The sequence below is a fragment of the Paenibacillus sp. Z3-2 genome (assembly GCF_054161325.1).
The window spans coordinates 1,614,804-1,729,095 of record NZ_CP096397.1 but is presented as its reverse complement, the minus strand read 5'-3'; the positions used below and the strand labels follow the sequence as shown (position 1 = coordinate 1,729,095).

Sequence of the window (114,292 nt, the reverse complement as noted above, 5' to 3'; positions counted from 1 at the left end):
ATCGCTCGCAAATTCCAAGCCTGAGGGTCCATAACCACTTTACTGGCTTTCTTTTGATTAATTAGATAAGCCAGCATGGACTGCATCAACTGTGTTCCAATCCCTTTATTCCAGTAGTCTACCTCACCAATAAACTGGTCCGTTCCATAGATGATCTCATCCGTGTCTCCATAACCATACTCCGATCGTTCTTCATCCTCAAGCTCATAGAACTGAATGTATCCAATCGGATTTCCTCCGTACTCAACGATACACCGGGTAGCATCATCATCCTGAGTGTAAAAATGTTCTCTTACCATATCCAGATCATGCGGCCGATCACGTCCTTCATAGTATTGAAGGACTTCCGGATCAGACAGCCAATTCTCCAGATGATGTCCATCTTCAATCTTCAAGAGTCGTACGGTGATTTCATTCGATTCATATACATTCATCATTTGCATACTCCTTAACCATACTTTTGAAATAATTCCTTCTCCGTTAAAGATTGAGTTAACCTATCCAACTCAGGTGATGCTGTCCAGTCACTGGAGGTATTTGTTCCATGCTTGATCGTATGAATGACACTATTGGCAGACATATATATATTATGATGAACTCCCGGCTGGACAACGATATGCTCTCCTTCACGCATCACTCGAATGGAAAGCATCTGATCGTCTCCATACCTGGCATAAGCAATCCATCCGGATTGCACCATATAAAACTCCGTTACATTGACGTGTACATGACTGTTCTGCCAAGCTCCCTGGGACGAGGCAACCGTTCTGCAATAATAACTGCCATCCTCGGCTATCATTTTATATTTCTGTTCCCCGTTCGCCATCTGTTCAAAGCTGGTTTTGACACCAGTCTCACCAGTTTTCTGTTCTGAAGGTTCTGTATTCAATCGCGCTCAGCTCCTTACGGCCTGCCAAATATACTTGTGTCTAGAGGTCCTCCTGACAAAAAATTCCTTCATCCAAAACATTCGACATAGACAAGTCGATTCTCCTGTTTTAATTCGCGATATATCTTCACTAAAATTTGAAACGCTTCTCTTCCAGTTTCCGTATTAAGGTCGAAGTCGTATTTATCCCCAAATAGTAAACCATCTGATCTGGAGGTTGAGCGCATGTCATTTTTCAAGAAAATGTTAGCCAGTATAGGTGTTGGAGCAGCCAAAGTAAATACAGAATTGCATACATCAGAAGTCACCCCTGGAGGAATCATCTCGGGGACCGTGTACATTGAAGGTGGAGATGTGGAACAAAACGTAGATCGAATCTACCTTTCAATCAAAACCCATTACATACGGGAGCGCGATGATCGCAAAGTAAAAGAAACAGCCGTTATAGCCAAATATTTGCTCACCGAAGGTTTTACATTACAGCCTGGAGCCAAATTGGAGAAGTCATTCTCATTTGACCTGCCAGAAAACCTGCCTATTACGCTACATCGTGCAGAGGTGTGGGTAGAAACGGGCCTCGATATCTCAAGCGCCGTGGACCCTTCAGACCGGGACAGACTGCATGTCGTACCTACCAAAGATATGAACACCGTACTGGATGCGATTGAGATCCTCGGCTTCAAACTGCGTGAAGTGACCAACGACTATGCGCCGAAACTAGGCGGCAATCTGCCATTTGTTCAGGAATTCGAATATGTGCCAACCAACAAATTCCGTGGGCAGCTGGATGAACTGGAAGTCATGTTCTATCCGATGGGCGATTCACTGGAGTTGCTATTACAGATTGACCGCCGCGCTCGCGGACTCAGTGGAATGTTCTCGGAAGCGATGGGTATGGATGAAAGTTTCGTGCGTATGCATCTGTATGAAAGACATCTGGAGCGGGGGGCACATTCTGTCGCTCAAGGTCTGGAAGAAGTCATTTCCAAACATATCTGATTGTCATCTGTACCAACAGCTCTTTGGCACATCCGTGTCAAAGAGCTGTTTTTGTACTACGATAACTCGATCTCAATCATGCATAGAAGCTTGTAGGCAGGAATTAGTGGGTATATTAGATAAAAAGGAGGGAATTCGCTTGTCTTCACAACCCAACAATTCTGAAATAAACGAAGATCAAATCATTGTTATTGGTGCAGGGCTCGCCGGTTTGAGTTGTGCCTTTGAACTTGTAGAACAGGGAAAGTCTGTACTCGTTCTCGAAGCTGCCCCCTATGTAGGCGGGCGCACAGGGAACTGGAATGAGCGGGGAATGGAGGTGGAATCCGGGTTCCACAAATTCATTGGATACTACAAAGCCCTGCCAGATTTGCTTGAACGTGCTGGCATCGACCCAGATGGTATGTTGGTATGGGAAACCACGATGGAGGTTCGTCACCCTGATGCCGATGAGCATGGTGAATTTGGACTCGATGTTATTCATGCTCCACTTAAAACACTATCAGGTGTGCTGGGAAATAATAATTTCATCACGCCAGCCGACAAGGCCTCACTTATTCCCTTTTTAGCTGCTGGCTTCAAGGAGTGTGTATCCAGTCCCGAGGAACTTGATGCAGTATCGGTGCTTGATTTTGCAAATCAGCACGGGGTAAACAAACAGGCTCTGCAACGAATCGTTGAACCGTTATCTTCAGGCATTTTTTTCATGCCACTTGAAAAATATTCTGCGTATGCCTTCTTTGGACTGTTTCTGCCGGGTATTCCACGGATTCATAAAATGCGGATTGGTGCCTTTACTGGTGGTATGACGGATGTCATGTGTGCGCCTCTGGCTGCTGCCATCGAGCAAAAAGGAGGACAAGTACGAATCAATGCCCCAGTAACCCGACTGCTCTATGATTCGGAGGGTTTGAAAGGTGTGGAACTAGAAGATGGTGAACAGCTCTCCGCTACACGTGTTGTTGTAGCTACCAATATCCGGCGTTCCCAACAATTACTTGAAGAGCATTTCAGTGAACATGAATGGTTTCAACCCTTTTTGAGTCTGGATGCCATGCCACACGTTACAGCACAGTTCGAATCAGAGCTGCCACTCCTTCCCGAGGACCGTACAACCTTTGGGCCAGGTACCGACATCGGTTCATTTGGGGAGCAATCCCGAACAACGTTTCGCGGGCGGCCTGGAAGAGCTTCAATCATTCTGGTTAATCCCGACGAACTCATTGATCTGTCCGATGAGGAAGTATGGGAGCGTACCAAACAAGGGTTGGTCGATATCGGACTTGCCGAAGGTGTGTCTTCAGTAACGGATTACCGGATCGTTCGGGGAAAAGAGAACTTTTATCGGATTTCACCAGGCAATGAGTCCAAGCGACCCGAACAAGTGACTCCAATTCAAGGGTTATACCTGGCTGGGGATTACACTAAACAGCCCATGTTCACCACAATGGAAGGTGCTGTGATATCTGGTCAGAAGGCCGCGGCCGGCATTCTTAATATATGAGGCTAACGAAAAGCAGCCCTATTATCAGTGATCTGACAATAAGGGCTCTTTTTAGTGTATAAAGAAATATGTGTTACGAGATTATTATCGACTAGGAGCGCTGCTTCCGCTTCTGGAATTGTGAGCGGATAACATAATAAGCAGTTGCAAACAGGATAACTGCGCCTATGCCAACGATTATCATGGAAGAATCCCATCGAACAATAGTTCCAAAAGCAACCTTGGATTGCAATGGAGTATCGGAAGAAGCGGTATTCGTCAGATCAGGTACGTAATTCATAGTCATGATCATGCCTTGAACGACATTCCAAGCTGCATAACCAATGATGAATAACAGGGTAACCAGAACGGATTCCATCGCTAATCGTTTGTTCATGCTCGTCATTTTGCCTCCTCAATTATGGTTAGGAAGGATGTCTTTATACGAAGTCTCTTTCCATTTAATTAGACAAGATGTGCTTCATCTCCTGTTTTAGACGATCTTTATTTTCATCCACATATTGATACAGCAAGTCGAAGCTTTCTTCGTTATCCGATTGCATGCTCAAATTCGCGGCTTCCAGTTCAATCTGCTGCAATACCTCATGAATCTGTTCCCCGTGTGTTTGCAGGCTTGTCGTGATATCGTCTTCAGACAGACCATTCACATTATCTCGTAATTGTCCGTGCGTTACCCCGTTTTCGGACAACATCTGCTCGATCTTTTTCAAGATCACGGCATCTGCATCATTCCCGATCCGCTCCATCGCTGCTCTTGTCTCAACCAGATACTGTCCGCTGGTATTCTCAAGGAAACCGGTCATACCGTTCATGGACAGTTCAGTATCCAAATCGATGATTAGAATGGTATCTTGCAGTACTTGTGGAAGTTCCGGCCCGCTCTCTCGAATCGTCGCAAATTCAGCTCGATATAGGTCCATGGCAATACTCCCCACCACTTCTTCACCCGACATCTCTTCAAGCTGATCGAGTGGTAACAATTCCTGCAGTTCTTCTTGTAGCTTGTTCATCTTTCTCTGCCTCCTGTATCTCTCTGGCTATATATACGCCGACACGTTATTACATCATATCAGAATATGTTATATAAGTTGAACTCATGGAAGTTTATATGTTCATGCTGAAGTCATTTTACAGGGAATATCGTCAAGTTAACGTGCACTTTACCTCTGGAAAATGTTCCGCTGTTATGATCTTGACATCACGAGTCTTGGGAGGGGTAATGATGCGCCTGGCCTTGTTCACAGACACCTATCTTCCGGAAACCAATGGTGTTGCTGGCACGCTCCACCGCTTGAGTAACCATCTGAACCTCAGAAGAATTGAACATCTGCTGTTTACTCCGAACTCCGTCATTGAAGGAAGCCATGAGACTCAAGTCAGATCGGTTGCCAACATTCCTTTTTTTCTGTATCCCGAATGCCGCATTGCTCTACCCAACAGGGCAAACACTTACAAACAGCTACAAGCCTTTCAGCCCGATCTGCTGCATATCGCTACGCCTTTTAATATGGGGCTGCTTGGCCTAAGGTATGCGCTCAAGCATCATCTTCCTCATGTTGTCTCCTACCATACCCACTTCGATCGTTATCTCGAATACTACCGGTTGAAAAGCATAATTCCTCTCTACTGGAAATATATCCAATGGTTCCACCGGGCCTGTGATGCTACACTAACTCCATCGCAGGAAACGTTAAACACACTGCGTGCCCAAGGCATTCAGCGTCTGAAGCTTTGGTCCCGCGGGATTGATTGCAACTTGTACTCTCCTGATAAACGCAGCTCGGATATCCGTGAAAAATATCAGATCACCGCTCCCCTTATTCTACTCTACGTTGGACGCATTGCCCCGGAAAAAGATATCGCTACGCTCACGACTACCATGCAGCAATTGCCACAGGAAATGCAGTCCCGTGTACACTGGATTATTGTTGGCGACGGCCCATCTCTCCCCAAAATGCGTCTGCAATCCCCACCGAATGTCACCTTTACAGGATATATGCATGGCGAAGAACTTGCTGTTATATATGCTTCGGCAGATCTCTTTGTGTTTCCTTCCTCTACGGAGACATTTGGAAATGTGGTGTTGGAAGCGATGGCTTCAGGACTTCCTGTAGTGGCAGCCAATGCCGGGGGTGTAAAGGATTTGGTATCTCACCACCGTAATGGTGTGTTGTTCGAGCCAGGTCAGGCTGATGCACTGATTCGGGAGATATGTCTCTGGGGAGATCACGAGAACCAATTGAGAATGATGGGATTGGAAGGCAGAAAGCTTGCTGAGCAGCGGTCGTGGGAGCATATTTTTGATACACTGATCGGGGATTATGAGGAGGCTATCGAACATCGGAACAGACGAACGAAAGATCGAATTATTACAGCGTAGTCTGATGGAATCAGTTTCTTCCTACATCTCAACCCATAATAACCACCTCTGCCCTCTGTAAAGTTAAAACGGTTCGCCCTGTTCAGGCTGCCGCAGCATGTATACTTTGCTACGGTCAGCCTGAATAGCGTATACAATGAGCGTTAAGGTGTGACCCCGGAAATCAGTGTACCATTCTGATGCAGGGTTACCCTGTTCCACACGTCATAGGTAGTTTGCGTTGGACGGAAGGAATAGTCATTATTTTCGTTAAAATTGCCCCAATTATCCTTGTGGATACGCAGCTGGATGTCTCCCGTCTGATCTCCTGCTGGCAGAGACCCTGCACCCGAAGTGAAACCAATCTCAACATAGGTATCTGCATTCGTGCCCGTAACACTTCCAATATTAGTCGTCATGTTGGCTGCTCCGATCTGTGCCCAATCGATGACCGTATTCAACCCCTCGGAGCCGTCTTTCGTGAAGTAATAACGGATCTTGAGACCACTCAGGTTAACAGCGGATGTACCATTGTTTTTGATATTAAAATAGGGTTTGATATGATTGTTCGTTGCATCGGTATCTGCCGCACGATATTGTAGAACCAGATTCGACGTTGGCGTGGTTGTACCCGCCTGCGGTGTCGCACTCACCTGTACCGAGCTTGGGCTGGTGCCCGCGCTATTCACGGCTTTGATTTTGTAATAGTACGTGGTTCCATTCGTCAAAGACGTATTGGTGTAGGTCGTGCCGCTCACATTCGTGGCTACATCCGTATATGTTCCTCCACTCGTTGTCGCACGCTGTACAATATAACTCGTCGCCCCGGTAGATTCGCTCCAGTTCAGCGTTACTTGTCCATTCCCCGGCGTAGCTGTTACACCTGTCGGTGCAGCCGGGATCGTGATGACTCCCCCACCACCGTTATCTGGCACCGGCTGATATCCAGGGGTTGTATAGATCGTGTTTAATGCAGAGGTTGCCAGCGTACCATTGGGTCCATTGACCACCGTCTGTCCCCAATCGGTCAGTGAACCTGCTGGACCGTTGTTCAGATCAAGGTATTCTACACCGCCACCGTTACCATACCAGGACCAGGCCAACCAGCCGACTCCCTTATGCTGTGCGTAGCTCAAGATCGTCGCTTCATCCACATCACCACTGGTGTGCTTGAATCCAAATTCGCCTACAATGACAGGTACGCCGATGGCCAGTGCATGATCAATGTTGCTTTTGACCGTTGCCGCATCGCCACCTGCATATTCATACATATGAATGGAGAAGATGGTATTTGCCAGTGGGTCCGCGTTAAATACATCCAATCCACGATTGAAAATCGCTGTCGGGTATTGACCCCAACCTGCGGTATCTACGACAAGCGTATTCTTGATGCCCGCCTGACGGAGTTCAGGAATCACTTGTTGATATCCATCCGCCCATACTGCGGTTTCCCATGAACCGTACCATTCATTCGCAATGTTCACGATCACGCGATCTTCCTTGCCAATCAGGGCATCCTTGATGCTGATAAAATAATCCGAAGCTTTCCGCAGTTCCGCAATACTGTCCGACCCGGTGGCATCATGTACTTCCAGCATAACGGTTAATTGATACTGGTCACACAGCGCGAGGATCTGCTCCACATCGGCCAGTGAATCTGCCGTCCAGCGACTTCCATTGGACAATACGATACGCACGGTGTTGGAACCTGTGGCGGCAATGGCCGGAATGGCCGCTTGCAGATCATTCTTAAACCAGGTATGGGCATGATTCACCCCACGCATGACAAAAGGTGTACCTGTAGCATCCAATAATTTGGTACCGCTTACATGAAATCCTTTGACAGGCCCGCTTGCAGCTGAAGCTGGATGAGGTGAATACGCGATAGACACCAGCATTAATGACAGAGAGAACAGCATTGCACGCCGAAACATGTTTCCAATACGCTTCATAACAAAACCTCCTTCTTGGGATGGGTTAAGCTATTCACACGGTATGTAGACACATAGAAGCCAAACAGATCAACGACATGGATTATCTCATCACTCACCTCCTGAACACTCTTAATATACTATAAAATGTCAGAAAATGTTGGTATTATTTAGATTATTTTAAAATATTTTATAGCTCCAAGACCCACCACATGACTTTATGAAAACCCGACAATTTATCGGGAATCTGCCCCAATTCAGTAATCACTGGATCAAACTTTGGATTACCGTCTCTCTCATAGATGTGAAATGACCCATCCATAGGAATTTCCTGTTGAAACTTATATAAGGCTGCAACATATCTCTCACTCGAATCTCCGATAACATAGCCACTCTTGTCCTTCTTCAACTTCAGATCATCTACGGTGATGTCATCCAAATGCTGTATAGCATTAAAGCCATCTGTGGCCTGGACCACAATATGCGCCCCCGATGATTGGGGAAAGAGTGCGATTACCAGACACATCGTCAGCGATAGGGTTAGTGCATATCTCCGCTTGGTTATACGAGCGTGATTCTTATCTGCTTTTTTCAATATGGCATAGATCAGGGCTGCATTCATCAAAAGAATGATAGGAAACACGACTATGACCACGATTCCTGTATAAGGGAACAGTTGGAATAGTACAAATAAGAGCAGGATGGTTGGTATCAGCAGTGCTATTCCTCTGAATAGTTGGCTTTTCGGTCGCTGAGGTTGGGAATTCATCGTAGAGCCCTCCTCCAATGAAGACGCATACTATTTACAATCATATATTCATGTAAAATCTAGAGAATTTGTGGGACATTCCTTGGCTCAAATGATATCGTTTCTTGCATTCTGTTCCATATTACCTGTGGAGTGCCCTTTAGACCTGTTCCGTTCTGGGCGTTACCAATCCAGATTTGTTCGTTTCCCGGATGCTGTAGATAGTGCCTGAGCGTCGCTTTGATCAGAATGGACGCATGCAAATCCAGCACCTCATCCAGCGGTATCCAGAATAGCTCCCCTTCATCCGAGGTCACAAAATGTCGATGCCTCGTCTCTCCGAAATATACAAACTGCTGCCAAATCTCACCACCGCTAACCTCTAACAGAATATATTGAAGCCGAAAATGTTCGACATCCGCTTGCTTGAATCCGGTCTCTTCTTCAATCTCCCGATAGCTGGCGGTCATGGGTGTGTTCAGTTCCCCTTGTTCCAAATGTCCGCCAATGCCACCCCAGAATTCAAAATCAAACAATCTGCTACCCGCCTTCTTCATCATTAGCATGTCTGAGCCATTGCTCAAAAATGCTGTAGCCATCTGTCTAATTTCCATATGTACCTCGCTTTCCAAACTGTGATTATAAGAATCTTTTTCTATATACTGAACTAAAGAATATTAACACTGGTCACCCCGATGACAGAACAACCTTCCGATCGCTGTTATCCCCCAGGATAAAGGGGAGGTTTATGCTTCCGAAGTAGCTTTCTTTCAGAAAGCTTTTAGCTCCCCTTCTTCAGGTTATTTATATAACCCTCTTCTAAAGCAATTCCTTTAGCTCACTTAGATGCTCAATCGTATGTAAAGGACCAGTCGTAATGGTGTCCTGCCATGGCTGGTTAACCTTCATCCAGATCGTACTCATGCCAATATTTGCCGCACCTTGAATATCGTTCACCGGGTGATCGCCAATGTAAATGCATTGCTCGGGAGTGAGACCGAAATGATCGAGCGCAAGCTGAAATATCCGAGGATCGGGTTTCTTGACTCCAGCCTCTTCTGAAACAATAATATGGTCGTAATCATCCCGAATACCAAGTTGATCGATTTTCCCATACTGAATATCGGTCTGCCCATTGGTAATTAGCGCGGTTCGATATTTTCCTCTGAGATGCTGAACGACTTCTCGCGCCTGTTCCATCAGAACTGAACTTCGCACATACTCTCTGCCATAGAACTCCATCAGTTCTGCATGTTGCGGATGCTCTGCCCAAGGTAGTTCATGCAACAACTCGTTGAAAAGAAGGGGTTTGTCCTTATAACCATCCTGGTCGAGTTCAATAATCCGCTTGCTGATATCTTCGGTTGATTCTAGATGACCAAAATAAGTCTTAATCAGGCTCTGCGTGAATCCGTCAAAGGTCATCGTTCTGTTTAGGATTGTATTGTCCAAATCAAAAATAACCGCTTTAATATGATCCATAGTTCTTTTCCCCCGATATCCACAGATTAAATGAAAGAGACAGGATTACGATAACAATCTTTTTCATAAGTCACCCTTCGATAAACACCCTATGCTTTAGGGCTTTATACGTGCTATATCATTCTACATGAAAATCCACAATTGGGATATCCTTCATCTATTTCGGGGATGCATCTCATATAATCTTAAATTGCATCAACGCATGGGTGACTCCGTCTTCACTTGCCCGCAGGGTAACATAATCGGCGCTTTGTTTAATCCGCACTCCGCCATTTCCCATCGCAATTCCGATCCCCGCATATATTAGCAGATCCACATCATTCTCCCCATCGCCAAAGGCCATCGTCTCATCTCTGGTTATCTTCAGATAGTCGAGAACTTTCTCTGCTGCTGTAGATTTGCTGACTTCGCTCGCTTCCAGCACATTCACTACATACGGATGGAATCTCACGAGCCGTAAGGAAGGAAATCTGGATTGAAATTTCTCCGTCTCTGCCTCATCCGCATATAAGCAGATGCAATATACCTCCTGTTCCAACGTACTGATTTTCTGTGGGGAATCCGCCAGTCCCAGCGTATCTCGTAATGCCTCAGTAACACGATCATCTGCTGTACACAACTCGTTCATCTCAAAGGACTCTGTAAAATATGAAATACTGTGCCCGTGTAACTCGGCAAACTCACTAAATTCTCTAACCATCTGTGCAGAAAGAACTGACTTATGTATCACTTCATTACCTGCTTTGGTCAATGCTCCGTTAGCCGAAATGATTGTATCGATTCCAAGACTCTGGAATTCTTCACATAAATTAAGGGGTCTGCCTGTGACAAGTACAACGTGTATACCATTACGAATCAAGTCCTTGATCGACTCTGCTGTACGTGGTGATAAACCCCGATCCACTTCGCTTAGCAATGTACCGTCCACATCAAAGAACACGGCTTTAATCAAAATGTTCTTCCTCCTCTACTCCTGGTCGCTCATGGGTACGAGATGTTTCATCGGTGCCTCCTTCTTATAAAAATACCTCAAGTAAAAAGAGCAAGTACAGAATAACCGGATGCGGTCTTCCTGCACTTGCTCTTACGTTTAACGGGTCTGAACATCTTGGGTACGTCCCATGTACCATGATTGAAATGACTCCGCCGTATCAAGGGGGATGTCATGTGCGCGATGATGCAGAACAGGTTTGGCACGGTTTACCGTATGAATGGACGCAACACCGAACCAACGCTGTAACATATTACGGGTGATCTGCACTTCGATGACTTTCTCACGTTTGGAGATGAAGAGTGTTGACGTGAGCGCGCCGCTCCGAAGTTGAATGAAATTCTGGTTCAGAGTGTATCTGGTATGGAAAAAGTCCACCACTTTGCATGTTGCAATCCACACTAAAAGAATCGCCGAAATCATCCACCAGGCATGCTTCTGTCCAAACACGAATGGTTTGAAATACCACAGTAAACCCGTGATAATGATCCATCCCCAACTTGGTTTGAGCAGGCGCAGCCATAATGATATTCTCGGAAGTTTTTCCATCTCCTGTGTGACCCGATAGGACGGTAGAATCTCCTCTATCATGGTATAGGCTTGCTTCACAGGCAAGAATGGATAGAGCGAGTTCACCTCATGATCGGATTCTCCCAAACTACCTGCAGTAGTCAATTCTACTTCTGCAAGTCCAAGCAGCCTTTTCATCGGAGACTGTGTAATTTTCACGGCTTGGACTCGCTCTTTCAGGATTGAAAATGACGTTTGCTCCATCATGCCCTTCGTAATATAGATCCGCTTGGCATCCGAGGTAATCTGGAAGTTTCCATATTTCACAAACGTTCTGACAATGCCCAGAGCAATAGATATGATCAATAAAACTACAATCATTAAACCGGCAATCCACCAGGAATCGAGCCAGGTTAATAACAAACTTTCCGTTACTTCTTCATCTGGGAAGAAGTCCTTCACCCACGAATAGAGCGTACCCAGGACCGGAATCAGTACGAGAAAACTAAGCGACGTAAAGGATGCTTTCAATATGTCCTTCCGAGTGGAATGATAATGAACAACCTGTTCCTGTTTTTCTTTGGCAGGTAGTGACATGACTTCACCCGTTATAACAGGTTCAAATTGCTCCTCTCCCTCTTCGATGGACTCATCTACATCTAACGTAACATGTTCCTCTGCTGCTTCTGCTTCTTCAGCCATATGACCTGCTACAACTTTCTCCAGCTGTTCCGCTTCGGTAAGTGAAACAACGTGTAACTGAAAGGTAGCATCTTCTCCCTTAATTCCGGTCTCGAATCGAATTGACGTCACCCGGAATAAACGATGAAACAGGGTCGTATGACGATTCACATTCTGGACCTTCGTGTATGGTATCGTTCTTCGGGTACGGTTGAACACACCACTGTAGATATGAAAGGCCGTATCATCTGCTGTGTACCGAGAGGTAAACCACTTCAAGATAATCGAAATAATACTGATGGATATCCCGATGTAAAAGGCGATTCTTCCATAGAAGACCCATTGGGATTCTGTGCCCTGACGGAAAACAAACAAAAACAGGATGATCGCGAACGAATTCTTCACCAGTCTCCACAAGCTCCACAGCATGGTTAATGGATGATGTCGTTTCATATCGATCATTCATCCACCTCATTAATTCGCGCATAGGATGCGATCTGATGACGGAGTGCAAGCGCGACTTGCTCTGGCAATGCCGGGATGTCATGCGAGGAACCCATCGTGCCGACCGATACGGAATAGAGTCCATATTTTCGCATCAAAGGTCCCTGATTCGTTGTAACTGATTGCACTTTCGCCATAGGGATGATCTGATGTACTTTGGTTAGCGCCCCATGCTTCAGTTGCAGAAACTCCTCATTCACATCATAGTACCAATGCTTGTATAACCATGAAGGCTGAATGAAAATATCCCACACCGCATAGGGCACAGATATGGCTGTAACGCCCCACAAAATCCAACCAATCCACGTCTTCCATCCATAGATGGAGTCGAGTATTAACAGTACGGAAAGTATCAGAATGCCTATTACATTCCATATGATGGCGCTAATTCTCCACAAGTTTACCGCATGAGGGGAAAGCCGTTGCTCGGGTGTATTCCACTGGATTGACATATGTTCACTCCTTTTTCCTCGGGTACATAAAAACACACATAATACACTGTACGAACAATCGTCCACGATCGATGCAGAAAGATTTAGTCAGGGCGTGTCTCAAAACTCGCTGAAGTAAAAGAGATGACCCCTGTACGGTACAGGTCGCCATCTCTATTATTTATTTAACTTTAATGCGTGTTCAAAAAGATTGGTTTTCAGTACCGAGAAGATGGGATGAAGCTAGAAATGGAGTAGCGGAGCGTAGGGAAAACTACGTGAGCAACTACAATGTTTCCAAAGGAAACATACTCCGTAAGCGTCTGCTTATTCGGTTGAATTCCATAGTCGACGCTGATGATGCCATTAGGCATCCTTCGTAATCAAAAGCGGGCTTTTTGAACAATCTCTTATACTATAAAATTCTGTACTTCACATAACCATACCATATGGTCTGTTCCTTCGCCCCAGTAGTTCTTCGCCACGACATAGGGTTCACCGAATTTGCGTTGCCACTTCTTCTGTGCGATTCGATAGCCGCTATCCAGGCAGAATTGCTGGATTCCCAGCCGCTGTAGTTCAGTAACCAGTGCGAGAATAAGCGCCGAACCAATCCCCAGACCTTGAACCTCGGGCAAAACGTACAAGCTACCCAGTTCTCCGACATCGTTCAGCCGGTGATCTGTACATTCTCGGATCTCCTCACCACAAGGTCCATATGAGATTGTTCCTACAATGGACTTACCCATTTTGGCCACGAGGAAAAATACACTTGCTTCCTTGTTGTGATCTGACTGCAATGCAGTGTGAATCAATGCTCTCTTATGCGCTATTTCATCCTGGATATCATCCAAAAGCGAGGCAATGCCCTCCTGTTCGAATGCCACAGGGATGGTTGTCTCGAACACCTGATACGCTCCCTCTGCATCCGATTGTGTCAAAGGTTCAATGATAATTTTGTCATCCACAGGTTCTTCTCCATTCCATATACCTTCTTAATCTGTACGTCGCTGGATCAATCCTCTTAATTGGTTAGAATCCTCAAGAGATATGCTATATCCAGTTGTCGTGTCTTCCTGGTTTACTAGCAGACCTTGCATCTTGGGGTCCATTCCTAATGAAAAATCGTACCGCGTTATCGAGCCATCCGCATTCGTTATGCTCATCTTGTACTGTGTGCCATAATTCAGATTACCCGGCAAACGCTCTGCCTTATGTATGGCCTCCATCATGATCCGTATCTCGTCAGATCGATCAAACTCAACATCTTGGCATGTTTCAAAAGTGAAGTCTGGATTACAGGTTAAGGTGATCAGCACTGGAAGGCCCTCTTCCGAGTCCGGTTCATTCGGTTGACTGCACCCTGTAATAAACGTGGCAATGAAGAGTGCGATCAACAAGCCTACATATTTCACCATACCGCTTCCCACGAAGATAACAGAGAAATCAAACGCTGTACAGTCTCTTCCACAAATACTTGAACCCTATCACCTGTAATAAACTCAGGAGTAATTCCCGGTTCTACCCCATTCAGAAAAGAAAACGTGTGGTCCCGCCAGCGAATAATCTCATCAGCAGTTAAACGACCCGTCATGTCATAGCCTGGTGAACTGTTGAGCACCTGCCATACCTCTTCACTCCAACTTGAACCTTGATAGAGATTGAAATCGATCTGGTCCGTCTCCTTGTAATATAATTGAGCCAGTTCATCCTTCGATCTGCTAATGCCTGTGTGTTGGTCTGCCTTATTGACCCGTTCTACGAATTCAGGATGTACACTCCGGAACCAGTAATAGTCTGTCAGCACATGCATAAAGTACCCACGCACAAACCACTTCCATCCTTCATCGGTGAGTTGTTGCATATACGATGAGTAAAGTTCCTGCAGTCGTCCAACGTAATCTCCTTCATCCTTTGGGTTGAAATGGGTGTACTCCTTATCGTCTCTGGTTGTGCCTTCACGCATATGTATGGAATCCGGGGCGATATTCCCCAGATAGAATGAACCTCGATCAGTCTGCACTTGCAGAGAGTCTGCAATTAGATTAGCAATATTGAGATGAACCATGGGTAGCGGCATAGAGACAATCTCCTTTTATCGGGAAGTATTTACTATACTTAGGAAAAGAAGCGATATAACCTACTTGTGCAGCATGCAGATCACTGGAATAGTGAGACTCCGTTATGTTCCACCTTTTTGCACCGCAGATATGTGACTATCCCTGTATTCTCTCCAATTGCATCCGGTTAAACAGCTGCTCCAGATCCGTATGGTACTTCGGCTGTTCCTGTGCGAGCAGACTAATATATTCCGACCCACACTCATAGAATACCAGACGATTAAACGGAGCTGTATCTCCCATATGATTGCTTTCCTGTCCGAATTTTGCCCGAATTAGATTCTCAACATACCTTGCATAACCTTCGTTCCACTCCAGCCAGCTCCAGTAATCGGCTTGTTCTTCATTTAATGAACCGAACAGTGCCTTTCTAGCTGCTTTCACTTCCGTTAGGTCCTTACTCTTCAACGCAGACAACAATGAGTTAATCCGCTCCACAACGATTTCGTCTTCATACGGAAACTCATAATCCAGTTCCCATGTTACACGCTTCAGTTGGTCCATTTTATGCTTAATCTGGAGACGGTTCACGATCCGTTCATCATATTTCTCATATACATAACAATGAACATATTCGTGGAATAGATAGACTTTCTGCTCCAGATCTTTAAAAGCTTCATCCGTTACAATCGCGCACATTCGTCCATCCATATGATGGACAGGCATCGCAGCAAGGCATTCATCTGGAATATATAAATCGTCCGGAACCGTCTTCACCCACTCATATTGTTGTGTTTTGGACGAATAATCATAGATATATAATAAAGCCTCATAGGCTACAACCACTGGATAATGTTCTGCAAACAAAGGATGTATGCTGACCAAGTCTTTCTGAAGCTCGTTTAACTCGTTAATTTGCTCTAAAAAAGCTTCCATGTTATTAACCCTCTCTTTACCGGGATGATGCGTTAATCATACTAGAACAGGAAAGATAAAACACTGAGAGAAAAATGATAATTCTGTTCGAGTATGAGATGGTGAACGTTAGAAACGCTCTCCGCGTTTCTCATACAGGTAGATATCCAATGCCTGAATCCCACGTTGAGCTAACTTAATAAACAGGATCAGCGCATACACACCCAGTCCATATAACAATACATTAATCAACATTGCTAATATTGTAATGATAGAACCAAACATCATCATTATTCCTCCTAATTGAACCTATTAAATTATCACTCCCTATTCTAGCATATTTTTCCTCAATTAACTTTTCTGGTAGATGTAAGGGGCTAAGGGGCATTTAGCGTGCTTATCAGTTGAAAATAAAAAAATCTTCCACACCTGTACGAGAAAGGTGGAAGATTTATAATCCAGTATACAGTTTCCTAAGTTCGTTCACCACTGACTATATGCCAATGTTGATGCTTCGAGTCTTGATAGTTGCCCAGGTTCGTCACAATCTTGGATGCTCCTGTCTGAGCTAACAAGTCAGCAGCTACTTTTTTAATGACCTGCATCATTTCTAAGAGTAGCTCATCATTATTCTCTTCTTCTTCTGAAATGAAGGATTGGATATGAATCTTGGGAATCACCACGATGTGATGCGTGTAGTAAGGCCTAGTGTGATGATAAGCCATAACGTTATTTGTTTCCATGACAACTTTGACTTGCGTTTTACCACTCAGCACCTCATCACAATAGAAGTCCTGCGTCATAACATACCCTCCTCTTACTAGTTAGTTCTGATATATCCTGCCTTCTTCAATACATATTCCGTAAACGGATTGATCTCAGGGATCGGCTGATTCAGATCAAAATATCGGAGCTCCAGCCCTTCATCATCCATAATGGTTGGGCTGCCCTTGATACCTACAGCTTCATAAACAGCCATGACGTTGTAAACTTCATCACCATGTGGATACTGATAGTACATGTCCTCACCAGAAAAAACGCTAATGAGTTTATACGATTCCGCTCTCAGTCCGGCTTCTTCATACAATTCCCGCGCAGCTGCTTCCTCCAATGACTCCCCGGGTTCCATAGATCCCCCAAGTGTCCCCCAATCCAAACTATCTGTACGTTTTTGTAGCAGCAGGTGACCTTCCTCATTGAACACGAGTACACATGAGCCCGCCATAATTAGAGGACGCGGGCCCACCAGTTTTCTTAGCTCCATGATATATCCCATACATGTTTCTCCCCCATCTTCAAAGTGCGTCCGTTAAAAACGTATCCTTATGATTTGGTCAAGATTCCCTGATCCACGGATTTCTGAACAAGCTGCTGCGCATACTCCCACAATGTTTCGGAACCGTCAGCAATCTCACGATTTCTGTTTAACACCTGTTCACTTGTAATGTTATATTTCTGCCATGTATCCCCCTCATTCTGATGATTGTGGATTAGAGGCTGCAACCGATCGAGAGATGAAGCAAATTGTGCTTCAGTCGTCTGCTTTGCTTCAAACTCTAACCATAATTGGAGTAGTTCTTCAGCCTGTTCCTTAGGCAACATACCAAACAGCCGATGAGCCGCTTTGAGTTCACGATCATATTTACCCGTATTCCCCACCGTATCGTAAGCGAATGTATCTCCAGCATCAATTTCGACCAGATCATGAACGAGAAGCATCTTAATGACTTTAAGAATATCCACATCCTTGTTGGCGTGACTCTGTAGAACCAAAGCCATCATCGCCAGATGCCAGGAATGCTCCGCATCATTTTCAAGTCTCTCTCCATGGATAATTCTTGTTCTCCGTTCAATCGTTTTTAGTTTATCAATTTCAATGAGAAAATGAATCTGATCCTGTAATGTGTCGTTCAACAGTATATCCTCCTTCATATCGATACCCAATCTTTATAGAAAGGTCATACCAGTAGACTTTATAGTTAAAGTCCAGTGACATGCCCACACCCTGTGCCAGACGAATTGAGCCTGCATTGTCCGGGGAACAATCCCAATATGGATGTATGCCTACGCGACTGCATTCTTTTACAAACGCTTTTGCCACCATCGCACCATAATTTCTTCTTCTATAGACTTCAACCGTTTCAATATCAACCGCATGTGTCTGATCTGCAATAAATGCCGAAAAGCAAACACTCGCGATATCATCGTTATGCACTGCAATGTAGCCAAAACCATGTTGTAAAAAATCATCTATTGTCGTCCAAAAATGAGAGATTTTATCTTTCAGAAAAGAAGAATTGTTATACCTTTTCTCTCCTAATAGCACTTGATCTATTCTGAGAATTCTGACTTCCTCGTCCTGGAAAGTATTTATGCCGATAGGTACTTGATGACTTATATGATCTGGATTCAATTGGAATACATGCTGAATATCACTGGAGATCTCTCTTTCCCCCGAGATGTGCTGAAGAACATCTTCCCAGGCTTCGTCCACCACACCAATCTCAACGGCATAAATATGTAAGTTCAATAACTCAGGTTCAATACATTCCTGCATGAAATCTTTCAATTCGTTCAGAAAGGGGCCACTTCGAGAGTCTCCGATCAACTGAAAACCAGATTGTCCATGTACCCAAATTAGAGCTGCTGTGATATTCTCTTCATCATCGACATAGATCCGTCCTGGATTTAAGCCAGATACCACAGCCTTAACTTCAATATTCTGACACGATTCCGTGAGATGCTTCACTTTAATAAAGTCATGTTTATCAATCTCGGTTATCATAGGTTCATTCCTCCCAAATTCGAGACAGAGCCCTACAGCATGGATGATCTCAATCAAATCATATATTCATAGATTCGCGTCTCTTCATCATCAAGCAGGTATCCTTTACCGATATAAGTCCAATTACTTTTTTCATAATAATCGGTCAGATCAGTACATAGGTACAGCTTGTCATACCCTTTCGCTTTCACCTCATTCATTGCATGAGTCTGAAGTTGTTCACCTAGATTCTGGCCCCGATATTCTGGATCAACATGAAGACATGCAAACCAGGGAAAGAGATCCTGCCTGCTATTCAAATCGCTTCGCAACAAAGCGTACCCACCCATAATTCGGTCTCCGTCCAGCATCACATAAAATCTTGGCACATCACTCTCTGTATCCACAGAACGCTCTATACAATCCCGATAGAAATGGAAGCTTGATTCTGAGCCCCATTGTTTCCAAAAATACTGTACTGCTTCTTGCAGCACGTCCGGCTTCTGCCGAATATCAATAATTTGCAAAATGTTAATCTCCCTTCAATTGGATCTGATTCAACATATATTCCGCATACTCTAGAAGTAATGCTTCACTCAAATTCACATTCTCCAGTTCACCATTGTACTTTGCAAGGCATTGTGAGATGACATCCTTGTATTTAGAGGGAAGGTTTGTAAGTGCCCATGCTCCTGCTTCTCGCTTGGAGTGAATGACTGAATCCTTAACATACAAGAGAACCCGGGACAGACTCAATACATAGTAGATAGGATTGTCCACAATTTCTTCCATAGCTGAACTCGCGTCCGATGTAATTGAGGCAATCATATGTCCACGATTTTCCGGTTGGAAAAGGTCCTTAATTGGTTTACCTTCCAGCGCAATACCTCGATCATAGATGACCGCCATATGTGCTACCAGATCCGGATCTTCATATCCACCACATAGATATTGCTCATCCGTTCGATATTTCTCCCGGTGATACGCAGAGTAATGAAATTCGAAAGGAGTCGGGAATACCGTGTTAACAACCGTAGATTCCAGTAAGATACTGAGTTCAAAACCTTTCGTAATGTGCATCTCATCTTCAATATGCATTAACTTTTTTGCAATCCTTCGATAGGTGTCTGCAGATCGCTTTTCCCGGCTAACTACCAATATATCGATATCGCTCTGATTCGGATGAAAGCATCCCATGGCCATAGAACCGTGTAAATAGATTCCCACCAAGGCATCCGTTAATTCTTCTTTCAACATAAGAGTAACGCTATCTAAAACAGTCTTTTCATTCAACAAAAGTCGCTCCTTTATGTACATTTATCAGGTTTCCAATGTAACGTTCAATTCACACACAAAAACAGCTGTCCCCTTTATTCTGACATCCATATCCTCACCATCCCTAATCACTTTCACTTGAACTTTCCCATCTCTTCCAATCTCATGCCCTTGTTCTACCACAAACTGTACCTCGTCCATCTCCGGTTTCACATAGGTTAAATAATATGCACCCATAACACCGGAAGCTGTTCCAGTCACTGGATCTTCTGTAGTACCTGAGTAGGGTGAAGAGAAATGTCTGGCATGCATCATCGCATCGGTATCACGAGTTTCAAAACAAAAGGGATGTAGCGAAGCTTTAGGATTCTCAAGCAAAACACCAGGGAATAGGGAAGAATCCGGTTTCATTTTAACAAAAGAGTTCAGTTCACCGATTGGGATTAATAACGTCCAGGTTCCTGTGCTTCCATAAACGATCGGAATAGAGAGGTCCACATCATCCAGAGTTAAGTTTATTGTACTTAGCAGCTTCTCGATATCACCCTGGAATGGGTTAAACTGCGGCTGATCCTGTTTCATTTCCATGTAAATGGTGTCGCCATTTCGCTCAAATTGAATAGGTAATACGCCTACATTGGTTTCAATCGTGATCAACTCTTTGTCACTCAACATACCACGTGTCTTCAAACCATACAGCGCCGCCATTGTGGCATGACCACACAGATTAATCTCATGACCCGGCGTAAAATAACGTAATCTGACGTCAGCTATTTCAGAGTGCAACACAAATACCGTTTCGTTAAATCCAACTTGATAAGCGATCTGTTGCATTGCCGTCTCATTGAAATGATCAGCATTAAAAACCACTCCTGCCGGGTTACCTTGGCCGGGAACCGTGGAGAAAGCATCATAATGATAGACCGTAATATTATTCATCAATAGACCCACTTTCTTTGTAATCTACGAGACGCACATTTCCATATAACTCTACGCTTTCACCGTCAATTACAACCCCGCCACCATCTTGGCATGCATAGACCGCCTTACTGTTAACGAGCGTATACTCTCTAAATGAATTCAGGGTGTCTTCCGAACCATCCCAGTGCGGTGCAAACTCAAAATTTACGAGCCCCAGCGCTTTCATATCATTCAGGCCCACTTCGTTTTATCTGCATCCTCCCCATATCCAGCTATCTCTATGGTAGGTGTAGTCAGAATACTGCCTGCGCTGACCCCGATCAGAATGCCGCCACTCTTCACATAGGAACGCAGCAGACCAAGCACATTTCTCTTCTGTAATATACTTAGAAAATAAAACGTATTTCCTCCGGATAGATGAATCGCATCACATTCGAAAATAGAGCCAAACTTACTCTCCTCATACTCCATATCGAGATCATAATATTGAATGTTATCTATTCCTATTTGATCATAGTAGAGTCGGGCATGTTCAAAATACTTACGATTCGGGTCGGAACACGAAGGTACATATCCAATTGAAGGCTGGTCACGGTCGAATAAGCTTCGTATTCTCTGATCCAATTTATCGTTAGATTCGAAAACCAAATCACTTAGCATTACCAACTTAGTCATCTTAGATCCTCCCGTACCTATTAGACTGGCTTAAACTCTCTATCCAAAATCGAGAAAAAATACTGGTCTGTCCACTGATTATTCCACCATAGTTCTTCCCTGAAGACAGCTTCTCGTGACATACCCACATGCTGCATCAGTGCGGCTGAGCGAACGTTTTGTGAATTGCACATACCAACGACCTTATGAGCTTGTAACTCTTGAAACGCAAATTGTAATAAAAGTCGGGTGGCTTCACTCCCGTATCCTCTCCCTGCATATTCGGAAAGTACTGCGAATCCAAGTTCCCAGCTTTTTCGGTAATCCACATAACTCCACATTTGAACGACACCAATGGGCGTATCTTCAGGATCGCTCAAGCAACGTATAACGAAATTATAGGCATACGGTTTCTCATCTGAGACAGCAAATTGACTACGATATTTCTCGCGAACCTTCTCCTCATCCGTCTCAACGGTCTCCTCAAAGCTCCATATGCCTGCATCACATTCAATTTGACATATAAAGTCGAGGTCCTGTTCTGTGACTGTTGTTATTTTAATTTTCTGTCCCACGAATTCCATGTGAATTCTCCCCTTTTGATTATGCCATCGTTCCCATAGACTACTGCATCTGCCCATTAATATATCTTCTGTGACTTGCAGATGCTTCCTGAACCCACAAATCCAACTCCACTCTACTAACAAAAAAATTATCCTGAACCTTAATGAACGGAAACATTCTCCCATCAAAGAAACCTGACACCGTAAAACTCCCTTGTTCAGCCTTAATAATACTCATCACCTGTTCTTCAGTCATACTCAGATACTCGGCAGTTTCTTGCATCGTCAATAATACTTTATCGTTCGGTACTTTTTGCTCTGCTGCCTGATTCAGTTCACTATTGCTCCCCTGATTCGTTACCAATATACAGCCAATAATAAACGAGATACCCAAAATGACACTGGCTAAAAATATAGAGAGCGGAATAGACTTCATTGCTTGGGAATCTCCCACTCTGTATTAAGCAAACCTCTACCAATGTTCCATTTGGCAAGCAAAGCTCTCTGTCTGTTTTCCAGATCAAGATACGGTGCTGCAACACAGGATAACGTGTCGAACATATGGATGAAATGAGGCCCTTCCTTGAAACGTCGAAGCCCGCCATATTCTTCATCATCCGCTGCCCATACAATCTTTTTAATCCCCGACATTAAAATGGTACCAGAACACATGGGACAAGGCTCACAGGTAGTATAGAGCGTCAGGTCTTTCTTCGTGAATCTCTTCTTGTCTACATCCAGCAAATGCTTTCCTGCCCGACGAATGGCATCCACCTCAGCATGTGCGGTGGGGTCCAACTCCGAGAAGACTCGGTTTCTGCCTTTACTCACGACATTCCCATCCACATCCACAATTATCGCACCAATCGGATATGTTCCTTCAATAAGTGATTGTTCTGCTTCTTCCAGAGCCAAAGTTAAATATTCATAATCCGATAATTTCATTGAAAGTCCCCCCTAAGTACAGTTATAGACCACCTACACAACAGACTCCTTCTGTGCTCCACCGTCGCTTCAAACAAAATCAAAATTCATCTCGTCCATCAGATTTCGATAATTGCGGTTAAAGCTACGTTAAAAGTTCCTGATCGTGTACTGTCCTGCTTCACCAAGAAAATCACTTTTGGTTAACCCTTTTTCTCCGAGTAAAATCCTGTAGTTCGATATCGTACCGTCATGTGAAATGATAAACGTATTGCCACTCTGTTGTCTGCACCATTCAAGAAGCTGTTCAGCTAATATCCCGAAGTGTTGTGCATTCATCTGATTAATACTTTCTTCCCAACAGTCCAATCCCAATTCAACCATTCTTATGTCAGTATACTGATTGCTGAGTTCTTCCTTAGAATAGATCTGATCGCAGATTAAAGGAACAAACTCCGGATTCTGAGGAAACATTCTTGGGCCAACCAGCGGACTGAAGAACGCAAGATTTTTATTAGGGATTAGAAGGCGTGCTGTTTCAATCGTACGTTTCGTTGGACTAACCAAAATGACGTCTTCAGGCGCAAAAACGATTTGTTTACGCAATGCTATAACCTGACTTTTTCCCAATTCAGTGAGACCAGGGTGCAGGCAGTTTAATTGGTTAGGGTAATCGATCAAGTGTTCACCATGACCATGACGAATAAATGTAATGTTCATAAGCCCTCTATTTCTGAATGAAGTGTTTGATACCTTTGGCATCAAGAAAGTTATTCAGTTCCTTTTTCAAAAACACAGGATAGACTTCCATCTGCTCTAGTTCCTCCATCATCTCTCGCACAATAGGCCCTTCTGTCCTCTCGTTCATTTCCATGCGCCCTCCAGGTAGTTTCCAGAAATCGTCCTGTTCAGTCGTATGCAAAAGAACACTTCCTTTATCTATCACAATACCTGCCACACGAAAATTGAATTTGTTGTTATTTTGCTCAAACGATATATCATTGTTAACTGCATTGGTCATCTCGCTGACCATCCATCGGACAACCCATCCATGAATCCCATGATGAATGACGGAATAATGAGTACGAGCAATAAAATCAAACTGGCTATACCCCATTTAAGCAATGGTTTACGTTTCGTTTTGGCACCGATTACCAACAATAGAGCCGTTACAACAATTAATGCTACTTCAAAAAAAGCCATGAAAATAAACCTCCGTTATGTATTATGATGAGCAGTTTTCATATGTGCTCTAACCTGTTCCGCAAACTGAACTTCTTCCGTCTCCGTTTCAAAAGATCGTTTTGGAATCACATGCGCACTTGCCTTATTAATGAAAATAAAGAAATAGTGCTTTGTCTCATTGAAGCTCTCCAGACCTTTCCACTGCGTTGCACCTGAAGTCATATCATTGCTCCAGCGAATCTCCTGCTCTGAGATTTCAAGTTGATGATCACCCAGTATCCCTTTGCTCTCCCGTGCCAATTTCTTAATTTTCTTTTTGGTTCGTATGTAGGTCATTACATTGGCAAATGTACTACAGAGAAGCGCAGCAATAATGGCTTGTACCCAGGAAAAATCCAATTGTCTAAATATTATGGCTATAGCTACAGGCAGCACACATACAGCGATCAGCATCCCCTTCCCATACAGTTTAAACATCGCAAATTTGTTCATTTGCCAGTAATCTTCTTCTGTCAGATGAATACGCATCATGTTACTAATTCCCTCCACTTGTTATAATCTATCAATTCACTCATAAATCTTGCCCATATACATGATCTGAGCACATCTCTTCCATGGGTTGTCCGGCTTCTTGTAATGGAGTAATCCATCCAGCGACTCTTGCCCCCACTTGGCTGTCGCTTCCAGAAATGACGTTATTGAATAAGCCATAAAAGTCACTTCATCTTCGACTTCATTTACAAATTCAAATAAGCTTTTTCCCATGTTGTTTTATTCGCCTGATCTCGATGTTATTAGCTTCACAAGGTTACGCCAGAATCTTTTCCAGTTTGCGCCTACAAACCTCGCGGTCATAATCCGAATTATCCAGCCATACCTTATCCATCTGAAGTAAGCCATAGATTTCGGACTCCAGCTTCTTTCTTTCCTGCAAAACCTGTACCGTACCTTGAACACCATAATAACCCTGTGCCTGCCCAAATCCCTGATTCGTATAATAGTCAATAAAACCTTCTGACCACGCTTTTGGTCTTTCACTGACCACCTTTTCAAAGGTATATGATATATCCTTCTGGTCGATATAGATGAGAAGTGGTTTCAGAGCATGGATGATACGCCCCAGTTCCAATACATACTGCACGTTCTGCTCTTTGGATTGATTGCACTTTACAAGACCCATGGTCAGTGGATTCTGGATAAAACAACATTCAAATATCGTGATGGAGTCATCATTCGTGCCTAACACGTTTTCGGTGAAATCTTGCCACTTCTCGGTGATCAGCTTCACATTTTGCTCAAAAGGAATTTCGTATATATCTCGGCTGAAAATTTCCTGTACAATGTGATTGGGAAGCTCTATTCCCCGTTGTTCTTTCATCTTACGATAAGGAATCAGGGAACCTTGATCATGGGCAATCGCATTGCTTTCCAGAATCTCTCTGTATTTTTCATGCGTGGTTAATAGGGCCTCGAAGTCTCCAGTATGATAAAAAGCAACACCTTCGTAATCAGCAGGGTGACCCAGGTCCCCTTCTTGAAAAAGTTGTACCTTCTTGCCCTGTCCTATCAAAATTTCGGATACCATTTTGGCAATTGTTGACTTGCCTGAACCTGGCAATCCTTCAATGAGTATTAATCTCCTAGCCATCATTACATCATCCTTTTTTTGTGTGATGATATGGATCTTCCATCTATCAGCCACTATGTTATCAATCAATATCTGCAATAACCCATTGCGTAGCATCGCCATCTTCTTTCTTTTTCCAAAACACCATCGTATTGCTATACTCTTCGTCGTTCTCTTTTAACTCGTTAACCGTCACCACTGCCTGATAGAGCTTCCTTTGCTCCTGTATAGTTATGTTGCTCATGGAAGTAACCTTGATAACTTTGTAGATTCCCATGCCCGATATAGGAGATTTTGGATCAAAAAGATTCATATATCTCTTTTCGTCCCTTTCGTGTAAATAACGCATACGGGCATTCATAAGTTTGACAATTTCCAATTTGTCTCCTGTATAGTTTGTTTCATCGAGGTACTCTGGCGGGATGTCTTCCTCCTCTTGGGATGTCAATATTTCTTCATTCTGTTGTGTCTCTTTTTCTGTGACACTTTGAGCCGAGGAATGTATTGATTGCTGTGCATCTTCAGTGTTTTCCTTGTTCTGACAGGCAACCAGAAGTAGAAATAATAATGAAACTACGGTTAACTTTTTCATAATCAGCCCTCCATTTAGAGACGGATAACGTTACCTCGGTAAAGACTTTAATCCTTGTATTTAGAACGGAACGAAGACTTCCTATGTATGTAAAATTTTCTCTCAAGGTACATCATAACCCATAATGTGGGATTTGCGAACAGATGAAGTAAGGCACGCAAAAAAACACGCTTCTCTGCACGAGTTATATCATGCAAAGAGCGTGGATATCAGCGGAACTTTCGCCCAACTTTTGTAACTGTCTACAATCAATCTAACTATCTTTAATAGCATATTCATTATGCCGACCGCTTCAATCTGGATCTCTTTTTCTTCATTATCCGAAAAAAGGTAACTATATGTTGAAAAGATCCCCATATGCCGTATATGTCCACCTTTATAGTGAAGTGTCTTTTCCGCACCTTCGATCGTCTGTGTAAACGTCCTGCCTTCATTTACATTATACGAAGAATGGATGTCATGTTCACTTGCGAGCCATGCAACAAATTTCTCTTCGTTTGGATTGGTCATGACCAGAATAACGAACAGAACAACAAACACAACAATGCCCGTTCTTAGTCCTGCCCCACTCTTGCCACCATGCTGTGTGTTCTCATCCTTCATCCTGTTCACCCGTTTCTTGAACAGAAATCTCTACGTTCTTCGCCAAAACCCAACCACTCAATCCATACGAGGATGAGATCACCATGTACTTGTATTTCTCCTCTATCAGCCGCGTTTGTAATTCGCCATACGAATCATAATTGACAGGCCATCCCTGACCCACTCCCGACTCTAACAACTCTCGATTATAAGGAATAAAATGCTCTATATCCCACTCATCCAGATCCAAAATAATGCTGTCATGGAGGGGTGTATCAAACGCATGGGCCATTACACCAGAGAATAAGACATCCATATTTTTCGGCACATCATGACTAGAACGAGTACGCATCCTGATTCTTTCGTTCTCTAAATCGACTTCGTAGCTTAATATAATGTTGTCATGCAAACTTGGCAGTTCTTCCTCGTTCATACTTGTTCTCATTTCCTACTTGAGAATGTTATTTAACTCTTCCGCTTTTTTCCTGCTATCCATTCTAGCATAAAAATAGAAAGCGATGATGTGTAGCACAATGGATAACAACCACATGCCGGGGAACCAGGGAGCAATCAAATGGAACATTTCCGTGGAGAATAACCATACGATCCCCATGCCTCCTGTAATGCTAAAGGTAGAAGATATAACAATATTCCATACCGGTTTTAACGTAAAATGGTTCCAGAGCGCATTGTACATCACGCCAAACAAAACAGCTGCAATAGCTGAAATGCCGGCAATATTCCACAGATAGCCCATTTCGATGGGTTGATCATTATAGAATAGGGTCAATAGCAAGGTCACCCAGAGTGAAGTAACGGTAAATACTTGAAAAAAGGAAAGCCTAAGCTGCATCATCATGATAATTTCCCCCTAAAGTTTTTAATATAAAATCGACTGACAAAGTAACTGGAACTATCGCTCAGATCTACCTTAATCCGAGCATGGTCTGTTGCAGAGAATGCAGTGATATGCCGTGTGTTGATGATCGTTTGATTATTAATTTTCACAAAATGGACGTCATCCAGGTCTTCTTCCACAAATTTCAAACGTTTGTTAAGCAGGTATCTCTCACCTGTAATCACACGTACACAACACATCCGATCCTCTGACTCAATGGCGACCACCGAGCTCAGTTGAATCTGTACATTGCGATTGTTCTTGGCATGGATGACCGTTAGTTGGGTTTCTGATTGGCCGATCGCTTTCTGAATCCGATCCCACTTCGACCTCTCCTCAGGATGAGTTATGACTTTGACCACCCTTTTTTCAATTGCTGTGTTCTCTTCAAAAATGACTTTCACGTGTTGCCCTCCTCTCACAACTCATATTACAAGCATAGTTATGACTATCCCACTGTATTGCGTTTTGTTGCATGATTTTGCAGGTTTGTTGCATCAGCACTACGTAGACAATAAAAAAACCACTCCATAGGAGCAGTTCTTCTATGTACTCATCCAGAGTATTCAAGGCATGAGCTATCCTTTTTTATCAAGGTGCTGCCTTAACCTACTCAACCTCCAGATACATCTCCTGATTTTGCAGGATCATCTTGTTCATGTGTGTTATAGCTGCTTCTGCCGCAGTCTGATATGCAGCATACAATGCCTCTGTTCTCTGGAGTAACATCGAGTCCTTCTCCAGATCCGTTGCTAACACCTCACGCCACTCTTCACCCACTTTATTTTTGTCCGTTATGAGACTTTCAATCTGGTCCAATACAGTCACCATCTCATCTAAATGAAAAAAGTGCATCCCTTTTTTAATCCCATTCCAACTCTTGATCTCGATGATGTTATACGCCGAAAACCAGTAAAACTCTGCCAGACTCTTTGTGTGATTATGATAGGAATAGAACAGAAATAGGGCTTGTTGCCCTTCATGTAACTGTCGGTATATCTCTGTTTTGGCGGCCATATCTCTGCCCCGTACAGAAACAAGCATGGGTTCAATACACAACCAGCTAAGTTGCTTTGAATGTATATCTTCTGCTCGTACTCTAGCCTTCATAACATTCCCCTCTCTTTTCAACGTTTAAGGATTCTCTGGTGCTTCCACTGCCGGGTCATTCTCTCCACCCATTCTGCGTCTGGATGTCTCCATCCTGCCTGTCGCTGGCACATGATCAGACGCTTTAGCTAATCCGAATTTTGGCATGTTGGCATATATGGTCTCGAACGAACCCGACTGAGCTTTGTATGTTTCATGATAGACCCCTACAGTTCCATCGGAACCAATGGAGCGATTGAATCTTTTCCAGGCTTCCAAGTGCAGTCCACCTCGTGCATATTTCTCCAATTCATCATAAGATCGCCAGTATTGTAGCAGCGTCACCCCACGCCAGCTTATAAAATACTCTGTACTCAGAAATCCAGTCTCCGGATTCATATACAGCTCTTTAATCATCGGGCCCATGGACTTAAAAACAGGCAGCCATTTATGTATAGCCCACAGACGATTGATCCTCATTCCGATAATAAAAACAACAAATTCTCCCTCGATCTGAGCTGAATATCTTCCCTTATATATATTCGGCACGCCACCCCTCCTTCTCGTCAAAAACATTCGATTTCATCGGATCTGGACGACCCTTCCTATCCGCTCATAGGCATCCAAGGGGAAATCAAAACTCCACCTTTTGTGATATTCCTCCGGTCCCATTTCCTTCAATTTGCTTAGTTCTCTGTAGAACAGCTTGGTCAATTTGACCAGAGTTAACTCCTCGGACATGATCAACCGACCCTTTGTGACGTCTTCTGGGCTAAAGTTATCACTCATCTCATATACCATAAATTGAACGATTACCTGTGAACGTTTCTTGATCCAGAATCGATATTCTCCAGGTTCGGTCTGCATGGTCATGGTTACTTCAGCTGCTCCTTTGTGCAATGCAACGATATGCCGTGCCACCTCATCAACCGCATCCGACAAAAAAGAAACCGGAATCTCAATCTGTTCTCCTTGATTAGGTTGGATCGTAATATCCATCCATCCGTGTGGTTCAAGCGTCATAACGATGTCCATAGTCATCCTCCTTTATGCGATTCTATGATGCAGAATTAACTGAAGACCATGCCTTTCATTACAGTTATCTTCTAATGAGTCAGGTGGTAAAGCCATGCCCCGATATCCTTACCAACGGCATACACCAAATTTAACACAATGATTGTGTTCATGCCCCTTGTATTATGTTTGTTTCTCTGCTATTAAAACTCTTACGATGCTTGTCGCATTTTTGAATTTCATTCTGTTATTCTTCTGTTGGTGGTCCCAACCATGTCTTATTGCATATTGAATAAGGTTGGATATCAGTTTGGGTTCATAGACAAATATATCCCATGTATCTTCCCAAGCAACATCGAACTCTACAAATGTAGATTTAAGCGCATTCAAATATACCCGAATGACGATATCGTACGCTTGCTCATCCACAACGTACAGGAACAGTGTATCATTCACTACAATTTTGCGTACTTGTTTCCTGTATACCTTCAGGTAAATCCCTCCCTTGCTTACACAGTGCTGCGTAAATCTTCATACACATTCCATTCTGTATACAATTGTTTTAGCGCTAATCCTGTTGTATGTATGAACTTGTCCATAACTTCCATAGATAAAATATTTAAGTCACCCAAGGGTTCGTTATCAGGATTAGCTAAAAACTCAAGCTTCTCTTCCCTATACTGATACACCTCAGATTCCAGTAATCCACCTATCTCAAATGCTTTTCCCACGTTCAGCTCATTTAACCATTCAAGGACCCCGTTCCAATTCCGTAGAATCATAAACTCCAGCTTCGTGACATCCTGTGTATACACGCTTCTTCCATTGGGGTGGACTTCATATGCAGGATAAATATCGAAAGTCCACACGCGATCCGTATAGATATGGGCGATGTAACCGCACAGATATTGCAGGAATTTGGGATCCCTATAAGCTAACTTCTTATTGGACTCAAAAAATCCTTTAAGTTCTTCGTCTGTTGCGAACCTTCCTGCCTCTGGCATGAGGTGGGTTTTTGCCTTCTCAGTACGAAGATTAGTTCTTACGTGAATGGAATCAGGAGCGAGGCTACCCAATAACAATTCAGGGGATGGCTTGGATATCAATTCGGATGCAATTGCAAAATGAACCATCGGCCAAGGCATTTACAAACTCCTTTCTTTATTAAAAGGCTCAACTATGATGTTCTACGATTTACAAAGCTAAGTGCTCACTCTCTTGTACATGTGTCAATTCAATATCTGTCCAATCCTCTTAATTCATCATAACCCATGTATTGGTAAATGGAAATTGAAAAAGATCCTGTCCACCTCCTAACTCAGGAGAAGCAAATAGGATCTTGATAATAAATTTGGTTATATTAAAAAATCTTCGGTATTCAGAAATGATGTCCCTTCTTCACGATACCTCTCGATTAACTCATTGGTCACATGAGCATGTCTCAGAATGCCCATATAATCCGTACCCGGTTTCTTCGGTCTATAATCTGAATCAATCGAGTAGATATTGAAATGCACCTCATCTTCATCCTCTGACACATCTGTTTTATCGAAAAGTGCAATCACTCCATCTTTGCCAAGAAACCTAAATGGAGATTCCTGACGCTCTATAACATAAAAAGGATATGTGATATTCTCTATCTGAATGAATTCCTGATACGCCTTAAGCTCATCAGGTATTAGATCCATGTACTGTCTAGCTACATCTTCTGCCTGAAATACACCTGAGACCCACTTCAAATTCCTGGTTGCTACCATAATAAACAAACGAATCACCTTCTAATTTTAATTAGGATATCTATATTCCACGCACAAAAGTCTGAGACAAAATCCGGTGGCTACCAGCGATCTTGTCAATCTCAATGCTATATTCAGACTCGGTATATTCAATCTGATGCTGCTCATAATATCTTTTCCAGAACGAGACCGCTGCTGCATTGTTAGCAAGCTGTTCTACTTTGAATGTACCCCGAAATTGAGCAAACACCAAGTCAATTGCTTGTGCTGCCAGCCCCTGTCCGCGATACTTTTTGACCAGGAATAGCTCCTGCACCGTGTAATCCACAGCTTCTGGCACATATGGGGGCGAGCACACCAGCACGAATCCAATAATTTTCCCTTCATACTGAATCAAAAACGGATGTAATTCTTCGCGTTCCAGGTAGAGATACGTATTCGTTGGATCATATGTGCCCTCTTCAAGCAGATCCTCACCAGAAAATTCGGACAGGTCATATAAATACAAGTTATACAGGTTGAGGAACAGTTCCTTCTGTTCTGCCAAAATGCTCGTGATTTGTACGTTCATCTTCATTGCACACATCTCCCTTAGTTAGTTAGTTAGTGTTCCATCACGACCTTACCGATGTCCACAGCCTGCTTGCTGTGCCCTGATCTCAATATATCGTTTCAATCACGGCAGATATAGGCAAAGTTTGATTTAAATCGTGAAGTAACCATAACTGTCGTTGTGGGGATGTACATATGTGCATAAAAATAGACCCTTTACAGGGTTGGTCAAGACCCCATTTTGTAAGCCGACAAGCTTATCCATTGAACTGAATCACTTCCCGGTAAACGGGCAAATATACTGATCTCGTGTCTCCAGGACAGCATTTTCAGCTTGGTTCGGGTACAGCACTTTATACATGGATTGTTTTGCGGCTTCTATTATTTCATCAGTCGCCAGCTCTTCCTCACTCGAAAAGCTTCGGTAAATATCCCAACGTTCTTCCGCGTAACGCCGGGGATAGTCAACGATTCTGCGTTCCCGTTCCCATTGTGTACTGGGGGGCTGTGGGGAGCTGGCTTCCGGAACAGCGTCTTTTTTCATTCTATCTTTTACGAAGGCTCCGGGGGTTAGGCCCGACTGCTCAATTTCGTTCCATTCTTCTTTTATTAGCGTGAGCGAAACTTTCTTCGTTATCCCTTGGGACGGGCGGCCAACGGGTCGCCGTTCTTGGCTATTTGGTGATCGCATTAAATGTTTCATCATTTTCGCTTATTTCTCGCTGAAAGAAAAAAAGCATCTCCAGGAGATGCCTTTTTCTTGAGTAGAAACATTGTTAGGATTGCTACTAGGAATCATGCGTCCTAAATTGAGGAAGTATAAATATATTACTCTCTTTTTTCAGCATCTAATCGCCGACGAAATACCAAAGCCGAGACAGCAAATATAATAAAAGATAATGTTGAAGCAGCAGTAACCATCTTCAACACATTTCCTATTGGGGGGTTAAATAACAGAGCAATTGAGATGATTAAAACGGCACCAGTTAAACCCATTCCCAAAATCGAGAACGCTAAAATCTTGATCATCGAATCACCTCACAGGTAATTGAAACAAGCTACTGCTCCAGCGATACCACCAACACCAAGAGCTGCATATGCACCAATACATGCAGCACATATCGGAGCAGTCACTGGTGTCGGTACTGCACACGAACCACCGCACGCAACAGCAATAATATAAGCCACCGTACCACCAACGCCAAGCACTGCTCCAAGACAACCTGCCACTGCGCCTACACTCTGCGGTTGAATTCCAGAGTTAACTGGCTCTTCTGCAAGCATTTCTTCATCTGTGATATAAGGTCTGTCAGTGTCCACGGATTTAACAACTGATCCATTCAAATACGTCTCAACTCGGAAGTTTCCTGCCTCATTCTTGGTCACCAACATTTCATTTGTATGCAATACGTATTATCCTCATCGAAGAATACTGTTACGTTACTAGGAAGGCTATAATCCCCATGCAAAGGAACTGTAACAACCGTAACTCCACCGCCAACCGTGTACACACTCGATTTTTCCAAATCAAAAGCAGACACAGGGGCGATATTCTCAATTTCACCTGCTTCTACTCCATGTAGCGTTGCATCGATCAATTCCTTGGCTTCATTACCTATAACTACAGCAAAATCTTGGCTGTTATCCGCTTGTGCTGTAACACTCAAATTTGGAGATAAACTTAAACAGAAAATAGACAAAATCATTAATACTGGCAAAAAGACCTTTTTCGCCTTTAACATAATTAAAAAAACTCCTATTTTTTAATATTTCGTCATAACATTTCCTCTTCAAGATTGATACCATCTGTATGCAATTGCTTAGATACCAGTTCGATAGCCTAGGCCCGAATTTGGATTTCTTTTCCTGCCCTGAGTTGGTCTCCTGACACGTTGCCCATTAAGCTGAAGCTTAGGGCAAACGTACCCGCAATTAACCAAGTCTTCTTAAATTTCAATAACATTCACGCTCCTTATAACCAGATTTGAGGATTCCCCTCACATATATAGACACCCAAAAAGGAAAATAGTTACTTTTTTATTTATTATTTTGTCATAAAGTCCAAAAAAAAGTTAGAATAACTGCCTATAAGGACGACACACCGTAGAAACAAATTCCACATACTAAGTACGAAAACCCGTCCCTAAAGGTATACATAAACATAAACACGAACAAAATATAGTGTTGTGGTCATGCTGCAAAGAGATTAAAAAAGACCCTAGGCGGCAAATTGGCGTCGGTACTCCACCGACGTCAGTTTTTTTAGTTTTCGTTGTGGCCGTTTTCGGTTGTAAAAACGAAAATATTTCTCAGTTTTGCTTTGTGCTTCGACGATCGTTCGGATATGATAAGGGTAGAGTCCTTCCGTTTTAAGATGTGAGAAGAAGCTCTCAATGGAGGCATTGTCTAGGCAATTGCCTCGACGAGACATGCTGATTTGGGCGCCAACCTTTGGCAGCATGTCGTGGTAAGCATGAGACGTGTACTGGAATCCTTGGTCGCTGTGAACGACCAGTCCGGTTACGTCTTTTTGCTTAGCAAACGCTTTGCTGAGTGTGCGGAGCACGAGTTCATTGTCGTTGCGTTCGCCGATTTCGTAAGCCACAATTTCGTTATTAAACAGATCTTTAATGGCCGACAGGTACACCCAGCGCTCTCCAACACGATACTGGGTAATGTCGGTTACCCATTTCTGGTTTGGCTTTTCCACAGTAAAATCCCTTTTCAAACGGTTCTCTGCTACACGCACAGCTGCTATATACGAGCCTCTAAAACGTCTCTTACGGCGAATTCGAGATTGAATCCCGAGTGCTTGCATGAGACGAAGCACCTTCTTATGATTCATCCAAATCCCTTGATCTTGCCAGAGGAATAACTGAATCTGCTGATAGCCATATTCTCCTTCATAACGCTGATAAGCTTGGAGCACTTGCTTCTTTGCCTTCGCATCGCGATCGATTCGTTTGCGCTTTAAATAGGCGTAATACCCACTTCGGGACACACCTAACACGAGTGAAAGTTTCTCGATATTTCCGCATGCGGCTACTTTTTCCATGATCTGATATCTCTCTTGTTTGCTTCCTCCTTCCAGATTGCCAAGCACTTTTTTAGCAATTCATTCTCCCGTTTCAGGTTTTGCACATACCGATCCTGACTCACATATTGCTTCCGACGCCCCCGCCCATCCAGTAGTCCAAACTCACCTTGCTCCCTATATTTCTTCATCCACTTTTTCACACGATCTGCATCCTGAATCTCCAAGTGTTCCGTAATTCGGCGATACGTCCATTTCTCTTCAACGTGAAGACGAATAGCCTCTTTTTTCATTGCAACAGAGTATGTCTTAAACTTTTGTCCCATAAAATACACCCCCTAGAATTTATCGGTTAAACCCAGGGTTTTTTCCAATGTCTATTCTAAGGGGTGCACTTCAGGTCCGGTCGGTGCTCTTGTCTTTATTTTTCACCAAGTATCCAACTTAATGGATTAGATAATCAACCACAGGATATGAGATCACATTGCGATCCCTGTACGTTGAAGTCACAGCTTCGGGATGTGTACTAAGAATTCCATTTTGTAACATCACCGGACGGAAACCTCGCTCCATCGCACCGTTGTAGGTGAATAGAACACATTCCTCTGCAGCAAAACCGGCGATAATCACCAATTCAATTCCGTGACTCTTTAACACCTGCTCCAGATCAGTTTGCCAGAAGGCATTGGAAGCTTCTTTGATAACTGTGATATCCTTCTCATTCACATCTACCTCGGGAATAATACGATATTCTTCCGGTGGTGCCTCCTCCATGCCCTCCACATCCTGCACGTGAACGACCACATGATCATTCGAGCGCAGCACGTTAGCCACATGATTAATGTACTCGCAGGCATGGTCTATCGATCTCTGGTCCATCTTTTTCCGCACAATACTCTCTTGCATATCAACAATCAGCAAACCTACTTTCATCCAATCTCTCCTCACAAAAATTTAGTTTTAATCTTGGCATCACAATCTCAAGTTAATCCTTAAATAATTCATTCAGCATCCGGTCACGGTTCTCCAGAAAGCTGCGGGTAATCTGGTAGTGATCGGTATCCTCATAGACTACCTCTTGAATATGGTTATCGTCAAAACTTAAAATCTCCGCCCCCGGATACCCGAGCAGAATAGGTGAGTGCGTCGCAATAATGAACTGCGAAGTGCCTGACAGATCATGAAGAATCCGCAATAAAGAGAGCTGCCTTGCTGGGGATAAAGCAGCTTCGGGCTCGTCGAGCAGATAGATGCCTTTGGAACTAAAGCGGTTGACGAACAGGTTGAGAAAAGACTCGCCATGAGATTGTTCATGCAATGAACGCCCGCCATAATATGGAAGCGATGCCGGCATCTCATCGACATGCGATGCGAATTGATAGAACGATTCAGAGCGCATGAAGAAGCCATTCGTTATTTTGGGCAACCATGCCAGTCTGAGATAATTCCCGAGCGAGGATTCCGAAGCATGTGTCTCATAGGTATTATTCCTGCCGCCCCCTGCGGTATTGAATCCACATTGATGAGCGATGCCTTCCAGCAGCGTAGATTTCCCTGAACCATTTTCACCTACAAAAAAAGTAATGTTATTCGTGAACTCCAACCGTTCCAAAGACCGGATTGAGGGGATGTCAAAAGGATATTGGTCCCGATTCTCGATCTTGGACAACAAGAGTTCCACACTTCGAAGATACATAGGCATACTCCTATTCATGTTAGATTTGGATCCATCTACGGCAGGTACCTTTCATTTACACATTTCCTATATTAAACGACGAACAGACGGATGACAAAATTATGGTTGACAGTGGCAGATCAGCTTCTATATTATGTAGGAAGATCGTTCTGCATAAAATATAAAACGAATTGGCGTGTTACCATCCCAGAGGGCATGAGCCAAGAAGCGAACATGAGACTATACTCGCTTCTTGGCTCTTTTTGCGTTCAGGAGGCCTGAAAGCGTTAACTTTAGAAACGAGGAGGCGGTGAACCGTGAGTAAAGGAATGATTCTGCAGGTGGAGCGGGTCGTCGGCAGCAATATTGTTCTGGCCCGGTCGCACCAGAATACCAAGGAGTACGTACTGATCGGCAAAGGGTTGGGATTTGCGTTCAAGGTGGAAAGCACCGTTCAGGCCGATGATCCGCGGATTGAGAAAAGGTTCCGGCTGGAAGACCGGGAGGAGTGGGGGCAGGCGCAGGAGCTGATGAAGGACTTGGACCCCAATGTCATCGACATCTCTGACCGAATTATCCGTCTCATCGCTGATCAGTTTCCCGGTAAGCTGAATGACAAGATCTACCTTGCTCTTCCAAGTCATATTCAGTTCACCTTATATCGTATCCGCAACGGGATGGAGATTCTGAATCCTTTCCTTACGGAGACAAAGCTCAGTTTTCCGAAAGAATTCGAAATCGCCTTGGAAGCGGCGGCCATGATCGGAGAGGCCTTTGGCGTAGAGGTACCGGAGGATGAGGCCGGGTTCCTGACATACCATGTGTACTCCTCCGTAAATCACGTCCCTGTCGGACAGTTGGTTAAGGTATCCAATGTGATCAGCAAGCTTCAGTCCATTATTGAAGAGGAGGGTGGCGTTCGCTTTGAGCAGGGCAGCCTTAGCCAGGCAAGACTCATGATACACCTGCGCTTCTCCATGGAACGCCTGTATCAGCAGTCGATGACGGCCCCCACCTTCGCACAATATGTGAAAAATGAATATCCGTCCGAATACCAGCTGGCCAGAAAACTGAGCGCTGTAATGGCCGAGGATTTGGGTACAGAAGTGCCCGAGGAAGAAACGGCTTTTCTCGCCATGCATTTATATCGGCTTTTTCAAACCCATGCCAAAACCAACAACAGAAAGGACCACACACAATGATCTGGAAATGGAAAAACAACAAATCTGCCAAAACATCTGAAACAATATCCGTCGCCTCCCCGCTCACCGGAACCTGCGTCAGTTTGGAAGAAGTGCCCGACGAAGCGTTCGCGCAAGGACTTATGGGACCGGGAGTTGCAATGATTCCCCAGGAGGGCAGATTGGTCGCCCCTATCGACGGCACTGTGGTGCACCTGATCAAATCGCACCATGCCGTAATGATTGAGCATGCTTCCGGGCTGCAGCTGCTGCTGCATATCGGTATGAATACTGTCAGCCTGAAAGGACAGGGCTTCACACCCCAAGTGCAGACCGGAGATCAGGTTACTATCGGTCAGACCCTGATTGAATTTGACCTGAATGCGATCGTTTCGGCCGGTTATCCGGTCATCACCCCTGTCATCGTTGCGAATGCGGCAGAACAGCCGTGGGAGTCGCACCCGGAGTATGGCAGCGTAGAAGCAGGCATGGGAACTATTATGAAAGTCAGCTTGTCCAAATAACCTAAATCAAAAAAAGAAAGGAAGAACAATATGCTGAAAGCACTGCAAAAGCTGGGAAAATCCCTGATGCTTCCTGTAGCAACCCTGCCTGCGGCAGGTATTCTTCAAGGCCTCGGTCTTCTTAATTATGAAAAGGACATTCCGCTCGGCCCCGTGATCGGGGGATTTCTTAATCAGTATGTAGTTCCATTCCTCAATGAGGGAGCGGGGGCGATCTTCGGCAACCTTGCGCTCATCTTCGCCATTGGGGTGGCAATCGGACTGGCGGGGGATGCAGTCGCCGCTCTTTCCGCCCTGATCGCTTATATGGTGCTGACGCGGATTCTGGGAGCCGTTCCAGGTGTATTCGGCTATATTCCTGACGATGTCAAGCTGGATATGGGTGTATTGGGCGGGATATTTGCCGGACTGCTTGCAGCCTATATGTATAAAAAACACCATAATATCAAGCTTCCTGACTGGCTCGGCTTCTTCTCCGGCAAACGCTTTGTGCCAATGGTCACCGCCGGCTCCATGCTGGTGTTGGCCATCCTGTTCGGCATGGTCTGGAGCCCGATTCAAGATGCCATCGGCGCTTTCGGCGCCTGGATTGTAGGTTTTGGCGGCTTTGGCTCCATGGTGTTCATGATCGCCAACCGCCTGCTCATCCCGCTCGGTCTGCATCATGTCCTCAACTCCATCGCCTGGTTCCAGATTGGAGATTATACCAATGCAGCCGGGGAAGTCGTGCACGGCGACCTGACCCGCTTCTTCAACGGAGACCCTACGGCAGGCATGTTCATGTCTGGCTTCTTCCCGATTATGATGTTCGCTCTTCCGGCGGCGGCGCTGGCCTTGATTCATACAGCCCGGCCTGAAAAGCGCAAAATGGTCGCTTCGATCTTTATCGGCGCAGCGGTGGCTTCGTTCTTAACGGGTATTACCGAGCCGCTCGAGTTCTCCTTCATGTTCGCGGCGCCTCTGCTGTATGTGGTGCACGCTATTCTTACCGGTGCAGCGGCCCTGATCATGTACCTGCTGAATGTTAAGCTGGGCTTCGCCTTCTCTGCTGGTCTGATCGATTACCTCGTGAACATGAAGCTGTCGACCAATCCGCTGCTCATGATCCCGGTCGGACTCGCATTTGCGGTCGTCTATTATTTCCTGTTCCGGTTCATGATTGTCAAGTTCAACCTGAAAACGCCGGGGCGCGAGGATGACGCTTATGATGCCGATCCCCCCACTGATACTTCCGCCGTGGCAGCGTCTGCCGACACCAAGGCCGGCAAAGTGCTCGCCGAGATCGGGGGAACAGATAATATCGAGAGCATTGACGCCTGCATCACTCGCCTCCGGCTAGTTGTTAGGGACGACAAAGCCGTCAACGATCGGGCGCTCAAACAGCTTGGCGCTTCCGGCGTCATGAGGCTCGGTGGTGGAGCTGTGCAGGTCATCTTCGGCACCCAGTCCGAAATCCTGAAGGATGAGATTAAGAAGCTGATGTAACGCTCGTCCTCCTGTGAGTGTAAAAGGTCGAGAACAAGGGTATGCTTACCCCTGTTCTCGACCTTTTTTGTTAGCCAAGAAGCGCAGGATATTCTTTTGAAACGGTTTTGATTGAAAAAAGAGCAAGCTATATGACCAACTCTCTCTGTGTTAATAGACAAATCTGCGCTGCGCCCAATAGCTGAACAGGAAAATGGATACCTCGGTCAGCAGCTTGGCTGCGAGTAGCGGGATAATTAATTTTTCATTATAAAAATACAGTAAACCGTAGTTTAATAGCAGCACCAGTAGGACGAGTGAGAAATATTTGGGTAAAGACTGACGAACCTTTGAGGTGGTCCGTCCAGCAGAGAATACGTACTTCCGATTAATCGTGTAGTTGAAGATGGAGCTGCATAGCCTTGCTGCAACAACCGACAGAAACAGATTATGCGTGAAATACTGGATAATGAACAGTAATCCAAAATCAATCAGAGCAGACAGCACCGAAGATGTGCTGAACATCAGGATTGGCATATAGATCCGGAACGAATCCACCAGTGGGCGAAAATGGGAAGACTCATTGTGATCCAGATACACCGTATCTATAAATTCCTCCGTAATTTCATACCCTTCCTTGTGTGCCGTTAACAGCATGTTCATCTCGTATTCAAACCGATCCCCCGGAATCTGATTCAGCCAGTCCAGCATAGAGTAAGGAAAACCTCGAAGACCCGTCTGCGTGTCATATACTTTGGTACCTGTCGTGAGCGAAAAAACTGCCCGGGTGACTGTGTTGCCAAAACGGCTGCGTGCTGGGATTTTCCCGCTAAAGCGACGGCTACCGAGTACAATTCCTGGTGTCGTCTGTGCGAGCAGCACTTCGAAGATACGCTTAATATCATGTGGCAGATGCTGTCCGTCACTGTCTGCGCACACCACACCGCTCTGAGGTCCATATTCTTTAATATGCTGAAAGCCTGTCTTCAATGCCCTTCCCTTGCCCAAATTTACGGGATGTGTCAGAACCGTACAGCCATAGGCTTCTGCCGTTTCAAAAATCCCACGGTACCCGTGGCCACTGCCATCATCCACAATCACAATGGGACCAAGTTTAAATGTTTGCAGTTGCAGAACAAGATTCAGTAAACGTACATCGGGTTCATATGATGGAATTAATATCGTCATGATCCTTGTCCCTCCGTCAGATATAGAATATCACTTACGCCACGTTCCTGGTTACGACCTAGCGGGTTATTGACGACTCTGCCCATAAAATACATCGTGGATGAACCGCCACCGTCCAGATTGTAGGCTTCGGTTGCTCCGAGGCCTTTCATGACATCGGCCAGTTCTGCCAGAGTCATGCCACGGCTGTCGTCCTGCCGTCCGTCCACCACCACGAAGACGTAATGATTCGGAGCAATCATGCCGATCGCTGTTCTTGGATTCGCATCCTGAATGGAGCGATTACCGAAGTTATTATCGATTTTCACACTGCTAAAACCACTGACGATCTCGCCATCCTGAATCAGTATGGGCCCAAAGGATAACGTATTGGTCACACCTTCGGCCAGCAGTTCCGAGGAAGAAATCTCGTTCTCGTTATATGTTTTCATCGTTCCGTCGTTGAACAGGGCAAGTGCATCCCGCGTTGGGCTGTCCCGGTACAATGTTCCATTTCGAATAATGACACCATCATCACGGAATCCGTAGTAGTCACCATTAATGGCAAAGATCGCATGATTTGCAGCGGCAATCTCTGACGTATTTTCGGTAATGTTCGTTCCAAAACTATTGTCCGCCAGCGCAGTTCGCAGACTGCTTGCATCCGTCAGCTGAACATCAGCAACATAATACGTAATCTGATCCGAGCCATAGCCAGTCTGTACCTTTTCAATACTGACCTTCATATCATCACTCGAATAACTCCAATCATCTGACGTTGCGTTCACTTCCGTCGTGGTGGTCGAAGTACTGCTGGAATCATTGATGTTGTCCGTTGCTGCCGTTGCCGCGTTCTCATCCGCTACAACCACCTGTACATGCCGGATCAGGTAACGGTCAGCCAGGCTGTACAGGATTCCACCTACCCCGAGCACGATGACAAGAGTAATAATGAGCCATCGGCGCTTTCTTAGGGAGATCGGTCTTTTATGTGGGTCTTTCCGGGTTGGTTTTTCATAGATCTTCATCATGTGAAGCTCACCTCTTCATCTAAGTTCTTAAGGCCATATTAGGCCGGGTAGCTTAAATGAATCTGAAACCATATCAATTGGACTAAAGATTATTTACACTGACACTACGATGACAGAACAACCTTCCAATCGCTGTTACCCCCAGATTTTTTTGATTCCCTTTACTAAAGGGGAAAATCCGGGGATAAAGGCGAACGCTTCGCTTTTTCAGGTTTTTTCTGTCCTCTCCGTTATTGTTTAAATGAATAGTTCAATCAAAAAAGGCCATCCGTTTTCCCATTGAGGAAATCAGATCACCTTGATTTTCAATCTATAGAACCCTAAAGGTCATAGTGCATATTTTATTTAACACACATATCTTCAACAGGTCTTCCTGTTATGCGTCTGCAAAAAGAGCATCGTACGCGGGACAAGGCCGCTTTTCCAAGAATTCTGTTAACGCCGGTGGCTGCTGAGCGTATATATCCTTCAACGACGTTCCATTATAGATGTTGCCAATCACGACAGGATGGCATAACTCACAGATGAGAATATCCCCGTTGCCGTGCAAGTGCAGCTGTTTCGTGCCATCCACACAATTAGAGAAATACACACCGGGTTGTTCACGCAAATTCAACTGTTCAGCGAACCGATCCATACAGGTAAAATAGAGCGTTGTATCTGGCTTCTTATGTTCTATCAGCTCCGTTACAGATCGAATAAGGGACTCTCTCTGGATACAATCTGACTCCAATCGGTATGCGGCATCTTAATGCTGTTCTGGATCTCATGGATGCGCACCCCCAGATCATACACCTTATCGCTAATGGCCTGCATGTTCGCTTGGTTACCTTCAAACAGCAACGTTTCCAATATCGTCTCCAGACCGGCTTCCGTACACAAACGGATATTCTGCTCCAGTTTCTTATACATGCGAGGATGCACACGGTAGTACGCAGCATAGGCCTCCGCATCCGTATAATTGAACGAGATATGAATGTTGGACAAGCCTGCATCATGCAACGCGAGAATCCGTTCTTCTGTCAGCAGACTGGCATTACTGTTCAATTGCGTATCGATGCCATGTGCCGCGCAGTACGTCACGATTTCCAGACAATCCTGATATTTCAGGGTTACTTCACCCCCGGACAATCGCACTCGTTTGAGACGAGGAAGCTCACTTATAATACGGATCACTTCCTGACTATCGATGCACGCTCCATCATCCCGATTGTAGGCGCAGCAATAGTCGCATTTATAGTTGCAGTTCGATGTCACTCCCACCTCAAGTCCTTCCAGCTCATATACGCCGGGTGTCTCCAGTTCGAGTGATTTATATCTGTTTTTGGCTATCAATTCGTTGTACCTCCTGGTTCCTTCATTCATTCCACGTTTGGATAACTTGAAGATTATAGCGGAAGGAGCCTAGTTGACGATATGACATTATGTACGTTTCATGCCGGAAAACAACATAACCCCCCTCGCGAAAGAAACTCAACACCAAACATATTACTTGTATGGCGCTGAGTATATCATAGTCAGTTAGGGTGATTTTAGTTATTTCTTGCCTTAGAAATGTCTACTACTAAGCTAAGTATAGTAGCATTAATTATGTTTGCCCAATGATCGATCTCAACCCAAGTCCTATGCCATAATAACATATTGATTCCGATAAACAATATGGCAGAGAGTATGAAGAATCCTAAGAAGTTTTTAAGGAAAATTTTCAATTTCATTTTAATTCGCTACATACCCGTTTAATTTTTTCACAGAAGAATCTCCCTTCAAACTTCATCATTTCACAAACAACCCTTAAATGACTATATATTCTATTTTATAGTATTAAATAGATTTATTTGTATTATTAATGTTGACATAAGGTAAAATTAGATTAATGTTCCTCGCTCACCTGACTGGAACGGATTGAATATCTATTCCCCCCTGAAAATGCAGAAGGAGGCAGACCCTATAAACCCAATCGAGATGGCATCCACGATACCCTCTTTGTAATGAATTCTCCTATCTTTGCACTGGTAGACATTCACGTTCTTTATTTAATACGAGTATAGAAGTCTTCTTTTAAAATAGCACTGGCCTGAATTCGCTCGAGTCCCACTTCGTCAAACCCAAAATGGGACGATTCGTTTCACGACTTCGGTCATGATGCCTTGATTCCAATATTGGTCAGATAAGACATATCCCAGCTCGACTCTTCTGTTATCGCTATCACACCCTAAATAGTTACAACTACTAATCAGCCTCTTGCTTTGCTTATCTTCAATCCCCCATGGGCCTATTAGATCTATCTCATACCGAGTCATGACAAAATCTAAAAAAGCTTTTGTGTCTTCTTTGCTCTGATGCGCGTCCAAGTGGTGAATTCCGAGATAGCAGGTACAGCACAGTAACTATACATATCCTCCAGATCATCATAGCTAAGCGGAGCAACGTTCGTTCGGTTTCTAATATCGGAAATGGTACGAAGAAGCTTTCAATCGTTCTCATAGATTCATCCTCCCTTTAATTCACTACACTGAAATCTATAACAGATAGACGAATATCGAAATAACCAGCACTAAATTGTAATTCTTTTTATCAAAAAAATTAATCCCTTTCCTACGTATTATCAAAGATGTCCTTCGATCTACAGATCCTTATATACCAATTCTCTATATTGTGTATATCCGTTCTTCTCATAGAAACCCTTCGCTTGATCATTCCTCGACCAGTAATCTAGTTCAATTTTCTTAATATGATTCAAGCCAGCAATTTCCTCCACTTTGTCCATCAATCTCTTCCCTAGTCCTTTACCTTTGTACTCCTTCAGAATATTGAGTTGATGAATATAAATGGAACGATATGCTTTCTTGAAAGCAGTCTCGTTATACTCCTTGATCTCAAACCAGATATAACCGAGTACATTCTCAGCTTGTTCAAGAACATAGAACTGGAAATTCGCGTTAGTCATGATAGATCTAAAGAATTGATTAACTGCATCATAATCATATGCTTTGAAATGTTCTGGATACATGGTGGCGTGCAGAGTCTGCACTTCGTGATTAAGTCGACTTATTAGCTCGTGATCCAGTGTTTGTTTGATGTTCATCTGAGTTCCCTCCAAGGTAAAACAATTAATCTAGATGACTCAAGCCATTTGCGCTGCTAAGTTTCCAACCATGCCTTCCTTTTTCAACGGTATGTACACTGGTGTTGTCCATGGGATAAAAGCTGGATTTATTGCTCCATTCCCTATTCTCAAGCAGATAATACAGGATGTTAATCACTCCGCCGTGAGTAATTAACAGAACATTGGACTTTACTTTTTCCTCCTCCATACCTTTGAAAAGACTCTCGAAAGCTGTGCTTATCCGGCTATAAAAATCCCTTGGACTTTCTCCTCCCGGAAACGGGGAATCCATCTCAAGGGTGTTGAAATAAACGCCTGGGTAATTCACTCCCGCATCCTTATGAAGCATACCTGCCAAATCTCCGTTATTCATCTCCCGCCAATCTTTCATTAAGCTAGCCTGCATGTTTAATTTCTTCTCAATTTCCCGTGTTGTCTGGACTGCACGAGGAAGATCACTGCTAATAATCGTATGTATGTTGTACTCCTCAGGATGATGTTGCAAATACTCTCCCAGTCTCCTGGATTGATTGATCCCCTGTTCCGTAAGTCCACGCTCACTCCATCCTCCTCGATACCCTTCCTCATCCATCCCATGCCTTACCAGATAAATTTTCAAGATCTCTCCTCCTTTTCACTTCTATAATGAACAATATCCTTTACACTGTATGACTAGCCCGGCATATATAAAATAAACCCGACCTCAGATAGCTTCTATCCAAGATCGGGTATTTCCTGCTTACCATTTATCTTACAAATGTGTTATGAACTCGAACTGATTTGATAAAGTAAGGAATCCAGATGGCGCAAGTGATTACAGATTTAGCAATTTCTCTGATCGAGCTTCCATCTTCCAATTCTTTTGCTAACGGAATCTGGAGTAATAATAGGTAATCAATAATTCCAACAATCAGACTGAGACCATAGAAGATGATCATCAGACGGGGTAATATTGCTTTCTTGCTATAAAACGCAAAAATTGTGTAGACACTAAATAATAAAAACAGCGTATTGTACACCATCTCAAAAATAAGTACCGGACCCCATAACGGGTGATAGTAGTCCGATTGTTTGGAAGTTAGCATTTCCCAAGTCTCCGTTGTGAATGTGGGTATTATCTGTTGAAGTAATTGCACTGCAAGCAGAATTACCGTAAGAAATAATCCAATCTGGATGAGAATCAGCCAACCGCCCAATCCCGAGACGCCTAGTGGACGGTAATCTGTTTTTTGTTCTTGAATATGTGGTTCCATTTCGTAACACTTCCTTATCCTATTTTGTTTTTCTGAGGTGAGTTTCCTTGTCTTCGTAACATCTGAAATCTACAAGTGCTTCCCTCCGTTGTTCACGTACATGTATGTATGTTCTCACACTCGTTTTTAGCTAACTCTCCGTCCTCCCTCTTATATAGAATTTGACACAACTTCCTTATTGTACTACGTGTGTCAAGGAAGAAGCATCAATTTCATAACATCATACTTTCCACCCAGTGGGGCAGTGATGGTCTTGTCTAGGTGCTGATGATGGATCAGATCCCCGAAAGGGAACGAGGTATGTTCGTTCAGACCACATTAAACCAAAGCTACACGTACAAAGTGCTCATTGTGACAGATCAAACTATCGAGGAAGTTGTCATTTGGGTACAGACGTTCAATTATCATTACGTACAACCATTACATGATCATCTGCTGCTCGTCGGAGCACGGTATGTGACTTAGACGGAAATACAATTCGCGAGTTTCCTGGGAGACAGTATTCAGAGTGTACAGGTCACAGAGAAGGGAACGATTTGGACCAGCTACTTCGATGAAGGGATATTAGGTAACTACAGATGGAGCGATCCAATTGGATCATATGATCTGCTGGTCTGGGATGGACACGCGGGTACGGTAAACATGGGAAGTTTGTGCTTAAGAAATTGGAGAAACCCGGAAGATTAAGCAGTGGACAGAAGATTGGTTTGTTAAATGAAGATGATCAGTCCATCAAGCAGATACAACAGGATTTTCGCCAACATCGTCTGCTACTCAGTGAAGGTAACTTGCTGTACCAGATAACAATGGAGGAGATTACTGCCGCTTTGGATTAGAGGAAGGAAAGCATGAAGAGGATTATCTCTTAAAATACAATCCCTCTTCTTCCAAAGCGTTCCGCAGTTTGGGCATAGCAGACGGTCCGATTCCGTGCAGCTTCAGGATCTCTTTTTCCGTGTATTCCGCAAGTTGCAGTAGTGTCGTAATGCCTTCATTCTCCAAGGCACGTCTGGCGGGAGCTGACAACAAGGCTAGAAATCCCTCTGTCGGTTTACGTTCAGCTTCGCACGTCGGACAGGTTGGGCAATCACTTTTTTTATAATACGAATGTCCTTGTTCGCATGTTCTGATTGTTCCTTTATCGTTTACCATGTGGGCATCCCCCTTCTGAATTAAGTATTCAACCAGTTCTTAATATCTGAAATCATATTTTCGTATTGTTTCAAAGCCTCTAAAGTCCAAATGACTTGTGATGTTCCTACTAGCTGTTCCTCTATGTCCGTACATTCAATCCACAGTGACCGTTTAAGACTATATTCGAGCCAGTCCAACTTTCCAGCAAAACCATTATCCAGAACCACTTCCCAATTGGCTGTTAGACTCCCCACTCGCTTCTTATATCCACCTATAAAAGCCAAGAACTTTTCCTTGTTTATACTTCCGGAGCTATCAACTGACCAATACACAGCTGTTTCTACCAGATCATGCATCGGATTAATATAACCTGCCGATTCCCAATCGATAATAATAGGTTTGTCTTGTCTCCACATCACATTCTTAGGTTCCAGATCTCTGTGACTAATAACATTCTCGGATGCTAGCATTGAAGATGACTTCTTAGCCTTCGTGCTCCACTCATACAGCTTATCCATACTGGAATTCAAAATCTCAATCCATTCCGAATTCTCATTTTTTCCTTTGTTCAGATAAAACATCCAATCTATTTTTTTAGAATTAGTCGCCTGTGAACTATCCAATTCTAGTTGTCTAAAATCCGTTTTGTGGATATCTGCAAGGATCATTCCTATCAGAGAACAGTTATTGATAGTAACTTCATCTTGTTCCAAACGTTGACCCTCAATCCAATCAAATATTAGATAGAATTGATTATAAAAGTTATGCATAGAAGTACCCTTTAACCTTTTTGCAGGTTGAGCATGGATATGTTCAGCTGCCACGTTTGCTATCTTTTCTGAATCAATATAGTTTTGCACTGCAGTAGGTCTTATCATTATCTGAGGGTTCAATGCCTTAACTGCATAATTAGCTTGCGTAGTTTCAATGGCGTACATTCGATGAAGAAGTCCACCTGAGATTGGTTTGGGCGAACTGATCAATTCACCAAGCTCTAATTCATTACACAGTTTCTCAAAATTTAAATTGTATTGAGTATCGTTCATACGTTATCCCCTTTCATTTTTGTAGTGATCGTATCCCTAGTCTTGGTTCCCCGCTATGAATCAAATTCCACATGAATGATTTGATTGACTTATTCATTTTATCTCAAATTATCATTACCTCTATAGGTGTCGGAATTAGAATATCTGTTCCTTGCCTCTCATTGTTTAGCTTCTTCTCGCAGTACATAAGCCAGTTGGTACATCTCCGCAATGTCATATCTATTCTGTTCCTGGAATCTTCGGATCGCCTCGTCGATCTCTACGACTTCCACCGCAACCACCTGCTCACCATCCTCCGGATTCAGCGGATCTCCGATAAGTTCAACATCTCCATATCCGATGATCCGCACGAAATTGGGATGTGGGATATGCGGTCGATATGACTCCAAAGCACCTGATGTGCAATAGAATTGACCAAAGATCTGATAGGACCGCATTTCTGCCCCAAGTTCCTCCATCAGTTCTCGCTTCAGTCCATCCATATAATGCTCACCTGCTTCAAGCGTCCCCCCAGGCAGCTCCCAATCTCCATTATCCAGTTGAAAGACGACACATTGATCCCCGACAAATGGAATGATGCTAATGTTGCTCACCAGCGTTTCATCCACCATCTCATTCAATCTGAACTCCGCCTCAATAATTCCCCAATGAATCGACGTACTCAGCGCCGGAAATAGTTCCGCACTCAAGCTGCTCATCCGCATCCGTTCCTCTCTATCTAATTCCACTATTCTTCCAATTATAGTCGAAAATACAGAAAGAAGGCCACCTTCCCACCGGGAATACGTGACCCTCTTCTTACGCGCTCTGCCCTTAAGCCTTGGAACAGTGTTCTCTCCAGACTCTCAGGCCATGACTCCTTTTAATGCTGCACCAGCTTTCCATCCTCCAAAAAAAGAACCCGGCTACAGAGCGGTAAAATCCGCTCATCATGCGTAACCATCACTGCACTCTTGCCCTGCTCTTTCACGAGCCGTGCAATCATGCCGACAATATCCAGCCCACGTTCCGCATCCAGGCTGGCTGTCGGTTCATCCGCGAGCAGGACAGCGGGATCATTCATCAACGCCCTTGCAATGGCGACCCGCTGTCGTTCCCCACCAGACAGCTTCTCAGCGTATGCCTTCCGCCGATGAGTCAAACCTACCGTATCCAGCAGCTCATCCACGCGCTTCTCGGCCTTGTTCTTATCCGTTCCGGCGAGCTTCGCGACCACCATCAGTTGTTCTTCTACTTTCAGATACGGAATGAGGTTGGCACTTTGAAAAATAAAACCGAGCTGCTGAAGCCGCATATCGGATATATCCTGTTTGCTTTTGCCCATAATAGAGGCCCCGTCCAGTAGAACCTGCCCTTCGGTCGGTTCAAGAAGTGCGCCAGCAATGGAAAGGAATGTGCTTTTGCCCGAGCCGGAAGGCCCCATCACAGCCACTAGTTCCCCCTCAACTACCTCAAGGTCCAGCTTGTCCAGAATCTTGCGTTTGCTGCCGCCATCTTCAAAAGTCTGTGTAATTCCCTGCAATACCAATCGGTTTCTCATGCTGCTGTCCTCCCAATCGCATCAAGTGCATCAATTTTGGTAACCTTCCACACCGAGAATAATGAACCCGCCACAGACATGAGGATGAATAACACACAGGTCAGCGCGAGAGTGGACAAGCCTAATTGAAACGGCATCGATGCTGGCAAGATAGACTCAAACAGCCGAACCAACAGTACGCTAATCACCAGACTACCAACCGACAGGATCAAGACTTGTAACGAAACACTGCCCGCCAGATAACCATTCCGCGTCCCAATCGCTTTCAATATACCGAATTGACTCGTTTTCTGAATTGTAATGACATAGAAGAATACCGCAAGCACAAACGCCGAAATAACATATAGAAAAGCGATCATCATGAGCAACGATCCCTGCTCTTCCTTATATCCAGGAATGGCCGATACGGCATCCGACTTCGTAATAACTTCCGTATTAGGCAATGCAGTACTCAGTTCGTCCACCTGCTCGCCTGCACCCTTGATCGCAATGGCGTTGTATATCGGAGCATTAGCATTGGTGTCGGCTGAACCTTGCGTAGTTCGTGAACCTCCTTGAAGCGTAAGCCATTCTTCTTCATTTAGGAACACCACCGGGGAGTGACTGAAGGACTCATTTTGTACAAATCCACCAACGGTCCACTCCGTTCCCGAAGCTTGATCGACCAGGACGGTGCCAATTGTGACACCTGATTCAGACAACTTTTGGTCCACCACAACCTGCCCGTTTGTCTGAGCCGTAATCGGAGACCCTTCGGTAACCGTTGGAGCAAGCCAACCTTCCGGGTTCACCATGAACAGCGTGACATCAATCTTCTTCGTGTCGCCGGTTGGACTGATGGTTGTCATTTTCACACCGAGCGGCTCAGCGTTCTCTTGCCCCACCACGGAGCGAGCTTGATTAAGCTGATCCTGATCCACTTGTGACCGGGTAAACCGATGATTCGAATCCTGCTCCAGTACAAAGTGGGTTGCTGCCATATTTTTGATCGAAGCCGCGTTGTCATACGCCAACCCCTGTGCAAGACCTGTGACAAACAGTACCAGAAATGAAACCAGCACCATGATTGTAGCAATTAAGGCATACCGCCCTTTGGCATACCTCATTTCCCGAATAGCCAAGTACATGTTCTGTGACCTCCCTCTTGATAACCCAAGTATAGGAGGCGAAAATGAACGGCAAATGAATAACAGATTACATCTGGGGAAGTGTCACGGTAAAGACCGTGCCCTCAGGCGAACTGGAAACCTCGATCGTACCGTCATGAATTCGGATAATTTTCTGCACAATAGCAAGTCCAAGACCGGTTCGTCCAGAAGAACGTTCCCGCGCACGGTCCACCCGATAGAAGCGATCGAACAAGAAAGGCAGATGCTCCGCAGCAATTCCGTTCCCTGTATCCCGAATCTGAATCACACACTGGTTATCCGTCTGCTCGGCATGAATCTCGATGCTTTTTCCCTGTGGCAGATGATTCACTGCATTACCCAGCAGATTCATCCACACCTGCATGAGCAGCACTTCATTGCCCACCAGCTGGATGGATTCCGGGACCGAAATCCGAAGCAGCAGTTCTTTTTCTTCGAGTTGCCATTGCAGCACCTGAACCGCTTGCCGGAATTGATCTCGCAGAGAGAACTTCACTTTGGACAGATCTTCGTTGCCTTGTTCAAGGGAGGACAGGAGAAGCAGTTGTTTGCTGAGCAAGGAGAGATGACGGCTCTCCTCCTCAATAATCGATGCATAGTGCTCCCGTTCTTGTTCAGGCAGGTCCCGATCCGCTACCAATTGGGCAAACCCCTGAATCGAGGTCAGCGGCGATTGAATCTCATGGGATACGTTGGATACAAACTGCTGCCGTGCCTGATCTACCCTCTCCAATTCACGACTCATGGTCATGAAATGCTGGGCCAGCTGACCAATCTCATCACGCCTTGAGGTAGGCAACTTCAGATTATATTTTCCTTGCGCAATCCGCTTGGTCGCCTCGGACAGACGTTCAATGGGATTAACCAGATAGCGGGTACTAATCAGAAAGAGCAGGATACTAATGCCCACCGTTAATGCTCCAATCAGCGCAAAAAATATACGAAGTTCACCAAATTGCAGGATCACATCCGGACGCATAAAAAGGGCATAATTCGCATTGTCCAGCTGTAGATGAACACCCACGGTATTGCTTAATTGATTATCGAAGAAACCGGTAATGAACGGTTTACTTGGGAACTGGGCAACGCCATGGTATTCCTCACCATTCAGCACCAGTTCTACAGCTTGCTTGTCCAGATCTTTCTCCCGGAATTCACGGCCGTAGAACCGGTCATTGCCTTTTCCATCCGTCACATAGATTTCGTACCCGAGTGCGGCGGCATTGCTCAGATAATCCTCCATCGTACCGGGTTGCTGCTCCACAAATTGCTTCATTTGCGTCGCGATGCCCACTAGCTTCTCATCATTGAATTCCTTGAGCTTCGCATGATAGTAGATATTCGACATAAGAAAACCGAGCATGCCGCTGACCATAATCACCGCAACCGTAATGAGGAATACCCGGACATACAAGGTCCTCAAGGCGTTTTCACCTCCATCTTGTAACCAATGCCCCGCACCGTCTGAATGACGAAATCATCCGTATAATCGGCAAATCGATCACGGAGTCGCTTGATATGTACATCAACGGTACGGTCATCTCCTTCATAATCTGCTCCCCATACGAGCCGAATGAGCTCATCCCGTGAGAACAAACGCCCCGGAAACTGGGCAAGCTGTGAGAGTAATTCAAATTCTTTCATCGGTAAAAAGAGAATGGATTGTCCGTCCGTAACCTCCACATTGTTACGGTCAATGACGATCCGATTCATGCGGATGATATCGCTGGATGTGCGATGGTACCGACGAAATAACGCCTTTACCCGATAGACTAACTCTTCTGGTTCAAATGGCTTCGTCACATATTCATCCGTTCCTTTCAAATAACCGTCTCTCTTGTCGGATAGCTGATCTCGTGCCGTCAGTAGCATGATGGGAATGTCGTAGTGCTGCCGAATGAAATCACATAACTCCAGTCCGTCCATACCGGGCATCATCACATCGAGGATCGCCAGGTCAATCGGCGTTTCTTGCATCCGTCTGACCGCTTCCAATCCATCCTGCGCTTCATGAACCCGATACCCTTCCTTGGTCATGACATGCCGCAGGAGTGCTCGAATGTTGGCATCATCGTCTGCCAGCAGCAGTTGTTTCATATCGTTGTCCGCCCTTCTATGTAGCGAGTACATCTCACTTTGATCCTGCACAGATGGTAGCATAAAAGCAATCTTATTCGCCAGCAAACCCATGGAGACACCATGGACATGTTTATATTTTCTTAAATCTGGTTGACACTACTATGAGGCCCAACTATAATAAATCCATAACATATGAACAAACGCTCATATATTCATTTGTAGGAGATCAACTATTGTTAAGGATCATTTATAACCACACTAGAAATCATATTACATAACGGAGCCTCGCTCCAAAGGAGAGGATTTATATGTCTGGACATCATCACAGTCACAACCATGGGCACGATCATGGACACAACCACGCTCACACCACCAATAACAAGAAAGTACTGTTGTTTTCCTTCATTATTATTACCATCTATATGATCGTCGAAGCCATTGGTGGATTCATCACCAACAGTCTCGCACTTATCTCGGATGCAGGCCATATGCTGTCTGACTCCATTGCACTCGGGATCGCTTTACTGGCGTTCACCTTTGGTGAAAAAGCGGTGAATACCGGCAAAACGTACGGCTACAGAAGATTTGAAATTTTGGCCGCTTCGTTAAACGGAATTACGTTAATCGCCATTGCACTCTACATTTTCTACGAAGCGGTTGGTCGTTTTATCAACCCGCCGGAAGTTGCAACGGTAGGCATGTTAATCATCAGCGTTATTGGATTACTCATCAATATTCTGGTGGCCTGGATCATGATGCGTGGTAGCGATACGGAAAATAATCTGAATATGCGCGGTGCTTATCTGCACGTCATCAGCGACATGCTGGGATCCGTTGGGGCCATCGCGGCGGCATTGCTCATGATGTTCTTTGGCTGGGGTTGGGCCGATCCACTTGCGAGTGTGATTGTCGCGGCACTGGTATTGCGAAGTGGGTTCTATGTCACCAAATCATCCCTGCATATCTTGATGGAAGGCACTCCGGCCAATGTGGATGTGAATGAGCTGGTGCAGACCATTAAACAAGTTGATGGCGTTAAAGGTGTTCATGATGTGCATGTCTGGTCCATTACCAGTAACCTGAATGCGTTGACCGCACATATCGTGGTAGATGGAACGATGGATGTCTATGCATCCGAGATCCTGGTTCAGAGGATTGAACATATGCTGGAACATAAAGAAATCAAACATGTAACGCTCCAAGTGGAGTCCGAAAAACATCTGCATGACACCTCGGTATTATGTACTGTCAAAGGCGACGCACCAGATGCTCATGCGCATCATCACCATTGAATGTTATACTAATCATAACTGCTTCCAAATGAAAACAGGGCTGATTCCCGTTAAAGGGAACGCCCTGTTTTTGATTTTTATAATTTTAGGGTATGTCCTACGGCATGATGAACACATTCCTGTAACAATAATCGTATGGATTAGCTTGCATACTTCATTAATCTCCGCCACCACCACAAGATGAACAGCTGGACGAGCTGCAAGAAGAGTCGGAAGATGATCCCGAGGATGATCCGGATCCTCCCGAGGAACTGCTACTGTCCGTACATTGATCCGCATAACAGCTGGAACTGCTCGTGCAACCACTGCTTGACGAGGAACCATAGGCTGCCTTTTCCTGTGGAAGAATTTCCTGCTCCAGCCGGCCCATGTGCAGCCCATATGTCGCCTCGTTATGCATGGAGTAATACACCATGGCGCTAGCCATGACGAGAGCTACATCGCTACTTCCGGAAGATACTGGAGATAGCTCTTCTTCACTTAGCGTTGCGGATCTACGTAGTTGATCAATCAAGTAGGCAATCACCTGAGCAGCTTCAGGATCTTCCTGCATGCGTCTGGCATGAAACAGTTCATTCACCAGTTCAGATTGATCTCCCTGTGCGATCAGCTTCTGTACATCACTGGATAATGGGTAAGTGAAAAAATCACCCCAGATTGCAGCACTGTAGGGGGTAAACTCGAATAATTGACAGTACACCCAGTCAAACCATGCACGTGCTCCTGGCGTTTCGCGGCGGGTGATTGCCGGCTCATGGTGTACCGTGGAACCCATGAATTCTGCACAAAAATCAGCGTAAGATTTCGTAAACATCAGCATCTCATGCCACAAATCATCTACCTCATCACTGAACATGGGCACCTGCTTAAGTAATGAAGCCATAATGAAGTATCGCTTAAGCTCTATTAGTTTCCACCGATACTCCAGCGTTTTCATGCGAGGATATTCCTGTTGAATTCGGATCTTGAGTTTGTTCGCAAAATGCTTATTGTAACTCTTCTCCAATTGAAGAATGGTTTGCTGATAGGGGACTTCTTCTCGAAGTCCAAGATTCAATGGTGCTTTTTTTCGTCTGTACGTAACTTTCGTCTGTTTTCTGCGTCTTCCTGCTGGACGGAAAATCTTGAGCTTGCGTCGAACCAAATAGGCTGTTACAACCAATAAAACTGCTGCAAGGTAGTAGTAGATCGGCATAATAAAACCGCTCCTCTCCGTTGATCTTCTCTATGTAAGGGTTAAACTATCATTAGTATAAATGAGGAACGGCAGTGATTAATAGAGCCCTTTGGCATACATGCCCGGGCTCTAGTTTTGTAAATTTCGTTGTTGCTCATTGTTATGAAATGGCAATGATTATACTGGTTACCAACATCAACAACGTTACGGGCGCCCAGATTCTTCGTTCCCATACACTTCTCGTGATCAGATTCAGTATCGTCCCCAACACCAAATACCCAACGATAAACCAAATTGCGATATCTGCAAATGCAGACCATTCACGAACAAGCAATCCTGATTTGCTCAGAACAACAATACCCATGAATGCCAGAATTGCGATCTGAAATATGCAGGCAAAACGCATGGATACGGGGTATTTCCCGGGAAACTTCCCACCCATGGCGTACTCTCCCCATGGCACACCTACAGCCAACGCAACCTGAAACAGAATAACGATCAGAATCAAGACGGTGAATACGATTGCCGATGTCAAGACGATGTAGATCACGCTCCAGTATTCAAATGGCGGTAAAATCGATTCTATATTAGGGATACCTCGCTTTCTGCAATCGTAGGGCCTTCATTCTCTACAGAAATACAAACCTGGCTGTTCTCTAAATTATACAGGATATGGCACAAAATCATACTTCCTTTTTTCCTTTTCGACTCCCCTGCCTCGATTGGGAATCAATACAAATAGAGACTTTCACTAAAGGAGAGTCTCTATCTGTATTCTATACTTGTATTTTACTGAGCAACTACTTCGCTACGGATAACAAGTTATATGGACATCATTTACCCATTAAGCTGAGTCATCATTTCTTTCATATAACGTGTTCCATGGACTTCATTTTTGGGGCTTACCTTTTCAATCCGAGCTAAGTCATCAGGTGTCAGTTCAATCGTTGTTGCGTTCGCGTTTTCCTCCAAATATTTGATTCGTTTCGTTCCCGGAATCGGCAATGCGTTATTAGCTAGTGTCCAAGCTAAAGCCAATTGTGCAGGCGTGCAACTCTTCTCCATCGCGATCTCTTTGATTTTATCCACAACTTCTATATTTTTGGAGAAATTGTCTCCTTGGAACCTCGGCATATATCTGCGCAGATCATTAACATCCAAATCTTCGAATTTCCGTATCTCACCTGAGATAAACCCTCTGCTTAATGGACTGTATGCAATATGGGTAATATTCAGTTCTCTCGCAGTCGGTAGAATCTCGTCCTCAATATCCCGGCTCCACAGGGAATATTCGCTCTGCAACACAGAGATTGGATGAACGGCGTGTGCACGGCGTAAAGTGGAAGCCGATGCTTCCGACAAGCCAAGGCAGCGGACTTTCCCCTCTTTAACCAAGTCGGCCATCGCGCCAACCGTTTCCTCAATCGGAATCTGAGGATCTACCCTGTGCTGGTAATACAGATCAATATAGTCGGTGTCCAGCCTGCGAAGACTTGCTTCTACAGCCTTTTTCACGTAATCCGGATGACCATTCAACGTCTCATAGTTTGGGGTATACGCGAATTTCGTAGCAATAATGGCCTGATCGCGACGTCCCTTCAGCGCTTTCCCCAGTAGTTCTTCATTATGACCATTACCATACACATCAGCTGTATCTAGCAGTGTAACGCCAATCTCCAACGCGTGATGGATGGTCTTCATTGACTCCTCATCATTGGTTTCCCCATACATCCCCGGAGACATGCCCATAATTCCCAATCCAATCGATGATACGACGATATCGCTATTTCCCAGCACTCTTTGCTTCATCTCTCCATCTCTCCATCCGTTAATATTAGTCTTTAGCGATGCTTTCCATTTGATCTAGCAGCTTGCTTTCTGAAGGAAGCTTTCCTGATTCTATGTCTTCATAGATGTTCAATTTGTTATTCACCGCTGAAAGTGCTTCGGCAATTTCAAGTTGGCGGCGATGTAATTCCTCTTTATATTCGTGAAGGATCGCTTTCCGTTGTGGAATCGTTGAATCACCATCCAGCGCCAGACTAACCATATGTTTCAGTGTAGATACCTTCATACCCGTTGCCCGGAAACAGGACATCAGTCTCATCCAATCCAGATGTTCTTCCTCGAACATCCGATTTCCATGCTGATCCCGTTGGATGTAAGGAAACAGTCCCTCCTTCTCGTAGTAACGAATTTTATGTGCAGGACAACCCAGCCGCTCCGAAGCTTCTTTTATCGAGAAAGCCATAATGCTGACTCCTCCTTTATGTTCATTTTTGGATGCATTTGGCCGGTTCTTTTACATCCTAAGGCTTAATGTTCACATTAAGGCAAGCACAAATTTCAAAAAAATTAAAATCACTAACGTTCACTATTTTTAACAAATGGAGGACATCGCACACGCTTGAGTACTGGGAAATAACGAATAGAGGAGATATGTCGAAAAGATCGGTGAAAAGCTGATATTCAGAGGAGAAGAGTTTGGAGATGCTGGGCTACTGTTTCGCTTACTTTTATCGCTGGGTGCCATAAAGTACCCGAGCTTGATCACAGTTCAACGGTTCGGTAACAGGTACTTCCAGAAAATATTCCAGCTGCCATTGCTGCGTTTTTAGAGCCTGCTTACTTGTTGGCTTATCCCAAGGCGGATATACACGTATGGCACGCTTGCCACCTTTTCCTTGATTTGATACGATATCTCGCTGCAACAATACATGCTTCGGAAATACAAATTGACCAAAGTGGCTACCTGTGCGCGTACTAATGACATACATATCTGCTGGATCTGATACATCATATGGCTGTGTCGTTCCGTCCTCACTTCGCTGCCACAGAGTAACAAATTGTCCAATCTTGGTTGGTGTGGTTTTGGCAACACGAAATCGAATGGATAGAGAATTTAAGGTGAACACATATGCCCCATATTCAGCATTTTGTGCTTCTTCATGTGGTTGGGAGCAACAAAAGCCACACTTGTCATAGATAAGTTCTTTACTGGCAAGTAAGTCGCCATGAAGCATATCGGAGGTCGTCCAAGCATTCGGACGATTCAAACTACTTTTGTTATCCAATTTGTGATATCTCTCCTGTCTTGTGTAGTCTGAACTAAGGCATTTGGAATAGCTGTAAAAACTTTGCTTGTTCAAAATTCCTGACACAATCGCTTCCATTCATCCCATGCCTTCAAATATTCAGGCAGATCATCAGGATGATGCTTGTTGCTCAGCCCAATTCGGCAATATAGATGGACCAGAGCTTCCTCTATCAATCTGGATTTATCCATATCTACTTGTTCTAACAGTTCGAACGTAGCAAATAATGTTTCGGTGTTGATATCATCCGGAGAAGAGCTAAAAGCATACAAGAAATCATAGAGGATCGGTCCAACCATTGGAGATGGATCAATGACGCCGATGAGTTCATTTTCAGCAAACACAAAATTATGAACACCCGTATCGCCATGCAAAAGAAATTTCTCTTCTTGCTCATGAAACAGGTGATCCACTTTGGATTGAACCAGATTATAATCATCTGTCGTTAAAATACTTCCAATATTCATCTTTGCTTCATGAATACTAATCTGATTGAATTCTTTCCATGTCCTCTGTGGGAACTCCATTCTGCCCCATGATTTCGTATCTGAAGAACGCACATATGTATTGAATAGCTCTTTCACCAGACGAGTTAACCAGTCTCTTTTCTGTCCCCGGTTGAAATGGGTCGTGCCTTCCATATACGTATAAATAAAATAAGTATTATCCGAAACAGTCAACAAAACTTCAGGCAGTAACAAAGAATTCTTATACGTGTCCAAAAACTGCTGGGCAATGTAAATCTGCTCATGTTCATCCGATTTCAGAATATAATGCTTATTCAGATTCGTACTCAACCGATAAACACGTCCAGCAGTGGTACCTGACAAACTTTGAATTTCAGTGATTTCTTCATTGATATGATGCATCTTGAATAGGTCATTGATCTCATTAATTGTTGGGTTAATTAACATATGGTTCTCCTCATATAACTAGGATCTTGATTCATTTGGTAAACATAAGTTAAGTTTTAGTTCAAATTGCACAGTGGCTTATCTTTCAAAATGGGCTCGTTCTTCTTGATTGGAACTAAAAATATAATCTGGATACTGGTTTGCCATGGGTGGAAGCTGATCCTCGGGGAAAAATTGCAGATCCTTCATCTCTTCATTATCAGGTGTCAGTTGTCCAGATTTGATTCTGCATTCAAATACGATAGTCAAATATTCGACCTGATGACCATTACTGTATGTAAACCGTCTTGCTTCACCCCCGTATACTCCGATAATCTTCTCCGGTTCTACAACTAGGCCTGCCTCTTCCAGTGCCTCTCTTACCATCGCTTGAGCCGGTGTCTCACCAAGCTCAATTGCTCCAGCAATCAGCCCCCAGGTTGATTCGTTATGTTTACGGCCGAACAGAATCTCCCCTTGTTCATTTCGGATAATGCCAGCCACACCCGGCATAAAAATAAGCTCGTTGCCGATCTTTTCCCTGAGGTTTTTGTAATAGTCTGACATGCCCATACAGGTGTACCTCCTTTTTGCTTTTTATACTTTCTCGTCAATAATATGCTTGCTGTCATCTTGCTGCTTAATGTTTTGCTGTTTTTTGATTTCTGTTTTCAAATAGTGTACTTCTTTGATTAGTACATCCAGCTTTTGTGATGTTTTAGATGAATCTATCGCATAACGTATAATTGCAGCAAAAATAAGAACCACAATTAAACATATAAGTGATATGACTAAAGCCCAGATAAATTCCATATTGTTGTCCAACTCCTTTTTCCTTACTGAATTCCCGCCGTACCAAACGTATTTTCAAGGGCCTGTTTATAATTTTCCCAATCAAAATAAAACGGGCCTACCTGTAATTCCTTGTCATTCAATAAGAAGTCTCTCCAGATCACAACATCATCTTCCCTATCAATCTTCTTCTACGAGAATGTCAGCACAGCGAATAATCAATTCGGGCATATTCTCTCCATCAAATAGAACATGAAGTTCATATCCGTTATCGATCCGATACAGCTCTTGATACAGCCAGTAACTGCCTACAATCTCTCCCTCTTGCTTGATGATTTCGGGTGCAACCAGTGTAAGTTTATTTATATTGGTGAAGCCACCACGAGTGTCAAAACGAATGACCACTTCATCTCCCGTCAGCAGTTCCGTCACTGTACAATCATGATATTGAACCCGGCTATGTATTTCATCGGGGATATCCTGTGCCATCATCACTTCTCTAAATTCTTTCGATGTGTGTTCCACACGTCTCCAATTGTGCGCACTCTGTTTCTTCAATTGCTGTAGTATCTCTCTCGTGCAATATCCCAAAGTAAACACACGAATATCCACAATTTGTTCAACGATTTCCTGTGGCAAATGTTCCGCCTTGTATTGAAAACTCGACTCCATCCATTCTTTGTACTCTTCCTTACATTTCTTCTCATCAAAAGGAGGACGCACATCATATTCTGCAATACATTTCTCGATATGCGCTCGTTCTTCCGGAGGCATGTGAAATACGATCTGATCCTCTTCTGTCACTTCTTCCTCACCGAAAGCTTTGTCTACGCGAGTAAGTATTTGACCATCATGCTCCAGCATGTAACGTGGGTCCAAGTTATATAACTCTCGCTCCTGCTTCACATGCGCTTTTTCCTTTCTTTTATACAACCTAAAAAAAAGATTCTCATCGAACTCGTTAGCTCCGTTATGTACTCTTAAACCAAAATGAAGATGTGTCTGCTGACAAAGCTCATACCATTCTTTCGTTAGATATCTCATGGGCATCTCTCCTGTTGATTTATAGAATCTACTTCAATAATCTTGTTAGCGATAACAGATCTCTTAAAGTCTAACACCTCGACCACTTCAGATCGATCTCGTTAGAAATTGCTCTATTGTTTGCATCGCTACTCCTCCAAAATCTTCAGCCTCAACGATTTCTTATATTCACAAACGCACTGTTCTACCCCAATGTTTGAAACAATTTTTGTTTCATCTCTTTGTCGTTTCGGGCCGCCCATTCATGCACAGCTTCTACGCCTGCGGACTTCTGACCTCGTTGAAAATAAAAACATAGATCCATCGGCACTAACCGTTTACCATAGAGTTTGATGCCAATCCGTCTGTAATTCATATAAACACACTCAATCTGAGATGCATCATATCTCTGATGTTTCGTAGAAATCACATGATCGCTTTCCAGCGTAATACTGGGTTTAGTGAAAAACAAACGCCAGATCAGGAAAATGATATAACCGAGAATAAAGGTCAATATAACGATCAGGAAGTACTTCAGAATACCATTTTTATCGTATATACCATCCCTGAAAAGTATAGCTTCAATGACCAACATACATAGTAGGCTCAACCATGCTCTTGGATAAATCGTCTTGTATGTGATGAGTTCCACCTCCTAATTATTCTCTCCATTAATTCGAAGCCACTCGGAAGGGGCTTTCTTAGCAAAATGCTTTTCAACAAAATCCAAAATGTCATCAATTCCGGGCAATGCTGCATTTTCTTTGGCTTCGTCAAACGTCATCCATTGATACTCGGTATGTTCATGATTCAACCGTACAGGCTGGTCTTCATCCACATATCCTACGAATACGGGAGCAATATAGATATATTCCCCCATGGGTGAATAATATTGTTCGAATTGGTTCGCAGAGTACAAACGGACTTTCGTAATACCTGTTTCCTCGTGAACTTCTCTGAGTGCAGCTTCCCCTGCCTTCTCGCCCTGCTCTATACCGCCGCCAACATAACACCACTCGTTATGCAACATACGGCCAGCCCGCTTCAGCATCAGTACACGGTATTGATCGAGGCTCTTCTTCAACAGTACTACAGCCACTCCTTCACAACGAATGGGAACTGCCTGTTTCATGTGCTCTGCACCATTCAATTTCTCACTCCCTTTTCTTCAGAATCGAAGTCCTCCAAAACCTTAAACTTATCCCCGTGCACCTTCTCCAGATGCTCTTCTCCCCAATAGCACAAATGGTCCAGAGCAGGTTTTAATCCCCAACCGTAATCCGTTAACTCATATTCCACTTTCGGAGGTACCTCCGAATATACCTTGCGCTGTACAATCTCATCCTTTTCCAGACCTCTGAGCTGCGTTGTCAGCATCTTCTGTGTAATGTCCGGTATTAACCGCCGAAGCTCCGATGTGCGTTTCCGTCCTGTCATCAAATGATAAATAATCAAAGGCTTCCATTTCCCGCCCATCACTTCCAAAGCCGCCTCAACGCCAACTTTATATTTCTTTGGAGTGCTCGTTTCTCCATGTTCCGTCATTTTGAACCCCTCCATAATCAGGCTGTATCCAAGTTAAAATCGTATCTACTTGCTGCTCTTTTTCCGTTATTTAAGCTCATTTCGAGGCATTAATTTAGGGTACTTTAATGTTCCTATGGCACTTCATTCTTCCTATAGAACATCAAAGTGCGTACTTCCGGATGTTTCCATACCTGTTTATAATAGCATCAGCCATTGATTTATGGCTACAAGACTGCAATGCAGAAAGGTAGTGAAAGATAAGATGAACGTATTAGTTGTAGTGTCCCACCCGCGAAAAGATTCCCTGACCTTCCAGGTAGCTGAACATTTTGCACAGGGTCTTGCCGAGGCCGGTCACGGCTATGAGATATTGGATTTGCATCGGATTGGGTTCGACCCGATTCTCCGAGAGATGGATGAACCGGACTATACCCAAGAAAATCAGGTGTTCTCGCCTGAGGTTGAAACGGAGATGGAGCGATTGAAGAAGCACGACGCTGTGGCTTTTGTATTTCCTCTCTGGTGGTGGCATCTGCCAGCCATGTTGAAAGGCTATGTGGATCGTGTCATGAACAACGGGTTTGCCTACGGCACGAACAAACTTCCTCACCAGCAGATATTGTGGATCGCTCTTTCCGGCGTGACGGAAGAACAGATGCATAAGCGCAACTATGGGCAATCGATCGCCAATCTGCTCAATGTGGGTATTGCCGATTATTGCGGCGTGTCCCAATCGAGGGTTGAGTTTTTATATGAAACGTTGGAATCCAAGCCTGAGCATTATGAGGCACTGCTGAACCATGCACATCACTTGGGACTGAACTATGCCAACGATATTCCGACGCTGTAATGGTATGAGAACAACTACGCTTGAACACGGCAAAAAGGTCGCTCCGAAGAGCGACCCTGCCTGTGTGTCTTGCATTATTTTACTGTCGAGAGAAGAAACTTCTCCAGCATGGTGATATCGGTAATGCTATGGTTGCAAGCTGTGTTATCCATGCATACGTACTGGGCAATGGAAGCAAAATTGTCCGGCGAATGAGCCTTGGTCTTCACGTTGAAGAATCCGAGTTCCTGATGACGATGACAGAACATGCAGTACCCTTTTTTGTTCGTGGGTGTAATCCGTCCCTCAATACCGAGGAATTTGCCTTCGTACGGATACACAATGAACAAACGGCTCGTCGCGATGTCGGTCCATCTCAGATAGGTTGTATGTGCGTAGTCAATGGATTCGAGATCGGGCACTTTGAGTTTCTTGGCCTTCGGGAACAGCTTTTGGATCTGCTTTGCCGATACTTGCGGATATGGAATCAGATATGACTCCATCCGGTTCAGATACGTCTGCAATTCATGTGTCGTCTCATACGTGGATAACTGCTCCAGCAATTGCTTCTGCTCCGGAGTGAGTTCATCGAAGATGCTCACCGCATTTGTACCAACCGTATAACGGACGGTTTCCAATACTTTTGGATCTACAACCGAGCGTAGCGTTTTGAGCAGGAAATCAGCTTGTTTTTGAATGTAATTGAATTGATGATTGTGAATAAATGGTGTTTGCATGGCTTTCAGCCCCTTATTTTTATTGGAAGAACAAATAAGGTGCAAAGCCTGCGGGTTGAACCATTATGTTGATGTTAATTCCAGGGCAAACAATCTCATTTTGTCGCGCCCTACACAAAGTCCGCCCCTATTCAGGCTTTGCGTAAGGCTTTCTAGCGAACGAGCAATCCGGCATTATCCATATTGCCACGTCATAACCCCCAATGCAGTAGATATACAGGAATTATAACAGGGGTCACGTAGTAGGGCAACGGCTTTGGAGCAGACAGCAAAGCTTAGAAGATCCATATGTACGATTTATTTTAAACCGAAAGAAAAAGAGAGAATTTCTTCTCTCTTTCCATTTTAGTAAGACAACCAACCATACGTTCGATAATCATGAGGTACTGGACGATAAAATTCTTCAAGAAGCATGTTCTGTTTGAATTGTTTTCGAAAGCTTCTTTGGGTGAGTCTTCGAATGTCCTTAACCTCATTATTATAGTAATGCTTGGTTTTTCTGTGATTCGATATTCATTTAATTTCTTGATTCTCGGGTCGAAATCTCTTTTAATTCTCTTCCATGTATCCAGGTTCTTGCCTAGCTGTTGCAATTCCCATGCTTGCATTTCGTCGTTATCATTGAACAATAAGATCCCCGGCACGCACTTTAGATTTACCTAGAATTAGGTATGAGTAGTAACGTACCTAGAGGTCTACAACATATGGAGGTATCAAAACGATTAACCTCACTTTCATTATGAATTGGTACTATCTTACAACAAATTAATAGGATTGAAAATATTTACACAAAAAGAAGCCACCTCCCTGGCCTTCCCCAGTTCAGTAGCTCCTTTTTCACACCCCTATTCTAACCCCTGCATTCAACTACTCCTTCACAGCTCCAACCACGATCCCGGTTACAAAATAACGTTGCAGGAACGGGTACACGAGCAGGATCGGCAGCGCGCTGATAAAGATCTGCGAAGCCCGAATGGTCCGTTGGGACAGGTTCGCAACTGCTTCCGGATCAAGCTTCGACATGTCGGCCTGCACGATGATCGTCTGCATGAATGTCGCGAGTGGCAGCTTTTCCGCATCACGGATGTAGATAATCCCGTCAAAATATGCGTTCCAATGTCCGACCATCATGAAGAGCGAAACCGTTGCAATAACGGGTACGGAGACGGGTAGATAGATTTTGATAAACGTCTGCAAATGCCCTGCTCCATCGATAAATGCAGCTTCCTCCAAATCTTTGGGAACGGTACGGAAGAAATTCAGCAACAGAATGATGTTGAACACCGCAACCAATCCCGGCAGAATCAAGGCCAGCAATGTGTTCATCAGTCCCAGCTTCAGAATCAGGATGTACCCCGGAATGAGGCCACCGCTGAACAGCATCGTGATGACAAAATACCACAGATAGATGTTACGTGCGCGGAACACCCGCGTCTCCTTGGAGAGTGCATAGGCTGCGATCGTATTGACGATTAACGCAAGTCCTGTTCCCAGTACTGTCCGCTCCACGGAAACCCATAGGGAGGAGAGGAAGTTGGTATTTGCAAATGTCTTGACATACGCCTCCAGTGTAAATCCAATCGGCCAGAACGTTACGAGACCAGCATTCGCAGGTGCGGATGCGCTAAGTGATACCATGAGTAAGTGATACAAAGGCAGCAAGCAGAGCAGTGAAAGGATGGTCAGTAACACATTGTTGAATATGCTGAATATGCGGTAAGGCATCGTTTTATGATACATGGGTTCGTCATCCTTTCTAGAAAATTCGGTATCCGGCGAATCGGTAAGCCAGTCGGTACGAGATCACAATCAGGATCAGGCTGATGACCGATTTGAACAGATTCACAGCGGTAGCGAAACTGAACTGCCCACTTAACAGACCTTCTCTATACACAAACGTATCGATAATATCACCTTGTTGATAAATTAACGGGCTATATAAGTTAAAGATCTGGTCAAAGTTGGCGTTAAGCACATTTCCCAGTGCCAGGGTTGCGATTACGATCCCGATGGGAATAAGTGCCGGGATGGTAATATACATCGTTTGCTTCCAACGTCCTGCTCCATCCACTTCAGCCGCCTCATATAATGAAGGGTTAATGCCGGACAGTGCCGCGAGGAAGATGATCGTGTTGAATCCAAACTCTTTCCAGACATCACTCGCGATAATCGTGAATCGGAACCAGCTGCCATCCCCCAGGAAGAAAATCGGCTTGATGCCGAATACCGAAACCAGGAACTGATTGACAATACCCGTCTGGGCCAGAATGTCGATCAGGATGCCTGATAACGTAACCCAGGACAGAAAGTGAGGAAGATACACGAGCGTCTGAATTGTTCTTTTCAGCGCCATCTTCCGTACTTCGTTGAGCAATAAGGCGAAGACAAACGGAATGATCAGGTTCATGACAATCTTGAAACAGGCAAAGAACAACGTGTTCCACGTAATTTGCAGGAAATAATCATTTTCCCACATATACCTGAAGTGTTTCAGTCCTACCCATTCGGAATTGAAAAATCCCAGTGCAGGTTTATAATCTTGAAATGCCATCAAAATTCCGGACATCGGAATGTATGAAAATATAAAGACCATAATGGCCGCCGGCAACACCATAAAGTGCAGAATCCATGGCTGTTTGTAGCGTTTTTTTCTCTTTTTATCCAGCTTGTTCCCAACGTTTGCCTGCGGGATCCGCTTACCCTCCAATTTAGCCTCCATAGCGCTTCTCCTGTTCCCAAAAAAAGTTTTTGTGTGTGATCGGGTTCTCTGATATAAATAGTATCAAGCCATTCTGAGGTCTGCTATATAACATTGTTAGGCTTGATAGTATTTTGTTAGGAATCTATAAGTTGAACTAAAGATGATTCACACGGACACTCCGATGACAGAATAACCTTCCAATCGCTGTTATCCCCAGATTTTTCTAATACCCTTTTCTCAAGGGGAAAATCCGGTGATAAATGCGAACGCTTCGCTTTCTCTGGTTTTTTCTGTCCTCTCCGTTTCTGTGTAAATAATTAGTTCAACCTATATAGTCTGAACACGAATTTGAAGGAGACTTTTCATGCATATATGGAAGCGCTTAATGCCTTTTCAAGGTAAAAACAGATCCCCATTCAGTCTTTTTGCCAAAATAAACTTGTTAATTGTGGTCTTGTTCATCCCCATTCTAATCATGTACACCTACTCGAATAACGTCACCTATGATGTCGTCAGCAAAGAACTGCAGATCTCCAACACAAAACAGCTCACGTTTCTGTCCAGTCAGATCGACTCCCGAATCAATCAGATGATGGATTTCAGCCTAATTCTCTCCCGAGACCCCAATGTCAGAGCATTCAACGGCCTTAACATGTGGGATGATCGATATGACCGGATGCAGACCCGTTATGTGATACAAGAGAAGATGATGCTGCAAACCGGCGTTACAGATATATGGCCTACCCGATATGCGGTGCATTCACAGCAGAATAAGGATGTCATCGCCAACTACAACCAAACGACAGGATATGATGAGGAGTATCTGAAAAAAAATATGAGTGGACGATGGACCTATGGGGATCAGGGTGCCGCATCACAGGACGAACTGAACTCCTTCTATTGGTTCTATACCGATTCCTTGGCACAGCCGGGGATGCTCACGGGAAGTAATCTGGTGATTGAAGCCAGCTTCAGCTACGAGAACATTCAAAATATGCTGGATACGTATAAAGCGGGTGGACAAGGCGATCCTTTCTTGTATCACAAAGGAAATTCACCCATTCTGAATCGCAGCGCGGACAAGCAGTTATCCGCAGAACTCATTCAGTATCTGGACACGCACTCTCCGGAAGATACTACACAGGATGTCGTGAAGCTGAACGGGAAGAACTATCTGGTTAGTTCCGTGAAGTCCACCTACCTAGATTGGCATCTGGTGGATGTGATCCCGCTGTATCAGATTTTGAAACCCATCTCGCTTAGTCAGAATCTGTTCTACACCTGTATGATATTGCTGCTGGTAGTGGGCATCTCGGCGTCAATCCTGCTGTACCGGAATGTTCAACATCCGATCAAAAAGCTGATCAAAGGCTTACGCCGTGTAGAGCAAGGGGATTATTCTGTCCGACTGTATAGCAAAAACCAGAATGAGTTCTCATTCCTGTTCCGCCGATTCAATGATATGTCCCATCAGATTCAGGATCTGATCGAGAATGTGTTCCATGAGAAAATTAGAGCCAAGGAAGCTACGCTGAAGCAATTGCAGGCGCAGATCAATCCGCATTTCCTATATAATTGTCTAGGTTATATCATCAACATGGCCCAGATGAAGGACGAGAAAGCTGTGGTCTCCATGGCGCATAACCTGAGTGCATATTATCGCTATACCACCCGTATGGAACGGGAGACATCATCGCTTCAGGAAGAGATCCAGTTGCTCATCAACTATCTGGATATCCAGAAGCTGCGCAATGGTCGGATTGAATATCACATCGATATCCCTGAGGATATGCTTGCCCAGTCGGTGCCACGATTAATGCTTCAACCGATGGTCGAGAATTCTGTCATCCATGGTGTAGCGAAGTCCTACTCTTCCGGGGAGATTCGAATTACCGGGGAGCGCTTGAACGGTTTTGGCAGAATATACATCGATGACGACGGCCCCGGCCTCAGCCCAGAACAGTACGAAGCACTCAACTTGAAGATGCAAGAACCATTACAGGAAGAAATGGGCTGCGGCCTCTGGAATACGAACCAACGCATCATGCACCTGTTCGGCAGCCATTCCTACCTCCTATTCGGCCCATCCCCACTTGGGGGATTCCGAACCGAGCTTATCTGGGAGTTACCGAAAGAGGACGCCGATTCCGATAAAGGAAATACCGATACAAATTAATATCGATACTAACGATAAGTTGACATTTGATTTTGAACGAACCATTTACACGTGAACGCAGAGGACAGAAAAAACCTGTAAAAGCGAAGTTCGGAAGTGTTCCCCTGGAAACCAATCTCGAAAGAATGCTGCATCGGAGCATACGCTTCGCTTTTGTTGCAAATTCAATCTTTATATAAGGCTTTGTTTTAAAATATAGGGTTAGACTTTGTGTGAACCAAAGTGAAGGATTGAAGGGATTCTGGAGAAGCAAAGCGTTCGCCTTTCAAGCATCATTTTAACCATCGAACATCTAATTCAGAAAATGGGGCTTGAACAGCGATCGAAAGAACCCTTCAAATCCGTAGCGACCTCGTCCACAAGAAGCATCCATTGATTTTAACTTTTAAGACTTATATACCACCAAGGAGACAAACACCATGCAAATGATGATCGTAGACGATGAAGCACACTGGGTCGATAACCTGTCCATGACCAAGCCCTGGCACACGCTGGGGATCGAACATGTGCATAAAGCATACTCGGCACACGAAGCACTACAAATGATCGACACTCACCCCATCGATATCGTGATCTCAGACATTCAGATGCCTGAAATGACAGGTATTGAACTGATCGAACGCATCCGCATCCGGGACAAAAAGATAAAGTGTATCCTGTTATCCGGGTATTCCGAATTTGATTACGCCAAAAAAGCTATCCAGTTCGAAGCCGTAGACTATCTGCTCAAACCCCCGACAGACGAGGAATTAATGGGCGCTGTGCAGAAAGCCATCGATCAATTGAACAATGAATGGGAAATTGTCAGTTCACTGACACGAACGCAGTTTACGTTGCGAGAGAATCTCCCCCATTTGCGGGGACGACTACTCCTAGGAGCTTTGCAGGGACAGCGAATCGCCGCTGCGGAATGGGAGCGGAAACTCGCCAATTACGATCTGCCCTTTCATACCGGAGAAGCCGCATTAATGCTGGTACGGTTAGAAGAAGAATTCGGACACTATGACAGCAATGATCAGACCCTGATCGAATATGCGATCATCAATATGGCGGAAGAGATTATGGGTGAGTTTATGGAAGTGTGGGGCGTGAAGGAGGAGCACGGATATCTGGTGTTTTTGCTTCAGTTTAAAGATCGGAAGGGCGATATTGGTAAAGAAACCATTCTGGAGAAGCTGTCCATTCAGCTTCAATCCAAAGTAAAACAATTTCTCAAAGGCTCCCTCTCCATCGTTATCACCGAGTGGTTCACCTTTCCGGACCAGCTTTACGATCGTTTCCGTCAGGCTTCTTCCTATTTCCGGCAGATCGTCGGCGACGAACGCGAATTTGTCATGCGTGTCAGCGATGTCGAGACACCTGCGGCGCAAGGTCCCTTGGACGTACTGTACACTCCCCCCACCTTCATTAGTTTGCTAGAGAGCGGACAGTGGGATGCCGCCGAAGAGAAAATCCTCGCGGTCTGCGCTGAGCTTGATGAGAAATGGTCGGAATCATGGGAGCATTGCATGGAGGCTGGTTTTCTCATTACGGCTTCGTTCACTAACATCGCCCACCGGAACAAGCTGACTCTGACCACTTTAATGGGCAATGATGTCGAGGGTTTGCAAAGTGGGGAAGTTTTCGCTACCATCAGCAAATTGCGGAGATGGTCGCTCAGTGTGCTGGGCAAACTCAAGGAAGGCACGTCCAACGAGATCAAGGACATTCGTTCCGAGTATGTGAAGAAGATTCAGGATTTTACAGATAAGAACCTGCATCTGGATGTATCTTTACGTGTACTGGCCGACCATGTCAATCTGCACCCGACCCATTTGTCCAAGATCTATAAGATCGAAACGGGTGAAGGCATCAGTGATTATATCTCGCGCCTGCGTATGGATCGGGCCTGCCACAAGCTGGTCACGACCACCAAAAAAGTGTATGAAATCAGCATGGAAATTGGTTATATGGACCCGGCTTATTTTATCAAAGTGTTCAAGCGCCAATTTGGCGTTACTCCGCAGGAGTACAGAGACCAGCATAAATAACATGACTGAAAACCGATCTTTTGGAACATTCACTAATAGAGTCCTATCAAAACTAAAAAACTCATATAGATGCACTCCCGCACAAATTGGTACAGTTACACTGTAAAGATCATACACCGTAGGGGGATTGAACAATGATCAAATTCAAAAAAACATGGTGGTCACTGCTCATGGTTATCGCGCTCATCACGATCACTGCGTGCGGCAGTGGCGAGACAGCCAGTGACAATGGGAATAATACGCCGGGAACTGTCGGCTCAGCTGAAGCAGAAGCTGCTTTTGCTAAAGGAAAATATGATCCACCCATCGAGTTCAGTTCGGTATTAATGCCGAAGAAATACGTGCAAGGAGATACCAAAGAAAATAACGTGCACGATCGCTGGATGCTCGAAACGCTGGGTATGAAGCATAAAGATACTTGGTATCCGGCCAATGACGATCAATACAGACAAAAGCTGCAACTGGCTATCGCCTCTGGCGAAAAGCTGCCTGATTTTGTATCCGTACCCACCAATGCGGTACTGACTAATCAGCTGATCGACTCCGGTCAATTCATCGCCATCGATGAGTTGTTCGACAAGTACGCGAGTAAGACCCTGAAAGATCACGCAGCAGCACATCCTGAGCTATGGTATCCGTTCACCAAGGACGGCAAGAAATACAACATGCCGATCATGGAGTACACCGATAACGACGATACATTGCTCTGGCTCCGCGAGGACTGGATGGAGAAGCTGAACCTGGAAGCTCCGAAAACCATTGCAGACCTTGAGAACATCATGGACAAATTCAAGAACGAGAACCCGGACGGTCTGTCTCCAGACAAAGTGTTCCCGCTGGCGATCTCGCTGAAAAATAACACCAACACCTGGATGGGTCAGCTCGACTGGTTGTTCGGTGCATACGGCACAATCGAGGAGCAATGGAACAAAGATGCAAACGGCAATCTCGAGTACGGCTCCGTTAACCCGGGTGCCAAACAAGCCCTTGCCAAGCTGGCTGAATGGATGGATAAAGGTTATATCCACGCTGACTCCGCTCTGTGGGACGAAGGCAAATCCGCTGAAAGCTGGACAGCGGGCAAAGCGGGCATTCTGCCCGGCGCAAACTGGGTACCGGACTGGCCTGCACCTGACCTGCTGAAGAACGTACCTGGTTCAAAGTATAAAGCTTATCCTGTACCAGCTGGCCCAGACGGCAAGATCGGTACGAAGTGGCAGAACTCTGGTGTCAACGCAAGTATCATGATCAACAAGGATGCGAAGCATCCAGAAGCCATCTTCCTGTACTACAACTATTTGCTCGATAACCTGGCTAACCCGAAAGCGGGCAGTGAGTATGAATACGGCTTCGCCAAAGGTTACGACTGGGATATCATTGACGGACAACCGACCAGTGACAAAGAGAAGATTAAAGACTTCTCCAACGAATTCCCATTCCTGACCGGCCCAGCACGTATCCCGGATCTGTACATGAAAACACTCGTGAAGCTGGCCAACGGCGAGAAGCCTGAAACACCTTACGAGAAACAAATGGCCGAATTCCGCAAACCGGAAAACTGGTATGCAGGTAAAGTCGTTATGTCCCAGATCGACATCCGTAAACAAAACTATTTCACTGGCGCTGCAACGCCAACAATGGTATCCAAATGGAATCTGCTCCGCCAATCCGAGATGGAAACCTTCAACAAAATCATCTACGGCAAACTGCCAGTTGATGCCTTTGACCAATTCGTCGCCAATTGGAAATCCAATGGCGGTGATCAGATCACGCAAGAAGTGAATGAATGGTTTAAGTCGGTAAGTGCGAAGTAAGGTTCTGATGTTGTGAAAAGTAAAGCATTAAAACCCGAGCCGAAGCGGTTATTCACGCTTCGGCTCGGGTTTTTAAGTGAAGATCAGGGTCGCTCCCCCATGACATATGGATTCGCGTTAGTGGATCAAGCCTTCGTATTGCCCTCCTCCGGCATCGACACGCCAAGCAAGGATACTGTGAGCTGAATTCCGTCTCTTAGCCCTTGCATGTATAACCTCTCATTCTCTATTCCTTTACTGACAATGTATCGGCTCTCCCACTCAGCATATTCAGGTGTCTGCTCGATATCCTTGCCAGCAAACAATCCTTCGAACGCTTCGTCCTTTTCCTCACGTACACGACTCAATTCAGGGTCATGCTCGATTCGGGCAGATACTTCATCTAGCCTTGCCTGAATCGCTTGTTGCAACCACGGCGGAAAATCCATTGTTTCTCCTCCCCTACGAATTATGTACTCTCACTCATCATCGTATCACTCGGTCATGTCTCGCCTTCATTTCACTAACTCGTGCCACCAGTTCGTCCACCCTTCTGCTCTGTTCCTGAACCTCAGAATTGTCCCACAACGGAATCGCTTGCTTCAAGGATGCCTCTCCAAGCTGATTAAGCTTGCGCCTTTCCTCTTCCAATAAGTCAAGCAACCGGCTCATACATCCACCTCTTTGATGGGTCTAAACTGCACCATGTCTTGTTAATGCTAGACGTGAGCAGTCATTTTTAATGCGATTATCGGTTTATTTTATTTTAATTCGATATCCGCATTAAAACAACCATTATTTCTCATACAATTTGGTTGAAATGAGGGGTGTACATAATGAAGCATAGACAAGAACCACCTGGCGATAAAAATATTATCGGCTCCCGAGTCGTAGTCATCCGTAAAAGTAAAGGCATCAAACAACGAGAATTCCTCGCCAGATTGCAAACATTGGGTTTGGATATCAGTCAAACCAGTCTTTCACGTTTAGAGGGTCAATATCGTCTTGTTCAAGACTATGAAGTGGTAATGATTGCGAAAGCTTTAGAGGTTTCTGTGGGTTATTTATTGGGGGAAGAAGGCGAGTAATACTTCAACTATTTAAGAATAAAACTAATCAACATACGAAGAAAAATAAACCTAGAAAAAAACTGGCGGAACAAAACTTGTTTAGAATTTGTTCTGCCAGTTTTTAAAGTTTTTTCGTAAAATGTGTTGAGTAGACCGCTACTATATCATTCTATCTAAATACTACACCGGAAAAAAATCTCCATCAGTAATGCAATAATGACCGAAGAAACTCTCCACTTCTTTACCGTACTTACTTTCTGGTTCTTTCACCGAGAAGTAAGTAAACGCAGATGAATAGCCTGGTTCAAGATTTGGAGAGATGCAGCCCATTGAAAATGAAAATAAAAGTGCCCTAACTTGATCATTTCGAACAAAGTGCTTGGAATTAAAATTGGAAGCTATAAGTTTACACATAAGCCTGTAACAAATCTCTGATGCTTGGTCTGGGTCATCAATATACAAAAGGAAATCCTTTTCATCCATTAATCTCTCTACTGACAATGCTATAAACCCTGGATATGAATGGTTCAAAATTTGTTGTTCTGCTTTTACAATATTGTTATAAATCGAACTTTTGCCTGACAGTCTTTTAGCCGCTACAGAATAAATCATTCCATTTTTTTCGACCAAGAAATCAGGCTCTTGAATTATTAGGCTATACCCGGCTAACTCAAGATGCGCAGCAAAAGAAAGTTGAAACTGTATGTCTCTTGCTGTTCTATTCTTATCCATTGAGTTAAGTAAATTGCCAGACATTATCTTACGTACATCATTAATTGCTTCAGACATTAATTTGTTTGAAGAGTATATCAACTTTAACTCACAATAATCCCTGTATCCTTCCAGTAATTCGGGTAAATTAAAACTTTCTGATTCTTCATCTCCTATAATAACTTTGTTATAGAATTCCTCGAAATTTTTTCTGAAATAGAAAAACGACAAGAAGGATGAACTGAAATACCGTTCTTCACCAATCCTATAAATATTCTGTCCATATTTTTTAAACATTGTTCTGCTGAAGACTCTGCACCGAAAGAAAATGGATTCATTTTACCCACCTTATAAGAAATATGTTTCTACCTAGCTCTAGAGTATTCTAACTGACTTAGCAATTGGAGAAAGAATGAAATTTTCATCCAGTTGATATATAGTTTCTTCGCTTGAAACTAGCTCATTTAATTGATTCAACATGTAGTAATAAAGTTGTTCTGCAGTTTGGTACATTTTGATGTGAGGCTTGTATGCATTACGCTTTTTATTATACCTCCATGTTGGAAAACCCTTCGTCATTATCAAACTTTTTAGTGTAAGAAAGTCAATTATAGGTACGTGTCTTGTTTCATCACCTTGCGTGAAATATAAACCTTGATATCCATTGAAATAAACATGATTCATTAATATAAATGGTGCGATTTTTTTTCCCCTCAAGCTAATTTTTGTTTTAACCTCTATAAGACTCCTTTTTTCGGGATCATTTAAAACGTTTAGTCGCTCCACAATTTGTGTAAAAGCTTTTTTATATACCTTTGATTCAAAACAATCGCTAGCTTCAATGATACTTTCTGGTTTAATCATTGCTTTTGCCTCAAAGATAAATACATAATCATCTAGAACAAACAATCCGTCAATTTCTGGTATTCCATTCTTTTCATCTCTGGAAACCTTAGCATACTCCAAATTCATACTTTCTAAAAATTGTTCTATCTGGTTTTCGAAAAATATTCCTTTTTTAGTCTTAATATTCACTGTATCAACGCTTGAAAGTATTTTATCAATACTTCTTTCTATTGTAGTATTCTCAAAATGAGATGGTACGATGAAATAGCACTCTTCTTTTCGAATCAGTGGCTTATAGTTCATAAGTGTTGAAGCTTCGCTTAAATTTTCTAAATTTATTGATAATAGATGTAGTAACTCTGGATGTTTGATATAAGACATTTCAAGCAATTCTTTTTCTTCTAAAACAAGAACTGAGCATTGTTGCCCTTCGTTAGCTTTTTTCAGAAGTGTATAATTTATCTTTAGTAGACTTTTATAACTTTCAATAAGCTCTTTTATTTTGAAACCCTTATTCTTGTACTCAAACACGTTGTCATGGTCTCCATACATTGGTTCTAGATATTTATATGCTTGGTAGAGATCAACTTCAACATTAAAATCTATTTGGTTATTGTTATCAAGGTAGATTAATTCAGAGTTAAACACCCTTAATGAGCCACTAGCTTTTAACAAAAATAATTCTTCTTCATCTGAAAGTTCTTGAGAAAATAGTGAACAATTCAAATCTCTGTAAATCTCAAATTCTCTCCAAAATGGTATGTAATATTCCGTAAGATATGCTTTTTCAATCCTATTATCATAGTAGTCAAAATTTTCAACAATATTAACTTCTGTAATTTCCAATAGTATTGAAAGAATTTTTTCTTGAGTAGCCTTTTTTCGAGAAATCAGTCTAAACAATTCTCTTAGAGTTTCTTCTGAGCATAGACTGCTATCTAAGGAGACTGGAGAAACCTTATTTGTACGAATTAGTTCAACTATCTCATTAGAGCAACTAAGAATATGTTCGAAGTGAGCTTCAACCTCATCTTCACTTCGGAAAGTCCCACTCAACGGCTCATTATGAACATAAATACGATATTTTAAAAATTCTAAGTAATTGAAAATTAATTCTACACTAATGCTTTCTTCAGTTGAACTTATTAATTGAGTAATCTTTTCATCATAAGCTTTCTTTCTTAATAGAAGATAATTTAAAAAATATAAATCTTTCTTGATTTTTGTATCACTCTCATTTTCTATAACTATAACAGAAATAATCGATTGAATTTCAGATGGTTCCAGTGCGAAAATAAGGCCAGAATGTAAAAATAATCTATGAAAATAGAAACCTTTTTTTTGATATCTTTCTTTTATAAATTCTACAGCTTTATGATAGGAATTTTTTTGTAATTTATTAAAATCTGATTTAAGTTTTTTCGCTTCAATCATATTATAGATCCTCAAGGAATCACCTCCGATGAGTATATTTTTTGATTTTCCTGAATAGCCATTCATGACTTTGCTACGTAATATTAGAACAACTTAAGTTTATCTAAGCGACGTTGAACAGTTACTATTATCCACACTAAACTAGCCCGCGTACGCTGCGAGCTAGTTTATGCTCCATTAACTGAAAGAAATATCTCATTACTTTAAATGCTTAATAATATCATCTATTTCTTTGATTAATACATCTTTTTCTACACCACGATCTTTAATAAACGAGGTCATCAGTCCCCATTCACGGATCTTATCAATCCATTCCAAGATATTGTCTCTCGGGTACCCTTTTTCCTGAAGTAAATAGAATATATAGGACAGCTCATTACTGATACTTGTGTTGAATACAGCTGGATCATCAGAGTTAACCGATATCACAAGTCCTTTGCCTGTTTGATTTTCATGCTCCAACCCTTGTACATTTAAGTTTTGAATAGGATGATTGAACAACCTCTCAATACCTGAAATCGCAAGATTAGATGTAGGATTCGTCTCCACAACAATACCTTTAATATTTAGTTTATTACGTACAAATGCTTGCAAATTTTCTAATAAAATAACTTCATGGTCGCCTACTGTAATCTGAATTACCTCATACATTCGCTCTAGATAACATTTGCAGTGATTGGCATGAATCAACTTTGACTCGTTCCACATTGCATGAATACCTGTAGGTTGCTTACAAAAGTGATTTATCGGCATCTCGATATCATTACGCCACTTTCCTGTCCGGTTTGTCTCAGTCACGCACATATCATAAATGTAGCTTTCATCTGTTTCAAAAGGCTGAAATCTACCTTGATATGCCTTCCATAAAGTGAATAGGGTGATCCCTTCAATGTTGTGGTATATCTTCTCGGCCTGCAACATAATTTCCCGTTCAATTCCTAATAAATCCAATTCCAAATTGTACTTTTTTTCCATAAAGGCTTGACCCCACAACCAAAGGAGATTCTCCATATATTCTATTCGGGGTAAAACAACAACAGGATTTTCTTCACACCAACATTTCACATCAAGTCCTACAGCAATACCATGTCCTATTCGATCTCCGACATGAAAGTTAAATTGTTCAATTACTTCGTCTATATGACGCAACCCTGATAATAGGTGCCTAAACTCCTCACCTACATGATAGGTAAACCCGAGAGTTTGGATTCGTTCTTCACGTCCAAGTAGCATCAGTTTGCTGTTGTGACTATCTCTTGCATGACGATAGATGGGTGCAAATACCCACGGCTCTGTATTGTTCTCCACACTTGCAGCATCCAAGCCCACAATATATCTGGAAAGCCCAGGGACTTTCTCACGTAAAGCATTAATTGCCTCTACAGTCTCCATGTACTTCTTTTGAAGGCGACCATAGAAGTAATTATCGTTCTGTAAATGCTTACGGTCTGAATCCTTGTACCAGCACTTCTCATAAAATGATTCATCCCGAGCTTTGATTAAATGATAAACGATTCCAATCTGTGGGAAATCCGGATAATGCACCTTAGGATCTTCTAGGATACTTTTATAGGTCTGAAAAAAAACACTTAAGTTTCTTCTAAGATCATTCTTGATATCATGGGCATTATTCTTGGAAGATGGGGTTACTCTTATTTCAAGCTTCTTCAAATTATTATTGTAGACTTGGTTGCGAATCGCATGCTCGAGCATATTAGAATTAGATGAAGCTCTAGAAAAAAAATGCCTGAAATAATCAAGGCCTTCCATGTAATTAGATTGCGTTACACCTTGATAAACCATGTTTTTAATTCGTAAATATTGCCAGAATAGCTTTGAAAAATAACTGTCTCTTGAACCAAGATTATTCTGGTATTTTATATAACTCAAAGATTTCAACAAAAATATATTTTCATCCGTTGTATGAAGCTCCTTAAGTCCTGCCATTGCTTTGATGATTTCCACAGATTGCGTTTCACTATTCCCTTCAAGAAATAAGAAGTCATGAAGCAAAAATTTGTGTATTTTTTTGTAGTTATATTTTGCAGGCTTATTTTTTCGAAGGATAAACCACTCCAATAAATGACTTAAATCTTTACCAGATTGAAGATCCAAATCAGAAATGAATTCTTCATTTAACCATACTTCCAAATATTCATCAAGTTTTCTGTTTTCTTCACTCATGAGGTATTTAAAGAGCAATACTCGAATTAAACCACATATCTTAAGGGAATCTTCAAGATATGGATCATCTACTTGATTCCAGAAAGATCCGAGCTTCACAAGGCTCTCCTCACGATTCATATTCATTAGTTCTTGCCAGATTATATTAAAGTTAATACCGGCACTAATATGGATATGAGTCTCCGCTAAGCCGCGTTCCATTACTTTATCTAACTGCATATCCCCTAAATTAATAAGCCAGTAATAACCGTTAAGATATGAAGGATGGTTCATATCATTGTTTAATAAATGCAACACTACCAATATATCGATACAGAACATTCTTGAGAATGTATTCCAGACTTCTATCTTTTTAACTCCCTCAAAAGCCCCAAACAACAATTCATCATTGGCATTCTTCCAGTACTTTAGCGAGATTTTTCCATTACGGTGTGTGATAAAGGAACCTGTAAGTTTGTTTAGATGTTCTAAATAAATGTAATCTTCTGAATCAGCTTCAATGAAACTCTTAAGTGGATAGTATTGTTCAAAGAGCAGGTTAAGAGTATCCAGACTTTTGATGTGTTGCTTACCAACTAATGCTTCCTGAATTATTTTCTTAATATCTTCATATTTTTTGTACTTACTATCCCGACCTTCCTGCTTTCCAATTTGGATAAGTCCCTCAAACAAGGCTTCCTTAGCAAAAAGGAACTCTGTAAATGGCAAGGTAGCCATTTTGGAGACTAACCCTGTAAAATGCTTAATCATATCGTCTCACCATTCTCAATTTTTTGATGATACAAATAGGCTAAGGCATATATAGTTTGCTCCAGAGCAAGATCGTTTAGTCTTTCTTGGGCTTCATTTTTAACTCGATGAATCTCCTTACTCGTCTCAGACATTTCTTCCTTTCTGCTCAAATTCTTAGCCAATGATTTTAATTCAATTACAACATATGAGTCCATCTCATCTGTCTTTAACTCCAGATTATCCAAATATATTTTCATTCGTTTTTCTATTTCATCAAATTCAGCTTTATTTACTAACCCTGATACTAAAAGCTTTCTTTGCACATTTCTTAACTCCGCCTTTAAAGATTCAGCAGGAATCTTGGTAATCAATTGATTAATTTTTTGAATTTGGATCTCATTAATAGAATATTGATCTTGTAGTTTATCCAATTCTGTTAATAACTCATTCCTGTAGGTATAAATTGAATTAAGAGCATTCGGGCTATCCAACTTATATTTGAGACTATTACAGATTGTCTCTTTAATAATATGTTGCTGTTCTTCTAACTCCCCTACTAAAGAGTGCTCATTCATAAGATTATCTATATTATTCTCCTGGATCTCTTGTAACAAAAGCAAAATTTGAGAAGACTCAAGGTCATCGATCAACTCATTAATAACTACAACCATAACATTATAAAAATGAATCTTAATAAACGTGTTATAAGCATTTACAGCTCTGGTTACAGTTCCTTTAAAGAGCCCCAACTCATAATATAGCGAATAGTTATTCCCTTTCTCGATTACATCTGTTCCTTCAGCTATTTCATTGAAATCAACGTATAGTTCTCTAATTTGTCTTATTCGATTATCTTCTATCATATTTTTGTTTTCTATATTGAATATTTTATTTTGAATAGAAGATAAGTATTCCAGATGTTCCTCATTCAACTCCTTTTTATAAGAATCAAGTTCCAACTCAATAAATATACTGATTTTACCATCTTTAATGCGATTCTTTAATATTGTTTCGTTACTTCTGCTTCTTGTTTTAATGAAAAAGTCAATTTCCTCCTTTAGAAATTGTTTAAATAACTGCAGACGCTTTATTTCAATTTCTACATCCAATCTCTCAATATCTATCTCTAGAGTATCATATTTCTTGCTGACTTCTGGAGATATTCTAAAGCGATTACTTTGTATGACTTGATCGACTATTGTACCAACCTTGACAAGCTGCCCTCTTGTCTGGTTTACTTTCTCAAAATATTCATTTCTTTCTTCAATATCTACAGTTCGGCTGAAATAATAGTACAATGAATAGTCCACGAATCTAGAAGTTAATTTCTTCAATCGTCTTCTATTTATCGGAGCTGCTTCAACATCATTGTTGAGATATTTGTTATGCCTTCTTGACAACATCCTGTCTAATATTCTTACATCAAAGCTAAACTCCTTAAAATCCTCTAAAATCTTATTTTTTATATCCAGTTTATTTTTTTCAATATCATTAGAAATTAGATCATAATTATTCAACCAAAGCGGGTCATCAGAAAACCTAGTACCATGGTCACTAAATTTATTCGTGATAATTTCAAGATATTTCTTTGTATAAAGACGTTTATCGTATATCTGATTCAACTGATCATTCTGAAAAATATAATTCAATTCTGAATACATGGCAAATACGTTTCTAACGTCATACGTATGTGGTATTATTCTTTGTCCATCAATAACTCCAAGGGCTAAATTTAGAGCACGACTATATTCTTTACCATCAATGAGAATTATACTTGTAGTGACAAGACTTTCAACAAAGTAAAGGAAGTGAATAATAAGAATCTTTTCTTCTTGTGAAATATTCTTGTGATTATCTATAAATTCAAATCTTAACCGTTCATGATGTATTTCGATAACTATAGGATTGCCCTTATCTGTATGACTATTTGTTAAAGTATACAAATTAAGAAGAAATTCCCGATGCTTGCGCAACGAGGCATTTGTTTCAATAATCATGGTAAACAGCTTCTTATAGTAAGCAATTAGTCGCTCAAAATCCTCAGAGAAATGACTCGTTTCATCACCTGAAAGCTTTAAATTGTTATTTACTCTATGTTTTTCTCTTGTAGAATCTTCACTAAAATGTAAATAGCTATATAAATTAATTAAACCGCGCGGTTTATCATCAAAAATATTAAAAAAAGATGGAATATTCTGGACTTTTATAGTGACGAGTTGCTCTCCTTTTACTTCCTCTGTAATATAATATTGATATGGGAGTTCTCTGTCATCTTTAAAAAAGCGTCCTATCAGTTCTTTCATGTTAAGTTTCTCAGACCTCGCATTGCCTGCATCGTTCACTGTAAAATTCATCTTTGCCCAAGAGTCCAGTTTCTGTAACATGAATCTACGAGAATAAGGCATAATTTTTTTCAAGAAATCGTACACTAATTCTTGCTGAGACTCCAACATTGTTCTTTTGTCAACAAATGTTCGATCTATGAATTGAAAACCTTGATGTTGAATAAGCATTTCACTAATCATATCTTCCTGGAACTTAGTAATATCACCTGAAATAAAGGTAACAATATTCGAATGATTCAAATACTTTAGCACTACATTCAGTACCTCGTTACAACGTTTAGGATTCAAATCCACGTCATCAAAACAAATAAAAATCAAATGTTTCCCGGTTTGCGCACCATTCAATACCAGAATCAACTCGTCAAAAAGAAGATTCAATTTAACAGTTAACTCCAATTCAGACACAAGTGCTTCTTTCCGTTCTTCTGTATAATTGGTAACTCCTGAGAAGTTCTCTTCAATAACTTTTGAGTAATCCTTCTTTCGATATATATATAACGAGAACACCTTATCCCACAGTACATCAAGCTCTGTTTTATCCTTATAGATACAGCTATTAAAGGTATCCTTATTGGAGGAAGATCTTGCTCTTCGTTGTTTTTGATAGAATCCATCAATCTCATTTCTTCTAGAATCAATAAATTTTTTAAGATTCAGCAAGATAACTCCTAGGATATCAGAAGTGTCCTCCAGCATTTCAGGAATAATCATATCCAAAAAAATATCTTTTTCATCTTTTTTCATCAGCTTATCACGCATTGTCAACAGAACAGAACTTTTTCCACTACCACGCTCTCCGAGAATACTTATAACATTATTGAAATCAAGCCTCTCCACAGGTTTAGAACTCTTCAAACGCTCAGTGGTTACTTGAACAGCAGTTGCTCTTATTTGCTCAACTTGCGTCTCAATTTCTTTCCAGTTTGGTAAAATTAGTTGCAAATTTTCATCGTTCAGAATGCGTTCTCCTATTCTGATACTTTGTCCAGCCTCTAAAATAGCTCTTTCTTCTTCTTTCATCTTAGAATCTCCTCTATACCTCGGATAAAATCAGAACTGCTTCATTGCTTAGTTTTAACCGTGCTTCTCTGTATCCCTTCAGAAAAAACTTAGACATTATGCAACAGAATATTATGTAAACAAATATCAACAGATAGTATAACCATTCACTGTTATGTAAATAAAAAAATTGCAATAATGCTGAAATAGCCAATAGGTAGGCTGTATATACCGCTAGTATTTTAAAGACATAGAACAGTGAACGGCTTAGGATAACCTTAGATAGAAGAATCATTAGACTAGATTTATGTTCCTTATTCTGGCTCTTTATATTGGCCCAACGATAGAAAATGATCCAGCGGTTTCGAAGATCTTTATGTTGCAATTGAATTTTCTGCTCGTTCCTCAACATAGCTTCAACTTTATATTGCAGTTTCTTATTTTCTTTAAATACCATTTCCATATCACTGCGAAGCTTCTTCTTTTTAACTGACTTTGCTGATAGAGATGTTAATAGCATACCTGTTGTATAACAGACGATTATTACCATCAGAAACAATAGACTTTTTTGACTCATCACCGCTTTAATGACTGGATACTCGGGACGTGAGAGCAAGACATAACGAAACGGCATCCACTCGTACAAGACGTTGAACATTTCAATTTTCACCACTGTAATAGTGGTTAACCATAAAGATGACAGCATAAAAAAACCAGGAATGAACACTCCTATGAAGTCATATAAAAATTCCTCTAGCTTCTGCATAACATTCTCCTCGACTATATTAGAATAAAAGAAAGGTTCTCAGTATTCGACTAATGCACCTACGCTAAAAAAAGTTATAGGAAGATAATCCTACAACCACATTATTCATATGCATGGCGCATTTTCATGGATACACAGATTGAAATACTGGCTATCATTAGTTTAAACACTCGATTTTGATGGGGAACTGTACCTATATTGAGAATGACTCAATCGTGTTGAAAAAGATTGTTCCTCTTCCAAAAATGATGGTGATGGTCATCCTCCCACCAATCTATAATTCTGCTTCTGCATACCAGTCTTCTTCTAGAATAACTATCTGAAATCCCTTTGCAGACCAATATTCAGATAGAATTGGAAATTATGGCATTAATATTTTTACAAGAACTAACTTAAGTGTAATGTTAATTTTCTTAACTTGACCGCTTGTTTTAATAATTCTATGTGCTCTTTATGAATTTACTTCAAAGCACTTATCCTTTCCTCCATGATGTATGGTGCATTATGTGATAGCGGATTTAGATTCTCCTTCAAGTAATTATATAGTGTGTTTTTTTCTTGAATTGTCGGCAACACAGGAGCAATTGGTAAAGATAAGGGGCCGTCTCGTTGTGCAAGTTCTTCTGGAGTAACAAAACCGAATTCATTAAAATTATATAATGCCTTATCCATTTCCTCTTGAGTTAGTTCATAAGAACCTTCTGAATCTAAAGTTACTCTATCAAATTGTAGAAGTAACAATTTTGATGGTTTTTTTTCAAACGTTTCATAGTATAGGTGAACTTTGAGAACCTCTTGCCCAGCTAACTCTTTAATAGGCTTAAATTTACTGTTTTTAGGCTTTGGTACTCTGTGCACTTTCAGATCATTACTTAAATACAACCACCTGGATCCACTCATACATACACTCCAATTAGTAATATTTTATTATTCAATTATCGAAAAGTAATATCTACATATTCAGAAGTTCGTTTTTCTTCTTTTGAAACTCTTCATCTGTAATTATGCCTAAATCCATCAATTGCTTAAACTTCAATATCTCATCGGCCACACTCTCAACTTTTTTTGCTGGCTCTTCTCTGGTTGCTGATATTAATTCATCCCATTCCATTTCTTCTCCTGATCCAATATCAATTACTTCTTTCTTGAAATTTTCCATATCATTCACAAAATCTATCTCTGAATAGTTACTAGCTACTTCAAACAACTCAGTACGTAGTCTATTCCCCATGGGCTTCATTGAAGCGTATGTCATTCCTCCTGAAATCACCCCGCCTACTAAAGGGATAGCTTTAGACAGACCCTGGGCAAAAGTTTTTTTAGTAATTTTTACTCCTATTGTGGATGCTACTTTTTTCACGATAGGATAATATATTGTCTTCGTCAAAGCTCGTTGAGGAAGTTTTTTCAATGTTTGCTGTGCCACTTTTGCAGATATTATTTTAAGTGCAGAACTCGCACCACCCACTCCAAACATTACTCCAAGGAAAATTATTAGTTCTGATTTTACTCTGTCTGAATTTATACCTTGCTCTCCCCACAAATCTTCATGACCAAATAAATATGCCAGTTCCTGGGCCAGTCTTAATGCTACTCCGAAAAATTGTAAAGTATCGGCTGGAATGGTTGCCGCCATTGCAATTCCTCCGGGAAGTCCTGTTGCAAAAGATATTCCTGTACTCTGTAATGTTCTTTTTTCGATATGACTCTTTGCTAGTTTATTGAGCAAATTTACAGAAATTCCTGCATCAACTGGCCCCTTGTCAAGAGCAGCTAGAAGTTCACCACTGCTCACTTTACTCGCTAGTATATGTGTCAAAAACTCTTGACGATTTACTTTCACTCCCGGAACTTTTAATGAATTAACTACAATTGCTTCTAGTGAACTTGTATTTTCTTGCTTCGACATTAGTAATCACTCCTGTAATTTTTCTTAATAACCATATAAATTCCTGATTTAATTCCGAACTACTTTGATATACCTGATACAGATTTTTCAAATAAGATTTTAGGAAAGTTATTTAAGGGTATCGATCTTTTATGTTCGGAATTAGCCCCCCTTATTCTAAAACTGCCACCATCCGGTCTATATATTTCAATCCATTCACTTTCTATTTGGTTTAAGTCAATGCAAGATTCAAATGTTTCAAAATCGACTATACAAACCCCTGTTTCTCCACAAACAAAAATTAGATATGTATTCATTGGGAATTGCTTAAATATTTTCGTAACCTCTATTTGGTGTTCTGGAGTAAATGTAAATCTCCAAGACTTACCCGTTTTTGCAGTATACTTAATGTACAACCCTTTATCATGGTTTAATTGATATGCATGTAATGAATTAATATTGGATATTCTGTTGATTGAAGTAAAGTTCTCATGTTCAGTGATGCCTGCTAATGCTACTCCATGATAAAAAGATCTGTTTGTAATCCTCATGTTATATTCTCCTTTGTAAGGATATAAGTAATTTCGTCACCATTTATTTGTCAATGAATTTATTTAGCTCGTTTCGAAACACACTCATGCATAGGTGTATGTAAGGTGCTTCAAAAACTTTCATGAAAACAAATAACGTGCCTTCACATACCACTTGATACTGTATTTTCCTGAACTACATACATATTAAACCATTTTGTTACATTTGCGAAGAACATTTTTTGTGCTTTAAGAACTATTTTTAGATCTTCTTGCCTAATCACCAAACAAAAAATCAGTTCTAAAATCTCAAAGAGTAGTTTCAATCTTTCATTTTTTGTATTATTCAGTTGTACGTGCAGTCCTATGAATAATCAGGTCTAGGATGTAAGACGCAGATCTGTCCCTTTTTTCCAACAGATGAATAGCCACGATATACCTCAACTAATGAATATTGAACATGTTCCAAATCTGAATGCTAATGAACCAATGTAGGAAAATTCACTTGGTAACAGTAGCACCATTGAAAATTCTCGTTTGGTTTATGCAACAAGCCAATGAATGATCTTAATAAGAGCACTGATCAATATTTCTTCGCGCTTCGACTTTTTTTTCATACTTAGTAGACAAATGCAAAGACAGCAGATCCCAATTAAGAACTGCTGCCTTTGCATCCAATGCGTTTTCATGATTCGCCCTAAAATATCACATATATATGGAAATCATCCACGATCCACTCTAAACATACAAATGCCATCCCACAACAAAAGCAGCCAAGATGAAAGCCGAGATGCCAGACATGATGTACATCACCTTTTGCTTTTTACTGTAACTGTTCTTCCGTAGTTTGAACATAAGCAAGCCAAGATACGCGACTGCTAGAATCACATAAAGTATGTTAATCAATAAATTGATGCGCAACGACGAATAAGCGGGATAACTTGGATATCTCGTATATATGCTAAAAAGATTAAGAAGAAGTGCCACACCTGCAAAATTGATTGCAAGATGATATTTATCAAAATCGGTCCGAGGATTTCCTCGTTTATATAGTTTGTTAATTAGCATGCGGATTAGATAGGCGATCAAAGCACATAAAATGAAAATGATGGCAAGCGCAACAGGAATATACGAGATATAAATCAACTTCACCTTTAAATTCGATACAGGCAAATAGTCGATGTAAGGCGTGACGGAAATTTTCTGAACAACCCCATTATGCTCGACAACATTATAAGCTTTTGCTAAATCAGCTTTGGTGTATTTCGTTATATCAAGAAACGTAAATAAATTAGTAAATCTGGCGGCTGCCCGTCGTGCGGATTGAAAATATCCTCCCCCCTCCGAAGTAACTCTATTAGAATTGGCGTTATCACCGAAAATTTCTTTAATAAGTCCATAACCATAAACTTCTTCAAAAGACTGATTTGTCATGACGACCAGCCCAAATTTAGATTCCGGATCAAAGACAACTTTGCTGGAGAATGCTTTCAAATTCCCCTCATGCATCAGTGTAGGCACCCAGTATTCCATCTCAACGAACCCATGCGCAAATCGCGGAGTAGAGGTCCCGTCATAATAGAGACTTGTTGACAACATTTCCCCTTTAACGTATCCCTGTTCTTAAATAATATATTGCTATCATCCAAAGGCATCAACGCAGCAAGCAATTTGCCTAAATCTTCTGCTGTGCCTATGGCTGCCCCTGTAGGATAAAACGTAACGTATACTCTGTTCTCAGGGATCAGTTTCAAATCTTTCCTATACCCTTCAATCTCATTCCTTCTATGTACTAGGCCTGGACGATCTCACCCCGTTGGATGAATCGAAGTGTCGTTCATATGAAGAGGTTCAAAAATATGTTGATTAACATATTCATAAAAAGGTTGGCCACTTATCTCTTCCACGATGTAACCAGCTAGACCAACACCGTAGTTCGAATAACCCACTATGCTATTCGGTTTATAGATTTGTTTCGGCTCATTTTTACGCAGCGTATCTCCCAAATTAACATATTCATTCTCGTCGTAATAATACACTTCCGTGACTGTTTGATCTTCCCAACCCGCATTGTGATGCATCAGGTTCAAGAGGGTAATTGGATCATCGTATTTCAGCTTTTTGAAAAATCCCTCTGGCAGATATTCCTGGATATCCGTCTCCAGATCAAGCTTTCCTTGTTCAACAAGCTGCATCACACTCGTATAGACTAACAGTTTAGAGATGGAAGCCCATTCAAAAACCGTAGAGGTATCCGCCTTTCGCTGATTCTCAATATCCGCGTAACCATATGCCTTATTCACAATAGTTTCACCGTCTTTAATAGCAACAACCGAAACGGCAGCGGTGTACTTCTCATAGAACATATGCATCAATCGTTTCCTCTAGCTTGGATAAAGGAATTCTGGATGGAGTAGCCTCAACCTGTTTCTCTTCAGCGTGGGAAGGTAACGCTATTGCCATACTGATAAATACGAATGACAGAACACAAGCGATTACTTTGTTAACCGTGTGATATCCACGATTCATCTGCATAGCTTCTCTCCTTTTATATTAAATGTTAATTACATCTCTTGTTTTCAAGTATGCGTTTTCAAAAGAGTCCACATGACTCTAAATTATTTTCAAATGCAATTACACTCCATTCAAGAGATAGGTCGGAGAAGTTCACCTTTCCAATTAACGATGTTTATTTCTTTATCTTTCAAGAGGCACCAATCAATGATTTCACCTATACATTTTGGCGTGATGATCTTATCGCTCCATTGCGGTGTTAGTACTCTTCTGTATCCTATATATTCTAACGTCCAGCCTTCGAATTCTTCTCCGATGATGACTATATATGGGGGCTTGTTCTTAATACTGTGTTGTCCCACTTCATAAGTGACGATTAACTTCTTATCCTCAGAAACGATATGTAATTTGATTATCCCTTCATCGTCAATATCCGGTTCAACATACCAATAAAATAATCGATTGGAGCGAACGATTTTACGTTTATATTTTTTTCTTACGCCCATAACTCACCTCACATTTTCCTTTTTCCTTTGATCGCAGTATTTGGTCAGTTATCCAAGACACAGCTAGAGTAGCTTTGGGATCTGAGATCAAAAGCCACACACTGAGTTTAAGGAGTAGTACTCTTGTAAAAATCAATTACTCTATCAAAGATCTCGCTCTCTCGTTTTTTTATGTCTGGTAGTGTTTCGCAATGCTTTACAATATGATGTATATTATCTGCTACAGTCTCTGCTTTATGAATCCCCACATATCCTGGTATCAGTTCATTAAGATTTCAATCATGCGCAGATGTTTATCAAAATTTCTTCTGGATCGTGTCTGATCCATCTCCTTTCGCTTGCGCAGTTCATCTTCTTCAGCCCAGAATAGTACATAAGCATCCGGTAATGATATTTCATTCTCCAATAATTTCTTTCTAAAAAAGTTCGCTGTTTCATCTAAAGATAGGTGCTCATAACCATATATCCAGCTGTACCAAATTTTAAATACATCGCCATCCAAAATCACATACTCATGTTGTCGATTCTTCTCATATGCTATATGCCATCTATCGATTTGTCTCTCCAGCAACCACATCATAAGTTCCTTACCTTCAAGTTGAGGAGATTCAAAAAGGAACCCTGTTTCTGGAACAATAAATGCATCATATTGTGTAGCGAACTGCTGACAAGTGGTACTTTTACCTACAGAACTGGCACCTTCGAGACAAATTATCGTCATTCAATTACCTCCAAATATCACTCACCAAATGATAATTAACCTTCACTGGCTCTTAAGCGATCATGTTGAATTTATATTAGACTATGTATTGTAGATTTCTTTGATCCTTAGCCATGTTTCATACCAAAATGTTTTTCGTTTAAGAGGTTTTATTACCTTAATCTCGACTTCTTTTCGTTTCAAATAAACCGTGCCATCCACTTCAATGAGTCTATCGCCAAATGCAAATACAATATCCTTGCAGTCTTTGTGATACTGGTTCTCTCTTGTTTCTGACCACTCCGCTTTATCAATAGAATGCCGTTTTCTCATAATTTTAAAATCCTCCTTTAAGGAAACACCACTATTTACAGCAAAAAGCAAGCCCCCCCACATCATTAACATCTTGTTATCCGATATTGATGAGCCTTAAGGTTCGTTTATTCCTATATAATGTTATCTGATGTCCATTCCTTCGAAGCGTGTTTTAAAAACTTTATTTCTTATTCTAATTCTTCATTATATGGATTTGCATACAAATCAACATCAATTTCAGCATGAATCATATTAACAAATTCGATAAAATCAGAATCGAAATAAAGAGCAGGCGTTTTCCCCTCTTCTATTCTTATTACAATGAAAAATTTTGTTCTTAATTGATGTTCAATCCGAATCGAATTGATCTCTTTTGCTTTGTTTCTTAACATATCGACTACTTTTATTAATTGGTGATTTACATCTAATGATTCTTCATAATCCGTACCTAATGTCCATGATGTTTCTTTTATTCGATGCTTTTTGTTAATTATGTCACCTTTGTAAGCCGTATTGGTAGGTTCGATTCTAAGTATTGAAGTTACATGATTCGGATTGAATTCATCTCCAAATATACAAAAATAGGCCATCACTTTGGTTTTCTCTTTCAGGATTTTCACCTCTTTAAGAATTGATGTATGGATTTTTTAGAAATAATAATTAACCAGAAAATATATACCAAGTGAAATCCTCATTTAATCCAATTCTTAATATCTTCTACTATAGTTTTTGAAATATGTTTGGATGAATCCTGCGGATACAACCATACTGTTACGATAAGAGTTAAACATATCGTTAATCCTAGAATAACTCGCCCAACAACTCTAAATCTGGTGTATCTAAGCAAATAATAAACTAAACTGGATGAGATCAGAATAATCACACCATTCATCATAAAGGTAATGGGCAAGCTTATAATCCTGCCTAATCCGGTGTTAGGATATTTTAATAAAAGTAAAATCTCTAATACTACAAATGGAACTGACAGTAGAACAATATAAAAAAAATGACTTGTGAATTTTCTCTCCACCACTGAAATCGCCTTCAATATTTTACCCTCTTAATCTATAATAATTTTCTGCCGTATATATTGACCATTCCCAAAACTTATCTCCCTGACTGATAATAAATCGTTCGAACCACAACTCGAAGTTCATATTCAAGGGCCTCGACTCATTAAAATGATCTATGTGCCCCTTAACCATTAAGTAATTATTTGAGCCTTGGTTATATGCTTTCAGATCAATTATTATATTATCTTGATATATATAGGCTATCTTTAAGTACCCATCAGTTGGTTCCTCGTATGTTGATTCTTCAATATCCTGCCACTTATATAAATATGATTCTCCACCGTATTGCGGATGGTCAAATAATGAGCAACCATTGGTTATCTTCAAAAAGTTAAGATAATCATTGGGAAGTTTATACCCTAACTTCCTTTGGAATTCCGTTAAATCACTTTCATCTGCTGCTTCATTAAACTGACAGGTAGCTTGAGTTAAATAACCTTCTTGAAGTTGTAGCTCTAGTAATTTATTATTTTCTAATCTTTTCTTTAGAGAGTCAATTGTTATATAAATTAATTCTCCTTGAATCAACGTCCATCAATCCTTTCGGCAATTTTGTATAACGTTTGGCATTTCTGACGTTCAAGCAGCTTAAGTGACCGTAGGGAACGGGTCGTTAGACTTAGCTGTTTGAATGTATCGCCTTAATAACCCGCTTGAAAATCCTTTTTAGCGATCAATGGTGTATGCCCTCAGTAGGAATGCTGTGTTATCGGATGTCATCATATTCTTTGTATACCTTCACCTGTAGTTATCGTTAATTATCGTATCACGGTAGCTGAATACTGGTTTTTGCGATGCTTCGTTCGTTGTTGGAAAGAATAGCTATACGAATTAAACACTGGAATGGCAATAGACGGATAACCTGCTATCGCGCATATATCCCCAAATATAACCAGGAAATATTATCGCATCTAATTGATTACGATCTATAGCGTAATTAATCCCTTGATTCTGTATAGTCCTAGTATCATCTTTATTTCCTCCCCATCTTGTCGGTTTCAGATAACTAATCTGTATACACGAATCCTTAGTCACGATAACACCCCACTATGGTGATCAACGTTGAGGTAGGGTGTTATATTGAAATAACTTTTTTATTCTGTTAATCTTCTATCTTGAATAATTCATTATAAATTTTACGCAGCTTAATTGAGTTATCATGCCACTGAATGGGCTTACCATTGATAATTTGGACCAATACATCCAGACACCTATGCCATCCAGCGGCGGTATTCACTGCCCATGAATTATCGTTAAACGTATGGGTGAAAATCATTCGACACCCTTTATCCTCTTCCTGCAATGAAATGTTAATCAGATCATCAACTTCACGGAAACCAAATACATATGGCTTTTCCAACTCTGTAATGGTCCCCTCATATGTCGTTCCTTCACCATCATCGAAGGCAATCTTGCCACCAAGTCTGAGATCCATCTCTCCTGTTGCAAAAGGATACCATTGAGCGAAGGAACTAGGCTTCGTAATCACAAGGAAAACATCTTCTGCATTATAATGAAGAAATCGTTCAAATCTTAGAGCATACCGACCGTTTGACTCATGTAATGTACCATATTCATTCATGATTACATCCTCCTTCTTTCATCACACATATCCATCTTCAGGTTCACCAACATCAAAACCCAACACTTTTGACGCTTCCAACTTAAATGTCTCTATCCAAGACATCCATACATCGCTATTCATCTGTGCATAAAAGGATAATCCACTTGGTTCAACGGATGCTTCAATATAAACATCATCCTCTTCAGTTCCAAACCAATATGGAATTCCATTTTTTATAACCAACCCATCCTGGCATACGCTCATATACTTTAGAAACTTTAGCCCACACCTCATCAGGCAGGTCATACCTTATATTTAGGTTGCAATGATGAGAGTTTATGTTGTTCATTTACATTCTCTCCTTCTACTTTAGACGTATATCAAAATTTTTCCTCTATTTTTATGTAAAGTACTACAACTCTTCAACCACTTGCTCAAAGTTGTATCTCTTGGTCCTTATACACTTTTTTCGTTATCGTTTTTGTATATTTTAATCTCGTGATTTCAATCAGGTCATTTGGCTGCATCATATTCAGGATAATACTATCTTTTATTAAAACTTTGCTATTACCTCGTCCCAATCCTTTGACTATAATGATATTTTTATTCTTCTTCACATCTACAATTTGTCCGATCGTTATGAACAGCTCTTGTTTCTTGAGATCAAGGTAAGTTACAAGGCCAAGTATACAAAATATAATAAAGCTAAAAGTTGATAATGCAGTTGTCCATACAGGAGGAGGATATGCTAAGTATCTGGTAGTTAATTGAATTCCTATTATAAAAATAAATAGAATGATGAGTAGCAACTGCTTTTTTAATTTTTCTTTAACTTTTGCGTTCATAGTCTCTCCTTCTAAGTCAATTTCACCATAGCCGTTATTTCAAAATTCACTTACGTAACTCTAGTAACTTCAAGTCAATAATAAAATTTTGTTGTTTCAGAATATCCAAGCCGAGAAGACCTTTATGATCTTTAGGCAATATGCCTACATCGATCTCTATATGCTCAATGCAGTTTGTGCCTATTACAATCCTGTCCATGATTTTAGTGTAGAAAGGAATACTCCCTCCAATCCCGTATGCTTCAAAAATTGAATCCCCTGTTTCGTAAGTCACGCCGATTTCCTCTAAAACATCAGGACTCATGATCGTATGTGAAGATCCAGTGTCTATAATGACATCATCTATTTTCAGTGTTCTTCCTCTAAATGTAACGGTAAGTGACGTTGTAATTAGCTGTCCATCATAGTTAATTTTCATTCGTATTACGTCTCACTCTCATTAATGGATCTTTACGGAGATGAATCACAAAGTCTTGATTCGACGTATGATATACAACGTTTCCAGGCTCTACTCGAAAAAACTCTTTATTCGCATCTTGTTCTGATACGGTACGAATTGGTGCAACTTCATCTACGATTTTTTTGTTATCTTCCTCATGATAATGAATGATAGAAACCAGAACAAATTGGTCAGGAAACAGTTCTCTAACCTCTTGCCATTTCATATGCTAAACCCCCTGTTATTCGTATTTTTAAAACTTTCTATCATTCTAACATATACATCTGAGTTCAAAAATCGTTCCTCATAACATTTCCTTCGAGACAAAGATGGAGGCGATACATCTTTACTTAATTTATACACCAAATTCGCTTGGAAGGAAGTCGGACTTTCTTTGAAAACAACTCATGGTGAAAAGATAATTATTTGCCTTAAATGATATTATGTATCATATCAGGAAATGATTGGATGGAAAACATTTTAAAAATATATTATTAAAAGGAGTGTTCGTATGAAAAAATTATTTACATCATTGTTGTCTTGTCTTCTAATTGTTGGTATTTTAAGTGTTCAAGTAGCAGGGGCTAGTGGATTTAGTAACACTACTAGTACAACTAATGAATCGGGTACATACGTTATCCCTACTGAGGATGGCAGTACATTGGAAGTTTCAATTGAAGAAACAGACAAAGAATATATTGTAACTTCTTATGTAAATGGCGAAAAAGAATCTCAAACAATTAAAAACAAAGAAACAAGAGATATGATGACAATTGATAATGATGGGAAAGTAGAATATTCTAATGAAAGTGACTATATTGAAAAAATTGCTCCAGATCCGATGATTAGTAACAAAGAATCTTTTGCTACTAATGCTGCTAGTAATTGGACGTTTGTAGATTCAGCATACAATTCTAATCCAAATGTGAAGCAATGGGGTTATTTATATAAACAAGAAAAAATCACTTTTGGAGAAACTCATAATCTTAATTATGATAAGGGAACTAAAGTTTCAGTCATAGTAGGTGTGATTATCGGTCTTATCACAGTCGGCACAGGTGGTATAGTTGTAGCTATTCTCGTAGCGCTGGGCTCAACTATTGTTGCTGATAAGATCACCAAAGCTATTACTGGTCAAGTTTATGGAAGATTTGCTGCACAAGACTTGGAAGTAAGATCTAACGGGAAGATTGGACTGCGCAGTAAGCGAACGATCGTAGATGCTAAAGTGATTAATACAAAGAACGGAAAAGTTGAATGGGTACCAATTAGAGTTGAAGGCGAAGGAAGAAGTAATACTGATCTTTGCATAATCGGAGCCTATAATGCTTGGCTTCTTAACTAAGGCTATGTCGAAACAGTCCACTCAATATATATTTAAGATAAGTTGATGTCATTGATGTTGACTTCAACTACTTATTCAAAGGAGATATGATGTATAGAAAACTAATAATTATTGCTTCTCTGATAGAAATATCTTTTTTAATTTTTTTACAATATCGTTACAATAATATTTTAAATCTGTTTCCTTTTATTGGGGCGTTAGTCTTTTTCATAGTGTTGAGTTATTTCTTAAAAGTTCAACTAAGTAAAAAGCGTAGAGAAATAGCATTTTTTTCACAAACACTCTTTTTGATATTTATTCCAATTTATGCAATAACCACACTTCCTCAATACACGTATGAAAGTGGGGTAGATAAGGTCACTCAGAATTTAGAAGAACCTTATGTGGTTAATAAGCAGAATAATACTTTAATAGAAGATGAATTTAATGAAATTAAAAAAGGTTATATGTTTTCTGTGGAAAAAAATTCAGAAGTAAATTCATACGTTTTTGATCCATGGACTGGTAATTATCATGAAGTGCAAGATTGAGATAAGCTTAGCTACTCAGTTAAATTGACGTAGATTTTGCTATCATGTGAAAATTGTTATTTTACGCCGTAAGAATGAAAATTACTTTTAAGAATCGGTTCGCCGATTCTTTTTTCTTGCACATTCTTAGGCTTCATCCCATGAGAAATCCGACGGCCTTCCGATACCATTGGAACATATCTACTTTTTAAAAAAATAGAACGTATCACCTCTGCTACAAGCAGGCTAACGCCAACAATTCCCTCACCCCAACAACGCCTGCTCAATCTCATCCACAATCCCATTGATCCCCATCGGCCCGTAACAACCAATCCACATTGCAGCATCCACCGAATGTACCTGCTGTTCCTCAGCACCATCAAGCATTCCCCTTACACGCTCCTCTGTCGCCGATATCCCATCCTGCATAAGTTCATTGCTCAGCAAAAAGTAGTAACTGGCCTGAACAGCTGGTAATCTATCAACCGAGATATGATAGGCCGTGTCGGCAGTATCGGATACAAATAACGGCACAGGTAGACCTAGATCACGGTATAGCACAGCACCTGTACGATGAGCGGCAGAGTGAACCCGAACGAGAGAGTCTAGCGGACGAATCAGTGCCACACTTTTACCTGCCAGTACCGGAGCCAGTTCTTCGGACAGCAATGCAGTACGTCGATGATAATCTGCAAGTATACGTTTGGCCTCTGCCCGCTTGCCAGTCAGTTCACCGAAAAGACCCAGTATAGTCTGCCAGCTCTCATTACGCTTGAACATAATCACTGGAGCAACCCCACTTAACCGTTCAAGATACTGCTCATGTACCTCAGTGCAAATAATTAGATCCGGTGCAAGTCGTTCTACCGCAGGCAGATCGGGGTATTCATATGTACCTAGTAATTCGGTGTACTGGAGTCCTGCTCGGATATATTGAGGGAAATTGACCACTGCACTTCCCGATCCTACACTTCCTACTGGAGTTAACCCAAGTGCGAGCATATGATCGGCATATTGAACATCAAGTACAGCGATACGCTGTGGAGAACGAGTGACAGGATATTCTCCTCGCATATGGCATATCACCGGGCCTTGGTCCGACTCGTACGAAGAAGCTATGCGATTCCGCAGCAAGGATTGAGCATAGTTTGCATCGGTTTCCGAAGCGGCAGCAAGCCGATAACGCAGCGGAGGGACGCCATAATATTTCTTAAACGCCCTACTGAAATAATACATGTCACGGTAGCCCATTTTTTCAGCAATTTCCCCAATGGACGCATCCGTATGATGCAGCATCCGCGATGCATTTTCCATCCGTAGCTGGATGACATACTCCATCGGTCCGAGCTGCTTCTCTTGTTTGAATCGTCGCTGTAATTGTCTTACGCTGCAACCGGCAAGGGAAGCCAGCTCTTTAAGCTCCAGATTCTGGCGATAATGCGATGATATATAGGACACAACAACATCCACCATGTCGGACTCTGCCCCGCCTTGACCTCGTTCATACTCCATGATCAGTTCGTAGATCATAATCTGGAGCAACGCATGGGCATGAAACCGTTCCAGTCCTTCACCACGACGCCATTTGGCAATGATTTTTTCCGCATTCTGAATCCATTCTGCCTGAGTCACAGGGTTCTGAATAAACGAATTTTGCAGCGGATGTTTGCGATACGAGGGCATAACATGGGAGGCTCCTTCCGTGGAAGAAGCCTCGTACATGATTACGATATAATAAAGTTCGTCTGATCTGGCCGTCAGCGTAAAGGATGATCCCTTCACCACATGACAGGCAAAAGAAGCTCCAATGTGGCAACCCTCGCCATCCATTGCAAGCTCCCCTTCCCCTCCATATGCCAGCAGCAGCACATTTGAAGTTAAATCCGTTTCGTGTAAAACACTGCCTGTCTGCAAAGTACCGCTATCCCCGTCAAGCATCTTGATCGTCGTATCACTCCATAGACTTGTCTGTTCTTGCAGCGGCATTTCTCTCATCTCCTGACAATAGCAAAGGTAAAATTGTTGCTGTTGTCATTTTAGTTGAGATTCTTTCTCATTGTCAATTTTCGGACATTTCCGGCAATATTCCCCTGACATCTGATAATAAAAACAACAGGTGATCCGCTCGCTTTTCGCGACTGGAACATTGTCCTTACACTCGGTAAATCGGGTCAACGGATTCTTTCTTACACCGAACACTTGCCCAGACGCCACTTGCGTTAGATATGAAAAGTCCGCCTGGATGTGCTCACTATCCCACTCTGGCTCGTCTTCATCAGGCGTATACAGTGGGCCTATGCGTACCATGATATTCTCCCAGAGAATACTCATCGAAAGAGGCGCAATTGCAGCAAGTGCCTTTAACAGGGGTGTAAGCTGTACCGCAAACATCTCCTCGACTACCTTTTCCAGCCACAATGCCCTGTCTCCCGTTAGTCCTTCAGCCTGAAGTCCATTCACCGCTAGAAAAGGAAATCGTGTGCCGCCCTCATGATCTGAGAGCGCCGGATGATAGAGAAAGCTGTTCTCCAGCTGAAAAGAAACATGCTGATGATGAAAAGTCATCGCGGTCACCAGCGGAGCCGTCCACAGATAACCGATTCGCTTGGCTAACATCGAAGCGGCTACCTTCATGTCAGGCGCATCGATGTACTCTTGTAACCAACTGATATACTCTCGGCATGCCGCTTCGTCATGCAGCTCACTTAGAGCAATGGTACGGACACTATGTTCAGGTGGCTCACCGAGCAAGATCGAATGATCCTCCACTGTCTCTTTCCATAAGTCTGTCGAGAGATATGGGTTCATATTAATTCGATCCGAGCAGGGCTTCCGATGCCTGATCTACAATAAGATTAATAGCAAGAGGGCCATAGTATGCAATCCAAAGTGTTGAGTTTACGTCATACGTGCGGTTATTTTTCACAGCATCAAGGGACTTCCACACTGGATTACTCACCATAGCCTCGGCCTCTGCCGCAAACAGCTCATCCGAAAGCACAAAATAACGATCTGCCCCAATGTCAGGAACCTTCTCCATCGAGATTTCAACGGAAGTATCATCCTTGATTCCCTCAACGAATGCAGGCATGTTCAAGCCCAAATCCTGATACAGAATGCCGCCTGTGCGATGCTCGATACCATGAACACGAATGCCTTCTTTACGCGGACGAATCAGCGCTACCGTTTCATCTCCCATCTTCTCTGACAGCTGTGCCTTCAGTCCAGCGACTTTCTCCTCATAAGCCTTACGCACCGTCTCTGCCTCGTCCTGATTGTCTGTAATCTTAGCGACTGTGGCTAACGTATCACGCCAGTCTTCGTAGAAGTCGAGTACCAGGGTAGGTGCAATTTTGCTTACATTCTCATACTGTTTCTCCTGGAAGTCTGTCATGATAATCAGATCCGGGTCCAAGGCTACAATGGCTTCCAGATTAGGCTCGTCCCGTGTACCCAGAACTTGTACGTCCCCCAGCTGATCGCCTAAGTATTCTGGAAATGTGGTGTTGCCTTCAGCGATAACACTGCCTGCCGGCTTCTCGCCAACCGCTAGCATCTGATCCAGAAACTTAACATCAAGCACTGCAATTTTCTGTGGCTTTTCGTTTAGCGTCAGCTCACCCTTCATGTGCGTGATGGTAACAGGGAAAGCTCCGGCAGTCTGTGATTCTGTATTCGAAGGCGTTTCCGTTGGCGTTGCCGCAGGCTGATTACCGCTATCTGTACCTGCTCCGGCACCGCAAGCAGTCAGTACAAGAATAAGGGCCATCATCAAGCCCATTAATAATCGTGATTTGTGGGTAACATACGCCTTGTTTCCGGCCGCTTGCCCCTTTGTTCCTTGATTCATGATGAATCCCCCTTATGTATAATACTGATAATGATTTTCATTATCGAAACATAAAGAGAGTATAAACGATCTCCGCATCACGTTACCATGTACTTTTGCGACATTTCATCCGGACTAATGCGACATCGTAAGCCGCTTATCCGCCCTTTAATTTTTCAGCGATATACGCTTGCAGTTGGTAAATGTCTGAAAGAAGCTCTTCTTCCTCAGGCGTATTTCCATACTCACCTAGCCAACGCGGTGTACGAATGTGCCACTCGTTTGACATGTATTGCTGTTCAACCTGGTACTCTACGATGTGCTCCAAGAAATACGCCAGAGAGCCGAAGGATTGTTTACCAGTATCGTTGATGATGGATTTTGTTTTCTCAATGATTGCCTTTAACATGTGTTGGATATGATCTTCTGGATTCATAGCGTTCTCCCCATTTCAACTGTGAAAAAAAGAAAGGCCATTCTTCCGTCTCAGTCTCTTCTACTTAACTTCTTAAATGCCAAGTATTCCTGATCGGACTTCATATAACTTAATATTTTCTCGGCACATTCAGCTGAGCTAAGCTCCTCCGTGTTCACTTCCAGATCATATTCATCATAGGAGTATATGTAGTCGAACTGGGAATGGGCGAGTCCGATCGCGCGATCTCCTCTGATCTGCTCTCTTCTGGTGAGTTCTTCTTTCGAGCAGTGTAGACCTACAAACAATATTGGATAATCCGAAAGCAAATCATAAAAACCGTTAAACCACTTGTCATTGCTGATGACCGTATCCACGATGACATTCAAACCCATCTCCGAAAACAGTTTAATGGTTGCACAGTACAATGAATGGATGGGATCAAAAAGGATATCTGTCATCACATGAGCTTCTAATTCTCTTGTCGGCTTCATATCTGGATATGTAGTATCGATGAATTGATCATAATTATGCAGAAATTGATCTACAGATAGATGATGAAACGGAATGTCTCCCTGATTTTTCATTTCCATCGCAATGCTAGTCTTCCCCGAACTTGACGTTCCGTTCAAAAATATAATGAGTCCTCGTTCCACATCCATCACCCTTATCTATGAAATTAGTGCTGCATTTCAGGTTACATACCAAAAAAGTTTCAACTGATTTGATCCAATGTTTTCAAGTTCCTTCAAGTGATTTCTCATAATGTATCGCATTCAATCGCTGAAGCAAACTCATTTCCATCATGCTTTGGCCTTCCCTTATAGCTGTTATTTTTACTCCTCTATTTCTTTTGGTTCAAAATTACGTGTCCGATGAATCACTTTTTCAACGACGAAATCATATACAAATTTTATTTTGATGCTTCTCTTTCCTTCATAATATATTGTTTAAAATACTCCCTAAACACATCATAGAGAGCTCCTGCATTTCATGAATTTCGCCCCGAAACTTACCCCGTATCTCTTCTCTTTGTTTATGCTCAAGCTCAATGTTGAATTCTTCGGCTTCATATTCATTCAATAATTCAAAGAAGTATTCACAAGGCTCTTTCACAGCTTCACAACTGTCAGCATACTGGCCAGACTCCAACAGAAAGCTGGCCCAGGATATTTCTCTTCTGTCGTACTTTATGTACAAACAAGCAATGTATTGATCGAAAAGTTTACTATTGTAGTAAGTAATACAAGGTTCTGAGTGAATGTATTTGTTAACGATTTCAATAGCGCTGCCTTGATAACGTACCGTGGCTAATTCTATGATCCAGTACGGCGGGTTCGTGTACTCAAGGATAATGTCATCACAAAAAGGATGAAAGTGTTTGTACCAGATTAATTTACTATCGAGCATAATACCCGTCTTACAAGCAAACTCTTTATTAGGTTCTATCTTCATACCGATAACTCCTTGTTGGGTAGAATATTCAACATGCCCTGGAGCGCTTATAATCTCTCCGTTTAACCAAAGTCAGCCCAGGTGTTCTGCTTCAAGAGTAACCGTTCAATTCTACTCCTCTTTCTTTCTTCTTTTCCTTGTTCTCTTGTTGATTAATGATTGTTTGACTGCTAGTTTCTAACCCCAATGCTCTTTATCGCCTGCCGATGAAGAGCTTATTTTGAGTCCAATGAAGATTATAGCCATAACGGTATAGCTCAAAGTAAGGATCCAGGCAGTCTTCCGCCTCCTGTAGACCTTGATAGCGGGGCCATTGCAAGTAGTAAGCTATCCAATAATCGCAAGCGATGGAATAGTAAGCTTCGCTCAATAGCTCGATGGTTTCATCGTAATCACTGCGCGAACTGAGGAGCTCTCCGAGTGCTTCGTAAACGACATCGCCATCTTCTTCACCCGTGCCTTGAATCAATCTTTGCTCCAGCTTGTTAATTTCGCCTGTCGGTAATACAATGACCTCCGTCAGACATGCCAAATCTTGTAATGCTTCATTTGCTACGTCTGCCACTTCGTCATCCTCTGTCACCATGGAAAACAGGCTCTTCAATCTTCTAATTAGCTCCTCTACCAGACCACGCAATGTTCCCTCGGAAGCATCCTCATGTCCACCGTTGAAATAACCTGGCACGTATTCACCAGTGAAGTCCTCCGGATTCAACATCTCATAGATCGGACGTATTCTGTCCAGGAAACGCTGGCCCTCTGGAATCGGCTCAAACACACGTTCAACGCCTGCTCCAGATGGCATAAACCACTGAAAAAATCCGTAGAGATGGTCTGCTTCAACCTCCTCATCATCTGCTGGCTTGAATTCTTCTCCACCCATCGCTAATAAATAGCGTCCGTATTCCTGTTGATCCATTCGTACCATCTCCTCCTCTGTTCACCGGATTACCACTCCTTCATAATACTCTCATGATGTTTCGTTTCTTGTAATGATATTAATTGGTGTAAAAATTGATCCAGGGCTTTATCAGACATGAGCTGCCTCACTTCTGTGAAAATCTCATCTCCGCCTTCAATCATTCTTTCATTCTTGAAATTCAAAACTATCTATATTTATCTAAACTTAGTCTTATTGTTTGAATGTTAATAGTCTTGTACAATTAATTTACAAAAATTTTCAGATATGTGTATGTAGAAATGCAGCAAGATTCTTTCGAAAGAAGTTAAATATAACGGAGAGGATGAGATCATGTCTTATTTCAAAAAGAAGGTAGTGCTACTCTCTGGATTATTCGTACTGGCTATCTCTGTTGGTACAATCGCTTACGTAAATGGTCAATCGAAACCGGACGTAACCATTCATAAAGTCGTCAACCTTTCAGCCAACTCCTTAACATTTCATGAAATTGATAAGCTAGATGCATTTGCTGAACTGATAGTTATTGGCTATGCTACAGAAGATTTCAGAGATCGAGAGCATGTCATTACTGCATTTGATGATGGAACCATGCAATCCTTTCACACCAATACGAACATCCAAATTGAAAAGATATTGAAGAAGCCTGACGATTTCCCTTCAGATCAGAACCAATTGACGATTATTGAACCCGTTAGCCTTGAAGGAGACGTCAAATATACAGTTGATGACTATGTAGAACTACAGAAGGATAATACAAGTGTGCTTTTCTTAATGAAAAACTCCTTTGGTGATTATGGATTAATTAATGAGAATTTAGGCAAATTCAGCCTTGAAGGAATAAGTCAATATAGTGTACCTCCATCCTCCACTGCACAAGCGTTATTAGAATACTCAACTTTCCACGACTCTGTCATCGAGAAGTACCATTTGAATTAAGGTTTCACCATACAACAATCACACCTTTAACAGGTCTTAATCACTTGAGAATAGCAAAACTAGAGATGAATCCAACTGGCACAATCAAGTAAGATAGGCTTGCACAATTTTAGAAGGACTAATGAGGAATTAGAAATAATGGAGATGGCGCAGTACAAACAACGGTGACCTTGCCGAACATAGCTGCCCTCTTTAATCTATTGCACGACTTTATCAAGGCTTACGTCAAAGGATGAAGTTATCGATTTTTGTCTAAAATCATTAGGTATTACTTTAATCTCCACGTTTAGATGTATGATTCAGAACAGATTCATTTGAGTCATATTCTCGTAACCAATGAAGTAATAATGCTTTTCGTCCAGTTCTATCAAACCTCCACCTGTTGAGCCAGAAATTGAAATCAAATGTCCGTCACGATAAAGCTCACAAGCTATAGTATATTCCTTCAAACTGAACAACTTTCTTGGATCATCGATCATCCATTCCATTAGGGATTATGATCAATTTAATTTCAGGTTTTCCCGCATTATCCTAGAAATACATTGTTAATTCTGTCTCGATCATAATCTAAAATCCAATCATTAAATTCTTTATAAATATCCATTAGCTCTTCTCTTGATGCTGAAATAACATCGCAACCTCTATCATCATAGATATGAAATATCGTTTTCTTACTTATATTAATGAAATACACCCTATGATAAATCATTGGCTTTATTCCAACATCATGATTACATATAGCTTTGATTAACTGATTATATTTCAGGTCCTCAACTCTACATTTAGTCCAGTACCTATACATGTTGTTCCTTGGGTCTGGGATTTCATCCGGTTCACAATCCAAACCTGAAAGTATCTCAAGTCTCAAGGCTCTAATCGGCTCTTTCTTCTTGATATATTTACTATACAGGTTCAACTTCTTCACTTTGTGTTTAGGCTTATCTGCAAAATAAGCTTGAGTTATTAATAGGACCTCATCTTCTTGACCATGGAGAGCCTTAAATAAATCAAGCGATCGATGATAAACTCGTTCCATGTAATGCTCCGTAGTTATCCCAAACATCAGAGGATTGCCAAGTTCGAATCGTATTGCAACATCCCAATCATAGAAAAGAGGCGGTTTTTCTAATGTCAGGTTTGGAAAATTCTCTGCCAGGTATGTCTTCAGGTCCATTCTGTGGCCTCCAAATTCTCTTAAAGATGAATGCCAACTAAAGAATGAATCCGTCTCTTCAATGGTTTCCGGTTTGACATTCATATCTTTAATGTTAATTATCTTACTCAACTCTCCAACTCTTTTTTCCGAAAAAATTAATTCCAGAACATTCCGTTATGACCTTCGTCAACGATCTTGAGCTGTGTTTCAAAATCTTCATTCGGTTCAATATCATCAATGAAATGCCATCTGCCCTTACTGTCCTGCCAATAGATTTTCCATGCCTTCTCATCCAATCTGAACTGTGCTACCGGCATCTGTACCCATTGCTCGCTTCGAAAGGCTTGTCTTTCTTCAATCAACGTCACATGATTTCCTCTGATTTTATAACTAATCTTCATCTGGCTTTTCACGTGCTCGGGTACTGCATTTTGGGTGTAATTATCCATAATCTTTTGAATCCGCTTCTTAGTAAAATCATCCATATTCTCTAGCTCTCCTGTCCTAATCGGTTTCGGTTTAATTATATCACGATGTTTTCTCAGACCTAAATGATGCTTTTAGTGATGTAAAAGATAAAACGGAGCTCGGCTTATACAATGGCAAGCCGCGTCAGGATGAGGTGCTGCGTCCAATGGGTGCAGCACCTCATGGGGTTGCACCGCGTTTTAATAACCGCGGTGCTCATCATTCCAGCAGCATTACGGTGGACTACGCCGTGATGCATGCAATAAAAGCGCCACGACCGCATAGTCGTAGCGCTTCTCTCTGCTGCATGTCGCCAATTGGCCATGCAAGCTAGCCCCAGAGCCGCTGCATTTACATGGAAGCGGCTTTACGCTCCCTGTGGTACCGCAGGGATTGACCGTTTCCGCAGCCGATCTTCAAGCACCTTTTTCCCTAAAACATGGCCTCAGCGTAAAACTGCATTTCTATATACATCCTTCATTCTATCTGATCGTTATTGCCACATTGCCTTTCTTACGCCCGGTATCCACATATCGGTGGGCCTCCACAATTTCATCCAAAGCATAGGTTCGATCGATGATCGGTTTTAGTTTGTTTTCCTCGATCAACTCTTTGAGAAAGAGTAAATCGGCTTCTTCCATTTTCGGAAGTCGACTGTTGTTTAGAAAAACACCATTGGGTGTTAGGATTTTTTGGCATTGTGAGGGTTTGGCTTTTATTACGGCATCATAAACGATATCGTATTTCGTTTCTGATTGTGTAAAGTCTTCTTCGGTATAATCGATTACTTTATCCGCTCCTATAGATTCTACCAATCCAAAATTACTTTTACTGCACACCGCTGTGACTTCTGCCCCATAGTATTTCGCAAGTTGAATCGCATACGTCCCTAGGCTGCCGGATGCTCCATTGATCAATATTTTCTGACCTGGCTTGATTTTTGCTTTTTGCAAATTTTTCAAAGCTGTAAGTGCTCCCGATGGAACGACCGCAGCTTCTTCGTAGGATAAATGGTCGGGCTTTATTGCAACCATTCCTTTTTTTTCACCGGTTCCGTTTTTCACTTTTTCAGGTAAACAAATGTATTCGGCATAACCTCCACTAAATCCTGTAAGCCCAAAGACCTTGTCTCCTTCCTTAAAGGATTGTACGTTTTTCCCTACCGACTCAATCACACCGGATATTTCCAGGCCAAGTATTAAATTTTTCCTGGGCTTGAGCATGCCGAATACCAGTCTCACCAAGAATGGATCAGCTCTTCGAATACGGGTATCGCCAATATGTGCAGTGGCTGCAAAAACTTTAATTAAAACCTCATGGTCTTTCGGTTTAGGCTTTTCCATCTCTTTCATCTGTAGCACTTCTGGCGGTCCGTAATTGGTGCAAATCACAGCTTTCATATGAACCCTCCTTAGTGTTTCTCTGCCTGGTTCGATCATTGTTTATACATCAGCAGCCATACCGTTGAGCCTCATTTAACGTTCGAATTGGTTGGACCATGTTTGGGATTGATGTGACATCAATAAATATGCTTCAGGGCTTGCTTTTAGTGCTATTCTAATATTCCGTTCATCTTCCAAATGTTGTTCACATCATCATATCCATTGAGATCACAGAAATGTGATGAGTCTTTGAATGCTGGACCAAGAGCCTACTGGATCAAAGCGTGAATATGCTGTTAAGTAATGTCAAAGCCTTCCTGAGTTCCCTTCAATATATTACTCATGTTTCTTTCTCATTGCCGCGTTTAAAATTTCCAGTAATTTTAGCCATTACTAATTGGGTAGCCTTATGATCCTTTCCTTCCGGAGACCACGTTGCCTCCAGCTTTTCCTCCAGTGAAGCAGCCAAGCTGTCTGACCATTTACCTGGAGAGACAGAGGCTTTACGACGCTCCTCATAAGCGTTCTGAGCATGTTCTGCCTGATAGGGATGCGATGAATTAACACGATCTAGTTCACGGCAAATCGTGGATGAGTGCCTTCCCAGCTCTTTTGCAATGGCTCTTGAGCTTTTGCCTTGTCTGTGGAGGATTTCTAGCTTGCTGCGTTCGATTATGCTAAGATGTGAATAACTCATGGACTGATTCTCCTTGTGTGAATGCTGGTGTGGTAACTTTCATTCTACACGAATCAGGCTATGAGCCATTTTTTATTTACAGTAGGTGTCGCACTTCATATTACAATCCGTCTTATAAAATACTTCTAATAATTCCGATTATTTTAATATTAATTATTATCGATAAAATACAATTGATAGAAGTAAGCCCCATCCAAATAAATATTGAATACGACATCCACACCCTTATCATTAAATAATTATTGTCTAGTAGATAAGGGAAGATCATTACCAACACCAAAAGCATAATGCTTAAGATTAGTGCGATACTACTTCCTATCATTTTTCTGAACCTTAACTTTTCATCTATAATATTGAGTTTTATTCTTCTAACGAGTTTAATTGCTTGGACACATAAGATAACGACGGCTATTATTACTAAGAATGAAAATACCAAATCAATTAATAGATACACGTCATCATAATTAAATTTATTCATACGATTTCCATTCATATCCTCATAAATATTATTAGTAATTAGCGATGGTGCAGTTGAATTCAAATTAGCCAGAACAAATATGGCCTGCTGCTTTTCTAAATCAATAAGAACCTGTGAGGAGTAATTAGGATTAGATCCATTATGACTAGCAACTCTATTTTTCGTATCAATACTCCATCCGAATGAATAGTAATGATCTTCATCTTCGTATCCCGCCGTTTTGATGTCGACTTGATGAGATTGTTCTATCGCTTTCAATAAATTATCTGGTATATCGCCTATCCCCATTTGGGCATTAATCCAGCGTTCCAAATCTTTTGAATTCGTTACCAAATATCCTGCAGCTATATTCCCATAATATCTAGGGGCATCATATTCTAAGCTTCTTCCAAAAAATACACGATATCCTTTGGTAAGTTTATCAGCTTCCTTTTCCTGACCGGTTGAAAAATAACTATCAGTCATTCCTAAAGGAACCAGTATGTTTTCAGTCATGTAATCCTGATAACGCATGCCTGTAACTTTTTCAATAATCATCGCTAAAATATCATAATTAACTGTAGCATAATTATATGCTGTCCCAGGATACGTATCTAATACAATATCTGACACATTATGTATCGTTTTTTCAAGCATATCCTCCGTGGTACCTTCAGGAATTAACCGAATACTCCACGGTGGAATTCCACTTGTATGAGCTAGCAACTGATGAATCGTAATATTAGCTTTCTCACCCTTAATGGTTGGCTCAAACGATGGAATATAGTCTGAAATAGAATCTGAAAGAGAAAAGTAGCCCTCATTCTCTAATAAAATAACGCCCAAAGCCGTAAATGCCTTTGTAGTCGATCCCAACTCAAATAATGACTCTTCAGTTACCCTCTTCTTATTATTAACATCTGCATATCCGTAATTCATATATTTTGTCTTGCCCTGCTCTGATACTACTATAGCTACCCCTGGAGTCGCTGATTTGGCCATTATGGTTTTCACCATATGTTCCGTATTATCATAATTCCCCGTCCTTATCAAACTCCCAAGTTCATCCCAACACGCTATAGTAGTAATAATTGCGATAAGTAGGATGACACATACTGTTGATGTGCCTGTTTTACTTAGTATTTTCTTCATAGTGGCTCTCCCTATTTGTAAGTCTTCTAAAAAAATAATAATGAACCAAACTACATAATTAATCACCACCATAAAACCTACTTTGTGCCGTTAAGGATTAGAAAAACATAGTTCTAAAAGCCTGTATTCAATGAACCCCAAAGGGATTGTCTGCTGAAATGCTTCTTCGAAATCCACCTCGCAGACCAGACTCCAAAGGAGCCGCTGCTTGAATATTCTGTTATCTGCTGTTGCCACTACCCTGAATCTCATTCACCCTCTTTAAATTTCTGAACTTTCTTTATGATTCGTTTCTTTAAATTCAGTATCAAAAATAGATTTGTTCACTCTCTCAAATTTAAGTCCTATTAATGTTATTGCAATACCTAATCCTGCTAATGTAACAGAATCGCTCCATGCATTAACTGTTTTGGTTGAAACACTGGCCAGTAGATGAGGTAATAAAATAACTGCTAATGCGGCACCTGCTAAGAAAATAGAATGCATAGCATATAAGGGTCTACCCCTCTTTAATTTCTTCTTATCATTAACAATGTCTATTAGAAATTCAATAAAATCAGATAGGATCAAGAATAAGGCTGCAATAGAAAAGCAAAACAACAATTTTCCATTTAGACTGACAATCGGAGTTAGTCTGAAAATGGATAATATTACAAAAGCAATGCCTATCCACTTTGTTAAAGTTGTTGTTGGTTTCAACATATCTTTTGCTCCTATACTCTTATTTTTTTCATGAACCCTGGAGGGGTTGTCTGGTTGCATCCACTTCCCCGATTACTCCTCTGCCAGACCGAGGGCGTCAGTCTGATGCGTGAAAACAGTGTTAGATGAGGTTACCTTGAGCTACTCACAAAATCCCTCATGCCCTCTCTTAGCATGCTAACCCCTTCTTCTACACTCTTCATATTCTCATCGTCATTCATATTATTCCTTGCATGTAATAATGCCGGTCTTAATGATTCTACTGAATTTCCAAATTGGTACATCCATTCATATCTAGGAACCATCCATAAATGAAAGTGATGTGTTGTATCTTCATTATAAAAATAATAGATCTTATCAATTCCCAATCGTTTTCTTTGTTCACTTCTGAGCTTATGGATTAAAGAAATAAATTCTAATCGCTCTTCATCAGTTAATTCATCCATGCAGTAGAAATGCCTCTTTGAAGCTAATATAACTAACCCTTTAATTGGGTAAGCAATATCTTGATGGACATGAAAGTTGCTTGATTCAAAAATTACTCCACCTGTTGAAGAAATCAAACCACTTGTCAATGCGCAGCTTACACATTCAACTTCTACTGATCTTCCATCAGCCAATGTAATTAGTCTTGGCATTATGCACCTCATAGTTTTTGATTTTGATAAGAACTTGCATCATAATTTCATATAACATCTTATTTATGTACTTCGTAAATACCACACATCCTGCCAGGTATCTGAACTACGTATATGATAACCTATGCTGTGGTATTTGCGAAGAAGAATTTGGTGAAAAAGGTAGATTTGTGGGAGCGCTTAATCTCCAAGATCCATACGATCCAGTGGGCTCTGAATACCTTGAATATTTTTAGTACTAACATGCGTATATCGCTGAGTTGTTCGTGCACTCGTATGACCAAGGAGCTCCTGAATATAGCGCAGGTCTGTTCCGTTTTCCAACAAATGAGTAGCGAAAGAGTGCCTCAATACATGAATACTAACCTTTCTCACAATGCCTGTGCATTGTCTAGCTTCTTCAAAAACCTTCTGCACACTCCGCTCCGCAAGATGTCGATTAGAAGATTGTCCTGGAAAGAGCCAACGACTTGGTCTATATTCAGTGATGTATTTCTGCACCATATCCCACGCTAGACTCGATAGGATCGTTCTCCGATCCTTTTGCCCCTTCCCCTGTCTCACGATGAGTGTTTGCCTTTCAATATCAAGATCGCTGCATCGCAGACGCACAACTTCACTTACACGAAGTCCAGAAGAGTAGGTTAGAAACAAAATGGCCTTATGTTTAGGGTTGGTTACGGATTTGAGCAATTGAGCGACTTCCTTTTCGGACAATACTCGCGGAAGCTTGGTCTGCTTCTTGGGACGAATATACTGGATTTCCGTAGGGTTATGGAGCGCATGTTTACAATAGAAGCGGAGCGCGCTAATCGTCTGATTCACGCTTGAATGGGAAATCCCTCGCTCAAGCAAACCTAAAAATACGTCTGAACTTTGGAAGTAGTCACATCGGTATCTTTAAGAGGAAAGCTACTCAGAAAACGTTCGACCTGATTACAATATGCTTTAATCGTTTTGCAGTGTATCCTCGTAACTTTAGTGCCTTCTGTAACGGCTCTTTGCTCCATGGATGGTTTCCCTTACTAGCTTTCCATTGCTGTAAATGCTCATTTTCCACCCACAACTCTGGGGTAATCAGAACGTCAGGGTTATATGGGATATGAAGGTGCAGTAACTCAGCGGAACCTTTAGTTATGGTAATCGCCTTTTCAGTAGTAGCATATTTATTCATTAGGAAACTCTCCTTCGTTTGGATAGATTATGTTTTTGAACCAAATTCGGAAAAACAAAAAGGAAGGCCCTTCTTCATCCACTAGGGAATCAGACGACCTTCCGATACTTTCGGAAACATATGATGTTGTAAAAGTAAAGCGGGAGCGCGGCTTGTGCAATGGCAAGCCGCGTAAGGGTGAGTTGCTGCGTACAATGGATGCAGCAACTCATAGGGTTGTACCACGTTAATAATCGCGGTACTCACCATTGCAGCATCACGAGCGCATAGCCGTGATGCGTACAAAAAGTGCCACGACCGCAAAGCCGTGGCACTTCTCCCTGCTGCATGATGCCAATTAGCCATGCAGCTTGTGGAAGGCTGCTGCGTCCCATAGGCGCAGCAGCTCAAAGGGAATGCACCGCGTCAATGATCGCGGTGCTCATCTGAAGGCCGCTGCACCTACATGGCAGCGGCTTCTTCTCCCAGCGGCAGCGTGTAATACTGCGCCTGCTGCCCTTCATGCTGCTGGTACACAACGACCAGCAGCGTCCGGCCTTTCGCGGCAAGCGGGCTGGCGCCAGCTAGCACACGCTCAAGCCGGAACGGAAGCACATCCAATACGGTGTGCTTCTGCAATTCCTTTTCGCCGAGACCAAGGTCGGCGAAAGCACGGGCACCCATGACCGTCTGTGCGGTCATGGCCGAGGTCATCGGCAACGCACGCGAAGCGTTGCCGGCTTCCATGTCCGCCGCTCCATCCGCGGCGGACCCTGTTGCGTCGCCCGAAGTGAGCGACGCTGCATCCCCAGCTTCGCTGCCGATCACATCCGCCGCATCTGCGGCAGCGTCTTCCCCGGCAGCAGCCGAACTTGCCACAGCGGCACTCGGGCCCGTGCCGCTACTTTCCAGCCATGCCTTGCCTGAGGCACCGGCAACGCGTGGCAGACGAACGTCTTCCGGACGTTCAGCCAACGTTTTCATATAACCCGCCCACTGGTCTTTCTGGAGCGGATCTTCCCACCAGATTTTACGTGGTTTGTATTTGTGGCCGAGGAAATAGTCGAGCTTCATCAGGCCGAGCACGATATCCATATGCGGCGTGTCCCGCGACTCCAGGAAGCTGTGCAGACGAGTGAACAGATCCTCCAATTGGTGACCGATCTTCTGCCACCCCTGCCCCTCCCAGTAATCCCCGAATGCTTGGAAGAAATCAAATGGCGAGTTGAACTCCTGCTCCATCAGATACTTCAGCGTATGGTCCATCCGGTGTGCGTTCCAGTATTTCTCCAGCACATCCTCCAGCCGCTTCAAGCGCACAATGTCGCTGAACGGCAGCACGTCACTGCCCAGAATCTCATACGGCGCGTGATCCATGTATGTGTAGTTGTACTTCTCCGCATCCAGACGCAGACCCGTACCACGTAGCATTTTGAGGAATCCGAGCTGAAGCTCCTCTGGTCCCAGTGCAAACACATCGTTAAACGTCTTGCGGAACGTATTGTAATCTTCCTCCGGCAGTCCAGCGATGAGATCCAGATGCTGGTCGATTTTGCCGCTGGCTTTCACCTTATTCACGGTACGGCTCAGCTTGGTAAAGTTCTGACGGCGTTTCACCAGTTCATTCGTTGGATCATTCGTGGACTGAACCCCGATCTCGAAGCGGAATGTGCCCGGTGGCGCATTCTCTGCCAGATAATCCAGTACTTCGGGGCGCATAATATCCGCCGTAATTTCAAACTGGAACACCGTCCCCTGATGATTCTCGATCAGGAATTTGAACATTTC

General features: G+C 42.2%; 138 protein-coding genes and 2 pseudogenes (2 of these 140 only partly in view). 18 read left to right on the top strand and 122 right to left on the bottom strand.

Annotation, left to right across the window (positions count from 1 at the left end):
- Nucleotides 1-434, bottom strand: the 5' portion of a protein-coding gene (locus M1D71_RS07710) for a GNAT family N-acetyltransferase (protein WP_458127197.1). 124 nt of this gene lie to the left of the window's left edge; only the first 434 of its 558 coding nucleotides appear in the window; it begins with the start codon at nt 432-434; the stop codon falls past the left edge of the window.
- A gap of 14 nt (nt 435-448) precedes the next feature.
- A complete protein-coding gene (locus M1D71_RS07705; protein WP_458125958.1) occupies nt 449-889 on the bottom strand; it encodes a cupin domain-containing protein in 441 nt (146 codons plus the stop codon).
- Between the two features lie 225 nt (nt 890-1,114).
- On the opposite strand from M1D71_RS07705, the gene M1D71_RS07700 reads away from it, so the two are divergent.
- Complete coding sequence (locus tag M1D71_RS07700) at nt 1,115-1,888, top strand: sporulation protein (RefSeq protein WP_458125957.1); 774 nt, start codon at nt 1,115-1,117, stop codon at nt 1,886-1,888.
- Nucleotides 1,889-2,027: 139 nt separating this feature from the next.
- On the top strand, nt 2,028-3,392 hold the full coding sequence (locus tag M1D71_RS07695) for a hydroxysqualene dehydroxylase (protein WP_458125956.1): 1,365 nt from the start codon (nt 2,028-2,030) through the stop codon (nt 3,390-3,392).
- A 91-nt stretch (nt 3,393-3,483) separates the two neighbouring features.
- On the opposite strand, the gene M1D71_RS07690 is transcribed toward M1D71_RS07695, so the two are convergent.
- Nucleotides 3,484-3,768 carry a hypothetical protein gene (locus M1D71_RS07690; RefSeq protein ID WP_458125955.1) on the bottom strand — a complete coding sequence of 95 codons (285 nt, stop codon included), beginning with the start codon at nt 3,766-3,768 and terminating at the stop codon, nt 3,484-3,486.
- A gap of 64 nt (nt 3,769-3,832) precedes the next feature.
- Complete coding sequence (locus tag M1D71_RS07685) at nt 3,833-4,402, bottom strand: DMP19 family protein (RefSeq protein ID WP_458125954.1); 570 nt, start codon at nt 4,400-4,402, stop codon at nt 3,833-3,835.
- Between the two features lie 209 nt (nt 4,403-4,611).
- Between M1D71_RS07685 and M1D71_RS07680 the strand changes: the two genes are divergently transcribed.
- Nucleotides 4,612-5,772 (top strand): glycosyltransferase family 4 protein, encoded by a 1,161-nt coding sequence (locus tag M1D71_RS07680; RefSeq protein WP_458125953.1) that lies wholly within the window; start codon nt 4,612-4,614, stop codon nt 5,770-5,772.
- A gap of 143 nt (nt 5,773-5,915) precedes the next feature.
- Here M1D71_RS07680 and M1D71_RS07675 read toward each other — a convergent pair whose 3' ends face one another.
- From M1D71_RS07675 to M1D71_RS07435, 49 genes are all read right to left on the bottom strand, one after another.
- Nucleotides 5,916-7,703: a cellulase family glycosylhydrolase gene (locus M1D71_RS07675; RefSeq protein WP_458125952.1), complete on the bottom strand. Its 1,788-nt coding sequence runs from the start codon at nt 7,701-7,703 to the stop codon at nt 5,916-5,918.
- 169 nt (nt 7,704-7,872) lie between these two features.
- Entirely contained in the window at nt 7,873-8,451 is a 579-nt protein-coding gene (locus M1D71_RS07670) for a hypothetical protein (RefSeq protein WP_458125951.1), read from the bottom strand.
- 59 nt (nt 8,452-8,510) lie between these two features.
- Entirely contained in the window at nt 8,511-9,044 is a 534-nt protein-coding gene (locus M1D71_RS07665; RefSeq protein WP_458125950.1) for an NUDIX domain-containing protein, read from the bottom strand.
- 205 nt (nt 9,045-9,249) lie between these two features.
- Nucleotides 9,250-9,912 carry an HAD family hydrolase gene (locus tag M1D71_RS07660; protein WP_458125949.1) on the bottom strand — a complete coding sequence of 221 codons (663 nt, stop codon included), beginning with the start codon at nt 9,910-9,912 and terminating at the stop codon, nt 9,250-9,252.
- 175 nt (nt 9,913-10,087) lie between these two features.
- On the bottom strand, nt 10,088-10,864 hold the full coding sequence (locus tag M1D71_RS07655) for a Cof-type HAD-IIB family hydrolase (RefSeq protein WP_458125948.1): 777 nt from the start codon (nt 10,862-10,864) through the stop codon (nt 10,088-10,090).
- Nucleotides 10,865-11,002: 138 nt separating this feature from the next.
- Nucleotides 11,003-12,556, bottom strand: coding sequence for a PH domain-containing protein (locus M1D71_RS07650; RefSeq protein ID WP_458125947.1), 1,554 nt, complete (start codon nt 12,554-12,556; stop codon nt 11,003-11,005).
- On the bottom strand, nt 12,553-13,050 hold the full coding sequence (locus tag M1D71_RS07645) for a PH domain-containing protein (RefSeq protein ID WP_458125946.1): 498 nt from the start codon (nt 13,048-13,050) through the stop codon (nt 12,553-12,555). The genes M1D71_RS07650 and M1D71_RS07645 overlap by 4 nt, the downstream gene beginning before the upstream one ends.
- A 389-nt stretch (nt 13,051-13,439) precedes the next feature.
- Nucleotides 13,440-13,997, bottom strand: a complete 558-nt coding sequence (locus tag M1D71_RS07640; RefSeq protein WP_458125945.1) for a GNAT family N-acetyltransferase — start codon at nt 13,995-13,997, stop codon at nt 13,440-13,442.
- Between the two features lie 27 nt (nt 13,998-14,024).
- A complete protein-coding gene (locus tag M1D71_RS07635) occupies nt 14,025-14,447 on the bottom strand; it encodes a hypothetical protein (protein WP_458125944.1) in 423 nt (140 codons plus the stop codon).
- The gene (locus M1D71_RS07630; RefSeq protein ID WP_458125943.1) at nt 14,441-15,109 is read right to left on the bottom strand and encodes a zinc dependent phospholipase C family protein; all 669 of its coding nucleotides are present in this window, start codon (nt 15,107-15,109) and stop codon (nt 14,441-14,443) included. The genes M1D71_RS07635 and M1D71_RS07630 overlap by 7 nt, the downstream gene beginning before the upstream one ends.
- Before the next feature lie 136 nt (nt 15,110-15,245).
- Nucleotides 15,246-16,025: a hypothetical protein gene (locus M1D71_RS07625; protein WP_458125942.1), complete on the bottom strand. Its 780-nt coding sequence runs from the start codon at nt 16,023-16,025 to the stop codon at nt 15,246-15,248.
- Between the two features lie 108 nt (nt 16,026-16,133).
- Entirely contained in the window at nt 16,134-16,292 is a 159-nt protein-coding gene (locus M1D71_RS07620; RefSeq protein WP_186327778.1) for a hypothetical protein, read from the bottom strand.
- 185 nt (nt 16,293-16,477) lie between these two features.
- The gene (locus M1D71_RS07615; protein WP_458125941.1) at nt 16,478-16,807 is read right to left on the bottom strand and encodes an HIT family protein; all 330 of its coding nucleotides are present in this window, start codon (nt 16,805-16,807) and stop codon (nt 16,478-16,480) included.
- A 17-nt stretch (nt 16,808-16,824) separates the two neighbouring features.
- Nucleotides 16,825-17,280, bottom strand: a complete 456-nt coding sequence (locus M1D71_RS07610; protein ID WP_458125940.1) for an NUDIX hydrolase — start codon at nt 17,278-17,280, stop codon at nt 16,825-16,827.
- A gap of 47 nt (nt 17,281-17,327) precedes the next feature.
- A complete protein-coding gene (locus tag M1D71_RS07605; protein WP_458125939.1) occupies nt 17,328-17,918 on the bottom strand; it encodes an HD domain-containing protein in 591 nt (196 codons plus the stop codon).
- Nucleotides 17,878-18,789 carry a GNAT family N-acetyltransferase gene (locus M1D71_RS07600; protein ID WP_458125938.1) on the bottom strand — a complete coding sequence of 304 codons (912 nt, stop codon included), beginning with the start codon at nt 18,787-18,789 and terminating at the stop codon, nt 17,878-17,880. Before M1D71_RS07600 ends, M1D71_RS07605 begins: the two co-directional genes overlap by 41 nt.
- Nucleotides 18,790-18,842: 53 nt before the next feature.
- Nucleotides 18,843-19,295: a GNAT family N-acetyltransferase gene (locus M1D71_RS07595; RefSeq protein WP_458125937.1), complete on the bottom strand. Its 453-nt coding sequence runs from the start codon at nt 19,293-19,295 to the stop codon at nt 18,843-18,845.
- Nucleotides 19,296-19,299: 4 nt separating this feature from the next.
- Complete coding sequence (locus tag M1D71_RS07590; protein WP_458125936.1) at nt 19,300-20,061, bottom strand: aminoglycoside adenylyltransferase domain-containing protein; 762 nt, start codon at nt 20,059-20,061, stop codon at nt 19,300-19,302.
- Nucleotides 20,062-20,088: 27 nt separating this feature from the next.
- The gene (locus M1D71_RS07585; RefSeq protein WP_458125935.1) at nt 20,089-20,982 is read right to left on the bottom strand and encodes a PhzF family phenazine biosynthesis protein; all 894 of its coding nucleotides are present in this window, start codon (nt 20,980-20,982) and stop codon (nt 20,089-20,091) included.
- Nucleotides 20,975-21,205: a Type 1 glutamine amidotransferase-like domain-containing protein gene (locus M1D71_RS07580; protein WP_458125934.1), complete on the bottom strand. Its 231-nt coding sequence runs from the start codon at nt 21,203-21,205 to the stop codon at nt 20,975-20,977. Before M1D71_RS07580 ends, M1D71_RS07585 begins: the two co-directional genes overlap by 8 nt.
- The gene (locus M1D71_RS07575) at nt 21,196-21,639 is read right to left on the bottom strand and encodes a Type 1 glutamine amidotransferase-like domain-containing protein (RefSeq protein ID WP_458125933.1); all 444 of its coding nucleotides are present in this window, start codon (nt 21,637-21,639) and stop codon (nt 21,196-21,198) included. The genes M1D71_RS07580 and M1D71_RS07575 overlap by 10 nt, the downstream gene beginning before the upstream one ends.
- A 20-nt stretch (nt 21,640-21,659) precedes the next feature.
- The gene (locus M1D71_RS07570; RefSeq protein ID WP_458125932.1) at nt 21,660-22,202 is read right to left on the bottom strand and encodes a GNAT family N-acetyltransferase; all 543 of its coding nucleotides are present in this window, start codon (nt 22,200-22,202) and stop codon (nt 21,660-21,662) included.
- Between the two features lie 40 nt (nt 22,203-22,242).
- Nucleotides 22,243-22,617: a hypothetical protein gene (locus M1D71_RS07565; protein ID WP_458125931.1), complete on the bottom strand. Its 375-nt coding sequence runs from the start codon at nt 22,615-22,617 to the stop codon at nt 22,243-22,245.
- Nucleotides 22,614-23,126: a nucleoside deaminase gene (locus M1D71_RS07560; protein WP_458125930.1), complete on the bottom strand. Its 513-nt coding sequence runs from the start codon at nt 23,124-23,126 to the stop codon at nt 22,614-22,616. The genes M1D71_RS07565 and M1D71_RS07560 overlap by 4 nt, the downstream gene beginning before the upstream one ends.
- A gap of 129 nt (nt 23,127-23,255) precedes the next feature.
- On the bottom strand, nt 23,256-23,825 hold the full coding sequence (locus M1D71_RS07555; protein ID WP_458125929.1) for a phosphoglycerate mutase family protein: 570 nt from the start codon (nt 23,823-23,825) through the stop codon (nt 23,256-23,258).
- Between the two features lie 7 nt (nt 23,826-23,832).
- Nucleotides 23,833-24,126 carry an NUDIX domain-containing protein gene (locus tag M1D71_RS07550; RefSeq protein ID WP_458125928.1) on the bottom strand — a complete coding sequence of 98 codons (294 nt, stop codon included), beginning with the start codon at nt 24,124-24,126 and terminating at the stop codon, nt 23,833-23,835.
- Complete coding sequence (locus M1D71_RS07545) at nt 24,123-24,308, bottom strand: hypothetical protein (RefSeq protein ID WP_458125927.1); 186 nt, start codon at nt 24,306-24,308, stop codon at nt 24,123-24,125. Before M1D71_RS07545 ends, M1D71_RS07550 begins: the two co-directional genes overlap by 4 nt.
- Before the next feature lie 15 nt (nt 24,309-24,323).
- Complete coding sequence (locus tag M1D71_RS07540) at nt 24,324-24,821, bottom strand: YcxB family protein (RefSeq protein WP_458125926.1); 498 nt, start codon at nt 24,819-24,821, stop codon at nt 24,324-24,326.
- Between the two features lie 36 nt (nt 24,822-24,857).
- A complete protein-coding gene (locus M1D71_RS07535) occupies nt 24,858-25,055 on the bottom strand; it encodes a DUF7660 family protein (protein ID WP_458125925.1) in 198 nt (65 codons plus the stop codon).
- A gap of 43 nt (nt 25,056-25,098) precedes the next feature.
- Nucleotides 25,099-25,938 carry a hypothetical protein gene (locus M1D71_RS07530; RefSeq protein WP_458125924.1) on the bottom strand — a complete coding sequence of 280 codons (840 nt, stop codon included), beginning with the start codon at nt 25,936-25,938 and terminating at the stop codon, nt 25,099-25,101.
- A 61-nt stretch (nt 25,939-25,999) separates the two neighbouring features.
- Nucleotides 26,000-26,509: a hypothetical protein gene (locus M1D71_RS07525; RefSeq protein ID WP_458125923.1), complete on the bottom strand. Its 510-nt coding sequence runs from the start codon at nt 26,507-26,509 to the stop codon at nt 26,000-26,002.
- Nucleotides 26,510-26,698: 189 nt separating this feature from the next.
- Entirely contained in the window at nt 26,699-27,112 is a 414-nt protein-coding gene (locus tag M1D71_RS07520; protein WP_458125922.1) for a hypothetical protein, read from the bottom strand.
- Nucleotides 27,102-27,524 (bottom strand): hypothetical protein, encoded by a 423-nt coding sequence (locus M1D71_RS07515; RefSeq protein ID WP_458125921.1) that lies wholly within the window; start codon nt 27,522-27,524, stop codon nt 27,102-27,104. The genes M1D71_RS07520 and M1D71_RS07515 overlap by 11 nt, the downstream gene beginning before the upstream one ends.
- Before the next feature lie 15 nt (nt 27,525-27,539).
- On the bottom strand, nt 27,540-27,950 hold the full coding sequence (locus tag M1D71_RS07510; protein WP_458125920.1) for a hypothetical protein: 411 nt from the start codon (nt 27,948-27,950) through the stop codon (nt 27,540-27,542).
- A complete protein-coding gene (locus M1D71_RS07505; protein ID WP_458125919.1) occupies nt 27,947-28,393 on the bottom strand; it encodes a LytTR family DNA-binding domain-containing protein in 447 nt (148 codons plus the stop codon). The genes M1D71_RS07510 and M1D71_RS07505 overlap by 4 nt, the downstream gene beginning before the upstream one ends.
- Before the next feature lie 205 nt (nt 28,394-28,598).
- Complete coding sequence (locus M1D71_RS07500) at nt 28,599-29,099, bottom strand: hypothetical protein (RefSeq protein WP_458125918.1); 501 nt, start codon at nt 29,097-29,099, stop codon at nt 28,599-28,601.
- 24 nt (nt 29,100-29,123) lie between these two features.
- A complete protein-coding gene (locus tag M1D71_RS07495) occupies nt 29,124-29,627 on the bottom strand; it encodes a DUF4188 domain-containing protein (protein WP_458125917.1) in 504 nt (167 codons plus the stop codon).
- Between the two features lie 33 nt (nt 29,628-29,660).
- Nucleotides 29,661-30,113, bottom strand: a complete 453-nt coding sequence (locus M1D71_RS07490; RefSeq protein WP_458125916.1) for a hypothetical protein — start codon at nt 30,111-30,113, stop codon at nt 29,661-29,663.
- Between the two features lie 488 nt (nt 30,114-30,601).
- A complete protein-coding gene (locus M1D71_RS07485) occupies nt 30,602-31,237 on the bottom strand; it encodes a hypothetical protein (RefSeq protein WP_458125915.1) in 636 nt (211 codons plus the stop codon).
- A gap of 210 nt (nt 31,238-31,447) precedes the next feature.
- The gene (locus tag M1D71_RS07480) at nt 31,448-31,858 is read right to left on the bottom strand and encodes a hypothetical protein (RefSeq protein WP_458125914.1); all 411 of its coding nucleotides are present in this window, start codon (nt 31,856-31,858) and stop codon (nt 31,448-31,450) included.
- Between the two features lie 31 nt (nt 31,859-31,889).
- Nucleotides 31,890-32,405, bottom strand: coding sequence for a GNAT family N-acetyltransferase (locus tag M1D71_RS07475; protein WP_458125913.1), 516 nt, complete (start codon nt 32,403-32,405; stop codon nt 31,890-31,892).
- 249 nt (nt 32,406-32,654) lie between these two features.
- Nucleotides 32,655-33,086, bottom strand: coding sequence for a hypothetical protein (locus tag M1D71_RS07470; RefSeq protein WP_458125912.1), 432 nt, complete (start codon nt 33,084-33,086; stop codon nt 32,655-32,657).
- A gap of 122 nt (nt 33,087-33,208) precedes the next feature.
- A complete protein-coding gene (locus M1D71_RS07465) occupies nt 33,209-33,409 on the bottom strand; it encodes a hypothetical protein (RefSeq protein WP_458125911.1) in 201 nt (66 codons plus the stop codon).
- Between the two features lie 9 nt (nt 33,410-33,418).
- On the bottom strand, nt 33,419-33,787 hold the full coding sequence (locus M1D71_RS07460; RefSeq protein ID WP_458125910.1) for a hypothetical protein: 369 nt from the start codon (nt 33,785-33,787) through the stop codon (nt 33,419-33,421).
- Nucleotides 33,763-34,122, bottom strand: a complete 360-nt coding sequence (locus M1D71_RS07455) for a hypothetical protein (RefSeq protein WP_458125909.1) — start codon at nt 34,120-34,122, stop codon at nt 33,763-33,765. Before M1D71_RS07455 ends, M1D71_RS07460 begins: the two co-directional genes overlap by 25 nt.
- A gap of 476 nt (nt 34,123-34,598) precedes the next feature.
- Nucleotides 34,599-35,435, bottom strand: coding sequence for an IS3 family transposase (locus M1D71_RS07450; protein WP_458125908.1), 837 nt, complete (start codon nt 35,433-35,435; stop codon nt 34,599-34,601).
- Entirely contained in the window at nt 35,423-35,740 is a 318-nt protein-coding gene (locus tag M1D71_RS07445) for a helix-turn-helix domain-containing protein (protein WP_458125907.1), read from the bottom strand. Before M1D71_RS07445 ends, M1D71_RS07450 begins: the two co-directional genes overlap by 13 nt.
- A 118-nt stretch (nt 35,741-35,858) precedes the next feature.
- Entirely contained in the window at nt 35,859-36,347 is a 489-nt protein-coding gene (locus tag M1D71_RS07440; RefSeq protein ID WP_458125906.1) for a cysteine hydrolase family protein, read from the bottom strand.
- A 52-nt stretch (nt 36,348-36,399) separates the two neighbouring features.
- Nucleotides 36,400-37,110: an AAA family ATPase gene (locus tag M1D71_RS07435; RefSeq protein WP_458125905.1), complete on the bottom strand. Its 711-nt coding sequence runs from the start codon at nt 37,108-37,110 to the stop codon at nt 36,400-36,402.
- 296 nt (nt 37,111-37,406) lie between these two features.
- On the opposite strand from M1D71_RS07435, the gene M1D71_RS07430 reads away from it, so the two are divergent.
- From M1D71_RS07430 to M1D71_RS07420, 3 genes are read left to right on the top strand one after another with little or no spacing between them, the layout of a single operon-like run.
- Entirely contained in the window at nt 37,407-38,291 is an 885-nt protein-coding gene (locus tag M1D71_RS07430; protein ID WP_458125904.1) for a PRD domain-containing protein, read from the top strand.
- A complete protein-coding gene (locus tag M1D71_RS07425; RefSeq protein WP_458125903.1) occupies nt 38,288-38,794 on the top strand; it encodes a PTS sugar transporter subunit IIA in 507 nt (168 codons plus the stop codon). The genes M1D71_RS07430 and M1D71_RS07425 overlap by 4 nt, the downstream gene beginning before the upstream one ends.
- A gap of 30 nt (nt 38,795-38,824) precedes the next feature.
- Entirely contained in the window at nt 38,825-40,279 is a 1,455-nt protein-coding gene (locus M1D71_RS07420) for a PTS transporter subunit EIIC (protein WP_458125902.1), read from the top strand.
- A gap of 150 nt (nt 40,280-40,429) precedes the next feature.
- Here M1D71_RS07420 and M1D71_RS07415 read toward each other — a convergent pair whose 3' ends face one another.
- The 7 genes and pseudogenes from M1D71_RS07415 to M1D71_RS07385 all read right to left on the bottom strand — a co-directional run bounded on the left by M1D71_RS07415 (nt 40,430) and on the right by M1D71_RS07385 (nt 46,815).
- Nucleotides 40,430-41,446: a GtrA family protein gene (locus tag M1D71_RS07415; RefSeq protein ID WP_458125901.1), complete on the bottom strand. Its 1,017-nt coding sequence runs from the start codon at nt 41,444-41,446 to the stop codon at nt 40,430-40,432.
- On the bottom strand, nt 41,443-42,456 hold the full coding sequence (locus tag M1D71_RS07410) for a phosphodiester glycosidase family protein (protein WP_458125900.1): 1,014 nt from the start codon (nt 42,454-42,456) through the stop codon (nt 41,443-41,445). The genes M1D71_RS07415 and M1D71_RS07410 overlap by 4 nt, the downstream gene beginning before the upstream one ends.
- A 376-nt stretch (nt 42,457-42,832) precedes the next feature.
- A pseudogene (locus M1D71_RS07405) lies at nt 42,833-43,821 on the bottom strand (radical SAM protein).
- A gap of 734 nt (nt 43,822-44,555) precedes the next feature.
- Nucleotides 44,556-44,756 carry a GNAT family N-acetyltransferase gene (locus M1D71_RS07400; protein WP_458127196.1) on the bottom strand — a complete coding sequence of 67 codons (201 nt, stop codon included), beginning with the start codon at nt 44,754-44,756 and terminating at the stop codon, nt 44,556-44,558.
- Between the two features lie 323 nt (nt 44,757-45,079).
- Nucleotides 45,080-45,541, bottom strand: coding sequence for an N-acetyltransferase family protein (locus M1D71_RS07395; RefSeq protein ID WP_458125899.1), 462 nt, complete (start codon nt 45,539-45,541; stop codon nt 45,080-45,082).
- A 25-nt stretch (nt 45,542-45,566) separates the two neighbouring features.
- Nucleotides 45,567-46,181: a histidine phosphatase family protein gene (locus tag M1D71_RS07390; RefSeq protein WP_458125898.1), complete on the bottom strand. Its 615-nt coding sequence runs from the start codon at nt 46,179-46,181 to the stop codon at nt 45,567-45,569.
- Nucleotides 46,182-46,308: 127 nt separating this feature from the next.
- Nucleotides 46,309-46,815 (bottom strand): DUF2569 domain-containing protein, encoded by a 507-nt coding sequence (locus M1D71_RS07385; protein WP_458125897.1) that lies wholly within the window; start codon nt 46,813-46,815, stop codon nt 46,309-46,311.
- Between the two features lie 300 nt (nt 46,816-47,115).
- Here M1D71_RS07385 and M1D71_RS07380 point away from each other — a divergent pair, with 300 nt between their 5' ends.
- Nucleotides 47,116-47,280: a hypothetical protein gene (locus M1D71_RS07380; RefSeq protein WP_458125896.1), complete on the top strand. Its 165-nt coding sequence runs from the start codon at nt 47,116-47,118 to the stop codon at nt 47,278-47,280.
- 188 nt (nt 47,281-47,468) lie between these two features.
- The gene (locus M1D71_RS07375; RefSeq protein ID WP_458125895.1) at nt 47,469-47,651 is read left to right on the top strand and encodes a hypothetical protein; all 183 of its coding nucleotides are present in this window, start codon (nt 47,469-47,471) and stop codon (nt 47,649-47,651) included.
- A 22-nt stretch (nt 47,652-47,673) separates the two neighbouring features.
- Here M1D71_RS07375 and M1D71_RS07370 read toward each other — a convergent pair whose 3' ends face one another.
- From M1D71_RS07370 to M1D71_RS07340, 7 genes are all read right to left on the bottom strand, one after another.
- Nucleotides 47,674-47,967: an RNA polymerase alpha subunit C-terminal domain-containing protein gene (locus M1D71_RS07370; RefSeq protein WP_458125894.1), complete on the bottom strand. Its 294-nt coding sequence runs from the start codon at nt 47,965-47,967 to the stop codon at nt 47,674-47,676.
- A 20-nt stretch (nt 47,968-47,987) separates the two neighbouring features.
- On the bottom strand, nt 47,988-48,995 hold the full coding sequence (locus tag M1D71_RS07365; protein ID WP_458125893.1) for a phosphotransferase: 1,008 nt from the start codon (nt 48,993-48,995) through the stop codon (nt 47,988-47,990).
- A 158-nt stretch (nt 48,996-49,153) separates the two neighbouring features.
- Nucleotides 49,154-49,723 (bottom strand): NUDIX hydrolase, encoded by a 570-nt coding sequence (locus M1D71_RS07360; RefSeq protein ID WP_458125892.1) that lies wholly within the window; start codon nt 49,721-49,723, stop codon nt 49,154-49,156.
- Nucleotides 49,724-49,857: 134 nt separating this feature from the next.
- Entirely contained in the window at nt 49,858-50,535 is a 678-nt protein-coding gene (locus tag M1D71_RS07355; protein ID WP_458125891.1) for an ABC transporter ATP-binding protein, read from the bottom strand.
- Nucleotides 50,532-51,662: an ABC transporter permease gene (locus M1D71_RS07350; protein WP_458125890.1), complete on the bottom strand. Its 1,131-nt coding sequence runs from the start codon at nt 51,660-51,662 to the stop codon at nt 50,532-50,534. The genes M1D71_RS07355 and M1D71_RS07350 overlap by 4 nt, the downstream gene beginning before the upstream one ends.
- A 67-nt stretch (nt 51,663-51,729) precedes the next feature.
- The gene (locus tag M1D71_RS07345) at nt 51,730-53,106 is read right to left on the bottom strand and encodes a sensor histidine kinase (protein ID WP_458125889.1); all 1,377 of its coding nucleotides are present in this window, start codon (nt 53,104-53,106) and stop codon (nt 51,730-51,732) included.
- Nucleotides 53,103-53,780, bottom strand: coding sequence for a response regulator transcription factor (locus tag M1D71_RS07340; protein WP_458125888.1), 678 nt, complete (start codon nt 53,778-53,780; stop codon nt 53,103-53,105). The genes M1D71_RS07345 and M1D71_RS07340 overlap by 4 nt, the downstream gene beginning before the upstream one ends.
- Before the next feature lie 290 nt (nt 53,781-54,070).
- On the opposite strand from M1D71_RS07340, the gene M1D71_RS07335 reads away from it, so the two are divergent.
- A complete protein-coding gene (locus tag M1D71_RS07335; protein WP_458125887.1) occupies nt 54,071-55,054 on the top strand; it encodes a cation diffusion facilitator family transporter in 984 nt (327 codons plus the stop codon).
- A 157-nt stretch (nt 55,055-55,211) separates the two neighbouring features.
- On the opposite strand, the gene M1D71_RS07330 is transcribed toward M1D71_RS07335, so the two are convergent.
- The 12 genes from M1D71_RS07330 to M1D71_RS07275 form a co-directional block, all read right to left on the bottom strand.
- Entirely contained in the window at nt 55,212-56,249 is a 1,038-nt protein-coding gene (locus M1D71_RS07330) for a hypothetical protein (protein WP_458125886.1), read from the bottom strand.
- 142 nt (nt 56,250-56,391) lie between these two features.
- On the bottom strand, nt 56,392-56,781 hold the full coding sequence (locus tag M1D71_RS07325) for a hypothetical protein (RefSeq protein WP_458125885.1): 390 nt from the start codon (nt 56,779-56,781) through the stop codon (nt 56,392-56,394).
- A 287-nt stretch (nt 56,782-57,068) separates the two neighbouring features.
- A complete protein-coding gene (locus M1D71_RS07320) occupies nt 57,069-58,040 on the bottom strand; it encodes an aldo/keto reductase (RefSeq protein WP_458125884.1) in 972 nt (323 codons plus the stop codon).
- A 25-nt stretch (nt 58,041-58,065) separates the two neighbouring features.
- A complete protein-coding gene (locus M1D71_RS07315) occupies nt 58,066-58,482 on the bottom strand; it encodes a MerR family transcriptional regulator (RefSeq protein WP_458125883.1) in 417 nt (138 codons plus the stop codon).
- Between the two features lie 265 nt (nt 58,483-58,747).
- A complete protein-coding gene (locus tag M1D71_RS07310) occupies nt 58,748-59,305 on the bottom strand; it encodes a MepB family protein (RefSeq protein ID WP_458125882.1) in 558 nt (185 codons plus the stop codon).
- 71 nt (nt 59,306-59,376) lie between these two features.
- A complete protein-coding gene (locus M1D71_RS07305) occupies nt 59,377-60,240 on the bottom strand; it encodes a phosphotransferase (RefSeq protein ID WP_458125881.1) in 864 nt (287 codons plus the stop codon).
- Nucleotides 60,241-60,318: 78 nt separating this feature from the next.
- A complete protein-coding gene (locus tag M1D71_RS07300) occupies nt 60,319-60,792 on the bottom strand; it encodes an NUDIX domain-containing protein (protein WP_458125880.1) in 474 nt (157 codons plus the stop codon).
- A gap of 24 nt (nt 60,793-60,816) precedes the next feature.
- Entirely contained in the window at nt 60,817-61,032 is a 216-nt protein-coding gene (locus tag M1D71_RS07295; protein ID WP_458125879.1) for a hypothetical protein, read from the bottom strand.
- A gap of 159 nt (nt 61,033-61,191) precedes the next feature.
- A complete protein-coding gene (locus M1D71_RS07290) occupies nt 61,192-62,055 on the bottom strand; it encodes a DUF4085 family protein (protein ID WP_458125878.1) in 864 nt (287 codons plus the stop codon).
- 184 nt (nt 62,056-62,239) lie between these two features.
- On the bottom strand, nt 62,240-62,629 hold the full coding sequence (locus M1D71_RS07285) for a hypothetical protein (protein WP_458125877.1): 390 nt from the start codon (nt 62,627-62,629) through the stop codon (nt 62,240-62,242).
- 60 nt (nt 62,630-62,689) lie between these two features.
- Entirely contained in the window at nt 62,690-63,166 is a 477-nt protein-coding gene (locus M1D71_RS07280; protein ID WP_458125876.1) for an NUDIX hydrolase, read from the bottom strand.
- Nucleotides 63,167-63,180: 14 nt separating this feature from the next.
- Nucleotides 63,181-63,579: a winged helix-turn-helix transcriptional regulator gene (locus tag M1D71_RS07275; RefSeq protein WP_458125875.1), complete on the bottom strand. Its 399-nt coding sequence runs from the start codon at nt 63,577-63,579 to the stop codon at nt 63,181-63,183.
- A gap of 244 nt (nt 63,580-63,823) precedes the next feature.
- Here M1D71_RS07275 and M1D71_RS07270 point away from each other — a divergent pair, with 244 nt between their 5' ends.
- On the top strand, nt 63,824-64,411 hold the full coding sequence (locus M1D71_RS07270) for an NAD(P)H oxidoreductase (protein ID WP_458125874.1): 588 nt from the start codon (nt 63,824-63,826) through the stop codon (nt 64,409-64,411).
- A 74-nt stretch (nt 64,412-64,485) separates the two neighbouring features.
- Here M1D71_RS07270 and M1D71_RS07265 read toward each other — a convergent pair whose 3' ends face one another.
- From M1D71_RS07265 to M1D71_RS07255, 3 genes are all read right to left on the bottom strand, one after another.
- Complete coding sequence (locus M1D71_RS07265) at nt 64,486-65,127, bottom strand: FusB/FusC family EF-G-binding protein (protein WP_458125873.1); 642 nt, start codon at nt 65,125-65,127, stop codon at nt 64,486-64,488.
- An 867-nt stretch (nt 65,128-65,994) separates the two neighbouring features.
- A complete protein-coding gene (locus tag M1D71_RS07260; RefSeq protein ID WP_458125872.1) occupies nt 65,995-66,867 on the bottom strand; it encodes a carbohydrate ABC transporter permease in 873 nt (290 codons plus the stop codon).
- Between the two features lie 16 nt (nt 66,868-66,883).
- Entirely contained in the window at nt 66,884-67,846 is a 963-nt protein-coding gene (locus M1D71_RS07255; RefSeq protein ID WP_458125871.1) for an ABC transporter permease, read from the bottom strand.
- Between the two features lie 346 nt (nt 67,847-68,192).
- On the opposite strand from M1D71_RS07255, the gene M1D71_RS07250 reads away from it, so the two are divergent.
- The 3 genes from M1D71_RS07250 (at nt 68,193) to M1D71_RS07240 (ending at nt 73,848) form a co-directional block, all read left to right on the top strand.
- A complete protein-coding gene (locus M1D71_RS07250; RefSeq protein WP_458125870.1) occupies nt 68,193-70,004 on the top strand; it encodes a sensor histidine kinase in 1,812 nt (603 codons plus the stop codon).
- Between the two features lie 419 nt (nt 70,005-70,423).
- A complete protein-coding gene (locus M1D71_RS07245; protein ID WP_458125869.1) occupies nt 70,424-72,034 on the top strand; it encodes a response regulator transcription factor in 1,611 nt (536 codons plus the stop codon).
- A 134-nt stretch (nt 72,035-72,168) separates the two neighbouring features.
- On the top strand, nt 72,169-73,848 hold the full coding sequence (locus tag M1D71_RS07240; RefSeq protein WP_458125868.1) for an ABC transporter substrate-binding protein: 1,680 nt from the start codon (nt 72,169-72,171) through the stop codon (nt 73,846-73,848).
- A 125-nt stretch (nt 73,849-73,973) separates the two neighbouring features.
- On the opposite strand, the gene M1D71_RS07235 is transcribed toward M1D71_RS07240, so the two are convergent.
- On the bottom strand, nt 73,974-74,276 hold the full coding sequence (locus M1D71_RS07235; protein WP_458125867.1) for a hypothetical protein: 303 nt from the start codon (nt 74,274-74,276) through the stop codon (nt 73,974-73,976).
- 37 nt (nt 74,277-74,313) lie between these two features.
- Complete coding sequence (locus tag M1D71_RS07230) at nt 74,314-74,499, bottom strand: aspartyl-phosphate phosphatase Spo0E family protein (protein WP_458125866.1); 186 nt, start codon at nt 74,497-74,499, stop codon at nt 74,314-74,316.
- A 164-nt stretch (nt 74,500-74,663) separates the two neighbouring features.
- On the opposite strand from M1D71_RS07230, the gene M1D71_RS07225 reads away from it, so the two are divergent.
- The gene (locus tag M1D71_RS07225) at nt 74,664-74,915 is read left to right on the top strand and encodes a helix-turn-helix domain-containing protein (RefSeq protein WP_458125865.1); all 252 of its coding nucleotides are present in this window, start codon (nt 74,664-74,666) and stop codon (nt 74,913-74,915) included.
- Between the two features lie 162 nt (nt 74,916-75,077).
- On the opposite strand, the gene M1D71_RS07220 is transcribed toward M1D71_RS07225, so the two are convergent.
- The 21 genes from M1D71_RS07220 to M1D71_RS07120 form a co-directional block, all read right to left on the bottom strand.
- On the bottom strand, nt 75,078-75,905 hold the full coding sequence (locus tag M1D71_RS07220; protein WP_458125864.1) for a hypothetical protein: 828 nt from the start codon (nt 75,903-75,905) through the stop codon (nt 75,078-75,080).
- A gap of 78 nt (nt 75,906-75,983) precedes the next feature.
- On the bottom strand, nt 75,984-77,888 hold the full coding sequence (locus M1D71_RS07215) for a hypothetical protein (RefSeq protein WP_458125863.1): 1,905 nt from the start codon (nt 77,886-77,888) through the stop codon (nt 75,984-75,986).
- 198 nt (nt 77,889-78,086) lie between these two features.
- Nucleotides 78,087-80,822, bottom strand: a complete 2,736-nt coding sequence (locus M1D71_RS07210) for a hypothetical protein (RefSeq protein ID WP_458125862.1) — start codon at nt 80,820-80,822, stop codon at nt 78,087-78,089.
- Entirely contained in the window at nt 80,819-84,169 is a 3,351-nt protein-coding gene (locus tag M1D71_RS07205) for a hypothetical protein (RefSeq protein ID WP_458125861.1), read from the bottom strand. The genes M1D71_RS07210 and M1D71_RS07205 overlap by 4 nt, the downstream gene beginning before the upstream one ends.
- 13 nt (nt 84,170-84,182) lie before the next feature.
- Entirely contained in the window at nt 84,183-84,914 is a 732-nt protein-coding gene (locus tag M1D71_RS07200; protein ID WP_458125860.1) for a hypothetical protein, read from the bottom strand.
- Between the two features lie 459 nt (nt 84,915-85,373).
- Nucleotides 85,374-85,814, bottom strand: coding sequence for a hypothetical protein (locus tag M1D71_RS07195; RefSeq protein WP_458125859.1), 441 nt, complete (start codon nt 85,812-85,814; stop codon nt 85,374-85,376).
- A gap of 52 nt (nt 85,815-85,866) precedes the next feature.
- Nucleotides 85,867-86,823: an SHOCT domain-containing protein gene (locus M1D71_RS07190; protein WP_458125858.1), complete on the bottom strand. Its 957-nt coding sequence runs from the start codon at nt 86,821-86,823 to the stop codon at nt 85,867-85,869.
- A gap of 59 nt (nt 86,824-86,882) precedes the next feature.
- Nucleotides 86,883-87,353: a hypothetical protein gene (locus tag M1D71_RS07185; RefSeq protein ID WP_458125857.1), complete on the bottom strand. Its 471-nt coding sequence runs from the start codon at nt 87,351-87,353 to the stop codon at nt 86,883-86,885.
- A gap of 717 nt (nt 87,354-88,070) precedes the next feature.
- On the bottom strand, nt 88,071-88,865 hold the full coding sequence (locus tag M1D71_RS07180; RefSeq protein ID WP_458125856.1) for a hypothetical protein: 795 nt from the start codon (nt 88,863-88,865) through the stop codon (nt 88,071-88,073).
- Between the two features lie 275 nt (nt 88,866-89,140).
- The gene (locus M1D71_RS07175) at nt 89,141-89,704 is read right to left on the bottom strand and encodes a serine hydrolase domain-containing protein (RefSeq protein ID WP_458125855.1); all 564 of its coding nucleotides are present in this window, start codon (nt 89,702-89,704) and stop codon (nt 89,141-89,143) included.
- Nucleotides 89,688-89,867 carry a hypothetical protein gene (locus tag M1D71_RS07170; RefSeq protein ID WP_458125854.1) on the bottom strand — a complete coding sequence of 60 codons (180 nt, stop codon included), beginning with the start codon at nt 89,865-89,867 and terminating at the stop codon, nt 89,688-89,690. The genes M1D71_RS07175 and M1D71_RS07170 overlap by 17 nt, the downstream gene beginning before the upstream one ends.
- A gap of 110 nt (nt 89,868-89,977) precedes the next feature.
- Entirely contained in the window at nt 89,978-90,352 is a 375-nt protein-coding gene (locus M1D71_RS07165; protein WP_458125853.1) for a hypothetical protein, read from the bottom strand.
- A gap of 259 nt (nt 90,353-90,611) precedes the next feature.
- Nucleotides 90,612-91,073: a hypothetical protein gene (locus M1D71_RS07160; protein ID WP_458125852.1), complete on the bottom strand. Its 462-nt coding sequence runs from the start codon at nt 91,071-91,073 to the stop codon at nt 90,612-90,614.
- An 81-nt stretch (nt 91,074-91,154) separates the two neighbouring features.
- Complete coding sequence (locus tag M1D71_RS07155) at nt 91,155-91,385, bottom strand: hypothetical protein (RefSeq protein ID WP_458125851.1); 231 nt, start codon at nt 91,383-91,385, stop codon at nt 91,155-91,157.
- 170 nt (nt 91,386-91,555) lie between these two features.
- The gene (locus M1D71_RS07150; protein ID WP_458127195.1) at nt 91,556-91,957 is read right to left on the bottom strand and encodes a DUF4279 domain-containing protein; all 402 of its coding nucleotides are present in this window, start codon (nt 91,955-91,957) and stop codon (nt 91,556-91,558) included.
- A gap of 462 nt (nt 91,958-92,419) precedes the next feature.
- Nucleotides 92,420-92,968, bottom strand: coding sequence for an SMI1/KNR4 family protein (locus tag M1D71_RS07145; RefSeq protein WP_458125850.1), 549 nt, complete (start codon nt 92,966-92,968; stop codon nt 92,420-92,422).
- Nucleotides 92,969-93,542: 574 nt separating this feature from the next.
- Nucleotides 93,543-94,022, bottom strand: coding sequence for an SRPBCC family protein (locus tag M1D71_RS07140; RefSeq protein ID WP_458125849.1), 480 nt, complete (start codon nt 94,020-94,022; stop codon nt 93,543-93,545).
- 21 nt (nt 94,023-94,043) lie between these two features.
- Nucleotides 94,044-94,247 (bottom strand): hypothetical protein, encoded by a 204-nt coding sequence (locus tag M1D71_RS07135; RefSeq protein WP_458125848.1) that lies wholly within the window; start codon nt 94,245-94,247, stop codon nt 94,044-94,046.
- 191 nt (nt 94,248-94,438) lie between these two features.
- Nucleotides 94,439-94,849, bottom strand: a complete 411-nt coding sequence (locus tag M1D71_RS07130) for a hypothetical protein (protein ID WP_458125847.1) — start codon at nt 94,847-94,849, stop codon at nt 94,439-94,441.
- A gap of 46 nt (nt 94,850-94,895) precedes the next feature.
- Nucleotides 94,896-95,267 (bottom strand): retroviral-like aspartic protease family protein, encoded by a 372-nt coding sequence (locus M1D71_RS07125; protein WP_458125846.1) that lies wholly within the window; start codon nt 95,265-95,267, stop codon nt 94,896-94,898.
- Nucleotides 95,257-95,514, bottom strand: coding sequence for a hypothetical protein (locus M1D71_RS07120; RefSeq protein WP_062833241.1), 258 nt, complete (start codon nt 95,512-95,514; stop codon nt 95,257-95,259). The genes M1D71_RS07125 and M1D71_RS07120 overlap by 11 nt, the downstream gene beginning before the upstream one ends.
- Before the next feature lie 285 nt (nt 95,515-95,799).
- Here M1D71_RS07120 and M1D71_RS07115 point away from each other — a divergent pair, with 285 nt between their 5' ends.
- Both M1D71_RS07115 and M1D71_RS07110 read left to right on the top strand, forming a co-directional pair.
- Entirely contained in the window at nt 95,800-96,633 is an 834-nt protein-coding gene (locus M1D71_RS07115) for a hypothetical protein (protein WP_458125845.1), read from the top strand.
- Between the two features lie 86 nt (nt 96,634-96,719).
- Complete coding sequence (locus M1D71_RS07110; protein WP_458125844.1) at nt 96,720-97,163, top strand: hypothetical protein; 444 nt, start codon at nt 96,720-96,722, stop codon at nt 97,161-97,163.
- A 243-nt stretch (nt 97,164-97,406) separates the two neighbouring features.
- Here M1D71_RS07110 and M1D71_RS07105 read toward each other — a convergent pair whose 3' ends face one another.
- From M1D71_RS07105 to M1D71_RS07075, 7 genes are all read right to left on the bottom strand, one after another.
- A complete protein-coding gene (locus M1D71_RS07105; protein WP_458125843.1) occupies nt 97,407-99,128 on the bottom strand; it encodes a helix-turn-helix domain-containing protein in 1,722 nt (573 codons plus the stop codon).
- A gap of 45 nt (nt 99,129-99,173) precedes the next feature.
- Nucleotides 99,174-99,950 (bottom strand): (2Fe-2S)-binding protein, encoded by a 777-nt coding sequence (locus tag M1D71_RS07100; protein WP_458125842.1) that lies wholly within the window; start codon nt 99,948-99,950, stop codon nt 99,174-99,176.
- A gap of 1 nt (nt 99,951) precedes the next feature.
- On the bottom strand, nt 99,952-100,992 hold the full coding sequence (locus tag M1D71_RS07095; RefSeq protein ID WP_458125841.1) for an ABC transporter substrate-binding protein: 1,041 nt from the start codon (nt 100,990-100,992) through the stop codon (nt 99,952-99,954).
- Between the two features lie 136 nt (nt 100,993-101,128).
- On the bottom strand, nt 101,129-101,407 hold the full coding sequence (locus M1D71_RS07090) for a hypothetical protein (protein ID WP_458125840.1): 279 nt from the start codon (nt 101,405-101,407) through the stop codon (nt 101,129-101,131).
- A gap of 50 nt (nt 101,408-101,457) precedes the next feature.
- Entirely contained in the window at nt 101,458-102,042 is a 585-nt protein-coding gene (locus M1D71_RS07085; protein ID WP_458125839.1) for a chloramphenicol phosphotransferase CPT family protein, read from the bottom strand.
- Nucleotides 102,043-102,322: 280 nt separating this feature from the next.
- Nucleotides 102,323-102,841 carry a hypothetical protein gene (locus M1D71_RS07080; protein ID WP_458125838.1) on the bottom strand — a complete coding sequence of 173 codons (519 nt, stop codon included), beginning with the start codon at nt 102,839-102,841 and terminating at the stop codon, nt 102,323-102,325.
- Nucleotides 102,842-103,034: 193 nt separating this feature from the next.
- Nucleotides 103,035-103,760: a hypothetical protein gene (locus M1D71_RS07075; RefSeq protein WP_458125837.1), complete on the bottom strand. Its 726-nt coding sequence runs from the start codon at nt 103,758-103,760 to the stop codon at nt 103,035-103,037.
- Between the two features lie 333 nt (nt 103,761-104,093).
- On the opposite strand from M1D71_RS07075, the gene M1D71_RS07070 reads away from it, so the two are divergent.
- On the top strand, nt 104,094-104,699 hold the full coding sequence (locus tag M1D71_RS07070) for a hypothetical protein (RefSeq protein ID WP_458125836.1): 606 nt from the start codon (nt 104,094-104,096) through the stop codon (nt 104,697-104,699).
- A 526-nt stretch (nt 104,700-105,225) separates the two neighbouring features.
- Here M1D71_RS07070 and M1D71_RS07065 read toward each other — a convergent pair.
- Both M1D71_RS07065 and M1D71_RS07060 read right to left on the bottom strand, forming a co-directional pair.
- On the bottom strand, nt 105,226-105,984 hold the full coding sequence (locus M1D71_RS07065; RefSeq protein ID WP_458125835.1) for a DUF3885 domain-containing protein: 759 nt from the start codon (nt 105,982-105,984) through the stop codon (nt 105,226-105,228).
- Nucleotides 105,985-106,010: 26 nt separating this feature from the next.
- Nucleotides 106,011-106,340: a DUF3024 domain-containing protein gene (locus tag M1D71_RS07060; RefSeq protein ID WP_458125834.1), complete on the bottom strand. Its 330-nt coding sequence runs from the start codon at nt 106,338-106,340 to the stop codon at nt 106,011-106,013.
- Between the two features lie 149 nt (nt 106,341-106,489).
- On the opposite strand from M1D71_RS07060, the gene M1D71_RS07055 reads away from it, so the two are divergent.
- Nucleotides 106,490-106,657 (top strand): hypothetical protein, encoded by a 168-nt coding sequence (locus M1D71_RS07055; protein WP_458125833.1) that lies wholly within the window; start codon nt 106,490-106,492, stop codon nt 106,655-106,657.
- A gap of 148 nt (nt 106,658-106,805) precedes the next feature.
- Here M1D71_RS07055 and M1D71_RS07050 read toward each other — a convergent pair whose 3' ends face one another.
- The 8 genes and pseudogenes from M1D71_RS07050 to M1D71_RS07015 form a co-directional block, all read right to left on the bottom strand.
- Nucleotides 106,806-107,723 (bottom strand): NAD(P)-dependent alcohol dehydrogenase, encoded by a 918-nt coding sequence (locus M1D71_RS07050; protein WP_458125832.1) that lies wholly within the window; start codon nt 107,721-107,723, stop codon nt 106,806-106,808.
- Between the two features lie 403 nt (nt 107,724-108,126).
- A pseudogene (locus tag M1D71_RS07045) lies at nt 108,127-108,402 on the bottom strand (transposase); the annotation flags it as partial.
- A gap of 112 nt (nt 108,403-108,514) precedes the next feature.
- Nucleotides 108,515-110,011, bottom strand: a complete 1,497-nt coding sequence (locus tag M1D71_RS07040) for a serine hydrolase domain-containing protein (protein WP_458125831.1) — start codon at nt 110,009-110,011, stop codon at nt 108,515-108,517.
- A gap of 261 nt (nt 110,012-110,272) precedes the next feature.
- Nucleotides 110,273-110,773 carry a hypothetical protein gene (locus tag M1D71_RS07035; RefSeq protein ID WP_458125830.1) on the bottom strand — a complete coding sequence of 167 codons (501 nt, stop codon included), beginning with the start codon at nt 110,771-110,773 and terminating at the stop codon, nt 110,273-110,275.
- 71 nt (nt 110,774-110,844) lie between these two features.
- Nucleotides 110,845-111,351, bottom strand: coding sequence for an HIT family protein (locus tag M1D71_RS07030; protein WP_458125829.1), 507 nt, complete (start codon nt 111,349-111,351; stop codon nt 110,845-110,847).
- 180 nt (nt 111,352-111,531) lie between these two features.
- A complete protein-coding gene (locus tag M1D71_RS07025; protein WP_458125828.1) occupies nt 111,532-112,176 on the bottom strand; it encodes a tyrosine-type recombinase/integrase in 645 nt (214 codons plus the stop codon).
- Nucleotides 112,177-112,267: 91 nt separating this feature from the next.
- Nucleotides 112,268-112,525, bottom strand: coding sequence for a hypothetical protein (locus tag M1D71_RS07020; RefSeq protein ID WP_458125827.1), 258 nt, complete (start codon nt 112,523-112,525; stop codon nt 112,268-112,270).
- Nucleotides 112,526-112,966: 441 nt separating this feature from the next.
- A protein-coding gene (locus M1D71_RS07015; RefSeq protein ID WP_458125826.1) for a B12-binding domain-containing radical SAM protein crosses the window boundary here: on the bottom strand, nt 112,967-114,292 show its 3' portion. 717 nt of this gene lie beyond the right edge of the window; only the last 1,326 of its 2,043 coding nucleotides appear in the window; its start codon lies beyond the right edge, outside the window; it ends in the stop codon at nt 112,967-112,969.

Excerpts from the sequence above, each read along its gene's own strand:
- M1D71_RS07560 (WP_458125930.1), bottom strand. The coding sequence starts at position 23,126 with ATGAAATTATCGGATTATGAATATTTAACTTTGGCTCTGGAAGAAGCA.
- M1D71_RS07130 (WP_458125847.1), bottom strand. The coding sequence starts at position 94,849 with ATGAACGCAAAAGTTAAAGAAAAATTAAAAAAGCAGTTGCTACTCATC.
- M1D71_RS07675 (WP_458125952.1), bottom strand. The coding sequence starts at position 7,703 with ATGAAGCGTATTGGAAACATGTTTCGGCGTGCAATGCTGTTCTCTCTG.
- M1D71_RS07070 (WP_458125836.1), top strand. The coding sequence starts at position 104,094 with ATGTCTTATTTCAAAAAGAAGGTAGTGCTACTCTCTGGATTATTCGTA.
- M1D71_RS07050 (WP_458125832.1), bottom strand. The coding sequence starts at position 107,723 with ATGAAAGCTGTGATTTGCACCAATTACGGACCGCCAGAAGTGCTACAG.
- M1D71_RS07150 (WP_458127195.1), bottom strand. The coding sequence starts at position 91,957 with ATGGCCTATTTTTGTATATTTGGAGATGAATTCAATCCGAATCATGTA.
- M1D71_RS07450 (WP_458125908.1), bottom strand. The coding sequence starts at position 35,435 with ATGGAAAAAGTAGCCGCATGCGGAAATATCGAGAAACTTTCACTCGTG.
- M1D71_RS07670 (WP_458125951.1), bottom strand. The coding sequence starts at position 8,451 with ATGAATTCCCAACCTCAGCGACCGAAAAGCCAACTATTCAGAGGAATA.
- M1D71_RS07510 (WP_458125920.1), bottom strand. The coding sequence starts at position 27,950 with ATGATGATGCAGCTTAGGCTTTCCTTTTTTCAAGTATTTACCGTTACT.
- M1D71_RS07230 (WP_458125866.1), bottom strand. The coding sequence starts at position 74,499 with ATGAGCCGGTTGCTTGACTTATTGGAAGAGGAAAGGCGCAAGCTTAAT.
- M1D71_RS07545 (WP_458125927.1), bottom strand. The coding sequence starts at position 24,308 with ATGGCTTTTTTTGAAGTAGCATTAATTGTTGTAACGGCTCTATTGTTG.
- M1D71_RS07090 (WP_458125840.1), bottom strand. The coding sequence starts at position 101,407 with ATGAATCCAGAAGATCATATCCAACACATGTTAAAGGCAATCATTGAG.
- M1D71_RS07105 (WP_458125843.1), bottom strand. The coding sequence starts at position 99,128 with ATGCCGCTGCAAGAACAGACAAGTCTATGGAGTGATACGACGATCAAG.
- M1D71_RS07355 (WP_458125891.1), bottom strand. The coding sequence starts at position 50,535 with ATGAGAAACCGATTGGTATTGCAGGGAATTACACAGACTTTTGAAGAT.
- M1D71_RS07520 (WP_458125922.1), bottom strand. The coding sequence starts at position 27,112 with ATGAAGGATGAGAACACACAGCATGGTGGCAAGAGTGGGGCAGGACTA.
- M1D71_RS07120 (WP_062833241.1), bottom strand. The coding sequence starts at position 95,514 with ATGAAATGGCAAGAGGTTAGAGAACTGTTTCCTGACCAATTTGTTCTG.
- M1D71_RS07435 (WP_458125905.1), bottom strand. The coding sequence starts at position 37,110 with ATGTATCTTCGAAGTGTGGAACTCTTGTTGTCCAAGATCGAGAATCGG.
- M1D71_RS07040 (WP_458125831.1), bottom strand. The coding sequence starts at position 110,011 with ATGAAGAAAATACTAAGTAAAACAGGCACATCAACAGTATGTGTCATC.
- M1D71_RS07340 (WP_458125888.1), bottom strand. The coding sequence starts at position 53,780 with ATGAAACAACTGCTGCTGGCAGACGATGATGCCAACATTCGAGCACTC.
- M1D71_RS07535 (WP_458125925.1), bottom strand. The coding sequence starts at position 25,055 with ATGGGAAAAAGCTTATTTGAATTTGTAAATGAAGTCGAAGATGAAGTG.
- M1D71_RS07060 (WP_458125834.1), bottom strand. The coding sequence starts at position 106,340 with ATGGATGATTTTACTAAGAAGCGGATTCAAAAGATTATGGATAATTAC.
- M1D71_RS07110 (WP_458125844.1), top strand. The coding sequence starts at position 96,720 with ATGATGTATAGAAAACTAATAATTATTGCTTCTCTGATAGAAATATCT.
- M1D71_RS07425 (WP_458125903.1), top strand. The coding sequence starts at position 38,288 with ATGATCTGGAAATGGAAAAACAACAAATCTGCCAAAACATCTGAAACA.
- M1D71_RS07680 (WP_458125953.1), top strand. The coding sequence starts at position 4,612 with ATGATGCGCCTGGCCTTGTTCACAGACACCTATCTTCCGGAAACCAAT.
- M1D71_RS07055 (WP_458125833.1), top strand. The coding sequence starts at position 106,490 with ATGGGTGCAGCACCTCATGGGGTTGCACCGCGTTTTAATAACCGCGGT.
- M1D71_RS07270 (WP_458125874.1), top strand. The coding sequence starts at position 63,824 with ATGAACGTATTAGTTGTAGTGTCCCACCCGCGAAAAGATTCCCTGACC.
- M1D71_RS07140 (WP_458125849.1), bottom strand. The coding sequence starts at position 94,022 with ATGAATGAATATGGTACATTACATGAGTCAAACGGTCGGTATGCTCTA.
- M1D71_RS07335 (WP_458125887.1), top strand. The coding sequence starts at position 54,071 with ATGTCTGGACATCATCACAGTCACAACCATGGGCACGATCATGGACAC.
- M1D71_RS07125 (WP_458125846.1), bottom strand. The coding sequence starts at position 95,267 with ATGAAAATTAACTATGATGGACAGCTAATTACAACGTCACTTACCGTT.
- M1D71_RS07485 (WP_458125915.1), bottom strand. The coding sequence starts at position 31,237 with ATGCCTTGGCCGATGGTTCATTTTGCAATTGCATCCGAATTGATATCC.
- M1D71_RS07440 (WP_458125906.1), bottom strand. The coding sequence starts at position 36,347 with ATGAAAGTAGGTTTGCTGATTGTTGATATGCAAGAGAGTATTGTGCGG.
- M1D71_RS07190 (WP_458125858.1), bottom strand. The coding sequence starts at position 86,823 with ATGTCGAAGCAAGAAAATACAAGTTCACTAGAAGCAATTGTAGTTAAT.
- M1D71_RS07285 (WP_458125877.1), bottom strand. The coding sequence starts at position 62,629 with ATGTTGGTCATTGAAGCTATACTTTTCAGGGATGGTATATACGATAAA.
- M1D71_RS07030 (WP_458125829.1), bottom strand. The coding sequence starts at position 111,351 with ATGCCAAGACTAATTACATTGGCTGATGGAAGATCAGTAGAAGTTGAA.
- M1D71_RS07410 (WP_458125900.1), bottom strand. The coding sequence starts at position 42,456 with ATGATGAAGATCTATGAAAAACCAACCCGGAAAGACCCACATAAAAGA.
- M1D71_RS07330 (WP_458125886.1), bottom strand. The coding sequence starts at position 56,249 with ATGCCGATCTACTACTACCTTGCAGCAGTTTTATTGGTTGTAACAGCC.
- M1D71_RS07100 (WP_458125842.1), bottom strand. The coding sequence starts at position 99,950 with ATGAACCCATATCTCTCGACAGACTTATGGAAAGAGACAGTGGAGGAT.
- M1D71_RS07420 (WP_458125902.1), top strand. The coding sequence starts at position 38,825 with ATGCTGAAAGCACTGCAAAAGCTGGGAAAATCCCTGATGCTTCCTGTA.
- M1D71_RS07200 (WP_458125860.1), bottom strand. The coding sequence starts at position 84,914 with ATGCAGAAGCTAGAGGAATTTTTATATGACTTCATAGGAGTGTTCATT.
- M1D71_RS07555 (WP_458125929.1), bottom strand. The coding sequence starts at position 23,825 with ATGAACATTACATTTATTCGTCATGGTCATGGTGAACACTTGATCGAT.
- M1D71_RS07320 (WP_458125884.1), bottom strand. The coding sequence starts at position 58,040 with ATGAAGCAAAGAGTGCTGGGAAATAGCGATATCGTCGTATCATCGATT.
- M1D71_RS07185 (WP_458125857.1), bottom strand. The coding sequence starts at position 87,353 with ATGAGGATTACAAACAGATCTTTTTATCATGGAGTAGCATTAGCAGGC.
- M1D71_RS07700 (WP_458125957.1), top strand. The coding sequence starts at position 1,115 with ATGTCATTTTTCAAGAAAATGTTAGCCAGTATAGGTGTTGGAGCAGCC.
- M1D71_RS07265 (WP_458125873.1), bottom strand. The coding sequence starts at position 65,127 with ATGCAAACACCATTTATTCACAATCATCAATTCAATTACATTCAAAAA.
- M1D71_RS07415 (WP_458125901.1), bottom strand. The coding sequence starts at position 41,446 with ATGACGATATTAATTCCATCATATGAACCCGATGTACGTTTACTGAAT.
- M1D71_RS07240 (WP_458125868.1), top strand. The coding sequence starts at position 72,169 with ATGATCAAATTCAAAAAAACATGGTGGTCACTGCTCATGGTTATCGCG.
- M1D71_RS07300 (WP_458125880.1), bottom strand. The coding sequence starts at position 60,792 with ATGGGCATGTCAGACTATTACAAAAACCTCAGGGAAAAGATCGGCAAC.
- M1D71_RS07610 (WP_458125940.1), bottom strand. The coding sequence starts at position 17,280 with ATGGGATATATCATGGAGCTAAGAAAACTGGTGGGCCCGCGTCCTCTA.
- M1D71_RS07645 (WP_458125946.1), bottom strand. The coding sequence starts at position 13,050 with ATGTCAATCCAGTGGAATACACCCGAGCAACGGCTTTCCCCTCATGCG.
- M1D71_RS07690 (WP_458125955.1), bottom strand. The coding sequence starts at position 3,768 with ATGAACAAACGATTAGCGATGGAATCCGTTCTGGTTACCCTGTTATTC.
- M1D71_RS07020 (WP_458125827.1), bottom strand. The coding sequence starts at position 112,525 with ATGAATAAATATGCTACTACTGAAAAGGCGATTACCATAACTAAAGGT.
- M1D71_RS07155 (WP_458125851.1), bottom strand. The coding sequence starts at position 91,385 with ATGAGAAAACGGCATTCTATTGATAAAGCGGAGTGGTCAGAAACAAGA.
- M1D71_RS07170 (WP_458125854.1), bottom strand. The coding sequence starts at position 89,867 with ATGCAGATGAATCGTGGATATCACACGGTTAACAAAGTAATCGCTTGT.
- M1D71_RS07275 (WP_458125875.1), bottom strand. The coding sequence starts at position 63,579 with ATGACGGAACATGGAGAAACGAGCACTCCAAAGAAATATAAAGTTGGC.
- M1D71_RS07635 (WP_458125944.1), bottom strand. The coding sequence starts at position 14,447 with ATGGTGAAATATGTAGGCTTGTTGATCGCACTCTTCATTGCCACGTTT.
- M1D71_RS07660 (WP_458125949.1), bottom strand. The coding sequence starts at position 9,912 with ATGGATCATATTAAAGCGGTTATTTTTGATTTGGACAATACAATCCTA.
- M1D71_RS07215 (WP_458125863.1), bottom strand. The coding sequence starts at position 77,888 with ATGATTGAAGCGAAAAAACTTAAATCAGATTTTAATAAATTACAAAAA.
- M1D71_RS07465 (WP_458125911.1), bottom strand. The coding sequence starts at position 33,409 with ATGATCAAGATTTTAGCGTTCTCGATTTTGGGAATGGGTTTAACTGGT.
- M1D71_RS07365 (WP_458125893.1), bottom strand. The coding sequence starts at position 48,995 with ATGAACGATACTCAATACAATTTAAATTTTGAGAAACTGTGTAATGAA.
- M1D71_RS07525 (WP_458125923.1), bottom strand. The coding sequence starts at position 26,509 with ATGAAAAAGTTAACCGTAGTTTCATTATTATTTCTACTTCTGGTTGCC.
- M1D71_RS07165 (WP_458125853.1), bottom strand. The coding sequence starts at position 90,352 with ATGGGCGTAAGAAAAAAATATAAACGTAAAATCGTTCGCTCCAATCGA.
- M1D71_RS07255 (WP_458125871.1), bottom strand. The coding sequence starts at position 67,846 with ATGGAGGCTAAATTGGAGGGTAAGCGGATCCCGCAGGCAAACGTTGGG.
- M1D71_RS07315 (WP_458125883.1), bottom strand. The coding sequence starts at position 58,482 with ATGGCTTTCTCGATAAAAGAAGCTTCGGAGCGGCTGGGTTGTCCTGCA.
- M1D71_RS07515 (WP_458125921.1), bottom strand. The coding sequence starts at position 27,524 with ATGAACGAGGAAGAACTGCCAAGTTTGCATGACAACATTATATTAAGC.
- M1D71_RS07220 (WP_458125864.1), bottom strand. The coding sequence starts at position 75,905 with ATGTTTAAAAAATATGGACAGAATATTTATAGGATTGGTGAAGAACGG.
- M1D71_RS07585 (WP_458125935.1), bottom strand. The coding sequence starts at position 20,982 with ATGAATAATATTACGGTCTATCATTATGATGCTTTCTCCACGGTTCCC.
- M1D71_RS07475 (WP_458125913.1), bottom strand. The coding sequence starts at position 32,405 with ATGAAGATGAACGTACAAATCACGAGCATTTTGGCAGAACAGAAGGAA.
- M1D71_RS07650 (WP_458125947.1), bottom strand. The coding sequence starts at position 12,556 with ATGATCGATATGAAACGACATCATCCATTAACCATGCTGTGGAGCTTG.
- M1D71_RS07280 (WP_458125876.1), bottom strand. The coding sequence starts at position 63,166 with ATGAAACAGGCAGTTCCCATTCGTTGTGAAGGAGTGGCTGTAGTACTG.
- M1D71_RS07385 (WP_458125897.1), bottom strand. The coding sequence starts at position 46,815 with ATGGAACCACATATTCAAGAACAAAAAACAGATTACCGTCCACTAGGC.
- M1D71_RS07075 (WP_458125837.1), bottom strand. The coding sequence starts at position 103,760 with ATGGATCAACAGGAATACGGACGCTATTTATTAGCGATGGGTGGAGAA.
- M1D71_RS07180 (WP_458125856.1), bottom strand. The coding sequence starts at position 88,865 with ATGGAATACTGGGTGCCTACACTGATGCATGAGGGGAATTTGAAAGCA.
- M1D71_RS07540 (WP_458125926.1), bottom strand. The coding sequence starts at position 24,821 with ATGATGCGTATTCATCTGACAGAAGAAGATTACTGGCAAATGAACAAA.
- M1D71_RS07370 (WP_458125894.1), bottom strand. The coding sequence starts at position 47,967 with ATGGTAAACGATAAAGGAACAATCAGAACATGCGAACAAGGACATTCG.
- M1D71_RS07615 (WP_458125941.1), bottom strand. The coding sequence starts at position 16,807 with ATGACGCAGGACTTCTATTGTGATGAGGTGCTGAGTGGTAAAACGCAA.
- M1D71_RS07400 (WP_458127196.1), bottom strand. The coding sequence starts at position 44,756 with ATGACTCGGTATGAGATAGATCTAATAGGCCCATGGGGGATTGAAGAT.
- M1D71_RS07095 (WP_458125841.1), bottom strand. The coding sequence starts at position 100,992 with ATGAATCAAGGAACAAAGGGGCAAGCGGCCGGAAACAAGGCGTATGTT.
- M1D71_RS07500 (WP_458125918.1), bottom strand. The coding sequence starts at position 29,099 with ATGAAGGCTAGAGTACGAGCAGAAGATATACATTCAAAGCAACTTAGC.
- M1D71_RS07210 (WP_458125862.1), bottom strand. The coding sequence starts at position 80,822 with ATGATTAAGCATTTTACAGGGTTAGTCTCCAAAATGGCTACCTTGCCA.
- M1D71_RS07205 (WP_458125861.1), bottom strand. The coding sequence starts at position 84,169 with ATGAAAGAAGAAGAAAGAGCTATTTTAGAGGCTGGACAAAGTATCAGA.
- M1D71_RS07305 (WP_458125881.1), bottom strand. The coding sequence starts at position 60,240 with ATGTTAATTAACCCAACAATTAATGAGATCAATGACCTATTCAAGATG.
- M1D71_RS07080 (WP_458125838.1), bottom strand. The coding sequence starts at position 102,841 with ATGAAGATAGAACCTAATAAAGAGTTTGCTTGTAAGACGGGTATTATG.
- M1D71_RS07530 (WP_458125924.1), bottom strand. The coding sequence starts at position 25,938 with ATGGCTAGGAGATTAATACTCATTGAAGGATTGCCAGGTTCAGGCAAG.
- M1D71_RS07600 (WP_458125938.1), bottom strand. The coding sequence starts at position 18,789 with ATGATAACCGAGATTGATAAACATGACTTTATTAAAGTGAAGCATCTC.
- M1D71_RS07550 (WP_458125928.1), bottom strand. The coding sequence starts at position 24,126 with ATGACCAATGCAGTTAACAATGATATATCGTTTGAGCAAAATAACAAC.
- M1D71_RS07565 (WP_458125931.1), bottom strand. The coding sequence starts at position 22,617 with ATGAAGTCTATTCCGCTCTCTATATTTTTAGCCAGTGTCATTTTGGGT.
- M1D71_RS07115 (WP_458125845.1), top strand. The coding sequence starts at position 95,800 with ATGAAAAAATTATTTACATCATTGTTGTCTTGTCTTCTAATTGTTGGT.
- M1D71_RS07395 (WP_458125899.1), bottom strand. The coding sequence starts at position 45,541 with ATGAACATCAAACAAACACTGGATCACGAGCTAATAAGTCGACTTAAT.
- M1D71_RS07685 (WP_458125954.1), bottom strand. The coding sequence starts at position 4,402 with ATGAACAAGCTACAAGAAGAACTGCAGGAATTGTTACCACTCGATCAG.
- M1D71_RS07380 (WP_458125896.1), top strand. The coding sequence starts at position 47,116 with ATGTTCGTTCAGACCACATTAAACCAAAGCTACACGTACAAAGTGCTC.
- M1D71_RS07570 (WP_458125932.1), bottom strand. The coding sequence starts at position 22,202 with ATGGAATTCGTGGGACAGAAAATTAAAATAACAACAGTCACAGAACAG.
- M1D71_RS07035 (WP_458125830.1), bottom strand. The coding sequence starts at position 110,773 with ATGCAACCAGACAACCCCTCCAGGGTTCATGAAAAAAATAAGAGTATA.
- M1D71_RS07250 (WP_458125870.1), top strand. The coding sequence starts at position 68,193 with ATGCATATATGGAAGCGCTTAATGCCTTTTCAAGGTAAAAACAGATCC.
- M1D71_RS07175 (WP_458125855.1), bottom strand. The coding sequence starts at position 89,704 with ATGCATATGTTCTATGAGAAGTACACCGCTGCCGTTTCGGTTGTTGCT.
- M1D71_RS07625 (WP_458125942.1), bottom strand. The coding sequence starts at position 16,025 with ATGGAAGCTTTTTTAGAGCAAATTAACGAGTTAAACGAGCTTCAGAAA.
- M1D71_RS07245 (WP_458125869.1), top strand. The coding sequence starts at position 70,424 with ATGCAAATGATGATCGTAGACGATGAAGCACACTGGGTCGATAACCTG.
- M1D71_RS07455 (WP_458125909.1), bottom strand. The coding sequence starts at position 34,122 with ATGTTAAAGGCGAAAAAGGTCTTTTTGCCAGTATTAATGATTTTGTCT.
- M1D71_RS07620 (WP_186327778.1), bottom strand. The coding sequence starts at position 16,292 with ATGATGTTTGGTTCTATCATTACAATATTAGCAATGTTGATTAATGTA.
- M1D71_RS07575 (WP_458125933.1), bottom strand. The coding sequence starts at position 21,639 with ATGACTAAGTTGGTAATGCTAAGTGATTTGGTTTTCGAATCTAACGAT.
- M1D71_RS07470 (WP_458125912.1), bottom strand. The coding sequence starts at position 33,086 with ATGATGAAACATTTAATGCGATCACCAAATAGCCAAGAACGGCGACCC.
- M1D71_RS07295 (WP_458125879.1), bottom strand. The coding sequence starts at position 61,032 with ATGGAATTTATCTGGGCTTTAGTCATATCACTTATATGTTTAATTGTG.
- M1D71_RS07160 (WP_458125852.1), bottom strand. The coding sequence starts at position 91,073 with ATGACGATAATTTGTCTCGAAGGTGCCAGTTCTGTAGGTAAAAGTACC.
- M1D71_RS07665 (WP_458125950.1), bottom strand. The coding sequence starts at position 9,044 with ATGGAAATTAGACAGATGGCTACAGCATTTTTGAGCAATGGCTCAGAC.
- M1D71_RS07260 (WP_458125872.1), bottom strand. The coding sequence starts at position 66,867 with ATGTATCATAAAACGATGCCTTACCGCATATTCAGCATATTCAACAAT.
- M1D71_RS07350 (WP_458125890.1), bottom strand. The coding sequence starts at position 51,662 with ATGTACTTGGCTATTCGGGAAATGAGGTATGCCAAAGGGCGGTATGCC.
- M1D71_RS07630 (WP_458125943.1), bottom strand. The coding sequence starts at position 15,109 with ATGCCGCTACCCATGGTTCATCTCAATATTGCTAATCTAATTGCAGAC.
- M1D71_RS07445 (WP_458125907.1), bottom strand. The coding sequence starts at position 35,740 with ATGGGACAAAAGTTTAAGACATACTCTGTTGCAATGAAAAAAGAGGCT.
- M1D71_RS07225 (WP_458125865.1), top strand. The coding sequence starts at position 74,664 with ATGAAGCATAGACAAGAACCACCTGGCGATAAAAATATTATCGGCTCC.
- M1D71_RS07490 (WP_458125916.1), bottom strand. The coding sequence starts at position 30,113 with ATGGACATCGTTATGACGCTTGAACCACACGGATGGATGGATATTACG.
- M1D71_RS07195 (WP_458125859.1), bottom strand. The coding sequence starts at position 85,814 with ATGAGTGGATCCAGGTGGTTGTATTTAAGTAATGATCTGAAAGTGCAC.
- M1D71_RS07235 (WP_458125867.1), bottom strand. The coding sequence starts at position 74,276 with ATGGATTTTCCGCCGTGGTTGCAACAAGCGATTCAGGCAAGGCTAGAT.
- M1D71_RS07290 (WP_458125878.1), bottom strand. The coding sequence starts at position 62,055 with ATGAGATATCTAACGAAAGAATGGTATGAGCTTTGTCAGCAGACACAT.